General features: G+C 65.1%; 120 protein-coding genes, 2 tRNA genes, 1 other RNA gene and 1 pseudogene (2 of these 124 only partly in view). 76 read left to right on the forward strand and 48 right to left on the reverse strand.

Annotation, left to right across the window (positions count from 1 at the left end; all coding sequences use genetic code 11):
• Positions 1-828: the 5' portion of a cytochrome ubiquinol oxidase subunit I gene (locus tag DFLDMN_RS05140; RefSeq protein WP_423198326.1), read on the reverse strand. Its footprint begins 654 nt before the window's first position; the window shows 828 of its 1,482 coding nt (coding positions 1-828); it begins with the start codon at positions 826-828; its stop codon lies off the left edge, out of view.
• A 260-nt stretch (positions 829-1,088) separates the two neighbouring features.
• Entirely contained in the window at positions 1,089-2,489 is a 1,401-nt protein-coding gene (locus DFLDMN_RS05145; protein WP_423197403.1) for a PLP-dependent aminotransferase family protein, read from the reverse strand.
• Positions 2,490-2,576: 87 nt separating this feature from the next.
• Between DFLDMN_RS05145 and cyoA the strand changes: the two genes are divergently transcribed.
• The 6 genes from cyoA (at position 2,577) to DFLDMN_RS05175 (ending at position 9,200) form a co-directional block, all read left to right on the forward strand.
• Entirely contained in the window at positions 2,577-3,545 is a 969-nt protein-coding gene (gene cyoA, locus DFLDMN_RS05150) for a ubiquinol oxidase subunit II (protein WP_423197404.1), read from the forward strand.
• 17 nt (positions 3,546-3,562) lie between these two features.
• Positions 3,563-5,539, forward strand: a complete 1,977-nt coding sequence (gene cyoB / locus DFLDMN_RS05155; RefSeq protein ID WP_423197405.1) for a cytochrome o ubiquinol oxidase subunit I — start codon at positions 3,563-3,565, stop codon at positions 5,537-5,539.
• A 3-nt stretch (positions 5,540-5,542) separates the two neighbouring features.
• The gene (cyoC, locus tag DFLDMN_RS05160) at positions 5,543-6,160 is read left to right on the forward strand and encodes a cytochrome o ubiquinol oxidase subunit III (RefSeq protein WP_423197406.1); all 618 of its coding nucleotides are present in this window, start codon (positions 5,543-5,545) and stop codon (positions 6,158-6,160) included.
• Complete coding sequence (gene cyoD, locus DFLDMN_RS05165) at positions 6,157-6,534, forward strand: cytochrome o ubiquinol oxidase subunit IV (RefSeq protein WP_423197407.1); 378 nt, start codon at positions 6,157-6,159, stop codon at positions 6,532-6,534. Before cyoC ends, cyoD begins: the two co-directional genes overlap by 4 nt.
• A 313-nt stretch (positions 6,535-6,847) precedes the next feature.
• On the forward strand, positions 6,848-7,264 hold the full coding sequence (locus DFLDMN_RS05170; RefSeq protein ID WP_423197408.1) for a DUF302 domain-containing protein: 417 nt from the start codon (positions 6,848-6,850) through the stop codon (positions 7,262-7,264).
• 277 nt (positions 7,265-7,541) lie between these two features.
• Positions 7,542-9,200, forward strand: coding sequence for a methyl-accepting chemotaxis protein (locus tag DFLDMN_RS05175; protein WP_423197409.1), 1,659 nt, complete (start codon positions 7,542-7,544; stop codon positions 9,198-9,200).
• 107 nt (positions 9,201-9,307) lie between these two features.
• Here DFLDMN_RS05175 and DFLDMN_RS05180 read toward each other — a convergent pair whose 3' ends face one another.
• Positions 9,308-9,445 (reverse strand): hypothetical protein, encoded by a 138-nt coding sequence (locus DFLDMN_RS05180; protein WP_423197410.1) that lies wholly within the window; start codon positions 9,443-9,445, stop codon positions 9,308-9,310.
• Between the two features lie 209 nt (positions 9,446-9,654).
• Here DFLDMN_RS05180 and DFLDMN_RS05185 point away from each other — a divergent pair, with 209 nt between their 5' ends.
• Both DFLDMN_RS05185 and DFLDMN_RS05190 read left to right on the forward strand, forming a co-directional pair.
• Complete coding sequence (locus DFLDMN_RS05185; protein WP_423197411.1) at positions 9,655-10,302, forward strand: flagellar biosynthesis protein; 648 nt, start codon at positions 9,655-9,657, stop codon at positions 10,300-10,302.
• 101 nt (positions 10,303-10,403) lie between these two features.
• Positions 10,404-10,859, forward strand: coding sequence for a hypothetical protein (locus DFLDMN_RS05190; RefSeq protein ID WP_423197412.1), 456 nt, complete (start codon positions 10,404-10,406; stop codon positions 10,857-10,859).
• A gap of 48 nt (positions 10,860-10,907) precedes the next feature.
• On the opposite strand, the gene DFLDMN_RS05195 is transcribed toward DFLDMN_RS05190, so the two are convergent.
• Entirely contained in the window at positions 10,908-12,167 is a 1,260-nt protein-coding gene (locus tag DFLDMN_RS05195) for an acyltransferase family protein (protein ID WP_423197413.1), read from the reverse strand.
• On the opposite strand from DFLDMN_RS05195, the gene istA reads away from it, so the two are divergent.
• Positions 12,135-13,145 (forward strand): IS21-like element ISOcsp1 family transposase, encoded by a 1,011-nt coding sequence (istA, locus tag DFLDMN_RS05200; protein WP_423197414.1) that lies wholly within the window; start codon positions 12,135-12,137, stop codon positions 13,143-13,145. The genes DFLDMN_RS05195 and istA overlap by 33 nt on opposite strands.
• 162 nt (positions 13,146-13,307) lie before the next feature.
• Here istA and DFLDMN_RS05205 read toward each other — a convergent pair whose 3' ends face one another.
• Both DFLDMN_RS05205 and DFLDMN_RS05210 read right to left on the reverse strand, forming a co-directional pair.
• Entirely contained in the window at positions 13,308-13,913 is a 606-nt protein-coding gene (locus DFLDMN_RS05205; RefSeq protein WP_423197415.1) for a hypothetical protein, read from the reverse strand.
• 216 nt (positions 13,914-14,129) lie between these two features.
• Positions 14,130-14,549 carry a helix-turn-helix domain-containing protein gene (locus DFLDMN_RS05210; RefSeq protein ID WP_423197416.1) on the reverse strand — a complete coding sequence of 140 codons (420 nt, stop codon included), beginning with the start codon at positions 14,547-14,549 and terminating at the stop codon, positions 14,130-14,132.
• Positions 14,550-14,735: 186 nt separating this feature from the next.
• On the opposite strand from DFLDMN_RS05210, the gene DFLDMN_RS05215 reads away from it, so the two are divergent.
• From DFLDMN_RS05215 to istB, 53 genes and pseudogenes are all read left to right on the forward strand, one after another.
• A complete protein-coding gene (locus DFLDMN_RS05215; RefSeq protein ID WP_423198327.1) occupies positions 14,736-15,089 on the forward strand; it encodes a helix-turn-helix domain-containing protein in 354 nt (117 codons plus the stop codon).
• A 27-nt stretch (positions 15,090-15,116) separates the two neighbouring features.
• The gene (locus tag DFLDMN_RS05220; protein WP_423197417.1) at positions 15,117-15,629 is read left to right on the forward strand and encodes a hypothetical protein; all 513 of its coding nucleotides are present in this window, start codon (positions 15,117-15,119) and stop codon (positions 15,627-15,629) included.
• A gap of 185 nt (positions 15,630-15,814) precedes the next feature.
• Complete coding sequence (locus tag DFLDMN_RS05225; protein WP_423197418.1) at positions 15,815-17,872, forward strand: DDE-type integrase/transposase/recombinase; 2,058 nt, start codon at positions 15,815-15,817, stop codon at positions 17,870-17,872.
• A gap of 15 nt (positions 17,873-17,887) precedes the next feature.
• On the forward strand, positions 17,888-18,673 hold the full coding sequence (locus tag DFLDMN_RS05230; protein ID WP_423197419.1) for an AAA family ATPase: 786 nt from the start codon (positions 17,888-17,890) through the stop codon (positions 18,671-18,673).
• Positions 18,673-18,954 carry a hypothetical protein gene (locus DFLDMN_RS05235; protein ID WP_423197420.1) on the forward strand — a complete coding sequence of 94 codons (282 nt, stop codon included), beginning with the start codon at positions 18,673-18,675 and terminating at the stop codon, positions 18,952-18,954. The genes DFLDMN_RS05230 and DFLDMN_RS05235 overlap by 1 nt, the downstream gene beginning before the upstream one ends.
• Positions 18,929-19,576 carry a helix-turn-helix domain-containing protein gene (locus DFLDMN_RS05240; protein WP_423197421.1) on the forward strand — a complete coding sequence of 216 codons (648 nt, stop codon included), beginning with the start codon at positions 18,929-18,931 and terminating at the stop codon, positions 19,574-19,576. Before DFLDMN_RS05235 ends, DFLDMN_RS05240 begins: the two co-directional genes overlap by 26 nt.
• Complete coding sequence (locus DFLDMN_RS05245; protein WP_423197422.1) at positions 19,566-20,057, forward strand: MarR family transcriptional regulator; 492 nt, start codon at positions 19,566-19,568, stop codon at positions 20,055-20,057. The genes DFLDMN_RS05240 and DFLDMN_RS05245 overlap by 11 nt, the downstream gene beginning before the upstream one ends.
• Positions 20,054-20,389 (forward strand): hypothetical protein, encoded by a 336-nt coding sequence (locus DFLDMN_RS05250; RefSeq protein ID WP_423197423.1) that lies wholly within the window; start codon positions 20,054-20,056, stop codon positions 20,387-20,389. The genes DFLDMN_RS05245 and DFLDMN_RS05250 overlap by 4 nt, the downstream gene beginning before the upstream one ends.
• Positions 20,386-20,985 carry a hypothetical protein gene (locus tag DFLDMN_RS05255; RefSeq protein WP_423197424.1) on the forward strand — a complete coding sequence of 200 codons (600 nt, stop codon included), beginning with the start codon at positions 20,386-20,388 and terminating at the stop codon, positions 20,983-20,985. Before DFLDMN_RS05250 ends, DFLDMN_RS05255 begins: the two co-directional genes overlap by 4 nt.
• Positions 20,985-21,581: a hypothetical protein gene (locus tag DFLDMN_RS05260; RefSeq protein ID WP_423197425.1), complete on the forward strand. Its 597-nt coding sequence runs from the start codon at positions 20,985-20,987 to the stop codon at positions 21,579-21,581. The genes DFLDMN_RS05255 and DFLDMN_RS05260 overlap by 1 nt, the downstream gene beginning before the upstream one ends.
• On the forward strand, positions 21,578-22,195 hold the full coding sequence (locus DFLDMN_RS05265) for a DUF3164 family protein (protein WP_423197426.1): 618 nt from the start codon (positions 21,578-21,580) through the stop codon (positions 22,193-22,195). Before DFLDMN_RS05260 ends, DFLDMN_RS05265 begins: the two co-directional genes overlap by 4 nt.
• 7 nt (positions 22,196-22,202) lie before the next feature.
• On the forward strand, positions 22,203-22,676 hold the full coding sequence (locus tag DFLDMN_RS05270) for a hypothetical protein (RefSeq protein WP_423197427.1): 474 nt from the start codon (positions 22,203-22,205) through the stop codon (positions 22,674-22,676).
• A gap of 26 nt (positions 22,677-22,702) precedes the next feature.
• A pseudogene (locus DFLDMN_RS05275) lies at positions 22,703-22,984 on the forward strand (HU family DNA-binding protein); the annotation flags it as partial.
• An RNA gene (locus DFLDMN_RS05280) (hammerhead ribozyme type II) lies at positions 22,984-23,050 on the forward strand. The pseudogene DFLDMN_RS05275 and the gene DFLDMN_RS05280, both read left to right, overlap by 1 nt.
• A 10-nt stretch (positions 23,051-23,060) precedes the next feature.
• Entirely contained in the window at positions 23,061-23,324 is a 264-nt protein-coding gene (locus tag DFLDMN_RS05285) for a hypothetical protein (RefSeq protein WP_423197428.1), read from the forward strand.
• Between the two features lie 43 nt (positions 23,325-23,367).
• Positions 23,368-23,766, forward strand: a complete 399-nt coding sequence (locus tag DFLDMN_RS05290; RefSeq protein ID WP_423197429.1) for a gp16 family protein — start codon at positions 23,368-23,370, stop codon at positions 23,764-23,766.
• 1 nt (position 23,767) lies between these two features.
• The gene (locus tag DFLDMN_RS05295; protein ID WP_423197430.1) at positions 23,768-24,214 is read left to right on the forward strand and encodes a Mor transcription activator family protein; all 447 of its coding nucleotides are present in this window, start codon (positions 23,768-23,770) and stop codon (positions 24,212-24,214) included.
• Positions 24,215-24,342: 128 nt separating this feature from the next.
• The gene (locus DFLDMN_RS05300; protein WP_423197431.1) at positions 24,343-24,780 is read left to right on the forward strand and encodes a structural protein P5; all 438 of its coding nucleotides are present in this window, start codon (positions 24,343-24,345) and stop codon (positions 24,778-24,780) included.
• Positions 24,777-25,001 (forward strand): hypothetical protein, encoded by a 225-nt coding sequence (locus DFLDMN_RS05305; RefSeq protein ID WP_423197432.1) that lies wholly within the window; start codon positions 24,777-24,779, stop codon positions 24,999-25,001. The genes DFLDMN_RS05300 and DFLDMN_RS05305 overlap by 4 nt, the downstream gene beginning before the upstream one ends.
• Positions 24,998-25,612, forward strand: coding sequence for a hypothetical protein (locus DFLDMN_RS05310; RefSeq protein WP_423197433.1), 615 nt, complete (start codon positions 24,998-25,000; stop codon positions 25,610-25,612). The genes DFLDMN_RS05305 and DFLDMN_RS05310 overlap by 4 nt, the downstream gene beginning before the upstream one ends.
• The gene (locus tag DFLDMN_RS05315) at positions 25,602-25,820 is read left to right on the forward strand and encodes a TraR/DksA C4-type zinc finger protein (RefSeq protein ID WP_423197434.1); all 219 of its coding nucleotides are present in this window, start codon (positions 25,602-25,604) and stop codon (positions 25,818-25,820) included. Before DFLDMN_RS05310 ends, DFLDMN_RS05315 begins: the two co-directional genes overlap by 11 nt.
• A complete protein-coding gene (locus DFLDMN_RS05320; protein ID WP_423197435.1) occupies positions 25,817-26,122 on the forward strand; it encodes a hypothetical protein in 306 nt (101 codons plus the stop codon). Before DFLDMN_RS05315 ends, DFLDMN_RS05320 begins: the two co-directional genes overlap by 4 nt.
• Entirely contained in the window at positions 26,122-26,343 is a 222-nt protein-coding gene (locus tag DFLDMN_RS05325; protein WP_423197436.1) for a hypothetical protein, read from the forward strand. Before DFLDMN_RS05320 ends, DFLDMN_RS05325 begins: the two co-directional genes overlap by 1 nt.
• Positions 26,344-26,356: 13 nt before the next feature.
• Complete coding sequence (locus tag DFLDMN_RS05330) at positions 26,357-26,524, forward strand: hypothetical protein (RefSeq protein ID WP_423197437.1); 168 nt, start codon at positions 26,357-26,359, stop codon at positions 26,522-26,524.
• Between the two features lie 2 nt (positions 26,525-26,526).
• Positions 26,527-27,027, forward strand: a complete 501-nt coding sequence (locus DFLDMN_RS05335) for a DUF1804 family protein (protein WP_423197438.1) — start codon at positions 26,527-26,529, stop codon at positions 27,025-27,027.
• A complete protein-coding gene (locus tag DFLDMN_RS05340) occupies positions 27,020-28,789 on the forward strand; it encodes a hypothetical protein (RefSeq protein ID WP_423197439.1) in 1,770 nt (589 codons plus the stop codon). Before DFLDMN_RS05335 ends, DFLDMN_RS05340 begins: the two co-directional genes overlap by 8 nt.
• Before the next feature lie 9 nt (positions 28,790-28,798).
• Entirely contained in the window at positions 28,799-30,406 is a 1,608-nt protein-coding gene (locus DFLDMN_RS05345; RefSeq protein ID WP_423197440.1) for a DUF935 domain-containing protein, read from the forward strand.
• Positions 30,393-31,697, forward strand: coding sequence for a phage minor head protein (locus DFLDMN_RS05350; protein ID WP_423197441.1), 1,305 nt, complete (start codon positions 30,393-30,395; stop codon positions 31,695-31,697). The genes DFLDMN_RS05345 and DFLDMN_RS05350 overlap by 14 nt, the downstream gene beginning before the upstream one ends.
• 103 nt (positions 31,698-31,800) lie before the next feature.
• Entirely contained in the window at positions 31,801-32,376 is a 576-nt protein-coding gene (locus tag DFLDMN_RS05355; protein WP_423197442.1) for a phage virion morphogenesis protein, read from the forward strand.
• Positions 32,377-32,583: 207 nt separating this feature from the next.
• Positions 32,584-33,711: a phage protease gene (locus tag DFLDMN_RS05360; protein ID WP_423197443.1), complete on the forward strand. Its 1,128-nt coding sequence runs from the start codon at positions 32,584-32,586 to the stop codon at positions 33,709-33,711.
• A 36-nt stretch (positions 33,712-33,747) separates the two neighbouring features.
• Complete coding sequence (locus tag DFLDMN_RS05365; protein ID WP_423197444.1) at positions 33,748-34,158, forward strand: hypothetical protein; 411 nt, start codon at positions 33,748-33,750, stop codon at positions 34,156-34,158.
• A gap of 32 nt (positions 34,159-34,190) precedes the next feature.
• The gene (locus DFLDMN_RS05370) at positions 34,191-35,267 is read left to right on the forward strand and encodes a Mu-like prophage major head subunit gpT family protein (RefSeq protein ID WP_423197445.1); all 1,077 of its coding nucleotides are present in this window, start codon (positions 34,191-34,193) and stop codon (positions 35,265-35,267) included.
• Between the two features lie 122 nt (positions 35,268-35,389).
• Entirely contained in the window at positions 35,390-35,842 is a 453-nt protein-coding gene (locus tag DFLDMN_RS05375) for a hypothetical protein (protein WP_423197446.1), read from the forward strand.
• 6 nt (positions 35,843-35,848) lie between these two features.
• Positions 35,849-36,277, forward strand: coding sequence for a gp436 family protein (locus DFLDMN_RS05380; protein ID WP_423197447.1), 429 nt, complete (start codon positions 35,849-35,851; stop codon positions 36,275-36,277).
• A 2-nt stretch (positions 36,278-36,279) separates the two neighbouring features.
• Positions 36,280-36,930 carry a DUF1834 family protein gene (locus DFLDMN_RS05385; RefSeq protein ID WP_423197448.1) on the forward strand — a complete coding sequence of 217 codons (651 nt, stop codon included), beginning with the start codon at positions 36,280-36,282 and terminating at the stop codon, positions 36,928-36,930.
• Between the two features lie 3 nt (positions 36,931-36,933).
• Positions 36,934-37,119: a hypothetical protein gene (locus tag DFLDMN_RS05390; RefSeq protein ID WP_423197449.1), complete on the forward strand. Its 186-nt coding sequence runs from the start codon at positions 36,934-36,936 to the stop codon at positions 37,117-37,119.
• Positions 37,119-38,540 (forward strand): phage tail sheath C-terminal domain-containing protein, encoded by a 1,422-nt coding sequence (locus tag DFLDMN_RS05395; protein ID WP_423197450.1) that lies wholly within the window; start codon positions 37,119-37,121, stop codon positions 38,538-38,540. The genes DFLDMN_RS05390 and DFLDMN_RS05395 overlap by 1 nt, the downstream gene beginning before the upstream one ends.
• A 35-nt stretch (positions 38,541-38,575) precedes the next feature.
• Positions 38,576-38,950, forward strand: a complete 375-nt coding sequence (locus DFLDMN_RS05400; RefSeq protein ID WP_423197451.1) for a phage tail protein — start codon at positions 38,576-38,578, stop codon at positions 38,948-38,950.
• Positions 38,947-39,324 carry a hypothetical protein gene (locus tag DFLDMN_RS05405; protein ID WP_423197452.1) on the forward strand — a complete coding sequence of 126 codons (378 nt, stop codon included), beginning with the start codon at positions 38,947-38,949 and terminating at the stop codon, positions 39,322-39,324. The genes DFLDMN_RS05400 and DFLDMN_RS05405 overlap by 4 nt, the downstream gene beginning before the upstream one ends.
• A gap of 125 nt (positions 39,325-39,449) precedes the next feature.
• Complete coding sequence (locus DFLDMN_RS05410; protein ID WP_423197453.1) at positions 39,450-41,585, forward strand: phage tail tape measure protein; 2,136 nt, start codon at positions 39,450-39,452, stop codon at positions 41,583-41,585.
• Positions 41,585-42,892, forward strand: coding sequence for a DNA circularization protein (locus DFLDMN_RS05415; RefSeq protein ID WP_423197454.1), 1,308 nt, complete (start codon positions 41,585-41,587; stop codon positions 42,890-42,892). Before DFLDMN_RS05410 ends, DFLDMN_RS05415 begins: the two co-directional genes overlap by 1 nt.
• Positions 42,882-43,997 (forward strand): phage baseplate assembly protein, encoded by a 1,116-nt coding sequence (locus DFLDMN_RS05420; RefSeq protein ID WP_423197455.1) that lies wholly within the window; start codon positions 42,882-42,884, stop codon positions 43,995-43,997. The genes DFLDMN_RS05415 and DFLDMN_RS05420 overlap by 11 nt, the downstream gene beginning before the upstream one ends.
• On the forward strand, positions 43,987-44,631 hold the full coding sequence (locus DFLDMN_RS05425; RefSeq protein ID WP_423197456.1) for a phage baseplate assembly protein V: 645 nt from the start codon (positions 43,987-43,989) through the stop codon (positions 44,629-44,631). Before DFLDMN_RS05420 ends, DFLDMN_RS05425 begins: the two co-directional genes overlap by 11 nt.
• Before the next feature lie 71 nt (positions 44,632-44,702).
• Positions 44,703-45,218 (forward strand): hypothetical protein, encoded by a 516-nt coding sequence (locus DFLDMN_RS05430; protein ID WP_423197457.1) that lies wholly within the window; start codon positions 44,703-44,705, stop codon positions 45,216-45,218.
• Positions 45,219-45,266: 48 nt separating this feature from the next.
• Positions 45,267-45,617 carry a phage GP46 family protein gene (locus tag DFLDMN_RS05435; RefSeq protein WP_423197458.1) on the forward strand — a complete coding sequence of 117 codons (351 nt, stop codon included), beginning with the start codon at positions 45,267-45,269 and terminating at the stop codon, positions 45,615-45,617.
• The gene (locus tag DFLDMN_RS05440; protein ID WP_423197459.1) at positions 45,617-46,681 is read left to right on the forward strand and encodes a baseplate J/gp47 family protein; all 1,065 of its coding nucleotides are present in this window, start codon (positions 45,617-45,619) and stop codon (positions 46,679-46,681) included. The genes DFLDMN_RS05435 and DFLDMN_RS05440 overlap by 1 nt, the downstream gene beginning before the upstream one ends.
• Positions 46,678-47,247, forward strand: coding sequence for a YmfQ family protein (locus DFLDMN_RS05445; RefSeq protein WP_423197460.1), 570 nt, complete (start codon positions 46,678-46,680; stop codon positions 47,245-47,247). The genes DFLDMN_RS05440 and DFLDMN_RS05445 overlap by 4 nt, the downstream gene beginning before the upstream one ends.
• A gap of 2 nt (positions 47,248-47,249) precedes the next feature.
• The gene (locus DFLDMN_RS05450; RefSeq protein WP_423197461.1) at positions 47,250-48,245 is read left to right on the forward strand and encodes a gp53-like domain-containing protein; all 996 of its coding nucleotides are present in this window, start codon (positions 47,250-47,252) and stop codon (positions 48,243-48,245) included.
• 21 nt (positions 48,246-48,266) lie between these two features.
• Complete coding sequence (locus DFLDMN_RS05455) at positions 48,267-48,692, forward strand: phage tail assembly chaperone (protein WP_423197462.1); 426 nt, start codon at positions 48,267-48,269, stop codon at positions 48,690-48,692.
• Positions 48,689-49,288, forward strand: coding sequence for a DUF7338 family protein (locus DFLDMN_RS05460; protein ID WP_423197463.1), 600 nt, complete (start codon positions 48,689-48,691; stop codon positions 49,286-49,288). The genes DFLDMN_RS05455 and DFLDMN_RS05460 overlap by 4 nt, the downstream gene beginning before the upstream one ends.
• A 149-nt stretch (positions 49,289-49,437) precedes the next feature.
• Entirely contained in the window at positions 49,438-50,229 is a 792-nt protein-coding gene (locus DFLDMN_RS05465; protein WP_423197464.1) for a DNA adenine methylase, read from the forward strand.
• A gap of 82 nt (positions 50,230-50,311) precedes the next feature.
• Complete coding sequence (locus tag DFLDMN_RS05470; RefSeq protein WP_423197465.1) at positions 50,312-50,827, forward strand: hypothetical protein; 516 nt, start codon at positions 50,312-50,314, stop codon at positions 50,825-50,827.
• 146 nt (positions 50,828-50,973) lie between these two features.
• Entirely contained in the window at positions 50,974-51,747 is a 774-nt protein-coding gene (gene istB / locus DFLDMN_RS05475) for an IS21-like element ISOcsp1 family helper ATPase IstB (RefSeq protein ID WP_144817098.1), read from the forward strand.
• 589 nt (positions 51,748-52,336) lie between these two features.
• On the opposite strand, the gene DFLDMN_RS05480 is transcribed toward istB, so the two are convergent.
• From DFLDMN_RS05480 to DFLDMN_RS05540, 13 genes are all read right to left on the reverse strand, one after another.
• Positions 52,337-52,413, reverse strand: a tRNA-Pro gene (locus DFLDMN_RS05480).
• A gap of 56 nt (positions 52,414-52,469) precedes the next feature.
• On the reverse strand, positions 52,470-52,904 hold the full coding sequence (locus DFLDMN_RS05485; RefSeq protein ID WP_423197466.1) for a MerR family transcriptional regulator: 435 nt from the start codon (positions 52,902-52,904) through the stop codon (positions 52,470-52,472).
• A 165-nt stretch (positions 52,905-53,069) separates the two neighbouring features.
• Positions 53,070-53,486 (reverse strand): integration host factor subunit alpha, encoded by a 417-nt coding sequence (locus tag DFLDMN_RS05490; protein WP_423197467.1) that lies wholly within the window; start codon positions 53,484-53,486, stop codon positions 53,070-53,072.
• Positions 53,487-53,566: 80 nt separating this feature from the next.
• The gene (pheT, locus tag DFLDMN_RS05495; RefSeq protein ID WP_423197468.1) at positions 53,567-56,014 is read right to left on the reverse strand and encodes a phenylalanine--tRNA ligase subunit beta; all 2,448 of its coding nucleotides are present in this window, start codon (positions 56,012-56,014) and stop codon (positions 53,567-53,569) included.
• A gap of 65 nt (positions 56,015-56,079) precedes the next feature.
• On the reverse strand, positions 56,080-57,105 hold the full coding sequence (gene pheS / locus DFLDMN_RS05500; protein ID WP_423198328.1) for a phenylalanine--tRNA ligase subunit alpha: 1,026 nt from the start codon (positions 57,103-57,105) through the stop codon (positions 56,080-56,082).
• A 199-nt stretch (positions 57,106-57,304) separates the two neighbouring features.
• The gene (gene rplT, locus DFLDMN_RS05505) at positions 57,305-57,661 is read right to left on the reverse strand and encodes a 50S ribosomal protein L20 (protein ID WP_008650487.1); all 357 of its coding nucleotides are present in this window, start codon (positions 57,659-57,661) and stop codon (positions 57,305-57,307) included.
• A gap of 27 nt (positions 57,662-57,688) precedes the next feature.
• The gene (rpmI, locus tag DFLDMN_RS05510) at positions 57,689-57,886 is read right to left on the reverse strand and encodes a 50S ribosomal protein L35 (protein ID WP_423197469.1); all 198 of its coding nucleotides are present in this window, start codon (positions 57,884-57,886) and stop codon (positions 57,689-57,691) included.
• Between the two features lie 174 nt (positions 57,887-58,060).
• Positions 58,061-58,582, reverse strand: coding sequence for a translation initiation factor IF-3 (gene infC / locus DFLDMN_RS05515; protein WP_423198329.1), 522 nt, complete (start codon positions 58,580-58,582; stop codon positions 58,061-58,063).
• 46 nt (positions 58,583-58,628) lie between these two features.
• Entirely contained in the window at positions 58,629-60,536 is a 1,908-nt protein-coding gene (gene thrS, locus DFLDMN_RS05520; protein ID WP_423197470.1) for a threonine--tRNA ligase, read from the reverse strand.
• A gap of 358 nt (positions 60,537-60,894) precedes the next feature.
• Positions 60,895-60,971, reverse strand: a tRNA-Val gene (locus tag DFLDMN_RS05525).
• Between the two features lie 21 nt (positions 60,972-60,992).
• Positions 60,993-63,263: a RelA/SpoT family protein gene (locus tag DFLDMN_RS05530; RefSeq protein WP_423197471.1), complete on the reverse strand. Its 2,271-nt coding sequence runs from the start codon at positions 63,261-63,263 to the stop codon at positions 60,993-60,995.
• A gap of 16 nt (positions 63,264-63,279) precedes the next feature.
• Positions 63,280-63,642 carry a RidA family protein gene (locus tag DFLDMN_RS05535; RefSeq protein WP_423197472.1) on the reverse strand — a complete coding sequence of 121 codons (363 nt, stop codon included), beginning with the start codon at positions 63,640-63,642 and terminating at the stop codon, positions 63,280-63,282.
• Positions 63,643-63,696: 54 nt separating this feature from the next.
• On the reverse strand, positions 63,697-64,578 hold the full coding sequence (locus tag DFLDMN_RS05540; protein WP_423197473.1) for an alpha/beta fold hydrolase: 882 nt from the start codon (positions 64,576-64,578) through the stop codon (positions 63,697-63,699).
• Between the two features lie 161 nt (positions 64,579-64,739).
• On the opposite strand from DFLDMN_RS05540, the gene DFLDMN_RS05545 reads away from it, so the two are divergent.
• Entirely contained in the window at positions 64,740-65,516 is a 777-nt protein-coding gene (locus tag DFLDMN_RS05545) for a 3-hydroxybutyrate dehydrogenase (protein WP_423197474.1), read from the forward strand.
• A 110-nt stretch (positions 65,517-65,626) separates the two neighbouring features.
• Here DFLDMN_RS05545 and DFLDMN_RS05550 read toward each other — a convergent pair whose 3' ends face one another.
• On the reverse strand, positions 65,627-66,265 hold the full coding sequence (locus DFLDMN_RS05550; protein ID WP_423197475.1) for a CoA transferase subunit B: 639 nt from the start codon (positions 66,263-66,265) through the stop codon (positions 65,627-65,629).
• Between the two features lie 23 nt (positions 66,266-66,288).
• A complete protein-coding gene (locus DFLDMN_RS05555) occupies positions 66,289-66,987 on the reverse strand; it encodes a CoA transferase subunit A (protein ID WP_423197476.1) in 699 nt (232 codons plus the stop codon).
• Positions 66,988-67,255: 268 nt separating this feature from the next.
• On the opposite strand from DFLDMN_RS05555, the gene DFLDMN_RS05560 reads away from it, so the two are divergent.
• Positions 67,256-67,801 carry a LuxR C-terminal-related transcriptional regulator gene (locus DFLDMN_RS05560; RefSeq protein WP_423197477.1) on the forward strand — a complete coding sequence of 182 codons (546 nt, stop codon included), beginning with the start codon at positions 67,256-67,258 and terminating at the stop codon, positions 67,799-67,801.
• 22 nt (positions 67,802-67,823) lie between these two features.
• Here DFLDMN_RS05560 and DFLDMN_RS05565 read toward each other — a convergent pair whose 3' ends face one another.
• The 4 genes from DFLDMN_RS05565 to DFLDMN_RS05580 all read right to left on the reverse strand — a co-directional run bounded on the left by DFLDMN_RS05565 (position 67,824) and on the right by DFLDMN_RS05580 (position 71,952).
• A complete protein-coding gene (locus tag DFLDMN_RS05565; protein ID WP_423197478.1) occupies positions 67,824-68,852 on the reverse strand; it encodes a DctP family TRAP transporter solute-binding subunit in 1,029 nt (342 codons plus the stop codon).
• Positions 68,853-68,928: 76 nt separating this feature from the next.
• Positions 68,929-70,233 (reverse strand): TRAP transporter large permease, encoded by a 1,305-nt coding sequence (locus tag DFLDMN_RS05570; RefSeq protein ID WP_423197479.1) that lies wholly within the window; start codon positions 70,231-70,233, stop codon positions 68,929-68,931.
• Positions 70,230-70,877 carry a TRAP transporter small permease gene (locus DFLDMN_RS05575; RefSeq protein ID WP_423197480.1) on the reverse strand — a complete coding sequence of 216 codons (648 nt, stop codon included), beginning with the start codon at positions 70,875-70,877 and terminating at the stop codon, positions 70,230-70,232. Before DFLDMN_RS05575 ends, DFLDMN_RS05570 begins: the two co-directional genes overlap by 4 nt.
• A 289-nt stretch (positions 70,878-71,166) precedes the next feature.
• On the reverse strand, positions 71,167-71,952 hold the full coding sequence (locus DFLDMN_RS05580; RefSeq protein ID WP_423197481.1) for an SDR family oxidoreductase: 786 nt from the start codon (positions 71,950-71,952) through the stop codon (positions 71,167-71,169).
• Positions 71,953-72,398: 446 nt separating this feature from the next.
• Here DFLDMN_RS05580 and DFLDMN_RS05585 point away from each other — a divergent pair, with 446 nt between their 5' ends.
• Positions 72,399-74,078 carry an electron transfer flavoprotein-ubiquinone oxidoreductase gene (locus DFLDMN_RS05585; protein ID WP_423197482.1) on the forward strand — a complete coding sequence of 560 codons (1,680 nt, stop codon included), beginning with the start codon at positions 72,399-72,401 and terminating at the stop codon, positions 74,076-74,078.
• A gap of 17 nt (positions 74,079-74,095) precedes the next feature.
• On the opposite strand, the gene DFLDMN_RS05590 is transcribed toward DFLDMN_RS05585, so the two are convergent.
• The 3 genes from DFLDMN_RS05590 to DFLDMN_RS05600 form a co-directional block, all read right to left on the reverse strand.
• A complete protein-coding gene (locus DFLDMN_RS05590) occupies positions 74,096-75,136 on the reverse strand; it encodes a lipase secretion chaperone (RefSeq protein ID WP_423197483.1) in 1,041 nt (346 codons plus the stop codon).
• On the reverse strand, positions 75,123-76,136 hold the full coding sequence (locus DFLDMN_RS05595; RefSeq protein ID WP_423197484.1) for an esterase/lipase family protein: 1,014 nt from the start codon (positions 76,134-76,136) through the stop codon (positions 75,123-75,125). The genes DFLDMN_RS05590 and DFLDMN_RS05595 overlap by 14 nt, the downstream gene beginning before the upstream one ends.
• Before the next feature lie 259 nt (positions 76,137-76,395).
• Positions 76,396-77,388, reverse strand: coding sequence for a flagellar brake protein (locus DFLDMN_RS05600; RefSeq protein WP_423197485.1), 993 nt, complete (start codon positions 77,386-77,388; stop codon positions 76,396-76,398).
• Between the two features lie 293 nt (positions 77,389-77,681).
• Here DFLDMN_RS05600 and DFLDMN_RS05605 point away from each other — a divergent pair, with 293 nt between their 5' ends.
• Positions 77,682-78,416, forward strand: coding sequence for a FadR/GntR family transcriptional regulator (locus DFLDMN_RS05605; RefSeq protein WP_423197486.1), 735 nt, complete (start codon positions 77,682-77,684; stop codon positions 78,414-78,416).
• 16 nt (positions 78,417-78,432) lie between these two features.
• A complete protein-coding gene (locus tag DFLDMN_RS05610) occupies positions 78,433-79,530 on the forward strand; it encodes an NAD(P)/FAD-dependent oxidoreductase (protein WP_423197487.1) in 1,098 nt (365 codons plus the stop codon).
• Positions 79,531-79,549: 19 nt separating this feature from the next.
• Here DFLDMN_RS05610 and DFLDMN_RS05615 read toward each other — a convergent pair whose 3' ends face one another.
• From DFLDMN_RS05615 to DFLDMN_RS05635, 5 genes are all read right to left on the reverse strand, one after another.
• Positions 79,550-80,755, reverse strand: a complete 1,206-nt coding sequence (locus DFLDMN_RS05615; protein WP_423197488.1) for an MFS transporter — start codon at positions 80,753-80,755, stop codon at positions 79,550-79,552.
• A 14-nt stretch (positions 80,756-80,769) separates the two neighbouring features.
• Complete coding sequence (aroC, locus tag DFLDMN_RS05620; RefSeq protein ID WP_423197489.1) at positions 80,770-81,867, reverse strand: chorismate synthase; 1,098 nt, start codon at positions 81,865-81,867, stop codon at positions 80,770-80,772.
• A gap of 121 nt (positions 81,868-81,988) precedes the next feature.
• Positions 81,989-82,783 (reverse strand): glutathione S-transferase family protein, encoded by a 795-nt coding sequence (locus tag DFLDMN_RS05625; protein ID WP_423197490.1) that lies wholly within the window; start codon positions 82,781-82,783, stop codon positions 81,989-81,991.
• A 51-nt stretch (positions 82,784-82,834) separates the two neighbouring features.
• Complete coding sequence (locus DFLDMN_RS05630) at positions 82,835-84,736, reverse strand: MFS transporter (RefSeq protein WP_423197491.1); 1,902 nt, start codon at positions 84,734-84,736, stop codon at positions 82,835-82,837.
• A 218-nt stretch (positions 84,737-84,954) separates the two neighbouring features.
• Complete coding sequence (locus DFLDMN_RS05635) at positions 84,955-85,404, reverse strand: CBS domain-containing protein (RefSeq protein ID WP_423197492.1); 450 nt, start codon at positions 85,402-85,404, stop codon at positions 84,955-84,957.
• 197 nt (positions 85,405-85,601) lie between these two features.
• Between DFLDMN_RS05635 and DFLDMN_RS05640 the strand changes: the two genes are divergently transcribed.
• From DFLDMN_RS05640 to DFLDMN_RS05650, 3 genes are read left to right on the forward strand one after another with little or no spacing between them, the layout of a single operon-like run.
• The gene (locus DFLDMN_RS05640) at positions 85,602-86,915 is read left to right on the forward strand and encodes an O-acetylhomoserine aminocarboxypropyltransferase (protein WP_423197493.1); all 1,314 of its coding nucleotides are present in this window, start codon (positions 85,602-85,604) and stop codon (positions 86,913-86,915) included.
• The gene (locus DFLDMN_RS05645; protein ID WP_423197494.1) at positions 86,915-87,748 is read left to right on the forward strand and encodes an alpha/beta fold hydrolase; all 834 of its coding nucleotides are present in this window, start codon (positions 86,915-86,917) and stop codon (positions 87,746-87,748) included. The genes DFLDMN_RS05640 and DFLDMN_RS05645 overlap by 1 nt, the downstream gene beginning before the upstream one ends.
• Positions 87,749-87,794: 46 nt before the next feature.
• Positions 87,795-88,112 carry an Mpo1-like protein gene (locus tag DFLDMN_RS05650; RefSeq protein WP_423197495.1) on the forward strand — a complete coding sequence of 106 codons (318 nt, stop codon included), beginning with the start codon at positions 87,795-87,797 and terminating at the stop codon, positions 88,110-88,112.
• A 9-nt stretch (positions 88,113-88,121) separates the two neighbouring features.
• Here DFLDMN_RS05650 and DFLDMN_RS05655 read toward each other — a convergent pair whose 3' ends face one another.
• Complete coding sequence (locus tag DFLDMN_RS05655; RefSeq protein WP_423197496.1) at positions 88,122-89,540, reverse strand: YihY family inner membrane protein; 1,419 nt, start codon at positions 89,538-89,540, stop codon at positions 88,122-88,124.
• 257 nt (positions 89,541-89,797) lie between these two features.
• Between DFLDMN_RS05655 and wrbA the strand changes: the two genes are divergently transcribed.
• From wrbA to DFLDMN_RS05670, 3 genes are read left to right on the forward strand one after another with little or no spacing between them, the layout of a single operon-like run.
• Positions 89,798-90,400 (forward strand): NAD(P)H:quinone oxidoreductase, encoded by a 603-nt coding sequence (gene wrbA / locus DFLDMN_RS05660; RefSeq protein WP_423197497.1) that lies wholly within the window; start codon positions 89,798-89,800, stop codon positions 90,398-90,400.
• Positions 90,397-90,834 carry a DUF2069 domain-containing protein gene (locus tag DFLDMN_RS05665; protein WP_423197498.1) on the forward strand — a complete coding sequence of 146 codons (438 nt, stop codon included), beginning with the start codon at positions 90,397-90,399 and terminating at the stop codon, positions 90,832-90,834. The genes wrbA and DFLDMN_RS05665 overlap by 4 nt, the downstream gene beginning before the upstream one ends.
• A gap of 20 nt (positions 90,835-90,854) precedes the next feature.
• A complete protein-coding gene (locus DFLDMN_RS05670) occupies positions 90,855-92,291 on the forward strand; it encodes an FAD-binding oxidoreductase (RefSeq protein ID WP_423197499.1) in 1,437 nt (478 codons plus the stop codon).
• A gap of 89 nt (positions 92,292-92,380) precedes the next feature.
• Here DFLDMN_RS05670 and DFLDMN_RS05675 read toward each other — a convergent pair whose 3' ends face one another.
• The 8 genes from DFLDMN_RS05675 to DFLDMN_RS05710 all read right to left on the reverse strand — a co-directional run bounded on the left by DFLDMN_RS05675 (position 92,381) and on the right by DFLDMN_RS05710 (position 102,316).
• Positions 92,381-92,698 (reverse strand): transcriptional regulator, encoded by a 318-nt coding sequence (locus DFLDMN_RS05675; RefSeq protein WP_423197500.1) that lies wholly within the window; start codon positions 92,696-92,698, stop codon positions 92,381-92,383.
• Positions 92,699-92,719: 21 nt separating this feature from the next.
• A complete protein-coding gene (locus DFLDMN_RS05680; RefSeq protein WP_423197501.1) occupies positions 92,720-94,168 on the reverse strand; it encodes a PLP-dependent aminotransferase family protein in 1,449 nt (482 codons plus the stop codon).
• 122 nt (positions 94,169-94,290) lie between these two features.
• Positions 94,291-95,247, reverse strand: a complete 957-nt coding sequence (locus tag DFLDMN_RS05685) for a hypothetical protein (RefSeq protein WP_423197502.1) — start codon at positions 95,245-95,247, stop codon at positions 94,291-94,293.
• A gap of 7 nt (positions 95,248-95,254) precedes the next feature.
• Positions 95,255-95,758 carry a molybdenum cofactor biosynthesis protein B gene (moaB, locus tag DFLDMN_RS05690; RefSeq protein ID WP_423197503.1) on the reverse strand — a complete coding sequence of 168 codons (504 nt, stop codon included), beginning with the start codon at positions 95,756-95,758 and terminating at the stop codon, positions 95,255-95,257.
• 34 nt (positions 95,759-95,792) lie between these two features.
• On the reverse strand, positions 95,793-96,647 hold the full coding sequence (gene fdhD, locus DFLDMN_RS05695; protein WP_423197504.1) for a formate dehydrogenase accessory sulfurtransferase FdhD: 855 nt from the start codon (positions 96,645-96,647) through the stop codon (positions 95,793-95,795).
• A gap of 223 nt (positions 96,648-96,870) precedes the next feature.
• Entirely contained in the window at positions 96,871-99,186 is a 2,316-nt protein-coding gene (locus tag DFLDMN_RS05700; protein ID WP_423197505.1) for an FdhF/YdeP family oxidoreductase, read from the reverse strand.
• 225 nt (positions 99,187-99,411) lie between these two features.
• Positions 99,412-100,626: a cytochrome P450 gene (locus DFLDMN_RS05705; protein WP_423197506.1), complete on the reverse strand. Its 1,215-nt coding sequence runs from the start codon at positions 100,624-100,626 to the stop codon at positions 99,412-99,414.
• A 187-nt stretch (positions 100,627-100,813) separates the two neighbouring features.
• Positions 100,814-102,316, reverse strand: a complete 1,503-nt coding sequence (locus tag DFLDMN_RS05710; protein ID WP_423197507.1) for a hypothetical protein — start codon at positions 102,314-102,316, stop codon at positions 100,814-100,816.
• 276 nt (positions 102,317-102,592) lie between these two features.
• On the opposite strand from DFLDMN_RS05710, the gene DFLDMN_RS05715 reads away from it, so the two are divergent.
• The 3 genes from DFLDMN_RS05715 to DFLDMN_RS05725 all read left to right on the forward strand — a co-directional run bounded on the left by DFLDMN_RS05715 (position 102,593) and on the right by DFLDMN_RS05725 (position 105,421).
• Entirely contained in the window at positions 102,593-103,597 is a 1,005-nt protein-coding gene (locus DFLDMN_RS05715) for a Bug family tripartite tricarboxylate transporter substrate binding protein (protein WP_423197508.1), read from the forward strand.
• A gap of 80 nt (positions 103,598-103,677) precedes the next feature.
• Entirely contained in the window at positions 103,678-105,033 is a 1,356-nt protein-coding gene (locus DFLDMN_RS05720; RefSeq protein WP_423197509.1) for an acyclic terpene utilization AtuA family protein, read from the forward strand.
• 13 nt (positions 105,034-105,046) lie between these two features.
• Positions 105,047-105,421 (forward strand): AtuA-related protein, encoded by a 375-nt coding sequence (locus DFLDMN_RS05725; RefSeq protein WP_423197510.1) that lies wholly within the window; start codon positions 105,047-105,049, stop codon positions 105,419-105,421.
• Here the strand turns inward: DFLDMN_RS05725 and DFLDMN_RS05730 are convergent.
• The 6 genes from DFLDMN_RS05730 to DFLDMN_RS05755 form a co-directional block, all read right to left on the reverse strand.
• A complete protein-coding gene (locus DFLDMN_RS05730) occupies positions 105,331-106,188 on the reverse strand; it encodes an IclR family transcriptional regulator (RefSeq protein ID WP_423197511.1) in 858 nt (285 codons plus the stop codon). The two genes, DFLDMN_RS05725 and DFLDMN_RS05730, sit on opposite strands and share 91 nt — an antisense overlap.
• 8 nt (positions 106,189-106,196) lie before the next feature.
• Positions 106,197-106,841: a 3-oxoacid CoA-transferase subunit B gene (locus DFLDMN_RS05735; protein WP_423197512.1), complete on the reverse strand. Its 645-nt coding sequence runs from the start codon at positions 106,839-106,841 to the stop codon at positions 106,197-106,199.
• A gap of 14 nt (positions 106,842-106,855) precedes the next feature.
• Positions 106,856-107,554: a CoA transferase subunit A gene (locus tag DFLDMN_RS05740; protein ID WP_423197513.1), complete on the reverse strand. Its 699-nt coding sequence runs from the start codon at positions 107,552-107,554 to the stop codon at positions 106,856-106,858.
• A gap of 96 nt (positions 107,555-107,650) precedes the next feature.
• Positions 107,651-108,706 (reverse strand): phosphotransferase, encoded by a 1,056-nt coding sequence (locus DFLDMN_RS05745; RefSeq protein ID WP_423197514.1) that lies wholly within the window; start codon positions 108,704-108,706, stop codon positions 107,651-107,653.
• Positions 108,699-109,892 (reverse strand): acyl-CoA dehydrogenase family protein, encoded by a 1,194-nt coding sequence (locus DFLDMN_RS05750; RefSeq protein ID WP_423197515.1) that lies wholly within the window; start codon positions 109,890-109,892, stop codon positions 108,699-108,701. The genes DFLDMN_RS05745 and DFLDMN_RS05750 overlap by 8 nt, the downstream gene beginning before the upstream one ends.
• Before the next feature lie 35 nt (positions 109,893-109,927).
• Positions 109,928-110,609, reverse strand: the 3' portion of a protein-coding gene (locus tag DFLDMN_RS05755) for an SDR family NAD(P)-dependent oxidoreductase (protein ID WP_423197516.1). Its footprint extends 71 nt past the window's final position; only the last 682 of its 753 coding nucleotides appear in the window; the start codon falls outside the window, past its right edge; the stop codon is at positions 109,928-109,930.

A 110,609-nucleotide genomic window follows, 5' to 3' on the forward strand; every position in this document is an offset into this window, starting at 1 on the left:
GAAGACGATCAGCGGAAAGCCATGGCGATCGCCGGGCGCCGCTGTGTTCCAGTGCCCCTCCACCGCCGCGATCTTGGCCGGCTGGTACTTCAGCGTGTTGAGGCCATGCGCATCGCCGACCACGGCCTGGATCGGCGCCACGATCAGGACCATCCACATCGCCATCGACAGCATCTTGCGCACGGGCGCCTCGGCCCGGCCGCGCAGCAGCAGCCATGCGCCGGCGCCCGCGACGAACAGCGCGGTGGACAGGAACGCCGCGATGCCCATATGGGCCAGCCGGTACGGGAACGACGGATTGAAGATGACGGCGAGCCAGTCGGTCGGTACCACGCGACCGTCGACAATGGCGTAGCCCTGTGGCGTCTGCATCCAGCTGTTGGAGGCCAGGATCCACGTGGCGGAGACCAGCGTGCCGATGGCCACCATGATGGTCGAGAGAAAATGCAGCCCCGGTCCCACGCGGTTCCAGCCGAACAGCATCACGCCCAGGAAGCCGGCCTCCAGGAAGAACGCGGTCAGGACTTCGTAGGTCAGGAGCGGGCCCGTCACCCCGCCGGCAAACTCGGAGAAGAAACTCCAGTTGGTGCCGAATTCATAGGCCATCACCAGGCCGGACACCACGCCCATGCCAAAGTTGAGGGCGAAGATCTTGACCCAGAAATGAAACAGGGTCTTGTAGACGGGGTTCTTCGTGCGCAGCCAGCATCCTTCCAGGATCGCGAGGAAACTGGCCATGCCAATCGTGATCGCGGGAAAGATGATGTGGAATGAAACCGTAAAGCCAAACTGGACACGCGCGAGATCGAGTGCGGTAATACCATGCATCGTAGTGCTCTCTTCGTAGGTCTGCGGCATTCATGCATGCCGTGCTGCGAAGATTACGAGGGCACACCGTGGAGCGACGGATACAGTTGCGCGGGTTAGGACGAAGCTCAGCACCGGCGCGCGAACTGTGCTGCCCGGCTGTGCTGCCCGACTGTGCTTCCAGATGAGGCGCCGCACTGTATCCATCGCGGCGCCGGAGCCGCCGTCCCGCCGTCCCCGCGCGCGCGACTCACGCCCTACACCACGCCCTACACCACGCGCTACACCACGATCTCCCGCTTGCCGTCCGCGCGGCGCGCCAGCAGGTCGGCCAGCCGGCGCAGTCCGCCCGCCAGCACCACCCGGTCCGCCGCGCCGCCCAGCGATATGCGGATCGCATTCGCCGTGCGCGGGCCCACCTGGAAGGCCTCGGCCGGCGTCACGCGCAAGTCCTCCGCGCGCGCCGCCTGGGCGAGCGCCTGCGAGGTCCAGTAGCTCGGCAACGTGTACCACACGTGGATCCCGCCGGGCGGCACCTGCCCGGCGCTCGACAGCCATTGCCGCGCGATGACCTGGCGCGCGGCGGCCTCGCGCCGGATCGCCTCCAGCAACGCGGTGGCCGCGCCGTCGTGGATCCATTGCGTGGTGAGCGCCGTCGTCAGCGGCGCCGACATCAACGCGAACGAGCGCAATGCCGCCAGCACGGCGTCATCGCCCACCGTCGCCGGCAACACCATGAATGCGGTACGCAGGCCGGGACTCAGGCACTTCGACATGGTCGACACATAGCAGACTTGGGCCGGCGCCAGGCGCGCCAGCGGCGGTGGCGCATCCGGCGTGAGCAGCCAGTAAGGGTCGTCCTCGACGATCAGCACGCCGCACCGCGCGGCCACGGCGATCAGCTCGTGCCGGCGCGCCTCGGGCATGGTCTGCGTGGTGGGGTTCTGCGTGGTCGGGTTCAGGTAGACCAGCCGCGCCCCATGCTCGCGGCAGGCCGCCTCGAGCGCGTCCGGCCGCATGCCGGCGGCATCCACCTCGGCCGCCACCACGCGCCGGCCCAGTTGTTCCGCGGCCAGACGCAAGCCCGGATAGGCCAATGGCTCGGTGACGATGGCATCGCCCGGCGCGGTCATGGCCAGGATCAGCGCGGCCAGCGCGGCCTGCGCGCCGGGGCACGCCATCACGCGTGCAGGCTCCACCGGCCCCAGCATCGGTGCCAGCCACATCACCCCGGCCGCGCGATCGCTCGCACTGCCGCCGCCAAGCTGATACGTCATCAGCAAGCCTGCATCCGCGCGTAGCAGTACCTGCGACACGCCGCGCCGCAACAGGTCTTCGAAGTCGATGCCGTCGGGCGGCGGCGGCACGTTCATGCTGAAGTCCACCCGCTGCGCCAGTTCCACGCGCGGTGCCGCGACGAACGTGCCGAGCGCGCCGCGTGCCTCGATCAGATGGCGCTTGCGCGCCTCCGCCAGCGCGCGTGTGACCGTGGTCAGGTCCACCTTGAGCCGTGCGGCAATTCGTCGCTGGGGCGGCAAGCGGTCGCCCGGCGTCAGCCGCCCGTCGGCCACGGCCTGTTCGATCAGGTCCGCTATCTGCAGGTAGCGGGCGCCCGCGCCGGTCCGGAAGCCCGTCAGCCAAAGCCCGGCCTCCTCATCTTGTATGGAGATTTTTTCGCGCATATTCCCGTGATTTCGCCGTTGTATGGGGCTTGTCTTACCTTATTCTCCGGCGCGACGTCCCGTATATCCATACATTAAAACCCTCGTATGCGTACTTGTCCATCACCGTCCGGCCCAGGCTGGCGGCGTGCCGCGAGCCTGGCGCTCGCTGCCGGCACCATGCTGCTGCTGTCCGGCTGCACCCTGGAGTTGCTCTCCCCCAAAGGCGATATCGGGCATCAGGAGAAATCGCTGATCCTCGTCTCGCTGTTCCTGATGCTGCTGGTGGTCATCCCCGTCATCATCCTCACCCTCGTGTTTGCGTGGCGCTACCGCGCCTCCAATACCCGGGCCGAGTACGCACCGAAGTGGGCCCACTCGACGAAGATCGAGATCGTGGTATGGACCATCCCGTGTGTCATCGTCGCCTTCCTCGGCTTCCTGATCTGGGAGTCGACGCACAAGCTCGACCCCTACCGTCCGCTCGACTCGCAGGTGGAACCGGTCGAAGTGGAAGTCATCGCGCTCAACTGGAAGTGGCTGTTCATCTATCCCCAGTACGGGGTGGCTTCGCTGAACCAGCTTGCGATTCCGGTCGATACGCCGATCAACTTCAAGCTCACCGCCGAGTCGATGATGAACTCGTTCTTCATCCCGCAACTCGGCAGCATGGTCTACGCCATGGCCGGCATGCAGACGCAGCTGCATCTGATCGCGGATACCCCGGGCGTCTACCTCGGACAGTCGGCGGCCTATAGCGGCGCCGGCTTCTCCGACATGCACTTCAAGACCCACGCCACCTCGCGCGCCGAGTTCGATGCGTGGATCGCCGCGGCACGCCAGTCCGCGACCCCGCTTACGGAAGCGGTGTACCGCCAGCTGGAGCAACCCAGCAGCAAGGACCCGGTCACGCTGTATGCCACCGTCGCGCCGCAGCTCTTTGCCAGGGTCGTCGACAAGTACATGAAGAGCGCGGACCCGGTCTGCCGGACCGACAGCCCCGCCTCGCTGCAAGCGTTCAACGCCATTACCAGTACCCGTCCCGCTTCGCCCGCGAATGCGGCCGCGGTGCAGTAGTCAGGGAATCGTCAGCCATGCTAGGCAAACTCAATCTCGATGCCATTCCGTTCCACGAGCCGATCATCATGGTCACGCTCGTGGTGGTGCTGCTCGGCGGCGCCTCGCTGCTGGGCGCCATTACGTACTTCGGCAAATGGAAGTATCTCTGGACCGAATGGATTACCTCGGTCGATCACAAGAAGATCGGCGTCATGTACATCGTGCTGGCGCTGGTCATGCTGCTGCGCGGCTTTGCCGACGCCATCATGATGCGCCTGCAGCAGGCCATGGCCTACGGCGATGCCGCCGGCTACCTGCCGCCGCACCACTACGACCAGATCTTCACGGCGCACGGCGTGATCATGATCTTCTTCGTCGCCACGCCGTTCATCCTCGGCCTGATGAACGTGATCGTGCCGCTGCAGATCGGCGCGCGCGACGTGGCCTACCCGTTCGTCAACTCGCTGAGCTTCTGGCTCTCCGCGATGGGCGCGGTGCTGGTCATGCTGTCGATGTTCGTCGGCGACTTTGCCGCCACCGGCTGGGTCGCGTATCCCCCATTGTCCGAACTCGGGTATAGCCCCACGGTCGGGGTCGACTATTACATCTGGTCACTACAGATATCGGGGCTGGGGACCACACTGACCGGCATCAATTTCATCGTGACCATCCTGCGCATGCGCGCGCCGGGGCTCAACCTGATGAAGATGCCTGTGTTCACGTGGACCGCGCTGATCACCAATATCCTGATCGTCGCGGTGTTCCCGGTGCTCACCGCCACGCTCGCGCTGCTGACGGCCGACCGCTACCTCGACATGCATTTCTTCACCAACGAGCTGGGTGGGAATGCCATGATGTACGTGAACCTGATCTGGGTCTGGGGCCACCCCGAGGTCTATATCCTGATCCTGCCCTGCTTCGGCGCGTTCTCGGAAATCATCTCGACGTTCTCGGGCAAGCCGCTGTTCGGCTACAAGTCGATGGTCTACGCCACCTCGTCGATCGGCGTGCTGTCGTTCTTCGTCTGGCTGCACCACTTCTTCACGATGGGCTCTGGCGCCAACGTGAATGCGTTTTTCGGCATCATGACGTCGATCATCTCGATCCCGACCGGCGTCAAGCTGTTCAACTGGCTGTTCACGATGTACCGCGGCCGCATCCGCTATCACTCGGCCACGCTGTGGACCATCGGCTTCATGGTCACCTTTGCGGTGGGCGGCATGACCGGCGTGCTGCTGGCCGTGCCCGGCGCGGACTTCGTGCTGCATAACAGCCTGTTCCTGATCGCCCACTTCCACAACGTGATCATCGGCGGCGTGCTGTTCGGCTGCCTGGCGGGCATGAGCTTCTGGTTCCCCAAGGTGTTCGGCTTCACGCTCAACGAGCGCTGGGGCAAGATTTCGTTCTGGTGCTGGCTGATCGGCTTCTACCTCGCCTTCATGCCGCTCTACGTGCTTGGCTTCAAGGGCATGACGCGAAGGATGAATCATTACGCCAATGTCGACTGGCATCCGTACCTCGTGGTCGCGCTGATCGGTGCGCTCGTGATCGCCGCCGGCATCGTGTCGCTGCTGATTCAGCTGGCCGTCAGCATCCGCGACCGCAAGCAGAATCTCGACCTCACCGGCGACCCGTGGAATGGCCGCAGCCTGGAATGGGCCACCGCCTCGCCCGCACCGTTCTACAACTTTGCCGTGGTGCCGCACATCACCTCGCTCGAACAGCACTGGGACGACAAGGAAAGCGGCCGCGCCTACGTACAACCCGCGCGCTACGAGCCCATTCACATGCCAAGGAACACCGGCGACGGTTTCATCATCTCCGTTCTCGGCCTGGTGTGCTGCTTCGCACTGGTGTGGCACATGTGGATCGTCGCGGCCGCCGGTCTGATCGGCATCATCGGCACGTTCATCGCGCGCAGCTACAACCGCGACGTCGATTACTTCGTGCCGGTGGAGGAAGTGGCGCGCATCGAGAACGCGCGCCATGCGCAACTGAAGGAAGCAGCCTGAGCCATGAGCCAAGTCCTTACCGCACATGTGGGCGACCATGCCCACGATCACCACGATCACCATGACAGCGGCGCCACGCTGACGCTGGGATTCTGGATCTACCTGATGAGCGACTGCCTGATCTTCGCGACACTGTTCGCGACGTTCGGCGTGCTGGTCGGCAACACCGCCGGCGGCCCTACCGGGCAGCAGTTGTTCGAGCTGCCGTTCGTGCTCGGCGAAACCATGCTGCTGCTGTTCAGCAGCTTCACGTTCGGCGTGGCCATGCTGAACCTGTACGCGGGCCGCCCGCAGCGCACCATCGTGTGGCTCGGCATCACGTTCCTGTTCGGCGCGGCGTTTATCGCCATGGAACTGCACGAGTTTGCCGAGCTGCTCCACCGCGGCGCCGGCCCCGAGGTCAGCGCATCGCTGTCGGCCTATTTCGTGCTGGTCGGCACGCACGGCCTGCACGTGAGTTTTGGCTTGCTGTGGATCCTGGTGATGATGCACCAGCTCAAGACCTTCGGCCTCGATGCCATCACGCGCCGGCGCATGGCCTGCCTGAGCCTGTTCTGGCACTTCCTGGATCTGATCTGGATCTGCGTGTTTACCTTCGTCTACCTGCGGGAGTTCGTATGAGCGGCCAATCCTCTCACACGGTGCAATCGCTGCATACGGCCTCGCACGGCAGCCTGCGCAGCTATATCGTCGGCTTCGTGCTCTGCCTGGTGCTGACGTTTGCGTCCTTCGGCGCCGTCATGTATGGCGTGGTGCCGAAGAGCATGGGACTGACCACGATCGTCGTACTGTGCGTGGCGCAGTTGCTGGCGCAGCTCGTGTTCTTTCTCCACCTCGGTACCGCACGCGAGCAGCGCTCCAACACCGGCATCTTCGTGTGCACGGCACTGCTGATCGGCATTATCGTGGCGGGCTCGCTATGGGTCATGCATAACGCCAATGTCAACATGATGCCCACCCATATGACGATCGAACGCGCCAAGGCGAAGGACTGATTCGCCGCCGGTCGCATCCGCTGGTGCCCCCTGCCGCAAGCGAGCGCGGGCGCCGGCCGCGCATGCCTGGGTGAGACCGGGGTAGCCGGTGGCATCGCATGGCCCTCGCGGCGCCAGGCGCGCGGTCAGCCCGGGGGTGCCGCCAGCGAGACGATCCGGCAAATTTCTGCGCCGATTGGATTATCGCGCCGGCTGCCCCAGGCCTACACTGCCTGTTATCGCGCCCCCACACGCATCAGGCATTGCCATGACCCTTCCCGGCAGCATCCGACGCGCCGTTGCCGCCGTCGCGTTCCTCGCAGGAGCCTTTCCCATGACCTCTCCGGCCCAGGCCGCCCCGGCGTCGTACAGCGCGTCGATCGACAGCCGCTACGACTTTGCCACCACCGTCGCGCGCTTCAAGGCCGTGCTGGTCACCCGCCAGATCCGGTTGTTCGCGGAGATCGACCAGCGCGCCGCCGCGCAGGACGCCGGCATGACGCTGCGCCCCACGCGGCTGTTCGTGTTCGGCAACCCAAAGGGCGGCACACCGATCATGGCCGCCTACCCGCATGCCGCGCTGGAGTTGCCGCTGCATGCGGTGGTCTGGGAGGACGACCAGCATGGCGTGCACATTGACTACCAGGACACCGCGGCGCGGCTGGGCGCGCTGTACGGCGTGCCGCCGGAACTGACGGCACCGGTGGCGCAGGTACCGGCCCTGATAAAGGCGGTGGCGGGCCAGGAGTAACGAGGCGTCGCGCCGCCATTGGGCATTCCGCCCGGCCGACGCTCCCGCCGCTGCCATGACGGCGCCCCGGCCGACACCGCGGCCGATGCTCCCGGCGACGCCCCGGCCGAGCCCTTACGCGCCGGTCATTCAAGTTTTCCCTTTCGCATCCGTTGACCGAAATAGGTCCCCCTGAGATTCAGCGGCGCACGACGGGTGCAGACCTCGACAGACGTAGCAGGCAACCAGCAGTGGGCAACAGATCCGCGCGCCGCAACGACAAGAGGAGAGGAAGACAATGTTGAAGCACCTGTCGATCCGGGGCCAGTTGAGCCTGATGGTCGCGTTTTTTGGCCTGGCGCTGGTAATCGGCGCCGCCACGGGCCTGCTGTCCATGCGCGCAGGCAACGAATCGCTCAAGCAGATGTACACCGTCGACACGCCCGCGGTGGCCGATCTCGAAGGCAGCGCGGGCCAGTTGCTGCGGCTGCGACTAGCGCTTGCAACCTATGCCTCGCTGATCGAGCTCAACGACCAGGAAGGCGCCAACGCCGTACTCAAGCGCTTCGACCAGTACCTCAAGACCTCCAACGAGCGGTTGTCGCACTATGTCGCCGGCGCCGGTCAGGATGCCGAACAGCAGAAGCTCATCAAGGACATGCAGGACAAGCGCGACAAGTTCCTGGCCGAAGGCATCCAGCCGGCCCTGGCGGCGCTCAAGTCCGGTGACCGCCAGGCCTTCCTGCAACTGCAGGCACACAAGCTGTCCCCGCTCTACAGCGCCTACGAAAAAGCCATGCTGACCCTCGAGAAGCTGCAGATGGACCATGGCGAGCAGCGCTACAAGGAGGCCCAGGAGCGCTTCCGCATGGTCTGCTGGGCGGTTGCCATCGGCCTCGCCGGCGGCCTGCTGCTGGCCTGGATCGGCCGCGCGGCCATGATGCGCGCGATCGTCGTGCCGGTGAATGCGGCCATTGCCCAGTTCGAGCGCATTGCCAGCGGCGACCTCACCGGTCGCGTGGCGGTCGTCAGCCATAACGAAATGGGCAAGCTCAGCGCGGCGCTCCAGCAGATGCAGGCCGCGCTGATCGAAACCGTCGGCACCGTGCGCGGGGGCACCGATGCGATCCATATCGGCGTGCGCGAGATCTCGGCGGGCAATACCGACCTGTCACAGCGTACCGAGGAACAGGCGGCGTCGCTGGAGCAGACCGCGGCGAGCATGGAAGAGCTGACCTCCACCGTCAAGCAAACCGCGGAGAACGCCAGGCAAGCGAGCGAACTTGCGCACGGCGCGTCCGGCCTGGCGTCGCAAGGCGGGGAGTTGACCGGCCAGGTCGTCGGCACCATGCAGCATATCGTCGACGACTCGCGCAAGATCGGCGAGATTGTCGGCGTGATCGAAAGTATCGCGTTCCAGACCAATATCCTCGCGCTCAACGCGGCGGTGGAAGCGGCGCGCGCCGGCGAACAGGGCCGCGGCTTTGCGGTGGTGGCCTCGGAAGTGCGCTCGCTCGCGCAACGCAGTGCCGGCGCCGCCAAGGAAATCAAGGGCCTGATCGACGCCTCCACTCAACGCGTGGAATCGGGCGCGGAACTGGTGGCACGCTCGGGCACGACGATGACCGAACTCGTGGCGGCCATCGCGCGCGTGAGCGACATCATGAACGAGATCGCCGCGGCGGCGGCCGAGCAAAGCAGCGGCATCGACCAGGTCAATGTCGCGGTGGCGCAGATGGACGAGGTCACACAGCAGAACGCCGCGCTGGTGGAACAGGCGGCAGCGGCGGCGGGATCGCTGGAGGAACAGGCGGGCCGGCTGGCGGATGCGGTGGCGGTGTTTCGGGTCGAGGGTGCACCGCAGGCACCGCGCTACGAGGTTGCCCCGCTATCGGGTGACCTGCGGGGTGACCTGCGGGGCAACCTGCGGGACAACCCGCGCGCCCTGCCGGCGTGATACGGAGGGACTGCGGATTGGATCTGGACCTTCTGGTCCGGACGTTCCGGATCCGGATGTTTGGGCCGGGACGTTCTGGCCGGGGCGAGAGGGATTACCGGGGCATGTCAACCCCGGTCCTGCATCGTGATCCGACGCGGATTGACGGCGTAGTACGCCAGGATGAACGATGCGGCGAGCGCCAGTCCCGCCACCGCGAACGCAATGCAAGTCGTACCGGCAATGCCGTTGCCCTTTTCTGACATGAAAGCTCTCCGTTGGGTCCGAACCTCCATCGTAGCAACCGGACGCCAATGGTTCAAATCGCGTCGCCTTTGGCGCCGCGCCCGGAAGTCCATCCCGCCAAAGCAGGGAGGCGCGCCCCTGCCGTTGCCTGCCCTCGCCCGCATAAAATGCCACCCCGGCAAAGGAAGACTTTGCCGACAAGACAACCAGACTCAGGAGAAATAGAAAAATGCGTTACGCGAGCATCGCGGGGTATCTGTTGCTGATCGGGGCACTCGGGGGTTGCGCACTCGGTCGCGACGTGGTCACGGTCAAGGCGCCCGAGGCCAGCACGGTCACTGCTAGCAACGGCAAGTCGGTACGGATCGAGTCCGTGCTGGATGGTCGCAAGTTCGAAGCGGCACCGTCGCAGGCCGACATCCCCTCGCTCGATCCCGATGCCGATAATGGTCCCGACGCCAAGTCACGCGCCATCGCCCGCAAGCGCGGCGGCTTCGGCAAGGCGCTCGGCGACGTGGCCCTCGCGGAAGGCCAGAGCGTCTCGGGCCTGGTCGAACAAGCCATCTCTACCGGCTTCAAGGAATCGGGATATACGGTCGTCAAGAAAGGCGACGCCAACTATGAATCGGCCACGCCGGTTTCCGCCACCATCAACCAGTTCTGGGCCTGGTTCTCGCCGGGGGCGTGGTCGGTCAAGGTCAGCCAGAAATCGGAAATCGAACTGAACGGCGCGGTCATCCAACCGGCCGGCACTGCGACGATTTCCACGAACGTGTCGGAGTCCAAAGGCGCGGTGATGGTGGACGACTGGAAGGACATCGTAGAGAAGGGGCTGAAGTCGATTACGGAGGAAACGCGGAAGATTCTCTCCCGCTAAAGCGTCGGCGGATGGCGGGCGGGGCGGAAGCCTCAGGCGGGACGCTACTGCGACCGCTCGCATCTTGAAGATATAAAAAAGCGCCTAATCGACACCAAGCAATGGACATCGGCTTCCTTTTCCTCCTCCTCTGGCAGTTCATCAACGTTACCGTCGGACTTTTCGTTGTGGTAGCGATGTCCACCTATCCGGTAGACGACCCAAATCGGAAAAAGAGGATCACCCTCACGTCGGTTATCGGCGCAGTCTGCTTCGTACTTGGCGGATTGTGTCTCGCGTGGCTTGGAATTGCGGGACTGCTGCTAATGGCAATCGGTCTCGCCTCGTTTGCAATGGCGAGCGCGCATTTCGCAAGAGCGAAAGGATATGGGGCCATATCCGGTCTGTTGGCGGCGCTCTTGCCGCTCGGTTCTCTCACGCTGATCTTCGTAAAGGCGAAGAACTCCACTCATCGCGGCTGGGGCTGGAGGCGGATCGGTGCCGTAATAGCAGCGATCGTCGTCTTGCCCTTTGACACGGTGGTGATCGCGATGCTTTTGGGCAGATGGTTTATGTAGGGTGAACCGCCCCGGTTTCCGTGGAGGCCCCTTCGCTTGAGTCAGGCCTTACATCGACACTGGCTTCGGCGCTTCAGTGGCCCTCAACTTACCCATGAGCAGCAACTGAGCGGGCTTCTCGACGAAGCGCCACAGCAGGTAGGACAGCAACAGTACGAAGGCCCAGTAAGCAAGATAGCGCGCCAGATCAGAGTATTCCGCGGCGAAGTCCTTGCGGAGAAGCCAAACGCGCGAGACAAGCTGGTGCACGAGATAGAGCGAGAAACTGATCTCGCCCAACAGCACCATCGGTCGCAATGCCAGCGCTCTGCCCAGAACGCCGCGACCCGAGGACATCGCGAACAGCATGACCGCAACGAAGGGCGATGCCCCACTGATCGTCAGCCATGAGCGGAAGCCGGAGTCGACATATCCGGACGATTCAAGCAATCCGCTGATACGTGGCATCTCGAACAGTCCCCAGATCGCGCCCGCCATGGCAACGATTTCGATGACGTTGATTGCTACTATGTTCATGCTCTCAAGCCTGCCAGTGAACCGAACATAGAGCGACGCCGCGCTCATCCCGAACACGAACTCCAATAGATGCGCAGGCGGAAAAATGTAGGTATATGAAGCGATTGTCGGGCCGGTGTGGCCTGGTTTCCAGTCGTCCAGGGCAACGGACCCGGGCACAGTGACGGACACGAACAGGAGCACAACGGCAAGCATGCATTTCCAGTGCCACGTGTGCGACCATCGCGAAATCAGAAACGGAAACATGGCGTAGAGGAACATTTCCACCGACAGGCTCCAAGCCACGCCATTAAAGCCGAAGTAGTACGTTGAGTATGGCACCCATGCCTGCAGCAGCAGGCCGGTCGTGAAGGTGCGTCCGTAGGTAAGGGGATCCTCGAGGCCAAGCACGTAGAGAAAGATATAGCAGTACGCCAGCATCGTTACGGCGTGCGCTGGCCAGACGCGCGCAAATCGAGCACGCATGAACTGTGTGAACGTCAACCGCGCGCTGTCCTGCATCTCGCGGTGGGCGTAGAACAGCACGAACCCGCTTAGAACGAAGAAGAATGACACTCCCTGGGCCATGATCAAGCGCTTCGTTATCTCGATGCCTATGTGGAAAAAATCCGCTGTGTGCGTTGTAACGATCATGGCTGCAGCAAAAAAGCGCAGTGACGTCAACGCCTGTTGCGCGCAGAGTAAAACTGGGCCACTTCGCGCAAGGTAAATCTGAACCACTTTTCCGTACAGTCTGCCTTTTCCGCGCGAAGGCCGACGATGCTTTTGAAGGAACAGTGGATGCAGATCCATGTGCTCAAGGCCCAAGGGCTGTCGCTGCGCGAGATCGCGCGACGGCTGGGCGTCTCTCGTAATACCGTAACTCGCTACTTGGCTGCGGACGATGTCCCCCGTTACAAGCAGCGTGAGGCTCGCCCGACCAAGCTCGACCCGTTTCACGATTACATCCGCGAGCGCATGCAAGCTGCCTTTCCGGATTGGATCGCGGCGCCCGCGCTATTGCGCGAGCTAAGAGCGCGAGGCTATCAGGGACAGCTGCGCAGTCTCCAAGCCTTCATGCACGCGCATAAGCCTTTGCAAGCGGCTGATCCGATCGTGCGGTTCGAGACCGCGCCGGGTCATCAGATGCAATGCGACTTCGTCGTCTTTCGCCGTGGCGCTGACCCGCTTTACGCTTTTACCGCGACTCTGGGGTTCAGTCGCTGGCGCTGGGCCAGATTCACCACGAACGAGCGGGCGGAAACGCTGATGACCTGCCATCACGCACTGTTCGAGACGTTGGGCGGGGTTCCGCGGGAGATCCTGTACGACAACGCCAAGACTATCGTCGCGTCGCGCGATGCTTACGCAGAGGGCCATCACCGCTGGCATCCCGGCCTCCTGGACCTTGCCAAGCGTTATGGATTCATTCCCCGCCTCTGTCGTCCGTATCGTGCCCAAACCAAAGGCAAAGTCGAACGCTTCCATCGGTACCTGCGTGGCAACTTCTACGTGCCGTTGACCAGTTGGTTGAAGCAGTCGGGCCTGGTGCTGGACGTCGATACAGCTAACGCCGAAGTCGGCAAGTGGCTGCGCGACGTGGCGAACCAGCGTGTGCATCCGGTAACCGGATACGCGCCAGCGGAGTTGTTCACTCAGCGAGAGCGCGCGTTCTTGCGTGAGCTGCCAGCATTCTCCCAGCCCTCCCAGCTCACGAAGGTCACACAAGCTGCTCCGTCGCTGGACGCCACGCTGCAACACCCCCTGTCGGTCTTGTGGGGTTGCGCTTAGTTTGGCATAACAGAGAAACCGCAAAAAAAGGCCGGAAAGCCAGGAATCTCAAGGCTTCGCGCGGATTTCCCCGTTCTGCGCCATTTGGCACAAAACAGTCAAAAAACGAGCACTTCGTGAACAGGTTTTGCGCAAGGTTTGGCACAGAACGGGCTCTAGTGACTACTTCTTGTCCATGACCGCTCGGTAGAGCTTGTCGATCTGCTCGTTCGACAGATCAATCATCGACACCTTCCCGAATACCTTGCGCATGTAGTTAAGCCTCCAGCGGTCGCAGCCCAGCTCTTTGCACCGAGCATGGATGGCCTGGACTCGCCTATCGCGCCAGCCAGGGGACTTCGTCGCGCCCGGCATACCTTCCAATCGCGACCGCCAGCGAACGAGATAGCTCTCCGCCCGTTCAAAGAGGTCGGCCGCAATCTCGGCATAAGAATTGACGTGCATATGCGAATTTAACCGTCGCATGACGGTGGCGGGCATGACCTGATGCCCCTCTAGAACCCTTGATACGCCTACGATTTGGTCTCGCAGATCCAGTAGCCGGCGCTTCTGAGAAGCGTCGAGTGTTCCGCCGCAATTCTGGACTACCGTGATCTTAGGCTGCAGCCTGAACACGTTGTTGATCTGATTCCCATTGCCGAAAAAAACGGTCCCCCCGTTGAAGTTCAGGACCGTCCCTCCGCCACTCCCTTGCATCGATGTCTGGGCTCGTCGCGGCCCCAACACCTTGTCCAGTTCCGCTTGCAGGCGCTTTTGCGCTTCTTCCACTGTACCGCTCCTTCAAATGTGCCCGTAGGCTCGACCCAACAAAAAACGGGGCTGTTGCCCCGTCGTGCGTCGCACTTTCAGACCTTCGCGGTAAGCGTAAAAGTGCGAACCTAAGTTCGCACTTTCATTAGACCGTTCGCACTTCGGGAAACCCCTTTTACTTCAACAAGTTAACGACAAAAAATCCTAGAGCAATACCCCCCGAAAGTGCGAACCTCATGCGACCAAGCGCAGGTATCGCTCAACCCTCTCTGGTTCTAGCTTCCCGGTGTCCTTAACGTACTCAAACAGCAGCATCGCGAGCTCCACTCGCTTCTCGTTTGACACGTCGAGCCCACGGTCCGCAATCATCTCTTCCAGGCGCTGAACGATCAGAACGAGAGTTTGCACGTCTTTGAGCGCCAACGCAGGCGCCGTGCTTTCGCCTTGCTTGGTGCCCTCCTTACCCCAGATGAGCCAGTCCGCGCTGACGTCGGCCACCCCACAGATTTCTGCTATTCGCGTGGCCTTGGGCTCAGCTTTTCCTGTCAGATAGGTCTCCAAGGTACTCCTTGGGATGCCCGTTTTTCGGGCTAAGGCGTCCCCGCCTCCCACCTTCTCCGCGCATATCCGAATGCGATCAGCAAGGTCCGTCATTGCTTGCACCTTTCCTTAGTCGAAGCTGCAACGTCCTTGCAGCTTCCGGTCGAGCCTTGCAGCTTCGAGGAAACACCAAGCAAATCAATCAGATAGCAGCAACCTGTTAGGTTCATAGCAGTTATCGAAGATGCAAGCCGCAGGAACCTGTTGCGTGTATAGCAGGTTTCTGTTATGTTTGCGCTCATGGACAAGTTAAACACCTCAAAAAAACCAGCCCTCGCTGCGAACGAGGACTGGCATCGAGTCGATATCAAAGCGGCTCTAGAGAGGGCTGGCTATTCCCTCCGACAGCTCAGTCTCCAGCACGGGTACGCCCCTGGTTCGCTTAAGGCGGCCCTGGACACGCCGTGGCCTGGCGCGGAACAGATTATCGCCCGCGCCATTGGCGTCGCTCCCACGGTTATCTGGCCCAGCCGATACGACGCCGCTGGCCATCCAAAGAGTGGTCGCAATCAGCGCGGCATTGGCCGCTGGTCTACCCGTAAGTCTAGCAGCGCACTTAACCATCGCAATGTTGAAAACGCGGTGGCTGCTTAACCATCAACCGTCCCAAGGATTTGACATATGAAGCGGCGAGCAAATCAGGCGAAGGCGGCAAACCAGTTGGAACTGTCCTTTTTCGAAGTGCCTCCACAACCCAAGAACGAAGACGGCTGCCTCGATGTTGCGATGAACATCCGCGAGGCGCTGGCCGACACGCTCTCCGCTGCGTCGGCGGGCGGCAAAGACCGACACGACATCGCGGCTCAAGTCTCGCGCCTCTCCAATCATGGCCTAACCAAGAACATGCTGGACCGATTCTGCGCACCGAGCGCCGAGGGTTGGCGCTTCCCGGCCGAGATCATCCCCGCATTCATCGTGGCCACGGGCGATTTCCGCGTGCTGGAGATTCTCGCGGCAGCGTGCGGGTGCAAGGTGTATCGGGGCGAGGAGGCCATGCTGGCCGAAATCGGCGCGTTGACGCTGCAGGAGCGGACGGTTAAGGACCGCCTAGCGGAACTGCGCCGAACCATCCCCAAGTCTCTGCTCGACCGCCTTGCCGAAGACGATGTTAAGTCGTTGGGAGGGCGTCTGTGATGTACTCCATCCGGGACATTGCAGCCGCGCTCCGTGTCGCCCGGCAAGCGGCCGACGATCGAGCTCGGCGCGAGAACTGGCCGCACTCGGTGGAGACTACTCGCGGAGGCCGCCGGAAGGTCTTCGCTCGCGACGCGCTCCCGAGCGACGTACGTCGGGCAGTCGAGCGCCACGCTGCACTGTCCGTGCGGGAAATCGAGGCTGCGCAAGTCGATGCCGCAATCGCGAAAGTTCGGACAGCGGCAGCGCAACATGCGGCGGCACGCGCACGGTGCGGCGAAGCAAACCTCAAGCGCCTGCTAGAGGACATGCCAGAAGGCGTAAAAGCCCGGCTCGACGGCCGTTTCGCCATCGTTCGCAGCTGGGAGCAATGGTTTGCCTCCGCCCAGCCGATGACGCGCTCCGTGAGTTGGGAAGCCTACGCCCAAGCGTACAACGCGAACGAGCTCCAGATTGCGCACGACGTGAAGGCGATCTTCGACAAGGTGTCGGCGCGCACGGTCCAGCGTTGGGTGTTGGAGTTTGAGCGCGATGGCATGGCGGGGCTGATCGACGAAAACGACGGCCGCCCGCGCAAGGACGTCAACGCATTTACGTCGCAGCCCATGCTGGAAAAGGTCACGCTGGCCATGCTGATCGCGCGGCCGCACCTTGGCGTTCAGCACCTGCTCGATCTGATCGAAGGGGCATCACGCGACGCGAAGACGGGCGCATTGCTGTTCCAAGTCCCGACCTATCACCAGGCGTATCGATTTCTCAAGGCGTGGAAGTCGCGCAACGCCGAGCTGCTCATGGCGTCCACTAACCCCGACCAGTGGAAGAACAGCAAGATGGTCGCATTCGGCGATGCGTCGGCCGACGTGCTGCGCCTTAACCAGCGTTGGGAAATGGACGCGACGCCCGCGGATTGGATGTTGACCGACGACGAAGGCAAGCAACGCCGTTACACCGCGTCCGTCGTGATCGACGTCTACAGCCGCCGTATGGTGGTCGTGCTTGCGCCGACGCCCAAAACGGAAACCCACAAGTTCGCGTTGCGCGCAGCCCTGCTGGCGTGGGGCGTGCCCGAGGAAATCGTCACCGATAACGGCAAGGACTACCAGAGCCGCGAATTCATCGAAACGCTGCGGCAGCTCGACATCAAGCACCACACCACGGCGCCATTTTCGCCCTGGGAGAAGCCACATGTGGAGCGGGGCATCCAAAGCATCCTGCATTCGAATCTCGAAGCCCTGTCGTCGTTCGTCGGACACAACGTGGCCGAGCGCTCAGAGATCGAGGCACGCAAGAGCTTTGCCGAGCGTCTGTTCAAGAAGGACCACGTCGTCGAGCTGGCGATTGCCGCTGGCCAGCTGCAGGCGCTGATCAACGACTGGCTCTCGGGTACGTACGAGCAGCGCGAGCACGGCGGACTGTCCGAGACGCCGTTTGCGCGTGCTGCGGCCTATCGTGGTCAGCTGCGCCACATTGAAGACGTGCGCGCGCTCGACATCCTGCTCGCCCCGCCGGCCGGCAAGGGCACCTACGTGGTCACCAAGAAGGGACTGACGGTCGAGGGCGCCAACTTCATTGCGGTAGAGCTTTCCCTATACGTCGGCCGCGAGGTGGCCGTTCGCCAGGGCGAAGACCTCGGCCACCTGGTCGTGTACCACGAGGGAGAGTTTGTCTGCGTCGCGGTCTGCCCGGAGCGTACCGGCGTATCGCGCAAAGACATCGCAGCTCATGCCCGAGAGCTGCAGCGGATCAACGTGCAGACACAACGCAAGGCCGTGCGAGCCACCAAGGTCAACCCGGACGAAACGATCCAGTCTCTGTTGCGCAAGCGCGCCGAGGCGTCAGGAAAGCTCGTCAGCCTTCCGGCACCGACCGTGGCGCACGGTACCACCGGCCTCGCGGCCGCAGCTGCCGCGAAACGCGCCCTGTCCGGCGCGCCGCGCGCGGCCGAAGTCCCCGCCGATCTGCAACGCCTGATGGACGCCCGTAAGCGCGCCCAGAGCGAAGCGGCTGCACAGCCGGCACCGAACAACGTCATTACCCGTCCTGAAACCCCGCAGATTCGCTTCCGGCGGTGGATGGACCTTAACGAACGCGTCATCAACGGAGGATCAATCGACGACCCACAACTGAAACGCTGGCACGAGAAGTACCAACAAAGCTCCGAGTTCTCGGCAATGAAAAAACGCCACCAGGAGGGACAACTCCTGATGGCGTCCGGCGATCGTCGAACGGTTGCAGCCGTTTAACACGCCAACTACGGGATGAACCGCAAAACCATTATGGCTAAAAATCCGAACAACATCAAACCGACAACAGGCGCACACCCGGCAGGAGTCGCCCATATCGCCACGCTCGACCTCGTTGCAGCGACGCTGGAGCGCCTCGATGGCCGCCGCAGCGGGCTGCCTGGTATCGCTGTGCTCCACGGCCCTGCCGGTTGGGGCAAGACCTTCGCCACCAACGTCCTGGCCAACGAGTTGCGCGCGTACTACGTCCAGTGGCGCAGCGCCTGGCGATCGAAGACTCTGCTGGAGAAGATTCTGTTCGAGATGGGTGTTAAACAGCATGGCCGCGAGACCGTGCCGAAGCTGCTCGACATGGTGTGCGAGCAGCTGAGCACGTCGCGCCGCACGCTCATCCTCGATGAGTTCGATTACGCCACGAAGAACGACACGCTGATCGAGCTGACCCGCGACATCTACGAAGGCTCGCAAGGCTCGCTGCTGCTCGTTGGCGAGGAGTTGCTACCTAAGAAGCTGGAGAAGTGGGAACGCTTCCATTCCCGCGTCCTGACGTGGGCACCGGCTCAGCCCGTCACGGTGGACGACGCCGCGAAGCTGGCAAACATCTACGCCCCCGGCCTGCAGATCGATGATGCGGTCTTCGAGCGCCTCGTGGACCTGGCCAAAGGCTCGGTGCGCCGCGTATCGGTGAACCTCACGCAGATGCACGAACACAGCCTCACTCACGGCGTGGACGAGTTCTCCATGGCTGAGTTCGAGCAGGTGTCGATCTACACCGGCCGCTCGCCGGAACGGAGGCTGTGATGAACGCCGATACGTTGACGCTCTCCAGCTTCGAACACTGCCACTACCAGATCGGCCGCACCGACGCGCCCGAGATCAAGGCTCGCGGCATCGTCCAGACGACGCTTTCGGCCGACCAGCGTGGCGCCACGATGGACATCACCTTGAGCGGCGCCCGTCGCCACCAGCGCGTGATGGCGTCTATCCCTCTCTCGGTTGCTGATCTGGACGGCCTGATCCACCAGTTTCAGGCAATGCGCGAAATGATCCGCTCCCATGGAGAAACCAACCATGGCGCGTAAGCCCGCGACCCTAGAAATGAAAGGCGGGAAGTCACCGCGCCAGCGCGTGTGGGAAGCCATCCGCAAGCTGCGCAAGGGTTTCACGCAACCCGACGTCGCCGAGGTAGTCGGCGGCTTCGAGAGCGTGACCAAGGACTACATCACGAGCCTGCTCAGAGCGGAAATCATCGAGGTTATCTCGGAGGAGAGGGTGGGAATCTGCGTGCGTCGCACCTACCGTCTCGTCCGCGATAACGGCGTTGAGGCGCCTCGCATCAAACGCGATGGCACACCGGTTGTCCAGGGGGCAGGAAACGAGTCCATGTGGGGAACCATGCACCGCATGTTTGAGCGCAAGGACTTTAACTTCCGTGAGCTTGCGGCTTTTGCCAGCACGGCTGCGCATCCGATCAGCGAGGAGACCGCGAAGGCGTACGTCCAGGCGCTGGCGGCGGCAGGCTATCTGAACTGCACGAAGCCTGCCGTACGTGGCCGCAACGCAGCTCCCGCTCGTTGGACGCTGATCCCGCGCATGTTCACGGGACCGCGTGCGCCGATGATCCAGCGGACCAACGCTGTGTTCGATCCCAACCAAGGTCGCGTGGTTTGGACCGATACGAAGGGATTCGAGAGTGAGCAATAAGCCCAAGACTCGGCCGTCCTACATGGACACGGTGTGGTTCGCCGACCTGCGCGACCAGGTGCGCGCGAGTACGCAGGCGAAGGTCGCCGAGCGCCTCGGCGTGTCCCGCTCGACGCTCACGGTCTTCCTCAATGGCTCGGGTGAATACGGTAACGGCGGTGCCAAGGGGGATCGCTTCGAACGCCGTTATCGGGAGGCCTTCGAGCAGATCCCGTGCCCGCACACCGGGGAGACGGTTGGCGTGACGCACTGCCAGGCGAAAGCCCTGCGGAGCGCACCTACCCATAACCCAATGCAACTTAACCATTGGAAAGCTTGCCAGGTCTGCGCCTACAAGCCCGACGTGGTCCTGTTCCGGGACAAGCGTCGGGCGAAGGCAGAAAAGCAGGAGTTACCGATGGCCGCGCTCGATACGAAGACCCTGCCGCTGCCGGAAGTCGGCGCCCCGCAGATTGACCTCACCTCTCTGGAGAAAGCATGAAAAGCAACCAACGCCACACGCTGCTCAAGCGCCAGACGGGCGCTGTTGTTTTGCCCCGCGCCCCGCGCTTCGACGGCCCAATCGCTACGGAACTGCGCGATGCCATCCGTCGCATGCGGGCCGAACTGCGACGCAGCCTCGAACGCGTTCGCATCTACCGGCAGCTCACTGCCATTGAGCGCGAGGCCGATCGTGCTGAGCGCGAACTCGCTTGGACGCGCGACGAGCTGGAGAAGCAGGAGATCAACTGGACGCAGCTCCAGTACGTCCACAAGCGCGACCGGGACGCCCTCGTCGCTCGCCTTCAGCAACTCTCGGAGGGTGGCAAGTGAAGACGCCTTTCTCCTTCCGCAAGTTCCTTCACACCCGCCTGGGCGCCGCGATCTGGACGCTCTTGGTGGCCCTCCTGGCCTATCAGTTTGGTCAGGCATCCAACGCGCAACGGCTCTACCGCTACGAAAGCCCGAAGCGCTTTACCTCTGCAGGAGTTGAAGCCGTGACCCTTTCCAACCGACAAATCATCATCGCCAAGATCAAGGCCAACCCCGGCATCCGCACGCCCGAGCTGGCCGACGACACGGGTATCGATAGCCCGGCATCGTTCATTGCCGGTGAAATCGAGCGTAACGAGATTCTGGTGACGAAGGTCGATAACCCGCACGGTGGCCGACCGGCAAACTCCTACCGCATCAATCCGGACAACCCGCCTGACGAGACGCTCGCACCGCGTCAGCGAGTCGTTAAGGCAAGCGGGCACAAAGTGCCGGCCAGCACCGAATTCAGCGCGGCGCTGTCGTCGCGCGGCAGCCTCACGATCAGCGATGGTCGCAAGACGGTGGAGCTGACGCCCTCGGACACCCTTGGCTTGGTCGCCTACCTCGATCGCATTAACGTCGATCAGGTGCTCAAGGAAGCCGGAGTCGTTTGATGCCGATGCCGTCTTTCCGCTGCCCTTGCTGCCGGAATGAGCTGACGCTGGAGGTCGTATTCGCGCACGAAGGTGTGCGCGAGTCGGTCCAGCATCTGGTGAATGCTCACCCGGCGGCAAGCAAGCTGCTCCGCCCCATGCTGGCCTACGTCGGCCTGTTCGCCCCGGAGAAGACCGACATGCGCTACGAGCGTGTGGCGTCGATCCTCGGCGAGCTGGTGCCGATGGTTAAGGCCGGCACGGTGCGCGACGGTCACGGCACCGAGTGGTCAGCGCCGATGGAGTACTGGTGCCAGGCATTCGAGGAGATGATTGCCCGCCGCGATGGCGGCGGGCTCAAGCTTCCCCTCAAATCCCATGGCTACCTGTGCGCCATCGTCGCCGGCTATTCGAACAAGGCCGATGCCCGCGCTGAGCGCGTCACCGAAGCGCAGCGCGCGGGACATGCGGGCTTTGGCACCGCGCCCGCTCGCATGCAAACCACCACCATCCACGAACCGGCACCGCGCTCTGCGACCTCTGCAGAGGCTCGCCAGGGGGCGCTGCGTGCCGCGAACAGCCGCAAGGCGATCAACACCCAACAGGAAACGCAATGAGCGAAGCAAACATCCCGGCCGGCTACGTGCAGGACGCCCGTGGCCGGCTGATCCAAGAAAGCATGGTTAAGCCTATCGACCGCGCCCGCGACCAGATCGTCACCGAGCTGGTCGAGCTGGCGAAGAAGCAGAATGCCGCGCTGGCCGAATTCAAGAAGCGCGTGTTCGGTGATACCGAGGCGTTCATCTCGATGTCGGCCGAAGAGTATGGCGCCAAAGTCGGCGGCGCCAAAGGCAATGTCACGCTGCACAGCTTCAACGGCCGCTTCAAGATCCAGATCCAGCGCGCGGACAACATCACCTTCGACGAGCGCCTGCAGGCTGCCAAAGCCATGATAGACGAGTTGCTCGCGGAATGGACCGAAGGATCGCGCCCGGAGATCCAGGCGCTGATCCAGAGCGCGTTCGACACGGACAAGGAAGGCAACCTGAATACCGGCCGCATCTTGTCGCTTCGTCGCCTGGACATTCAGGACAAGCGCTGGAAGCAGGCCATGTTCGCCATCGCGGACAGCGTCCAGGTCATTGGCACGAAGTCCTACGTCCGAGTGTACGAGCGGATCGGCGACACCGAGAAGTACCGCCCGATCTCCCTCGACATCGCCACCATTTGAGGTCGCCATGGGAACGCTTTCGAAAGAGCAGATCACCGCGATCGACTACGAGTTGGCCTCTCCGTTTGGGCGGGTCGTCCTCGCCTGTGATGGCTACACGATCACCGTATCCGTCGAGGCGAAGGGGCCGCGCAAGTACGTGCTGATGGTGTACGTGAATGGATGGTTCAAAGGCGAATGGATGAAGGGTGCATGCGAGGAAGCAACCCGCTTCCTGCGCCCCGTCCCTTACGAGCTGTACAAGCCCGCGCAGAAGGCCGAAATCCTCCGGGACTTGGGGAAGCGCGAAGGGACGAAGTTCCTCGCCAAGTACAACCGGACGGGCGTGATCTATGAGCCGAACTGGCAATCGGTGCGCTCGATGCTCAAGCACTTCTGCAAGCACAACGAGCTGGTATCCGTGACGTCCATCGGCTTCCAGTCCGCCAGCGAAAAGACTAAGGCCGACACATCGGCAGCCGCACTGGCGCCCGTTCTTTAACCACGATTTAACCCCGACCGACAGAGGATGTAACGATGAACAAGCAAGAGCTGGTAGCCCACATCGCCGATGAAATTGGCCTGAGCAAGTCCGAGGCAGAGCGCACGCTTAACGCCGTGATCAGCGGCATCACGAAGACGCTGGCCAACGGTGGCACCGTGGCGTTGACGGGCTTCGGTGCGTTCTCCGTGGTGCGTCGCGCAGGGCGCGTCGCGCGCAACCCGAAGACCGGCGAGGAATTGACCATCCCCGCCACGCGTGCGCCGAAGTTCAAGCCCGGCAGCAATCTCAAGGCGGCGGTGGCCTAACGCGAAACACCCGCGCGAGCGGGTGTCTGTCGGGCGTGGTGGCCTGGCACTGATGAGCAGCCAATCAAGGATAAAAATGACAGAGCAAAGCATTGAGCGGACCGCGATTGCGATCTGCCGGGTCATGTACCCCGAAGCGTGGGGTGCGGGGCAAGCGTGGGAGCAATTTCCCGAATCGACGCGTAAGGCAATGCGTGACGCGGCCCACGCTGCGTGGTGCGAGCTTGGTGCCGAAGTGTGCGCCGTGGTCGGCGACGATGGCTACGCCGGCACCTTTCGGTCGATGGACCACTATCGGACGGCGCTGCGATTGGCATTCTCGACTGGCGCCGCGTGCTGATCGTGGACACCGCGGATTCTCGTCGCTAACCAGCCAACACCAAATGCCCGCTACTTCCACCCTCGCAAAGATTCACATCGCCAAGAAGCAGCTCGCGATGGATGACGACACCTACCGTCAGATGCTCGAGAGCGTGGCCGGCGTTCGGTCGGCCAAAGACCTGACGCCCATCGGCGCGGCCAAGGTGCTCCGCCATCTGGAGAAGTCCGGCTTCAAGAATGCTCGCCAGCATGGCCGGCGCCCCGCTGCGGCTGGCGCAGACCGTCAGAAATTACTCGGCAAGATCGAGGCACTACTGGCCGAAGCGAAGCGCCCATGGTCGTACGCGGATGCCATGGCCGCCCGCATGTTCCAGATTGACAAGCTCGATTGGTGCGACGCCGATCAGCTGTGGCGTATCACAGCCGCGTTGCAGAAAGACGCCAACCGTCATGGGAGGTAATGTGGATCTGTCTGAAGTCACCAACCTGCTGCCCGCCGTCGCTCAGGCGCTCGTCCGGACCATCGGCATCACGCAGACAATTCGCCTGGTCGAGCGGCTCGGCGGTTCCACCTTTCCCGTACCGCTGCGCAAGAATGCGGCGGGCGAAGTCCGGTACCAGGTGCTCGCCGAGGCGGTCGGAGAAGACGCGGCAACGCAACTTGTGTCCGCCCTCGGTGGCATCGAGGTGTACATACCGCTGTGCTCGGCCGCGCTGCGCGAAATCCGCGATCGCGAAATGCGTACCGAGTTCGATAGCATGACGGGCAAGGAGCGGCAGTACAGCGCGCTCAATGCCGTGGCCGAGCTGGCCGTGCGATATCGCATCTCCGATCGGCAAGTCTGGCGAATATTGAACCAGACAGACCGGGATGGACCCCAGTCCAAAACTCAGGCTACACTGTTCTGACCCCACACCGAAGCCCCGCACCGCGCGGGGCTTTTGCTTTCCCCTTCCCCTGACACGCGCCACCCTTCGCCTTACGCGCGTGCAGCACGAGACTGGTGCCTGTCTACATTGCATCAGCAGAGGGAAACGTGCAGCCACGCGGCATCCGCAACAACAATCCGGGCAACATCCGCTGGGGCGATGGCTGGCAGGGTCTGATCGCGCCGCACATGCGCACCGACAAGGACTTCTGCCAGTTCTCCGATCCCGTGTTCGGCATTCGCGCGATCTGCATGTGCATCCTTAACTATCGAAGCAAGTCCGGAATCCCCGGTGTCGGTGCGCCCAACATCGATACGGTGCGCGAGGTGATCAGCCGCTGGGCGCCGCCGAGCGAGAACGACACCGAATCCTATATCGCGGCCGTGGCCAAGAGCGTGGGCGTCCTGCCGAACCAGCACATCGACCTGACGAACCCGGCGGTCATGCGCGGTCTGGTGCCTGCCATCATCCAGCACGAAAACGGCCAGCAGCCCTACAGCGCGGCCGTGATCGATCAAGCCATGCGGGCGGCCGGCATCGTATGAGCCGTGTTACCGAACTCATCACTGACGAGCGCACGGGCCGGCTCTCCCACACGAAGCTATGGCCGAACGTCGCCAATGCTGTCGCGACGGTGATGTTTGTGCGCACGGGCTGGCTCGGCCAGCTCACCCCTGAAATCTGGTGGGCCTACCTCGGCGGCGTCGGCGGCTACACCGCCGTGATGCGCATCGCTCTGGCTCTGCGCGAAAGGAAAGCCCAATGAACGGACTTAACCGCCTCGAGGCGATCGTGCTGGGTGTCCTTGCGCTGCTCGCAGGCGCCGCGATCGCAACGCCGGCTGCGCTCTGGTATGGCGGAAGGCACGCAACGGCTATCGCTGACGCGAAGCTGGCAAGCGAGCGGGAGCAGCTGGCCACCAGCAACGCTCAGGCCCTGCGTCATGCCGGCGAGGTGATGGCTGAAGAGACCGCGCGTGGCAATCGGCTCAGCGCTCAACTCGGCGTGGCCCAGGACGAAATCAGCGCACTCGCGCGTCAACTCCAAGAGAAGGTGAACGATGTCTCGACCGTCTACCGGCCGGCGCCAGGCGCTGTGCCTCAGCCTCTTCCTGTCTGTATCTTCACTCGCGGCTGGCTGCGCCAGTACAACGCCGCCATCACCGGCTCTGATCTGCCCGCTGCCACCGAAGGCGCCAGCGCACCTGCTCAAGCGTCCGACGCCCGTGGAGCCGCTACGGGAGACGACCTCGCCCCCGTCGGCATCGACCAGCGGTCGATTCTGAGCCATCACATCGACTACGGCGCGCGCGCTCGCATGCTGGAGGAACAGCTCAATCGCCTGATCGATTACGAGGAGGGCAAGGATGCTCAGTAATCGCGCGCTCGACCACGCTTCGGAGATCGAGCAGGCTGATCGCGACGAAGCCCTGCGCCGCGTGCGAGAACGGCTCTCCACTGGCGCCTCTGCCGAGGTGTGCCAGGACGAAGCGTGCGGCGAGCCGATTCCGGAGGCGCGGCGCATCGCGATTCCTGGTTGCCGCTTCTGCGTCACGTGCCAGACGCGCCGGGAGAGAGCTCGATGACGATCGCATTTCCGGAAATCTTGGAAGCGTTCAAGGCGCTGTTGTCCGTGGCGGCAGCGATCGGCGGCCCCTTCCTGACATGGTGGCTTGCGCGAGAGCGCGCCGAACGGCAGGAGGTCACGGCCACGGCCAAGGCGCTCGGCAGCGATCTGGCCGAACTGCGGCTGGACATCGCCAGGAACTACGCACGGCGGGAAGAAATCAAGGACAGCCGGCAGGAGGTGCTGGACGCGGTTGATCGCCTGTCAACGAAGGTAGATCGCATCTACGACAAGCTGGACAACAAAGCAGACAAAACCTGATGACCCAAAAAGACGAAAGCGAAGAACTGCGCCTGCTGCGCCAAATCGGTACGCAGGTTAGCGGCATGGATACCAAACTCGATGCCATGGACGCGAAGATCGATCGCATCGAAGGCCGTGCCATCCGCCTCGGTGCGACCGCTGGTGCTGCCGCCGGCGGCATCACCGGTGGCATCGTGGCCGTGGGCGTCCTTCTGGCCAAGTTCAAGCTGGGAGCCTGACAGCATGCCAGGCGTGGAGATCAAGTTCAAGGACGGAACATCCCAGCGCTTTCCGTATCCCGCGTATGTCGTCGGATACGAGGGCGCGTTCGTGATTATCCGAACCGAGTCCGAGAAAAAACACTCCTTCCCGGCGCAAGACGTCAGGGAGGTCATCGAAACACCACGCCCCCGCTTTTGACCATGGCCCACCCCAAAGAGACGCGTGACGTCGTCCGCCGCGCCTACGTCTTCGATCGGTTGACGCTGGAGGTCGCAGCGATGAAGGCTGGCGTAGCCTATGCCACGGCGCGCCGTTGGAAGACCGACGCTTTCGAGGCAGGCGACGATTGGGACCGTGCTCAGAGCGCGCATCTCATCGCTGGCGGCACGCTGGAGGAGATCGCTCGCGGTGTGCTGGCCGGTCTCGTCACGCAATACCAGGCCACGATGGAGGAGCTGGCGGCGTCGGAGAATGTTAAACCGCAGGAAAAGACCAAGCTGCTGGCCAGCCTTGCGGACAGCTTCCAGAAGACCGTCTCGGCCAGCAAGAAGATTCTGCCGGAGACCAACGAGCTGGCCGTGGCCATGGACGTCATTCAGCGCCTGGCGAGCTGGGTCAAGGAAAACAAGCCCGAACACATTGCAGCGTTCGCGCAAATCCTCGAACCGTTCGGCAACGAGCTGAGCCGCGCGTATGGCTGAGAAGTTTTCCGTTAAGGACTTCCGCGACGAGCTGGAGGAGCTGGCCGCGCAACTCAGGCGTGATATCGAGTCGTTTCAGTCCGGCCTGGACAGCAGCGCGGCCGCGATCGCCGAGCGCCGCCGCCGCGTGCTGCTGGGCGACTTCCAATTCTTCGCCTACACCTACTTCCCCCACCATATCCGGGGCACGCCATCGAGCTTTCAGGGGCATTTCTGCCAACGCTATCCGCGCGTGCTGGAACAGACCGGCGGTGCGCGCGAGTGGTGGGTGGCGCCTCGCGGCGAAGCCAAGTCCTCGCTGGCCACGAAGATCGGGCCGGCGTACTGCGTCATCCAGGGCCTACTCCAGCAGCCGAAGGTGCAAAAGGAGCTGCAGCTCGAAGGCAAACTCCCGCCGTTCAATGACTACGTCGTGTTGCTCGGCGCGGAGACGAAGCTGCCGGCCAAGCTGATCGAAGTGGTTAAGACCGAGCTGACGGCCAATGCGATGCTTGAGCTGGACTTTCCGGAGGCATGCGGAAAGACCGGCCTCTGGCGAATTGGCGAGGCTGTGTTCCAGACCAACGTCAAGCTGGAATCGTTTGGCGCCGATCAGGCCGTGCGCGGTACCTTCCACGGGGCGAGCCGGCCGAAGATTCTCATGGGCGATGACTTGATCACCGATGCCGAGGCCAAGAGCCCGACCGAGCGCGAGAACCGATGGAACTGGCTGCAGCGGGCAATCGACTACCTCGGGCCACCCGATGGCAGCGTTAAATACCTCGGCGTTGGCACTGTGCTGGACAAGGATGACCCGATCTCGCGTGCCAAGAAGACCATCGGCCATGTCGTGCATCACTTCCGGGCCATCGAGCAAATGCCCGCCCACATGGATCTGTGGGAGAAGTGCGAGGAGATGATGCTCAACACCGACCGCGCTGCGATCGAGGAGGCGGCCGGCCGTGGAGAAACGCTGCCAGATCAAGCTCTGCCGTCGTTCGAGTTCTACCTCCAGCACAAGCCGCAGATGGATGAAGGTGCCAAAATCTCGTGGCCATCCGTGCGCTCACTGTTCTGGCTGATGCGTCAGCGCGCCAAGGCACCGAGGGCATTTAACACCGAACTGCAGGGCGACCCGCGCACCGAAGATGACAAGGTGTTCGGGCATATCACTTTCTGGGTTCAGAAGCTCCAGCACTGGCTCATGTTTGGTGCCTGTGATCCGTCGATGGGCCTCGGCAAGAAGTCTGACCCGTCGGCTCTGCTGGCTGGCGGCTTCGATACATGGAACGGCAAGCTCCACGTCATCCACGCAGAGATCAAGCGGCGAGTGCCGTCAAAGCTCGAATCCGATCTGATTGAGATGCAGCGCGAGTTCCGCTGTCGCGCTATCGGCTTCGAGAACAACAACGCCTATGAGCACTCCCGCCAGACATACATCCAGGCGGGTATGCGTAAGGGCGTTCCGCTGCCACTGATCGGCGTGACGGCTACTGTCGCGCCAGAAGTCCGCATCGAAGGTCTGGAGCCTTTTGTTACTGACCGGATGGCCCCGAGCATCCTGCTGCACAAGGCGTTACGCGCGCTGCTCGACGAACTGGACACGTGGCCGGAGCCACAGACGCATCACCACTATGACGGCCTCACGGCGCTGCACATCCTTTGGGTGATCGCCAGTAGCCGCGCCGCCGGCATGTACGACTACACCCCTGTTCCAAAGCGCGCGCCGGACATTGCGCGCGATGACGACGACTTGTACGCGGGCGCAGCTGGCGCCTGGTAGGAAACCATCATGGCAAAGATCGTTGATCAACATGGGCGGCCCTTTGACGGGGCCGCTCTGTCCGAGCCGCAATCGGCTCGCCTGCAGGCGCTGCATCACGACTACGCAGGGCACCCGTCTCGCGGCCTTACGCCGGCCAAGCTGGCCCGCATACTGGAGCAGGCCGAGCTGGGCGACCTATTGGCGCAGTCCGATCTCTTCCAGGACATGGAGGAGAAGGACGGCCATATCTTTGCGGAGATGAGCAAGCGCAAGCGCGTACTGCTCACCGCGGATTGGGCTGTCAACCCGCCGCAGGACGCCAGCGCGGAGGAAAAGCGCCAGGCCGCTCTGATTGGCGAGTGGTTCCGAGACTTGCCGGACTTCGAGGGCATGATGCTGGACATGCTCGACGGCATCGGGCACGGTTTTTCGCCGCTGGAGATTGGCTGGTCGCGGGTGGACAAGATGTGGCTGCCTGACAGTTTCACCCATCGGCCGCAGCGCTGGTTCATGACGCCTTTTGCATCGCCGGACGAGCTGCGGCTGCGCGGCAGCGCCGTGAGCGGCGAGGAGCTGTGGCCCTTCGGCTGGGTCGTCCATCGCCACAAGGCCAAGACCGGGTTTATCGGTCGTGGCGGCCTGCACCGCGTGCTGGCATGGCCATACCTGTTCAAGAACTTCGCCGCGCGCGATCTGGCCGAGTTCCTCGAAATCTACGGCCTGCCGCTGCGCGTGGGCACGTATGGCCCAGGTGCCGGCAAGGACGAGAAGATGGCGCTTCTGCGCGCCGTGACCGAGATCGGGCACAACGCCGCCGGCATCATTCCCGAGGGCATGAAGATCGATTTTCAGACGGCAGCGGTCGGCACCAACGATCCTTACGAAGCGATGATCAGCTGGTGCGAGCGCACTCAATCCAAGGTCATCCTGGGCGGGACGCTGACGAGCCAGGCAGATGGCAAGTCGTCGACCAATGCGCTGGGGAACGTGCACAACGAAGTGCGCCACGACCTCAAGGTGTCCGACGCCAAGCAACTGGCCACGACCATCCGCCGCGACGTCATCTACGCGATCTGCGCGCTTAACTTTGGCGTGACTGACCGGCGGCGCCTGCCGTCAATCGCGTTCGATACGCGCGAGCCCGAGGATATGAAGCTGTACGCCGACGCGCTGCCGAAGCTGGTGGCGATCGGTGTCCAGGTGCCGCTTGGATGGGCGCATGAGAAGCTGGCAATCCCCGTGCCCAAAGACAATGAACCGCTGCTGACGGTGCCGCGCCCGGAGATGGCGGTTCCGCCCGAGCTGCGGCCCGAGGCGCCGCCGGCTGGCACCAAGCCCAAGGCGGCACTGACGTATCGCGCAGTGCTGTCCAACGACCAGGGCGAGCGCCTCTACCCCGATCAGAACGCGGTCGATCAGGCCATCCTCGATTTGCCTGCCGAGGCGCTGGCCGATGGCATGGCCCAGCTGCTCGCACCCGCCATTCAGGCGATCCAGGCTGGCGAAGAGCCAGACGAAGCGATTGCCGCGCTGGTGGCCAGCTACCCGCTCCTGGACGATAACGCGGTCTCGCAGCTGCTGGCGCGTGCCATCTTCGTCGCGGATGTCTGGGGACGCGTCAATGGCGACAGTTGATCTGGCCTACGCCTTCGGGCTCGCACCCGAGGAAGCGATCCGATATTTCGAGAGCAAGGGCTACGCGGTCGGATTCAAATGGCAGGACGTTTGGCAGGAGGCGCACGCCAAGGCATTCACCGTGGCCGGTGTTATGAAGCTGGACGTCCTGCAGGACATCCGTGGCGCACTGGATAAGGCTCTACGAGACGGCGGAACGCTCGCGGAGTTCCGCAAGGGCCTGTTGCCCACACTTGAGGCGAAGGGCTGGATCGGCAAGGGCTTCGTCATTGATCAGGAAACGGGTGAAGTCCTGGGCAAGCGCCTGACGCCGCGTCGCCTGAAGACGATCTTCGAGACCAACATGCAGGCGGCTTACAACGCCGGCCGCTACACATCTCAGCTCGAGAACGCAGATAGCCGGCCGTATCTGGAGTACGTCGCGATCCTGGACAGCCGGACCCGGCCCACTCACCGTGCCCAGCACGGCAAGGTCTTCCGCGTTGGTGATCCGTTCTGGCGGTACTTCTACCCCCCGAATGGGTGGCGGTGCCGGTGCCGGGTGCGTGCCCGCAGCAAGGCAGACGTGGATCGGCTTAACCTCGCTGTGTCGGATAGCGCTGGCCACCTCGAAGAAGTCGAACAGGTCATCGACCGCGACGGCAACACACGCCGCGTGATGGGCTACCGAGACCCGATCTCGGGCAAGACCTTTCTGGCCGACCCCGGCTTTGCATACAACCCCGGACGCGCCGCCTTCCAACCGGAACTGGACCGCTACGCCCCGGATGTCGCCCGCCAGTACGTCAAGGGCACTCTGACAGGGCCGGCATTCAAAGCCTGGTACGCAAACGCGGACACCGTCGTGAAGGCGGCACGCGCCAGCATGCCTGACGCGGCCGGCTCAGCGGTGCGCGCGAAGGTAGACCCCGAACTGATCAATGGGCAGCGGTATCCGGTGGGCATTCTCGGTGCGGCTGATCGGACCGCCCTCGGCGTCGAGTCGCAGACGGTCTGGCTATCCGATGAAACTCTGGTGAAGCAGCTGGTGAACCGCGAGGGGCAAAACATCGGCCTGAATGATTACTGGCGCGTCCAGGGCGTCATCGAAGAGGCCCAGCTCGTCGTGAAAGATGGCGACACCAGCCTGGTGTTTGTCCGTCGCGAGGAAAAGCTCTATCACGCGGTGATCAAAGCCACCAAGAGCGGGAAAGCGCTGTTCCTGACATCGTTCCGGGAAACCAACATGGCCGCAGCTCAGCGGGCGATGCGCAAAGGGCAAGTCGTGCGCAATGAGCTGGAAGGGAAGTAAGCCTCGGGAGGGACTCCCTAGTCCCCTCACGCGGTCCGCCCCTGGGGCGTCCTACGGCCGGGAGATTCACCGTGTTTCCGAGGCTTAACGGAGAGTATAAGGCATGATCGAGATCAAGGTGGATGGTAGCAGGATCGCCAAGGCGCTGGGACGGCTACGGGAGTTCCAGCGCAGCAAACGGCCGCTGATGCGTCAACTGGTAGCCATCATGCACGACGCCGTGGAGGAGAACTTCGCCCAGGAGGGCCGTCCCAAGTGGCTCGGCCTGGCCAAGTCCACGCTCAAGCGCCGGCCGGACGGCAAAATCCTCCAGGCGAGCGGCCGGCTGGCGGCTTCCATCCAGTCTCATGCGGACGGCGATTCGGCGGCGGTCGGCACCAACACGAAGTACGCGGCCATTCACCATTTCGGCGGCGAGATCACGCGGGCCGCGCATTCCGGCTGGGTCCGACTGCGCGCGGACGCCAAGGGGCGGCTGCTGCGCCAGGGTAGCGAGGGCCGCGCTGCTCGCCTGGCGGTGTTCGCCAGAGATGACCACAAGCGTGCCCGCAAGGTCCGCTACACCGTGGGCGAAGGCAAGGTAAAAATCCCGGCGCGCCCGTTCCTTGCGCTCACGCCTGCTGACGAAGACAATATCGAGAAGACGGCCACCGACTACCTGGCTGGGCTCTTCGAATAGCGCCCTTCGGAAATCCGGGCCGCAGAGCGATTTTCGGGCCGTGCAGCTACCATGGGTGCACCCACCCCCGGAAAGGTATGTTAAGGGCAGGTTAAATTCGTTCCTAACCGCCTTTCCACCCTCATCATCCCCCCGCACCCGCGATTCACCCGCCGGGTGACACGGTTCCACCTCTGCCGCTGAGCATGTGGCCGCCAAGATGGCGGCATGACGATCCGTGCCCTCATCGCCCACCTGTCTGTCGAGATCCCGACCGGCGCCAGCGTTATCCAACTGCTGCCGGCCGGCTCGTTTCGCGCCAATGACGGCCGCCCGACCGAGTGCGATGCCTGGCACATCGATGACACGATCGCTGCCACGGTTGTCGCGGCAGTCAACTCGCGGGGGAAGCCCTATGTAATCGACTATGAGCACCAGACGCTGGCCAAGGCAACGAACGGCCAGCCGGCGCCGGCATCCGGCTGGTTCACAACGGTCGAGTGGCGCCCCGGCGACGGGCTGTACGCGGTCGATGTCGAATGGACCGAGCGCGCCGCCGCCTACATCGCCGCCAGGGAATATCGCTTTCTCTCCCCCGTCTTCACCTACGACAAGACCGGCGCCGTGGGCCAGCTGTTGCACGTTGCGCTCACCAACACGCCCGCACTCGACGAGCTCGACGAAGTCTCGCTCGCTGCGGCGTCGCGCCTGATCGCCGATTTATCCGCCCAGACGGGGGCACCTCCCGTCGATTCCACTCAGGAGCCTCAAATGGATGAACTGCTGGAGCAGCTGCGTTGGCTGCTCAACCTGCCCGTGGGCGCCACTGCCGACGACGTCAAGGCCCAGCTGCAGAAGCTGATCGGCCAGCTGTCCGAAGGCAAGGGCACGGCCGCCGCCTCGATCAACGTCGGCGAGCTGCTCGCTGAGCGCGACGAGCGGATTGTGGCCCTGTCCGCGAACCAGATCGACCCGGCGCGCTTCGTGCCGATCGACGTGGTCGATGGCCTGCGCGGTGAAATCGCCGCACTGACGGCGACGGTCAATGCCGCAAGCACTCAGGCAAGCAATACCACGGTCGATGGGCTGATCACCGCCGCGCTCTCGGATGGCCGCCTGCATCCGACCATGGAAACGTGGGCACGCGGCCTCGGCCAGTCCAATCTGCCCGCCCTGCAGGAATACGTGAACAAGGCCCAACCGATCGCTGCTCTCACATCACGGCAGACCGGTGGCGTCACGCCGCCCACGGTCGCGCTGTCGGTCAGCGCCCCGGACGCGACGCAGCTGGCCATCTGCTCGGCGATGGGCATCACGCCCGAAGCGTTCGCCGCCGCCAACAAGCCGGCTGCCTGAGTTAAGGCAGCCATCCCGTAACGCCTGGAGACCAGCATGACTGCGCTCACTGCGGACCGCAACACCACTAACCGAGCCGGAACCGACTTCGAATTTCCGGTGGCGGCCAACACCAAGATTTATGCAGGCGCCATCGTCTGCATCGACAACACCAAGGCCCTGGCCACCAAGGGTGCCACGGCGACCACGCTCAAGAGCGTCGGCATTGCCCAGGCGGGCGCCGACAACACCGGCGGCGCCGATGGCGCGATGCGCGTGCGCGTGCGGCGCGGTCTCTGGAGCCTCGCCAACTCGGGCGCGGCTGACCAGCTCACGCTCTCGGACGTCGGCGCTGACTGCTACGTGGTCGACGACCAGACGGTCGCCAAGACCAGCGGCAGCAACACCCGATCGGTGGCGGGCAAGGTGCGCGACGTGGACGCCAGCGGCGTCTGGGTCGAGTTCTAAGCAAACCGACTTTCTAACTCTCGGAGATCCAGATGAAACTGACCCGTACTCGTGGGTTCCACCTCGGCCTCGGACTGACCCTCGCGGTGGCGGTGGCTGTTGCCATCATCGCCAGCGTCGTCGGCGAGCCGGCCAGCCACGCGCATGCACTGGCGCTGTCCGGCCTGCAGCCCGGCGACTTCGACGAGCGGCTGCTCGGCATCGTGGGCGCCGGCATCGTCATCAACCGTGGCAACCTCAACTCGCTATTCCAGGGGTTTCAGGTACTGTTCCAGAACGCGTTCGACGGCGTGCCGGCGGACTGGGAAAAAGTGGCCATGAAGGTGCCGTCCAAGTCCGGACGCGAAGTCTATCCGTGGCTCGGCCAGACTACTCGATTCCGCGAATGGATCGGCGATCGGGTGCTGCAGAACCTGATGCTGCATGACTTCACCATCCGCAACAAGCCGTGGGAAAACACCATCACGATCGACCGCGACGAGATCGAGGATGACACCTACGGCGTCTACGCACCGATGGCTTCGCAGCTCGGCCAGGACGCGAAACAACACCCGGACGAGCTGAACTTCGGCCTGCTGGCCAGTGGCTTCAACTCCGCGTGTTACGACGGCCAGTACTTCTTCGACACCGATCACCCGGTGCTGCAGGCCAACGGCTCGACGGGCTCCGTGTCGAACTTCCAGGGGGGCAGTGGCACCGCCTGGTATCTGCTCGACACCACCAAGATGGTCAAGCCGCTCATCTACCAGGTGCGCAAGGACTACAAGTTCGTGGCCATGGATCAGGAGACCGACGAACAGGTCTTCACCAGCAAGAAGTTCCGCTACGGCGTCGATGCGCGCTCGAATGTCGGCTTCGGCCTGTGGCAGCTCGCGTTTGCGTCGCGGGAGGAGCTGACGCCGGAATCGTACGCGGATGCCCGCGCCCAGCTGATGGAAATGAAGGGGGACAACGGCAAGCCGCTCGGCGTTCGCCCGTCGCTTCTGGTCGTGCCGCCGTCGCTCGAAGGCAAGGGTCTGGAAATCCTCCAGGCCGAGAAGAACGCGAACGGCGCAACCAACATCTACCGCAACACCGCCCAGCTGCTCAACACGCCCTGGCTGGCCTGACGGGATAACACCCCGCCGATGACTGCCGCGTGACGCCGTAAGCGCGGAGGAAGACTGAGCCGGAACCCACGGCGCCGTTGATGGGTTCCGGTGCGTCTCACACCAACTGCAGGAGAGCCAACATGGCCACGAAGGTTAAGGTATTGCGCGTTGTCAGCCGGACGGACCGCTTTCGTCGCGCTGGACACGAGTTCGGCGCCGAGCCGAAAATTATCCCGGTGGAATCGCTTTCGGAAGACCAGCTCACCGCGCTCAAGGGCGAGTCGAATCTGGTCGTCGTCGAGGTCGAGGTTCTGATGGACGACGCCGGCAACATGCAGGAGGTCGGTCCCGCAGGAATCGACGATGCGCACAAGCTGCTGCAGGAGTGGGCCGAGGAGCTTAACGCTCGGCACAACGAACTGCAGGTGCGCGAGGACGCCGTGAAAAAAGCCGAAGCCAGCGTCAAGAAGGCCGATGACGCCCTGACCGACCGCGAAGACGCGGTGGCCAAGCGCGAGCAGGCGATCGCGGACGCGGCCAAGGATACCGCTCGCGGCAGTTCGGGCGGCGGCACGAAGAACGGCGGCAAGTAAGCGGCCATGGCCTACGCAACGCGTGACGACATGGCGGCCCGCTTTGGCGAGGACGAGCTTATCCAGCTGAGCGACCGCGACGACCAGGGCGAGATCAACGTCGGCGTTCTGGCCGATGCACTGGAGGATGCAAGCGCTGAGATGGACAGCTATCTCGCCGGCCGCTATGCCGTCCCGCTTGCGCAGGCTCCCCGCTTCCTCGCGGGCCTGTGCATGGATATCGCCCGATACCGCCTCTGCGGTTCGGGCGGACGCCGCAGCACCGAGGACATCGACGACCGGTACAAGAACGCCGTGAAGTTTCTCGAGAAGGTAGCCAACGGCACGGTGTCAATCGGACCCGTATCGCAGACAGCCACTGTTCCGCCGGCAGACAACCCCGTGGTGTTTCAGAGTAGCGGCAAGGCATTTGGCCGCGACAGGGGCGCACTGTGACCATGCCGATCATTACTGCCGTCGAGCTGGCCATCGTGCAGCGTCTGCGCGTTGGCTTGGGCAAGATGGTTAAGTCGGTCGAGACGTACGGTGGCGAACTGGACGACGACACCGAAGATGTCGTGCGCGCCTTCCCGGCCGCGTGGGTCACGTTCGGCGGCGTACGTGACTCCAAGCCGTATTCGACCGCCCGCGAGAAGTGGCGCAAGGAAGCGCTGTTTGCCGTGATGGTTGGCGCCCGCAGCGTGCGCAATGAGCAGTCCGCTCGTCACGGCGGCGCTGGCCGGCGCGAGGTCGGTACCAACCAGCTGATCTATGCCGTCCAGCGCCTGCTTACCCAACAGGACATGGGGCTGCCCATTCGAGAGCTCGAGCCAGCCAAGGTCAGAACCCTTCGTCACGTCATCGTGCGCAGCGAGTCGTTCTCGTGCTTTGCCATTGAGTTCCACACTGCCTGGATCGACGAAGCGCTGCCCCGCGATCGCTTCCCGGCACCGGATGGCCCGGACCACCCTGACGCCATCTTTGCCGAGCACGGCGGCCAGCTCAGCGTTCCAGATCCGGACTGGCTGCGCACCGGCCTGAATTACCACCTGGCGCCCGACGATGGAAAGCCGGACGCCACCGACCTCATCGGCCCCGATAAGGAGTAAGCCATGAAAGTAAAAGCTGCGCCCGGTTTGCGGGTGCCCAAGGAAGACGACCCGCACCGCTACATCACGGAAGACGAAGCGGTCGAGGTTCCGAGCAGCGCGTATTACCTGCGCATCGTCGCGGAGGGTGACCTGATCGTGTCCAACGACGCGGCGGACGCCCCCAAGAAGGCAAAAGGGAGCAACTGATGGCAAGCCCGAATATCAGCTTCGATCAAATCCCGAGCAGCATCCGCAAGCCAGGGAAGTATTTCGAGTTTAATACCAAGCTGGCGGTGCGCACGCTGCCTGGAAACCTGCAGCGCGTTGTCGCCATCGGGCAGCGCCTGGCATCGGGCACGCAACCCGCGCTGGTATCGGTCGATGTATTCAGCGACGAGCAGGCGGCTCTGCTGTTCGGCCGTGGCTCGTACGCGCACCTGATGGCGCAAGCCGCGATCAAGGCGAATCCGTATCTGCAACTCACGGTGATTGCGGTCGATGACGCGGAAGCGGGCATTGCGGCCACCGCGGATGTCACGATTACCGGCCCCGCCACCTCTGCCGGCGTCGTCAGCCTCGTGGTGGGTGACGTGCGCACGGACGTTGCAGTCTCGGTGGCCGATACCCCGGCAATCATTGCAACCGCGCTCGCCGCCGCCCTGGCAAAGCAACCCAACCTGCCTGTCACGGCAGCGGCCAACCAGGGCAAGGTCACCGCAACGGCCCGCCACAAGGGCGCTGCTGGCAACGCCATCAAGCTGAGTACGCTGTGCACGGTCGAAGGTGTCACCGTGGCCGCGGCCGCCATGGCAGGCGGTCAGATCGATCCGGACATTGCGCCGGCCCTCGCGGTCGTGGTCAATGGCGGTCACAACATCGTGATCGACCCCTTCGCGACCCAGGCAAGTCTCGCCGCGATCCGGACGCACCTCGACTTCGTGTCCGGGCCGCGCGAGCAGCGCGGCGCCATCTGCGCGTGGGGCTGGCCTAATTCGCTGTCCACGGGCATCGCGCTGGCGTCCGCAAACAACAATGGCCGCACGAGCTGCGGCTGGCATCGTGGCTCGATCAAGCTGCCATGCCAAATTGCGGCTGCGTACGCGGCAGTCATCGCGAGCGAGGAAGACCCGGCGCGCCCTCTTAACACGTTGCCGCTTGCCGGCCTCGATGTGACGCCGATTGATCAGCGGACCAGCATCACCGAACAGGAGAACGCGCTCTACAACGGGCTGTCGCCCTTCGAGATCGGCCCCGGAGATGTCGTGCAGATCGTGCGATCGATCACGACGTACACGAAAGACCCGCAGGGCATCGACGATGTCTCGCTGCTCGACCTGACGACGATCCGCACGCTGGACTATGCACGCAAGGCGTATCGCGAGCGCATCGCATTGCGCTTTCCGCGCGAGAAGCTGTCGGAGCGTACGCCTGAGAAGGTCCGTTCGGAGCTGCTCGACGTCTCGTACAAGCTGGAGGAGCTGGAAATCCTCGAAGCCGTGGACGCAAACAAGGACGGCCATGTGGTGGAGCGCGACAGCCAGGACGTGAATCGGCTGAACGCTAAGATTCCCGTGGACGTGGTGAACGGCCTGCACGTGTTCGCCGGCCGCATCGATCTGCTGCTGTAACCGCGAGCAAGTCTCGCACCGATAGGAGAACCGATATGGCTCTGCAGGAATACGCCGGATCGATCGTGATGGAGGTCGATGGCAAGGAAGTCGAAGTCATCGATCTCAGCGATACGGTCCGCACCGGGCGCAAGCTCGTGAAGACCATGAACCGCACGGGGCGTGCTAAGGGCTTCGCCAAGGGTATTGCCGAGTACGAGCTGAGCGTGACGGTCGCGATCCCGCTCAGCGGCGATATGGACTGGCTGGCGATCGAGGGCGCCAAGATCACCATCTACCCGAACAGCCCAGGCGGTCAGCGTGAGAGCTACCTCGACTGCTTCACCACCGAAGCGGGCAACAAGTACTCGGTGGACAACGAAGCCCGCCGGGATCTGAAAATGCAGGCTCTGCGCAAGGTGACGGAATGATCGAGACTGGCGAACTTATTTACGGCATCGAGTTCCCGCCGGAATCGGGCGTGTTCCATCACGCCTTCTCCATGCGCCTGCCCACGATCGACGACAACGTGGCGGCGATCGAGGAAGTCGGCTCCACGTCGAGCATCCGCATCAACGTCGCGATGTTTGCGCGCTGTCTGGAAAGCCTGGGCACGATCCCCAAGGATTCGATTACCACGCAGCTCGTGGGTACGCTGATCGACGACGACTACGACGAGCTGGCGGCAGCGCGGGATCGGCTCAAAAAAAAGCGGAAGACTTCGAGCAGTACCTCTCGGACTACCGACTCGGAGTCGTCCTCCTCGGCCGCCACGGAATTGCCGAGTCAACCGTCCGGCGCCTGACGGCACCCGAGCTTGAGGGGTACTTCCGCGCGATCGCGCGGTTGTACACCGGCAAGGCTGATCAGGACAGCGACACCAAGTCGCGACGAATCACCAGCAAACGCAGGAAGAGGCCGACTTAACCCATGTCCACCAACCTTGAAGTCGCCCTGCAGCTCAAGGCGCGCGACGATGCTTCCCGCACCGTCGCGCGTGGCATGGCGGACATTGACAAGCAAACGCAAGCCGCTGAGAGGTCGGTCGCGGGGCTGAACCGCGAGAACCGACGCATGGCTGACGCACGCCAGATCCTCGGCATTCGATCGGAGCGTGCGATTCAGCGCGAGATTCAGCAGACCGAAGCAGCGTACAAGCGCCTGCTGGCTTCCGGCACGATGTCCGCCAGGGAGCAGGCACGGGCATTCGAAGCAACGCGTCAGCGCGTGCGTGAACTGCGCCAGGAGATGCAGGGCGTCGTTACTGCCCAACGGTCGATATCCGGGGCCGCGCGTACGCTCGTGGGTGCAGGTGCGGGTGCCATGGCGGCAGGCTATGTGGCAGCCGCTCCGGTACGTCGAGTCGCAAACTACGATATGCGCCTGGCGCAGATGGCCAACACGGCGTTTGCGGACACGACAGACAAAGATGGCCGCGCCCTGTCCATGGACGAGCAGCTCGCACGCCGTCGCACCGGAAAGGCCCAGCTGGAAAGCCTCATCACTGCCGCCACGGCCGAAGGCGGCACGCGCTCGGATACGGCCAACGCCCTGGACAAGCTGATTGCCCGAGGAATCTTCTCGCCCGAGCAGGCCGGCAACCTGCTGCCGACCATTAACAAGGCGGCCACCGCCGCCGGTTCGTCGGCCGAGGATATTACGGACGTCGTCATGGCGGCCGTGCAGAACGCCAAGATCCCGGTCGAGGAGATCCCGAAGGCGCTGGGCATGGCGCTGCGAGCCGGCCAGATGGGCGGCTTCGAGCTGAAAGACATGGCGCGGTGGCTACCCAAGATGCTGGCAATGGGCGGCCTATCCGGCCTGCGCGGCCAGGACGGGCTCGCTTCCATCCTCGCGGCCAGCCAACTCGCCGTGACCGCCGCAGGAGGAAGCGACGACGCCGGCAACAACGTCGTCAACCTGCTGCAGAAGATCACCTCGGCCGACACGGCAGCGGACTTCAAGAAGCTCTCCGCAAAGACCCTCGGCGATAAGCGCAAGGGCGAGGCCGGCATCGACCTGTACGGCACGATCGCCCAGGCGCGCAAGGAAGGTGTAGATCCCGTCGAGGCATTCTCTCGTCTGGTGCGGCGCGTCGCCGAGGCCGACAAGGGCTTTGCGGAGATGCAGAAGCGGGTTAAGGAGAGCGGCAATGATAAGGACAAGACTGCTATGTATGGCAGCATGGCCGACATCCTCATGTCGCGCGGCGTAGGCAAGACCATTCAAGACCGCCAGGCGATGCTCGGCCTGCTGCCGATCCTGTTCAACCCCGCTGCTTATCAGAACATGAAGAGCGGCATCCTGCAGGGCGACGAGACAGCGCTCACAGTCAACCAGGCATTCATCAAGGAACAGGCAGCGTTCAAGTTTCAACAGGGCCAGAACACCATCGAGAAAGGCGAGTACGACTCGATCGGCAAGCTCAACGGCGTCGTCGGTGACGTGACCGGCAAGCTGGCCGAATATGGCGCCCAATACCCGGCGCTGACCGCCTCTCTTGTCGGGGCCACGGTGGCTGTGAAGGCGCTGGCCGCCGCCGCGCTGGCCAGCAGCGCGACAAGCATCCTCTCTCGCGGTGCCGGCGGAGCTGGAGCAGCGGCCGGTGCTGCCGGTGCGGCCGGCGCAGCGGGCGCTAGCCGCGTGGCTGGCATGGTTGCCGGCGCCGGCAGGTTTGCGCGTGTCGCGGCGCCTGTAGCGCTGCTCGCATCAGGTTTTGATGCGTACAACGTCAGCCAGAACAGCATGCTCACGGACGCGCAGCGCAAGAGCGAGTACACCCGCGTGGGTGGGGGTGCCACTGGCGCCCTCGCAGGCGCAGCAGCAGGCGCTGCGATCGGCTCTGTGGTGCCAGGTGTGGGCACGGCGATCGGCGGCATTGCTGGCGGCATCCTCGGGAGCCTGGGCGGCGATAGTCTTGGCAAGATGCTCGGCGACGCGTTGTTCCGTGCCGAGACAGCCAAGCAGCCACAGCCGATCACCGTGCCAGTGTCCGTCAACGTTGACGGCCGCGTTGTCGCGGAGTCTGTCAATCAACTATTCGCGGTCAACGCGCGGAGGCAATAGTGGCTTGGGAAGACACTCTTCTCGATGCCTCCTTTCGGGGCATTCAGTTTGACTGCGTTCGTACCCGCGACTCTGCGTCACGCGATGTGGCTCGTCACGCCTACCCGTATATGGACGGGGAGGACACAGAGGACCAAGGGCGCCGAGGCCGCCGTAGCAACATCTCGGCGATCTTCTTCGGCCCCGACTACGAGACGCGGCTGCAGACCTTCATCAAGGCGCTAGACCAGCTCGGTTCGGGCGAGCTGATCCATCCGGTTTTTGGCAGCATCAAGGCCCAGGTGATGGACTACGACATCGAGCACGAAGCCGACTCCGTCGATGCGTGCACGGTGTCCATTGACTTCCTCGAAGCAACACCCGGGAATCCATTTTTCGTCCAACAGTTGCCGGCGCAGAAGGCGCGGCAGGCCAGCCAGCTCGCGGCGCTGGCGAGAAGCGGCGGGATCGGGCTCTTCGCCGGAGCACTCTCCCAGCTCAAGTCCTTGCAAGGCAGTCTTGGCTCTCTGACGGCGCTCAAAGGCGTCATGACGGGAGTGCTCGGCGCGATCCGCGCGCAGGTTAAGGGGATCATCGGCACGACGCTCGATCTGATCGACTTCCCACGCGCATTCGCGGGCGACCTGGTCGCGATGGTATCCGGCATGGTGGATCTGCGGTCGTTCGATATCGGCGTCATCAAGAGCGACTGGAAGAGCTTGGTCTCTCAGCTCGACTATGTCGTTCGGTTGCCTGCAGCGGTCACGGGCGGCACCGTTACGGCCTACGGCGATACAGGAGGATCTGGCGGTACGGGTGGTGGTGGCGGAGGTGGAGGCGGCACCACGCCCCCCGTAGCCTCGACGCCGATTCCTGCAGATCCGGTACAGGTCAAGATCGTCACGGCCGTTGTTCAGATCGCAGTGGCCACGGCGCTCGCGGATGCCGCAACTGTCGTGCTTGTGGACGAAGCCGAAGATCCGACGCTACCGCCGCAAGACATCGAGATTATCAACAACGATGTGCGGGACCACGTCCAGACGGCCATCGAGACGACCCGCGATCTGTATCCGGTGGAACAGGCGCGGCCGGTCATCCAGGCACTGCGGGATGTCGCTGCTGCCGTGCAGGAGGCCGCAGTCGCTGTCATTGATGCGCGCCCCCCGCTGAGCACGCGCACTGTTACCTCTCCGGGCAATCTGCACCTGGTGGCGTTTCGCTGGTATGGCGACTACGCGCGCGCGGCCGAGCTGCTGCGCCTGAATCCGCAGCTTCGCAATCCGAACGACATCAAGGCCGGAGACGTCCTTTACGCATATGCCCAATGAGCAAGACACCACGGATGTCGTGAGCCTCCTGATCGGGGGAAAAGTCCACGGCACCTGGACAAAGTACGAGGTGGACTCCGACCTGATGATCCCTGCCGATGCGTGGCAGGTGGAGCTGGGCATGCCGGCGGGACAGTTCCCTCCGATCGTCGAGGAAGGTGCGTTGACCGAGGTGCGCATCGGCAACGATACGGTCATGACCGGCCGCATCGATGAGATCAATCACACGGTATCGAAAGGCACCAATGACCTGTCCATCAGCGGCCGCGACGGCGCGGGCGTGCTGGTCGATTGCTCATCTCCGATTTTCACGGCCAAGCTGGCCACGCTTGCCGAGATCACTGCAAACGTCATCAAGCCGCTCGGATTGACAAAGATCCGCATCGACGCGGACAAAACCGCTGTCACGGAAAAGATCAACGTCGAGCCAGGCGACACCGCCTGGGACACGCTCGTCCATGCAGCCGAGGCAAACGGACTGTGGCCGTGGTTTGAACCAGACGGTACGTTGGTGGTTGGCGGCCCCGACTACAGCAAGCCGCCGGTGGCCAGCCTCATCATGAACCGCAACGGCCGGGGCAACAATCTCATCAGCCTGGCACATACACGATCGATGTGCGATCGCTACTCCGAGGTGACGGTTCTTGGTCAGTCGCACGGCACCGCAGTAGAGACCGGGCAGAACGCGATACGGGCCACTGTGCAGGACCAGAGCGTGAAGCTGTACCGGCCGAAGGTCGTCACGGACCACGACGCCATCAATCGAGAGACCGCACGATCGAGGGCGCGCAAGATCATCTCGGATTCGCGCCTCAAGGGCCGTACGCTCTCGGCAAAAGTGAGAGGTCACCGGACCAGCGACGGCGTTCTATGGACGCCTGGTCAGCGCATTCACGTCAAAAGCGAACCGCACCGGATCGACGGGATCTTCTTCCTCATGTCGCGCCGGTTTGTGGGAGGCCGCGGCGAGGGGTCGGTCACGATACTCACGCTCAAAGAGGACGGCGTATGGGTGCTCGACGCGCACCCTCACACGCGTGCAAAGAAGCGCGCCAAGGGCCGTACGGCAAAAGGCGAGATCTTGGAGATCATCGATGTGGGGTGAGGTAGACAAGCGCATCAAGCGCGCCATGTCAGGCGTGCGCAATGCGTTTCGCGGCGTGTTGGCGCGAACGGACAGCGAGAGCGCGGTGCAACTGATCCAGGGCGACGGTGTCGCCACTGAAAAGCTGCAAGACAACGAGCTCTTTCAGCAGTACGGCTATACGTCGAACCCTCCAGCTGGGACTATGCTCGTTGTGGTGCCGGTGGGTGGCATGACTAGCCATGGCATCGTGGTCGCGACCGAGCACGCCACGTATCGCCTCAAGTCTTTGCAGCCCGGCGAGGTCGCTCTCTACACAGACGAAGGCGCTAAGGTCGTACTCAAGAGAGGCCGCATCATCGAAACGGATTGCGACGTCTATCGCGTCAACTGCAAAAGCTTCGAGGTCAACGCGACCGATAAGTCAGACTTCAACACCCCAATGCTGACGGCAAGCCAGCAACTGACCGCCCAGGCACAGATTCACGGCAACGGTGGCATGGCGATTAAAGGGGGCGACGGTGCATCGTTCGAAGGCAATGTGCGCCAGACCGGCGGCAACGTTACGACAGACGGCGATGTGGTTGCGTCTGGAACGAGCCTCCATGGTCACCGCCATAATGAAACAGGAGGCATCACCAGCCCGCCGGCCTAGCGTTGAGTCGGCTCTGATACGATGGTGGCTCGCAGCTCCAGTAGCTGAATACACACCAAGAAGAAGACAACATGAGCGAGAAGAACAATCCGCTACAGACGCTGGCCGCTTGGATCGACGAGCAGCATGTCGATATCAGGAACGACATTTGCTGGCTGGTTGGATACTCGGCTTCCAGGATCATGGCCGGATATCCGGAGGGCTATGCCGAGGACCGCCCGCAGGCGTTTCTAGATTGGCTGACTAGGCAGGACCAATTGGCCTATCACGCTGTCGCGGCGAAGGCTATCGCCGTACGCGCGCAGATTGCCTATCTTGTCGGCCAGCGCGGCACTGAGGAGTCTTGGAAAGAATCTCGGGCCAATATGCAATGGGCGATTGAGCGTGCAAAGGAAGAAGGCAATCAGGAGATGGTTGACTTCGGAGTCCAACAGCTCAGCAAGGCACCCGAGCGTGAAGCACGATGGCTTGATACAGCGGCGAAATGGCACGATCTCCTAGATGGTGCAATTTCGGATTCAGCCATCAAGGCTTGGGTGACCGAGCAGATGTACCTGACCAACCTGAGCCTCAAACAAGGGTACTGAAGTCCTTCCACCTGCATCATATGCCCTCCATGCACAGAGAATCTGTGCATGGATGCGCTTCTCGATCCGCTGACCGGCAGCTACGACGGTTCGCGGACCACCACTCTCTCAAACGCAGTCTACCTGCGGCTGCAAACGCCGCTTGGTAGCTGGTGGGCCGACCCGTCGCTCGGGTCTCGCCTGCACGAGCTCAAGCGGGAGAAGGATACTCCGCGCGTCGCGGTACTCGCCAAGCAGTATGCCGAACAGGCGCTACAGCCTCTCATTGCAGATGGCCGAGCACAGTCCATAGCGATCGATACGCTGCGCCTGCGTGCCGGCTGGCTCCTCCTGCTTATAGAGGTTCGCCAGGCCGGTGGCCAGGTCGCCCGCCTCCAGCACCCCGTGCGAGTCGTCTGATGCCATTTATCGTTCCCACGCTCACTGCAATCCGTGACGATTTGCTTCGCGACCTGCGGGCAGCGCTTCCAGACGCAGACGTCGGCGTTGACAGCGACTACTTCGTGCGAGCGACGTCCATCGCCAGCGCCGTTGAAGGGCTATACGAGCACCAGGCATGGCTGGTTAAGCAAATCTTCCCTGACACGGCCGATAGCGAGTACCTCGCGCTTCATGCGCGGGTGCGTGGGCTTAACTACAAATCGGCCGTGTCTGCGGGCGGAAAGATTGCGCTGACCGGCACGCCCAACGCAGCCTTTGATGCAGGACTGGTTGCCAAGTTTGGCGACGCGAGCTACACGACCACCGAGAGCGGAACGCTGGACGCCACGGGCAACGCCGTCGTGTCTGCCGCCGCGCAAGCCGCAGGCATCGTCGGGAACCTCGCCGCCGGCACGACTGGCTCGCTGATGGCGCCGCCTAACGGAATCGTGAGTAAGGTCACGATCGTCTCGATGGTGGGCGGCGTGGAGGTAGAGACTGACGCAGAACTGCTCGCCCGCTTGCTCGACTTGATCCGCCGTCCGCCCGCCGGCGGCAACCGCTATGACTATCGCCGCTGGGCCATGGAAGTGCCCGGCGTGTCGGCTGCTTACGTCTATCCGTTACGACGCGGGCTGGGAACGGTGGACGTGGTGATTACGTCGGCGGGCGAGCTGCCGTCTGAGGCCACCATCCAAGCCGTTCAGACGCATATCGACGACCTGCGTCCGGTTACGGCAAAAAACTGTCTGGTGCTGGCGCCGACTCCACGCATCGTGGATCTGAGCGCGTTCGTGCAGCTGAGCGGACTCGCGCTCGAAGCCGCCAGGGCGCAGATCGCCACGGCCGAGGCCGCTTACTTCAACCAGATCGAGCCAGGCACTACGGCCTATCGCAGTCGTATCGAAGCCATCATTTCCGGTATCTCCGGGGTGGTGGATCGCCAGGTCGTAGCGCCGGCCGGGAATGTCGTGCCGATCGTGAACGAGGCCGTAGTCGAGTGGCTGCGCCTGGGCAACGTGCAGGTGCAGCTGCTGCCATGAAGCACGCGGAGCTGCTCGCCCTACTGTTACCACCGGAGAGCTACGCGCCGAGGGAATTTCCGCTTGCGCAAGAGCTTGCGGCGGAAGGCAATACGCTCGATGCCGCGATGGCATCGGTCACGCGCGCAGCGGGTGGCATTACGCCCTTTTTCGCTGGTCAGTTGCTCCCCGATTGGGAGCGAGTCTGCGGCATCGCGCCGAGTGCGAACGCGTCATACCAGGAACGCTTGCAGATCGTGCTCGCGAAGCTCGCGGAGACCGGGGGGCTCTCCATTCCTTACTTCAAGCGACTTGCAGCGGGAATGGGGTACGAGATCCAGATCGAGGAACCACAGCCATTTCGTGCGGGCATCAATCGGGCCGGGGACCAACTTTGGACGCCAGCCATCATCTGGGTGTGGCAGGTCATCGTGCGCAGCGGCGTTGTCCGGGAGTACCGGTTCCGCGCCGGCCAGTCCGCTGCAGGCGAGCCGTTGACGTCGTTCGGCGATCCGGTCATTGAGTCGGTGTTCCAGGACTTAAAGCCCGCCCACACCTTTGTCTATTTCGCCTACCAGGAGGCTTAGCAATGCAAGACCTGATGTCCCCCGTCGATACGCAGGACAGTCTGTTTCACGACGGTAACCCCGCTAATGGAACCATCGGCACTCTGGTAACGGCGCTGTGGCTTAACGCTGTGCAGAGCGCAGTGCGCGACGTTCAGTCGGAGCTTAAGAATCTGTTGACCGGCTTCGGTGGCACTCTCGACGTGCAGAAGAAGGACCAGTTGAAAACGGTCCTGCTTAACGCGTTGGCCAACTATGCGCCGCTGGACGCGCTCGGCGCATTTGCGCCTCTGAACTCCGCGACGCTCACGGGCACTCCGAAGAGCACCACGCCCGACCAGTTCGATAACACCAAGCGCATTGCCACAATGGACGCGGTCCAGCGTGCCGTGGGCAACATGGCGGGTGTGGCCACGTTCGTCCAGACAGGTAGTGTGTCGGCGTCCGTGGCGGGGAAGTGGATCAATTGCGCAATGACTGCCACGGGCCAGGTTCTAACGTTGCCAGCACTGAGTGCGGTGCCTGATGGTGCGACGTTCATTTTCCAATCGCTCGGCAATCAGCCATTCACGATCGTGCGTGCGGGAACTGACCAGATGAGCGCAAACGGCGGGATCATCACGGGCGTCCTGGTGAAGCCCGGGGATGTTGCCATCTTCACACGCGCCGGTGGGGCGCTTTGGGCGTTTAGTGGCTCCGCTGCACTGCGCGTGAACAATTCGGATCTGTTCGGCCTGTGGTGGGGTAGCAGCATCGGCTACCAGCGATTGCCCAGTGGCTTGATTCTGCAATGGACGTCCGGAACCGTACCGCACAACGCGCTTCAATCGAGCTTAGCGTGGCCTATCGCGTTCCCCAGCGCATGCCTCGCCGCATGGGGCACCATTGGATCAGGCATCGCGGTGAACGCCGTAGATCGCAGCATCGGTGTAGATGGAAATGCTGGTGTAGCGCTGGTCACGGTGCAGAGTAGTAACAGCGGCTCAAGCGGCGTCCGCTGCTTCGGCGTCGGCATCTGATCCATATCGAAGAAGCGCATCATGCAAAAATTTGCACATATCGACTCGAGCCGCAGGGTGCTTGCCTTCTATGCGGAAGGCATCCATGAAGACATCCCGACGCCGTCGGTTGCGATCAGTGACGAAACACACGAGGCACTACTGGATGGCCAAGCCACCGGGAAAGTGATGATGATCTCCGAAGAGGGACATGCCCTCCTAGCGGACCCGTCCCCTCCGTCTGATGACTACTTGGCGGGCGAAGCAAGGCTCAATCGAGATCGTTTGCTGGCAGCGACAGACGGCATGGTCCTGCGCCATAGCGACGAGCTGCAGGAAGGCATAGCCACGACGCTCACGGCGGAACAATATCAGGCGCTCATGCGATACCGCCGGGAACTCCGAAACGTCCCCGAGCAGTCGGGCTTCCCCGCGTCTATCGTATGGCCGGAGACTCCGCTGCCATGATGGCGCGCTTCGCACTCCAGGTCGCCCTGGACATACTCGCCAATCTTGTGGGCTACGCTCTCGATTGGCTGTTCCCCGCGTTCGCAAATGCTGAGGGAAATCTGCCTGTCTGGCTGCGATGGTTTCAGACCCACGATGCCACTCTGGATGGGGTTGGCCGGGATGGAGTCATCGAGCCGCGATTCGTGGCCAGCACGTCTTGGCTGCGGACTGACGATGGCGCTCCCAGGAACACGCTTTGTCGATACCTCTGCCGCGTGGCGTGGCTCTATCGAAACAACGCGTACGACTTCTCGATCGACGTCCTCGGGGCACAGGGACCATTCCAGCTCGATCGTGCGTCAGGAGCGCTCTACGCGCCCGTAGCGCACGCTTCGCCCACCAATCGATATCCAGCCCAGGGCGGATGGCGTTGCGAGCTGTATCGCGGCGCAAATGGCCACCTCTACTTTCATTTCTGGTGGGTGCTAGATCGGGGCAACGGAAAATGCCACGAGGCAAACGTCGGCTGGAAGATCGCCGCCGGCAGCGAACGCGCGCAGCTCGTGTGCAGGTACTCGCCATGGCGCGCGTACGAATCAAATCCAGTCGCCTAGAAGTCTAGAAGACTAGAAAAGACGCGGCGACGTGAACGGTGTTGGAGCACCGTCCACGACCCGCCCCTGCAGCCAGGGACTGCAAGATTGGCCAGGGCCGCGCCACCTCGCGAGGCGGGCGGAATCCTACCATATTCCTTCAAAGTCACATGACGAGCCCGATTATTCCCTGGCTGGGCGGCAAGCGCCGCTTGGCCGACAAGCTGTTTCCGCTGTTTCCCGCGCACGAGTGTTACGTGGAGGTTTTCTGCGGTGGCGCTGCTCTCTATTTCCTCCGGCAAGTGCCCGCGCCGGTCGAGGTAATCAACGACATCAACGGCGATCTGGTGAATCTGTATCGGGTCGTCCAGCATCATCTGGAGGAGTTTGTCCGCCAATTCAAATGGGCGATCTCCAGCCGCCAGGTCTTCAAATGGCAGCAGATGAGCAACCCGGAGACACTGACCGACATCCAGCGTGCTGCGCGCTTCTATTACCTGCAACACCACGCTTTCGGCGGCAAGGTGGACGGTCAGAACTATGGGACGGCCACGACCGCTCCAATGGTCAACTTGTTGCGGATCGAGGAGAGCCTGTCGGCCGCCCATCTACGGCTGGCCAGCACCAACGTGGAAAACCTGCCCTGGCAAGAATGCCTGCAGCGCTACGATCGACCACACACACTGTTCTACCTTGACCCGCCGTACTGGCAAACAGAGGGCTACGGCGTGCCTTTTGGCTTTGAAAACTACGTCGAGATGGCCTCCCTGATGCGGTCCTGCAAGGGTAAGGTGATGGTTTCCATTAATGACCATCCCGAGATTCGACAGGCGTTTGACGGCCATCACATGATAGGCCTGGACATCAAGTACAGCGTGGCCAATGCCCAAGTTAAGCCGGATACAAGCCGTGAACTGGTGATCACCAATTGGGCACCAGCGGAACTCGGCCAGCTGTTCTAGGGCTGTTGCGCAGGTTAAGAAATCGTCGATCCGACCGATGTACCGGAGTCTGACGCTTTTTCTTAACCATTCTGGATCATATATGGCCGCCTACCCTGCACCGAATTTCCTATTAACTACATGGATATCCGAGCTTCCGGAGGAGGTGTCTGGCACGTTGCTGGCTTCCGTTGCAGCACTCCGGCACTACGCAGGGCTATCCTGCGCCGAGGGTATACCGACGCCGGGCGAATTGGGGGTCTGGTTGTCTGAAAATACCGGGCTGGACCCCGCTATCACCAAGTCGAAAATCCTGACCCTGCTGGCCCATCTCGGCCCAGAACTGGAGAAACGGTCTGACGCCGCTTGGTGGAAACGCCACGCCGAGCACGTCCGGAAGGCTACCAAGGAGACGGTCCACTTACTCATCGAGGAAGGTAGATCTCACTTTCTGGCTCAGGCGGAACGGCTCCTGGCAGACCTGCCGGGCGAGCAAGCGCAATGGGAGAAGGCCGTAGGCGAGTGGCGCGAAATGCTTGGTGGCCAGCTATCCCCCGGGTCGATCGAGCAGTGGAATTCCGATGCAACTGACCTCTGGCTTGCCAGAGGACTCCACTAGCCGGCGTGGCGGCTGGGCAATAGCCTGAGGAGGCCTGAATCGGCCGTTTTTAACTCTGCGACCGGAATGCCAAACCGCGCGCAAAATCGTGCCAAACCGCGCGCGACGTTACAGGTCTATCAGCAACTTTTGACTGAGGTACGAGCGTGAACCTGCAACAGGAGCGAATTGATGCCCATTGCCAGACGCTCAAGCTCGAGGGCTTGATGCAGGCATACCGCGCAATGGCCAGTGACGCGGTGAACAAGGACTGGAGCTTCATGGACTATCTGGAGCACGTGCTGGAACATGAGCGTGATACCCGCCAAGTCCGCTCACGCCAGACGCTGGTTCGCATGGCCGGGTTCCCAGCGGTCAAGACGCTGGACGAGTACGACTACGGCTTTGCTGTGGGAGCGCCTCGGAAGTTGATCGACGAACTGGCGACGCTGCGGTTCATCGAACGCAGTCAGAACGCCGTGTTGCTTGGTCCCTCCGGCGTCGGCAAGACTCATCTGGCGATTGCCATCGGATACGCCGCCACACAAGCCGGGATCAAGACCAAGTTCATCACCGCCGCCGACCTCATGCTGCAACTCGAGGCCGCCAGGCGTCAGGAGCGATACGACGCCGTCCTGCGACACAACATCCTCGGCCCACGCCTGCTAATCGTTGACGAGATCGGCTACTTACCCCTGTCCGGCGACCAAGCCAGCCACTTCTTCCAGATCGTCGCCAAGCGATATGAACGCGGCTCCATGATCCTCACCAGCAATCTTCCCTTCACCCAATGGGATCAGACCTTCGGCGGCAATACCACGCTGACTGCGGCAATGTTGGACCGGATACTGCATCACGCGCACATCGTCCAAATCAAAGGAGATAGTTATCGGCTGAAACAGCAACGCAAGGCCGGCCACGTGCCCGCCACGAAGAACTAATCAACTGGTTCACATTTACTTTGCGCGCGGGCGCGCGAAGTGGCTCAGATTTGGGCTGCGCTTGACAACGCCGGAAGGATCTTTGCCATTGAGTGCCCTATGGAGTCCGACGGCACTCTAACAACGAAATATCAAAATCGACATACCTCATTCGGGTCACACTTTTTTATATTTGAGACCTCCTGCCGCACTACTTCTTCGTCGGCACCGAACCTGAGGCGCAGGCCAGCATCCGCGTGAGATGCATCACACCGTGCCGGGTGGATGCAGCGAGACCCGGATGCTTAAGCGCCCGGCAGAGGAAGCTGGTCCTGATCCGCCGAACACTCCAAGGCGCGCCTCGTCGCGAATGACCTGCGCTGACTTGCAGCAGGTCCATGGCATCAGACGTTGGTTGCGGGAAGTTTTGCCGGTGGGTTCACTTCGTGCCGAGCATGTCTGTCGGCAGCAGCGACCAAGCCGTGAACCGGCGATCAGGCGGAAAGTTTGAGAGCGTGCTATGTCGCGCCAAGCAAGCTGAATGCTCAGTCGCTTCTCTCATGCCCAAACAAAAAACCCGCTTGGCATACACCAAGCGGGTTTTTATTTCTGGTCGGGGCGAGAGGATTTGAACCTCCGACCACCTGCACCCCATGCAGGTACGCTACCAGGCTGCGCTACGCCCCGAAAGACGACGATTATAGCAGAGACATTTCGACGATGGCTAGTCACACGCGCATGATTTATCCGTGCCGTGCGATCTCCTTCAGTTGGGCGAGCAGGTGTTGTACTTCAACCAGTTCGCCGCGCAATGTGTTGATGTCGACGGTGAGCGCGGGACGTTCGATGCTGTTCGCTGCGGCGGCCGCTTCCGCTTCCTGTGCGGCTGCGGCGGCAGCGTGATGGCGACCATCGTCGAGCCGGTTGCGTGCGCCGTTGATGGTGAAGCCCTGCTCGTACAGCAGCTCGCGGATGCGGCGGATCAGCAGGACTTCGTGGTGCTGGTAGTAGCGCCGGTTGCCGCGGCGCTTGACTGGCTTCAGCTGCGTGAACTCCTGCTCCCAATAGCGCAGCACGTGCGGCTTGACGGCGCAGAGCTCGCTCACTTCACCAATGGTGAAGTAGCGTTTCGCGGGAATCGGCGGCAGCGTGACGCGCTCGCTGGATTTTTCCGTCATGCGATGGGGAGAGAGGTTCGGAGGCGTTTGTTTGAAGCGTCTTCAACCACCACGCGCGAGAGGCGATGACGCACGCGCGGCAAGGAAGCATACAGACAGCGATGTCGCCGGGCAATCTGCCGAAAGGATCAGGCAATCCTGAACGGTACGTCAGCTGCCGCCGTTTCAGCCGGACACTGCCACCCCTGCCCGCTCCTCCACCAGGCCCTTGAGCTTCTGGCTGGCGTGGAACGTCACCACGCGACGCGCGGTGATGGGAATGACTTCGCCGGTCTTGGGATTACGGCCCGGACGCTGCGGCTTGTCGCGCAGCTGGAAGTTGCCGAAGCCGGACAGCTTGACGCTGTCGCCCTGCTCCAGCGCTTCACGAATGACGTCGAAGAAGGCTTCGACCATGTCCTTGGATTCGCGCTTGTTCAGACCCACCTGGTCGAACAGCATTTCGGCGAGCTCGGCCTTGGTGAGCGTAGGCACCTCGGTCGCGCGGGCTTCCGGCGATGCGTCGTCGAGGGTGGGAGCGTGCCGGTCGCCCATCTCGCCCAGTCCTGCTGCATTCATGGAAATCGCGTCTCGGTCGTTCATCTTGATCGCTCGTTGGAGTGGTGTATCTGGCGATCCGCCCGGGAGCCGTGCCCGGGCGCTCCAGTTCTTCAACGGGCAGTTCAGCCGCGCAGGCGGGCGTCGAACGCCGCTGCCAGCGCCTCGACCATGCAGCGCACTGCCTGATCGACGGTTTCGTCCTGAAGCGTCGCCCCAGTATCTTGCAAGGTCAGTCGGAACGCAAGGCTTTTCTCGTCGGCCCCGATCGAAGCGGAAGCCGCCTTCGGACGGAACTCGTCGAACACGACCAGGTTCTGGCAAAAGCGACCAAGGTCGGCCTTGTCCAGCGCCTCGCGCATGGCGTCGAGCATGTCCTGCACGCGCACCGACTGCTTGACCACTACAGCCAGGTCACGCACGGCGGCCGGGAAGCGCGAGATCTCGGTGTACGCGGGCAGGCCCACTTCGCGCAGCGCCAGCAAGTCGAGCTCGAACACCACCGGCGCCTGCGTCAGTTCATATTCCTGCAGCCAGCGCGGATGCAACTCGCCCACCACGCCCACCGCCCTGCCGCCCAGCAGCACGCGCGCGGCACGCCCCGGATGCAGCGCGGGATGAGACACCGGCTCAAAGCGCGGTGCGTGCGGATGGAACAGCGCCTCCACGTCACCCTTGACGTCGAAGAAGTCGACGGCGCGCGTGGGTACGCCCCACTGCTCGTCGAACGCCGGACCATAGGCGATGCCGGCCGCCATCATCGGCTGGTCGTATCCGGCTACGGTCAGGCCGCCGTCGACCACCTCGGCATCGCGATGGAACACGCGGCCGACCTCGAACAGGCGTACGCGCGCGGCCTTGCGATTCAGGTTGTAACGCACCTTGTCGACCAGACCGCCAATCAGCGTGGAACGCATCACAGCCAGCTGGCTCGCGATCGGGTTCAGCAGGCGGATCGGGTTATCGTTGGCGGCAAAGTCGCGCTCCCACTTCTCTTCCACGAAGGCAAAATTGATCACCTCCTGGTAATCGCGCGCGGCAAGGGCGTGGCGTACCACATGCGTGGAGCGACGTGCCTCGTTGGTGGGCCGCATCTCGCTCTGCGCCACCGGCGGGCGCGCCGGAATCCGCTCGAAACCGTAGATGCGCGCGACTTCCTCGATCAGGTCCTCCTCAATCTCGATATCGAAGCGGTAGCTCGGCGGCGTAACCTCGAACACCTCGCCTTCGGCACCCTGCGTGCGCGCGAACGGCAGTTGCAGGCGCTGGAACACATCCGCGATTTCAGCCGCTGTCAGTTCGATACCCAACACACGCTCCGCGCGCGCCACGCGCAGCGCCACCGGCTTGCGCTCGGGCAGGTTGACCACGAGGTCGTCGACGGGGCCGGCCTGGCCGCCGCAGATCTGCAGGATCAGCGCGGTAATGCGCTCGATATGCTCGACCGTGGTGGCATAGTCCACACCGCGCTCGAAGCGGTGACCGGCATCGGTCGAGAAGTTGTAGCGGCGCGCCCGGCCCTGGATTGCCTCCGGCCACCAGAACGCGGCCTCGAGATAGATATTGGTCGTATCGAGCGACACGGCGGTACTGTCGCCGCCCATGATGCCAGCCAGGCTCTCGATCTCCCTGTCGTCGGCGATCACGCCCACCTGCTCGTCGACCTCGACCGTATTGCCATTGAGCAGCTTCAGTTGCTCGCCCTTGCGGCCCCAGCGCACGTCCAGGCCACCGTGGATCTTGTCCAGATCGAACACGTGGCTCGGGCGACCGAGTTCCAGCATCACGTAGTTGGAAATATCCACCAGCGCCGAGATGCTGCGCTGGCCCGAACGCTCGAGCCGTTGCACCATCCACGCCGGCGTGGCGGCGCGTGCGTTTACGCCGCGGATGACGCGGCCCGAGAAGCGGCCGCACAGGTCGGGCGCCGACACCTTCACCGGCAGCTTGTCCTGGATCGTCACCGCCACCGGCGACATGTCGGGCAGCGACAGCGTTGCACCGGTCAACGCCGCTACCTCGCGCGCCACGCCATGGATCGACAGGCAGTCGGCCTTGTTGGGCGTGAGCTTGATGGTGAAGACCTGATCGTCGAGGTCGAGATACTGGCGAATATCCTGGCCCACGGGGGCGTCGTCCGGCAGCACCAGCAGGCCGCCATGATCTTCCGACAGCTTCAGTTCGCGCGCCGAGCACAGCATGCCGTAGCTCTCCACGCCGCGCAGCTTGCCCACCTTGATCTCGAACGGCGCGCCACCGACCTCGGCGGGCGGCAGCACCGCGCCAACCAGCGCGCACGGCACCGAGATGCCGGGCTTGACGTTGGGCGCGCCGCAGACGATCTGCAGCGTCTCGCCGGTGCCGGCATCGACCTGGCATACGTTGAGACGGTCCGCATTGGGATGCCGCTCGGTGGCCAGCACGCGGGCCACCACGATCTTGCTGAAGGGCGGCGCGACCGGCCCCACCTCTTCCACTTCGAGGCCAGCCATGGTCAGGCTGTGCGCAAGGGCGTCGGTGGAGACCTTTTCAGGATTGGCAAAGGTGCGGAGCCAGGATTCCGAGAATTGCATGGCGCTTCTGATCGGTAAGTTCTGTGATGTCGGGTGCGAGGCGGTGCGTAGGCAACCGGTGCGCGTCAGGCAAACTGGCGCAGGAAGCGCACGTCGCCCTCGAAGAACAGGCGCAGGTCGTTGATGCCATAGCGCAGCATCGTCAGTCGCTCGATGCCGGAGCCGAACGCAAAGCCAATATAGCGCTCGGGATCGAGGCCCATGTTGCGCATCACGTTGGGATGGACCTGGCCCGAGCCCGAGATCTCGAGCCACTTGCCGTTGCCGAACGCCATGTCGATTTCCGCCGACGGCTCGGTGAACGGAAAATACGACGGACGGAAGCGCACCTGGATATCGTCGCGCTCGAAGAACTTGCGCAGGAAGTCCGTGTAGACGCCCTTGAGGTCGGCAAAGCTGATGTCCTCGCCGATCCACAGGCCTTCCACCTGGTTGAACATCGGCGAGTGCGTGGCATCGCTGTCCACCCGATAGGTGCGGCCCGGGCAGATCACCTTGATCGGCGGCATGGCGCGGCCGGCGTACTTCTGCACGTGCATGCGCGCGTAGCGCACCTGCATCGGGCTGGTATGGGTACGCAGCAGCAGGAGCTTGTCGTCGCTGTCGCGGCCATCGACATAGAACGTGTCCTGCATCGAACGCGCCGGGTGGTTGTCCGGGTTGTTCAGCGCGGTGAAGTTCATCCAGTCGGTTTCGATCTCGGGACCATCGGCCACGTCAAAGCCAATCGAGCCGAAGATCTGTTCGATCCGTTCCCACGTGCGCATGACGGGATGCAGGCTGCCGCGCGCCACGGCACGGCCAGGCAGTGTCACATCGATCGCCTCGGCGGCGAGGCGCGCATTCATCAACGCGTCGGAGAGCGCCTGGCGGCGCGCCTGCAGCGCGGCCTCCACCTGCTGCTTGGTCTGGTTGATGCGCGCGCCTTCGGTCTTGCGTGCCTCGGGGTCGAGCTTGCCGAGCCCCTTGAGCAGTTCGGTCAGCGCACCGGTCTTGCCGAGGAAACGCGCCTTCTCGTTTTCCAGCGTGGCGTTATCGTTGGCCGCGGCAAAAGCGGCCTGTGCGTCAGCGACGATTTGATCCAGATCCAGGGACATGACGGCAATCTTGGAAAAGTTGGCACGGCTCGCGTGCGATGTTGCATCTCGAATATCGCCTCCGTATGACCCTACGGTGACGGCATTCGACATGCTTGTCGAAATAAAAACGGGGCTCAGGAGCCCCGTTTTTATGTGACCTTACGGTCGGTGCTTGCCCAGGAACGCCGCGGGGGCGCCCCTGGAGCCGGCATCAGGCAACGGTGGCTTTCACCTGGTTGACGATGGCGGCAAAGGCAGGCTTGTCGTGAATGGCCATGTCCGACAGCACCTTGCGGTCCAGTTCAATCGAAGCCTTCTTCAGGCCGTTCATGAACACGCTGTAGGTCATGCCATGCTCGCGCGTGGCAGCGTTGATACGTGCAATCCAGAGTGCGCGGAACACGCGCTTCTTGTTGCGACGATCGCGGTATGCGTACTGGCCAGCACGCATGACCGCCTGCTTGGCGATGCGATAGACATTATTGCGACGGCCGCGGTAACCCTTGGCAGCGTCGATAACTTTCTTGTGACGGGCCCGTGCGGTGACCCCACGTTTGACTCGAGGCATGAAACTCTCCTTTCGTGTTCGTTAGGGTTACGCGTACGGCATCATCGAGCGGACCGACTTCAGGTTCGTCTCATGGACGTCCTGGGTGCCGCGCAGGTGACGCTTGTTCTTGGTGGTCTTCTTGGTCAGGATGTGACGCTTGAAGGCCTGGCCGCGCTTGAACGAGCCGTTCGGACGCGCCGTAAAGCGCTTGGACGCGCTTTTCTTGGTCTTCATCTTAGGCATGAAAAACTCCAGCTCTAATGACATGCATGCAGGTGGACGGCTGGCGCCGACACTTGTAAGACCCGCATCCACTTGTTGTTGTGCCCGCCCCATGGGCATGCCATGACGCGCGACACGTTCCGTACAAAACGACACCGGGATGCCGTGCATCCCGGTCGCCGCTTCGCACAGGAATTACTTTTTCTTCTTGGGGGCCAGCACCATCACCATCTGGCGGCCTTCCATCTTCGGCATCTGCTCGACCTGGCCAAGTTCCTCCAGATCCGACTTCAGACGCTCCAGCATGCGCGCGCCGATTTCCTGGTGGGCCATCTCACGGCCGCGGAAACGCAGCGTGATCTTGGTCTTGTCGCCCTCTTCCAGAAACCGTTTCAGGTTGCGCAGCTTGACGTTGTAGTCGCCATCATCCGTGCCAGGGCGGAATTTCACCTCCTTGACCTGGATGATCTTCTGCTTCAGCTTCGCTTCGTGCGCGCGCTTGGCTTCCTCGTACTTGAATTTGCCGTAGTCCATGATGCGGGCTACGGGCGGAGCCGCGTTGGGGGCGATCTCCACCAGATCCAAGTCCTTGTCCTCGGCCATGCGAAGCGCATCCATGAACTTGACGATGCCGAGCTGCTCGTTATCAACCCCTACCAGGCGCAACTCGGGCGCGCTGATCTCACGGTTGATGCGGTGACCTTTGTCTGTAGCGATGTTGCGTTACCTCAAGAAGACAAAAAAACAAGCCGTGCTCGACACCTCAGGCTTTGCTGGCGACATCCTGCTGCAGACGCTCAACAAACGCGGATACGGACATCACGCCGAGATCCACATTGCCACGGGCACGCACGGCCACTTGATTGGCATCCCGCTCCTTATCCCCGACCACCAGCAGGTAAGGGATCTTCTGGAGGGAGTGCTCGCGGATTTTATACGTAATTTTCTCGTTACGCAAATCCGCCTTGGCCCTAAACCCTTGTTTTTGCAAGAGTTGCACTACGTTTTCAGCATATTCCGATTGTGAATCGGCAATATTCATGACCACAACTTGATCCGGAGCCAGCCAGGCCGGCAGTGCGCCGGCGTGATTTTCCAGCAGGATGCCCAGAAAACGCTCGAACGAACCGAGGATCGCGCGGTGGAGCATGACCGGCCGCTTGCGCGAGTTGTCCTCGGCGACGTACTCGGCACCCAGGCGTTCCGGCAGCACCAGGTCCAGCTGCAGCGTACCGCACTGCCACGAGCGCCCGATCGCGTCCTTGATGTGGTATTCGACCTTGGGACCATAGAAGGCACCCTCGCCTGGCAGCTCCTCCCACTCCACGCCGCATGCGCGCAGCGCAAGGCGCAGGCCTTCCTCGGCGTGATCCCACGTCTCGTCGGATCCGGCGCGCTGCTCGGGCCGCAGCGACAACTTGACCTTCACATCCTTGAAGCCGAAGTCGTCGTAGATCGCGAACGCGAGCTCGTTGAAGGCCTTGGCCTCCTCGACGATCTGCGCCTCCGTGCAGAAAATATGCGCATCGTCCTGCACGAAGCCACGCACGCGCATCAGGCCATGCAGCGCGCCCGAAGGCTCGTTGCGATGGCAGGCGCCGAACTCGGCCAGCCGCAGTGGCAGGTCACGGTACGAACGCAGGCCATGGTTGAAGATCTGCACATGGCCCGGGCAGTTCATCGGCTTGATCGCGTAGTCGCGCTTCTCCGACTCCGTGACGAACATGTTCTCCTTGTAGTTCTGCCAGTGGCCCGACTTCTCCCACAGCGAACGGTCCATCACCTGCGGCGTGCGCACTTCCTCGTAGCCGGCGGCAGCCAGGCGCGTGCGCATGTACTGCTCGACGTTCTGCCAGACCTGCCAGCCCTTCGGGTGCCAGAACACCATGCCGGGCGCCTCCTCCTGCAGATGGAACAGGTCGAGCAGCTTGCCCAGCTTGCGGTGGTCGCGCTTCTCGGCTTCCTCGAGCATGTGCAGGTAGGCGTCCTGGTCCTCCTTCTTTGCCCAGGCCGTGCCGTAGATGCGCTGGAGCATCTCGTTGTTGGCATCGCCGCGCCAGTAGGCGCCGGCCACCTTCATCAGCTTGAAGACCTTGAGTTTGCCCGTGGACGGCACGTGCGGGCCGCGGCACAGGTCGACGAAGTTGCCTTCGCGATAGAGACCGATTTCGTCACCGGCCGGAATCGACGCGATGATTTCCGCCTTGTACTTCTCGCCCATCGATTCGAACAGGGCGACGGCTTCGTCGCGCTTCCACACCTCGCGCGTGACCTTCTCGTCCTTGCGCGCGAGCTCCGTCATCTTCTTCTCGATGGCCGCGAGATCCTCGGGCGTGAAAGGACGCTTGTAGGCGAAGTCGTAATAGAAGCCGTTGTCGATGACCGGCCCGATCGTCACCTGCGCCTCGGGATAGAGTTCCTTGACCGCATAGGCCAGCAAGTGGGCCGTCGAGTGACGAATGACATCGACGCCATCGGCATCCTTGTCCGTGACGATCGCAAGCGCGGCATCCTGATCGATGGTGAAGCTCGTGTCGACCAGCCGGCCGTCCACCTTGCCGGCAAGCGCGGCCTTGGCCAGGCCCGAACCAATGCTCTGCGCCACTTCGGCCACCGTGACGGGGCCGGGAAACTCGCGACGGGAACCGTCCGGCAGCGTGATTGCGATCATCTTGCACCTCTCGAGAAATCCGGCGGCGGGGCCTCGCGCCGACACGGCCGGATCAAACAGCATGTTTGTGGCGCCGGACCGCGCAGATATCGATTCCCGCGTGCCGGCTACGGACTATTCATGGCCGCTCCGCAACGGAGCGAAGACGGCAGCTTATCAGGCAGCTGATGAACGACAGGCGAAAAAAAACGCGGCCAAGGCCGCGTTTTTCTATCACATCCCGGATCGCTCCGGGTCGAAGGGCGTACCTCGACTACTGTCGCTGACCAGCGGTAGTAGTTCGCGGTGTCATCACCATTTGGTAGTGCCTTTCGATGTTGTGTTACTGCGTTGTACTGCTTGGGTACGACTTGTTCGTTGGTAGGCTCGATTGGACTCGAACCAACGACCCCCACCATGTCAAGGTGGTGCTCTAACCAGCTGAGCTACGAGCCTAGCGAAGCCGCAAGTATAACATCACTTTCTTTTGGCCTGCAACACCCCTTGCACGTCCGTGATCAAGGAAAGCGCGCGCTGCAGTTGCGTGGCCTCCGCGACCTCCGCCGTGAACTGCATGCGGGCCACGCCTTTGCTGGTGAGCGTCTTCACGCCGGTCACGTTGATCTTCTCGCGCGACAGTACTTCGGAGATATCGCGCAGCAGCCCCTGCCGGTCCACCGCCTCTACCTGGATATCGACCGGATAGACCGCATCGCTGCGCTTGCCCCATTCGGTCTGGATCACACGCTCGGGCGCGCGTGCCGACAACTGCAGGAACGTATGGCAATTGCGCCGATGGATCGACACACCGCGCCCGCGCGTGACAAAGCCGACGATCTCGTCGGGCGGTGCCGGCTTGCAGCAACGCGACATCTGCGTCATGAGCGAATCCACACCCACCACCAGCACGCCGCTCTTGGCGCCGCGCGCCACGCTGGTGGCACGGCTCTTCTTGGTGACCGCCTCTTCCTCGTTGAACTGCGGCTCGGCTTCGCCTTCGGGATGGCGCAGCGCGTGTTCCACATGACGCAGGCTGAACTCCTCCCGCGCCACCGCCGCAAACAGCTCGTCGGTGGTCCTGAACTGCAGGCGCGTGGCCAGGTCGTCGAGATTGACCGCAGTCTTGCCTTCGCGCTGGAGCGTCTTTTCGATCAGCGTGCGGCCCTGCGCGATGGTCTCCTGCGAGTCGAGCGCGTTGAACCACGAGCGCACCTTCTGCCGCGCCCGGGTACTGGCCAGGTAGCCGAGCTCGGCGTTGAGCCAGTCGCGCGAGGGGCCGCCCTGCTTGACCGCCACGATCTCGACGGTCTGTCCGTTCTTGAGCGGCGTGTTGAGCGGCACCATCGCGCCGTCCACGCGCGCGCCACGGCAACGATGGCCGAGATCGCTGTGCAGGTAATAGGCGAAGTCGAGCGGCGTGGCGCCCTGCGGCAGCGCCACCACGCGTGCCTGCGGCGTCAGCACGTAGATATGGTCGTCGATGGCGGCATGCTTGAGCTGCTCCCACGGCGAGTCCTCGTGCGCGACCGTATGGTCGGCATCGTCCTTCCACGCGAGCAGCTGCCGCAGCCACGCGATCTTTTCGTCGTAGCGTTCGTTGGCGGCGAAGTTGCCACCATAGCCCTTGGCACCGGCCTCCTTGTAGCGCCAGTGCGCGGCCACGCCGTACTCGGCGAAGTGGTGCATCTCCTGGGTGCGGATCTGCACCTCGAACGCGCGTCCGTCGTCGCCGATCACCACGGTATGCAGCGAGCGGTAGCCGTTGGACTTGGGTCGCGAGATATAGTCGTCGAACTCGCGCGGAATCGGCTGCCAGATATGGTGCACGATGCCAAGCACGGTATAGCAGTCCTTGATGTCGTCGACGATCACGCGGAACGCGCGCACATCGTACAGGTCGGCGAAGTCGAGCTCCTTGCCGCGCATCTTCTTCCAGATACTGTAGATATGCTTGGGCCGCCCGCTCACCTCGGCGCGAATGCCCGCGGTGGCGAGTTCCGTCTGCAGGCGCGCGATGGCCTCGGTGATATAGCTTTCGCGCTCGATGCGCTTTTCGTCGAGCAGGCGCGCGATGCGCTTGTAGGTCTCGGGCTGCTCGAAGCGGAAGGCGAGATCCTCGAGCTCCCACTTCATCTGCCAGATCCCGAGCCGGTTGGCCAGCGGCGCATAGATATCGAGCGTCTCGCGTGCCACGCCCGGCAGCGGCGCGGCCTTGGTCTGTGCCAGCCAGCGCAGCGTTTGCAGGCGGGAGGCCAGACGCACCAGCACCACACGAATATCCTGCGCAAAGGCGAGCAGCATCTTGCGCAGCGCTTCCACCTGCTCCTGGCGCGCGGCGGCCTCGGCCTTGGACGACTGGGAGGATTGCAGCGCCTGCGCGGACTGGCCGGCGTCGGTCTGCGTGACCGCGATGGCGCCGATGCGCAGCAGTTGCCGCACGCCCTTGACCAGACGCTCGACTTCCTCACCGAAGCGCGGGCCGATCTCGGCCTCGGCGCCGTCGACGAATGCCGCCACCGGGAACAGGCAGGCGGCCGCGCGCGCGGCGTCGTCGACGCGCAGGCCGTCGAGAATGCGCAGCATGCCCTCGGCATGCGACAGCACGCTCTCGCCGGTGGGCAGCCGCGCGGGCTCGCCCTGTCGCTCGGGCCCCTCGCCCTTCTCGCGCACATACGCGAGCGCGCATTCGACGAGGTGCGCGTCCGGGACGCCGGCTGTGCGCCCCGTTACGTCGGTCGACGTCACCATGTCACGGCGCTCCGCTTCAGTTCAAGGCAGCGGTCACCACCACTTCGATCAGGTAGTCGGGATTGGCCAGCCTGGCTTCCACCGTGGCACGCGGCGGCGTGTTGCCCGGTGCGACCCACTCGTCCCAGACCTCGTTCATCTCGCCGATGCGCGTAATGTCGGTCAGGAAGATCTGGCACGACAGGATGCGCGTCTTGTCGCTGCCGGCCTCCGCCAGCAGGCGGTCGATATGGCCCAGCACCTCGCGGGTCTGGCCGCGCAGGTCAGCCTTGGGATCGACCTCCGGCACCTGGCCGGCCAGGTAGACCACGCCGTTGTAGACCGCGTATTCGGAAAGGCGCTTGCCCACGTGGGCGCGCTTGAGTGCGTTGGTGCTCATGATGTATCGATGCGTAATCGGTGCCGGACCACCGGCACCGGGTAGGCGGCAACCTCAGGTGCCAAGGAAAAATTCGCGTGCCACCGCGACCTGCGCCGGATCGACAAAGGTCGGGGCGTGCCCCACGTCGGGAATCTCCACCGACGTGACCTGCTTGCCGCGTGCCGTCATCTCGGCAACGGTCTCGCGCAGCAGCAGGTCCGACTGCGCCCCCCGCACGATCAGGATCGGGCAGGTGGCGGATTCGAACTGATGCCACAGCGCGGCCTCGGCGGCCGCGGCGAGTTCGGGCGTAACCTCCTTGAACGGCACCGCCAGCGCGGGATCGTAATGGAGGCCCCACTCCATGCCCTCGGCCGATGGCAGCGGCTTGAGAATGGCGGCGTTGAGCTCGCGCCATTGTTCGGGCGTATGGCGGCCGAACGACGCGCTGATGGTCTGCAGGTAGGCCAGGCCTTCCTCGAACGTCTTGAAGCGCACCGGCAGGCCGAGATACGCGCCAATGCGCTCGAGCGCGGGTGCCGCGATCTTGGGGCCCACGTCGTTGAGCAGCAGCTTGCGCACCGGCGAGTTGGGCAGGCCCGCCAGGCTCATGCCGATCAGGCCGCCCATCGAGGTCCCGAACCAGTCCACCTGCTCGACATTGAGCCGCGCGATCAGCGTAACCATGTCCGCCATGTATTGCGGAATCACGTAGCGGCGCGGATCGGCGAGCCAGTCGGAGCGGCCACGGCCCGCCACATCGGGACAGATCACGCGGTACTCGCCCGCCAGCGCGCGCGCCACGGTATCGAAATCGCGGCCGGTGCGGGTCAGCCCGTGCGCGCACAGGAGCACGCGCGGATTGGCCGGGTCGCCCCACTCGTGATAGGCCATGCGATGCAGGCCGGCGGTGCTGATGCACTGGACAAAGCCGAGACGCGGACTGGAGGACATCTGGATTCCCTCGAAAGGCGGCTCCGCGCGGCAAAGGAATCGGGCGGAGCGGCAAATGGGCAAAGCAGGATTGTACGCCGCGACGAGTACAATGCCACAGCACATCCTACCGGCCGGGCCCGGCGTGCCCGGCTACCTCATTCCCTTCGATGGAGGCATTCATGCTCAAAGGCAAGACCGCACTGGTTACCGGCTCCACCAGTGGCATTGGACTCGGCATCGCGCAGGCCCTGGCCGCCCAAGGCGCCAATATCATCGCCAATGGCTTTGGTGACGCCGACGGCGCAAAGCAGGCGATCGCCAATGCCGGTAGCGGCATCAAGGTCGGTTACCACGGTGCCGACATGAGCAAGGCCAGCGAGATCGAGGACATGATGCGGTATGCCGACAGCGAGTTCGGCGGTGCCGACATCCTCGTCAACAACGCCGGCATCCAGTACGTCGCCAACATCGAGGACTTCCCGGTCGAGCGCTGGGACGCGATCATCGCCATCAACCTGACTTCGGCCTTCCACACCACGCGCCTGGCGCTGCCCGGCATGAAGCAGAAGAACTGGGGCCGCATCATCAACGTGGCTTCGACGCACGGACTGGTGGCCTCGGCGCAGAAGTCGGCCTACGTGGCCGCCAAGCACGGCATCGTGGGTTTCACCAAGGTCACGGCGCTGGAAACGGCGCAGACCGGCGTGACCTGCAACGCGATCTGCCCGGGCTGGGTGCTGACGCCGCTGGTGCAGAAACAAGTGGAAGCGCGCGCGGAGAAGGAGCACATCGACATCGAGCAGGCCAAGCGCGAGCTCGTGATCGAGAAACAGCCGTCGGGTCAGTTCGTCACGCCGGACGAACTCGGTGCGCTCGCGGTATTCCTGTCGAGCGACGCGGCACGCCAGGTGCGCGGCGCGATCTGGAATATGGATGGGGGTTGGGTGGCACAGTAAGTGCCGCGCCGCACGTGGCACGATACGCCACGTGCGGCTGACGACTTACCGGTTACTTCAGGGCGGTTACCTCAGGCCCGTTACTTCCAGGCCCGTTACTTCCAGGCCCGTTACTTCAGCGGCGCACCGGTCTTCGACTGGATTTCGTCGCGGGTCACCCCCGGCGCCATTTCCACCAGCTTCAGGCCCGACTCGGTCACGTCGATCACCCCCAGATCGGTGATGATGCGGTTGACCACGCCCACGCCCGTCAACGGCAGGTTGCAGTCCTTGAGGATCTTGATGTCCTCGCTGCCGTCCTTCTTCTTGGCCGTGTGTTCCATCAGCACGACCACGCGGCCGACGCCGGCCACGAGGTCCATCGCGCCGCCCATGCCCTTGACCATCTTGCCCGGAATCATCCAGTTGGCAAGATCGCCGTGCTCGCTGACCTGCATCGCGCCGAGGATGGCCAGATTGATATGGCCGCCGCGAATCATCGCGAACGAGTCGGCCGACGAGAAGATCGACGAGCCGTCCAGCGTCGTCACGGTCTGCTTGCCGGCATTGATCATGTCGGCGTCCACTTCGTCCTCGGTCGGAAACGGGCCGATGCCCAGCAGGCCGTTCTCGGACTGCAGCCATACCTCCATGCCCTGCGGCACATGGTTGGCCACCAGCGTCGGCAGGCCGATGCCGAGGTTCACATAGAAACCGTCCTCGAGTTCGCGGGCCGCGCGCGCGGCCATTTCGTCACGTGTCCATGCCATGATGTTTCTCCTTGATTGCAGGGTTACTTGGCACGCACGGTGCGCTGCTCGATGCGTTTCTCGGGATGGGCGTTCAGCACCAGGCGCTGCACGAAGATGCCCGGCAGGTGCACGTCATCGGGATCGATCTCGCCGGTCTCGACGATCTGCTCGACCTCGGCCACGGTGATCTTGCCCGCCATGGCACACATCGGGTTGAAGTTGCGCGCGGTGCGGCGGAACACGAGGTTGCCGGCCTTGTCGGCCTTGTCGGCCTTGACCAGCGCCACGTCGGCCGTCAATGACTGTTCCATGACGTATTGCTGGCCATTGAACTCGCGCACTTCCTTGCCTTCGGCCACGATGGTGCCGACACCGGTCTTGGTGAAGAACGCCGGAATGCCGGCGCCGCCGGCGCGCAGCTTCTCGGCCAGCGTGCCCTGTGGCGTGAACTCGAGCTCGAGTTCGCCGGCCAGGTACTGGCGCTCGAACTCCTTGTTTTCGCCGACGTACGACGAAATCATCTTCTTGATCTGCCGCGTGGCCAGCAGCAGGCCGAGGCCGAAACCGTCGACGCCCGCGTTGTTGGAGATGCAGGTCAGCTGCTTGGCACCGCTGTCGCGCAGCGCGGCGATCAGGGCTTCCGGGATGCCGCACAGGCCGAAACCGCCCACGGCGATCGTCTGGCCGTCACGGACGACGCCCGCGAGCGCCTCCGCGGCGCTGGCGTAGACCTTGTTCATGCTTTGCTCCTTGTTCCTCGGTGTTCGGGGTGATTCGATTCCCTCGGGTTGCGTGCCCTGCTCGGGTTGCCTGCCCTTCCGCGTCGGCGCCACGGGAATGAGTGGCGACGACGCCGGGAAATTGTAACGGTACAATCCGCGCTGTGGTGACCGTCGTTTCGCAATCCACGCGGCCATCGTTTCGTAACCGGTGCGACAGGATACGACAGGGCGTACCCGCTACGCCATTACGTAAAAGTACATAAGGGACAAGACTACCCAGGGGACCATGCCAGCCATCGATTACCAGACTGCCTTCCAGCTGGCGCCGGTCGGTCTCGTGCTGTCGCGCGAGCGCATGATCGAGGACTGCAACGACGAGGTCTGCCGCATCTTCGGCACCACGCGGGCCGCCCTCATCGGCGAGTCGTTCCAGGTGCTATACCCCAGCGCGGACGAATTCGAGCGCACGGGCGCGCGTATCGTGCCGATCATGAACACCCGGGGGATGTATTCGGACGAGCGCATCATGAAACGCGCGGGTGGCGAGCTGTTCTGGTGCCACGTCACGGGGCGCGCACTGGACCGGCGGCAGCCGCTCGGCGCGGGCATCTGGACCTTCGAGGACCTGTCGCAGAAACGTCCGGTAACGGCGGAGCTGACGGCACGCGAACGCGATATCGCGGCGCAGCTGGTGGAAGGCAGGACCAGCAAGGAGATCGGCAAGCTGCTGGCAATCAGCCCGCGCACGGTCGATATCTACCGTGCGCGGCTGATGAAGAAGTATGGCGCGCACACTTCGGTGGACCTGGTGCAGCGGCTGGTAAGCCGCTGACAGGTTGCGGCCGGCGGCCGGATCAGCGCTTGGCGATCGAGGTTTCGGCCTGGGTCACGAGGTCGGCGCCGATCTGCTTCTTCCACTTGTCGTAGACCTTGGCCGTGGCCTTGCGGAAGGCGTCGCGCTCGGCCGGCGTGAGCTGCGTCACCTTGACGCCGTGCTGCTCCATGTCCTTCCAGGCCGGTGCGCCGGCGTCGATCAGGCCCTTGCGCGCGAGTTCGACTTCCTGCTTGCCGGCGTCGATGGCGGCCTGCTTCACGATGTCGCGGTCGGCCGGCGTCCAGCTTTCCCAGATCTGCTTGTTGACCACGAAGATCAGCGGGTCGGCCACATAGCCCCACGTGGTGACGTACTTCTGGCCCACGGTGTAGAGCTTGGCGGCGGCGAAGATCGACTGCGGATTTTCCTGGCCGTCGACCGCGCCCGAGGCCATGGCGGGCTGTGCGTCGGCCCAGCTCATCTGCGTCGGGTTGGCGCCGAGCGCGTTGAAGGTCTCGATGTACAGCGGCGAGCCGACCACACGCAACTTGAGGCCCTTCATGTCTTCCGGCTTGCGGATCTCATGCTTGGAATTGGAGACCTCGCGGAAGCCGTTCTCGCCCCAGGCCAGCGGTACCACGCCGGCCTTCTCCAGCGTCGTGAAGATATGCTTGCCGACCGGGCCCTGCGTGAGCGCGTCGATGGCCTTGTAATCGGGCATCAGGAACGGCAGCGAGAACAGGTTCAGTTCCCTGACCTGCGGCGACCAGTTGATGGTCGAGCCGACCGCCATGTCGATCACGCCCTGGCGGATCGCGGAGAACTCGCGGGTCTGGTCGCCGCCCACGAGCGAGGTGCCCGGATACAGCTTGATGTTGATGCGGCCGTTGGTGCGCTGGCGCACGAGGTCCGCCCAGATCTCGCCGCCCTTGCCCCACGGGAAGGCCGTGCCCACCACGAGGGACATCTTGTATTCGGACTTGTAGGTCTGGGCCATGGCGCCAGCGGGGGCGAGCGCCGCGGCGGCGATCGTGGCGGCAACGGACAGCATCAGGGCACGGCGTTTCATACAACTCTCCTGGTTGGGAATCGATGGGTCTGGTTATGCGAAGCGTGAAGCGAATCGTGAAGCGAACCGGCGGGCGTCAGTAACCGAGACGGTCGGGCAGCCACGTGGCGAGCGGCGGATAGGCCAAGACCATCAGCATGGCGATAAACATCGCCAGCAGCATCCAGATCACCCACGGCACGGTTTCCTCCATGCGTACGCGGGCAATCCGGCACGACACCATGAGATTCACCGCCAGCGGCGGCGTGAACTGGCCGAGCGCGACCTTGAGCGTGAGTACCACGCCGAACCAGACCGGGTTCCAGTGGAACGCGTTGGCGATCGGCAGCAGCAGCGGCACGAAGATCAGGAAGATCGAGATGCCGTCGAGGAACATGCCTACCGTCATCAGCAGCAGCACGATCAGCGCCAGCACGCCATACTCGCCGAGGCCGGAGCTGGCGATCGCGTTGGCGAGCGGGTCGATCACGCCGAGCGTCGACAGCGCATAGGCGAAGATGCCCGCCAGCGCCACCACGAGCAGGATCACGGCCGACGTTTCCGCGGCTTCCTGGAAGATCACGAACAGGTCGCGCAGGCCGATCGAGCGATAGATCACCATGCCGACGAACAGGCCGTAGACCACCGCCACCACGGCGGCCTCGGTCGGCGTGAACCAGCCCGCGCGCATGCCGCCCAGAATCAGGAACGGCGCCACCAGGCCCCACGCGGCTTCGCGCAGGCTCTTCCAGAACGGCGGACGCGGCAGCGCGGCTTCCACCGCGCCCATGTTGTGCTTGCGCGCGAGCCAGACCGCCGGCACGATCAGCGCCACGCCAGCCAGGATGCCCGGCACCATGCCCGCCGCAAACAGCGCCGGCACCGACGCGCCCGGCACCAGCACGCTGTAGATGATGAACGCCACCGACGGCGGGATCAGGATGTCGGTGGCGGCGGCGGCGCCGACCACCGAGGCGCTGTACGCGGCGGGATAGCCCGCGCGCGACATCGCCGCGATCATCACGCCGCCGACCGCGGCCGCGTTGGCCGGGCCCGAGCCGGAGATGCCGCCCAGGAACATGGCGACCAGAATGGCGACCAGCGGCAGCATGCCGGGGCCGCGCCCCACGATCGCGATGGCAAACGTGACCAGCCGCTGCGCCACGCCGGAACGATCGAAGATCGACCCCACCAGCACGAACATCGGAATCGCCAGCAGCGGATACTTGGCCAGGCCCGCGTAGAAGTTCTGCGGCACCGCCAGCAGGCCGAACATCTGGGTATCGAGGTTGGACAGCGCGATCGCCACCACGCCACCGAGGCCGAGCGACACGCCGATCGGCGCGCCCAGCAGCATCAGCAGGATAAAGACCGCGAACAGGATAATGGCGACCAGCGTCATCGTGCCTGCCCTCCCCGCCCGTCCGCGGCATTTCCGTCGCCGCCGCCGGCCTCGTGCCGCCGGCTTGATTCGCGGAGTGCGCGCAGATTGCGCAGCGCGAGCCCGAGCGCGCGCAGCACGATGGCGATCGACAGCACCGGCAGCCAGACCGAGTACCACCAGCTCGGCACGCCAATACCCGGCGAGGTTTCGCCAAACGTATATTCGTCCCAGGTCACGCGCGCGCCGAGTACGGCCAGCGCGAGGAACATGACCGCCACCGCGACCGCCGACAGGATCGCGAGCCGGCGCCGGCGCGCCGCGCTGCCGCGCTCGAAGAAGAACTCGATGCGGATATTGCGATCGCGCGCCACCGCGGCACTGCCGGCCACGAGCGCGAGCACGATCATCAGGAAGACCGAAAATTCCTCGGTCCAGGCGAACGATTCGTCGGTGAAGTAGCGGACGATCACATTGGCGAAGGTAATGCCGACCAGCAATACCATCACGATCACGCCAATCCAGTCCTCGATACGCGGGGACACGCGGAATTCGCTGTCCTTCGCTTCGTCGACCGCCTCGGCAATGACCGCGGAATCGACGACGTGCTGCGGGGCAGCTTGTGGCGGCATGGCGTCGCGCCGTGCCTGCTCCTCTTGATCCATCTACCCGGCCTCCGGTCCGGGCCGCCCTGGCCTGTCTGGCCGCGCGGCATTTTTTCGTGTTATGTCATGGCTGTGTGCAGCAGCCGATTATGCCAACAATGGCGCGTACTGTCGTCTCGCGGGGCGACCGTATTGTTCACGATGCACGGCACACGATGCGAATGCCCTGTGCCCCAGGGGACCGGATAAGCCCGGGGGGCGGACCTCGGCGGCGCCGCGCGCGCGCTTGTGGCGCGCCGCGCGGCAGGACCCTGGCCGTGCGTTCAGTGCATGCTGCCGGGACGTCCCGTCAGACCATGCCGTCGTCGGCGGTCATCACCGCGCCGTTGATAAAGCGCGAGGCATCCGAGGCCAGCAGCAACAGCAGGCCGTCGAGATCCTCGGGATGGCCAAGCCGCTTGCGCGGCAGCATCTGGATCAGCTTCTGCCCGGCATCGGTTTCCCAGTGATGACGGTTGATCGCGGTCTCGATGTAGCCCGGGCAGATGGCGTTGGTATTGATGCCGTGGCGGGCCCATTCGAGCGCCATCGCCTTGGTCATATGCACCACCGCGGCCTTGCTCATGCAGTAGATGCCGATCTGCGACAGCACCTTGAGCCCCGCCACCGACGCGATATTGACGATGCGCGCCTGCGGCAGCGGATTGCCGAGCTTTTCGGCGCCCTTGGCCCGCGCGATCATGCGCTTGGCCACTTCCTGCGCCACGAAAAAAGCGCCGCGCGTATTGGTGTCGAAGACGAAATCGAAGTCGTCGGCGGTCACGTCGACCAGCCGCTGCGTGGTGGAGACGCCGGAATTATTGACCAGGATATCGATCGAGCCGGCCTCGGTTTCCGCATGCGCCACGGCGGCGCGAATGCTGTCGGGGTCGGTGACGTCGAGCCGCACCACATGGGCGCTGCCGCCGTCGGCCTCGATCGAGGCACGCAGTTCCTTGAGACGGTCCACGCGGCGCGAAGCCAGCACGACCTTGGCGCCGGCCGCGGCCAGCACGTTGGCAAAGCGCGTACCGAGTCCGCTCGACGCGCCGGTCACGAGCGCGACCTTGCCTTCCAGATTGATCGACAAACCCATAATTACCTCGGTGAGGGGCACGTCCAGACCTGCCGGACGCCCGCCGCCCGCCCGCGCTCTGCAGCGGAAGGCGGCATACCAAAAAAAAGAACGGTCGTTCCAAAAAATGTCTTGCCTGAGGGTGTCGAGTCCCGGACAATGCCGAGGATTCTAAGAACTTGGTCCCCAAAGGGAAAGAGGAAAAACGCGTAGAGGGGCTTGGCGCCAGCCCGCCTGGGCATGGTGCAAGGCATCCCGGGGCTCCCGCGGCGCCGGCGCCCCCCCCGGCTCCGATGGCCCGGCGACAGCGGGTGCCCCCCTGTCGCTACTGCCGCCGCCACCGCGCGCGACCTCGCATCCCGGTTCATGCCGGTTCGCTACAGCTTCTCCCATAACCGCAGGTCCGCATTCACGCGCTGCAACGCGCGGCAGGCATGCCGCCAGAACAATGTAGAGGGTTAGAGACAATGGATCAGCAACAGCTCCTGGAGCAGTACGGCCCCCGTGAAGCCATGGAGTATGACGTCGTCATCGTTGGCGCCGGCCCCGGCGGCCTGGCCACGGCGATCCGGCTCAAGCAGCTGGCCCGGGAGAAAGGCGGCGACGTCAATGTGTGCGTGCTCGAGAAGGGCTCCGAGCCCGGCGCGCATATCCTGTCCGGCGCGATCATGGATCCGCGCGCGCTCGACGAGCTGCTGCCCGACTGGAAGGCGCTGGGCGCGCCGCTGAACCAGCCGGTGACCGAAGACCGCTTCCTGTTCCTCGACGAGCGCGGCGCCAAGGGTGCCCCGCTGCTGCCGGAATGCTTCCATAACCACGGCAACTACATCGTCAGCCTGTCGAACGTCGTGCGCTGGCTCGGCCAGCAGGCCGAGGCGATGGGTGTGGAGATCTTCCCCGGCTTTCCGGCCGCCGAAGTGCTCTACAACGAGGACGGCTCGGTCAAGGGCGTGGCCACGGGCAACATGGGTATCAACAAGGAAGGCGAGCCCACCGAGAACTTCCAGCTCGGCATGGAGCTGCACGCCAGGTACACGATCTTTGCCGAAGGCGCGCGGGGCCACCTCGGCAAGCAGCTGATCGCGCGCTACCAGCTCGACGCCGGCAAGGATCCGCAGTCGTACGGCATCGGCATCAAGGAGCTGTGGGAGGTGGATCCCGCCAAACACAAGCCCGGCCTGGTGATCCATACCGCGGGCTGGCCGCTCGACCCGGCCACCTATGGCGGCTCGTTCCTCTACCACATGGAGGACAACAAGGTGGCGGTGGGCTTTGTGGTGGGCCTCGACTACAGCAACCCGTGGCTGTCGCCGTTCGAGGAATTCCAGCGCTTCAAGACGCATCCGGAGATCCGCCCGTTCTTCGAAGGCGGCAAGCGCATTGGCTATGGCGCGCGCGCGATCACGGCCGGCGGGCTGTTCTCGCTGCCCAAGACGGTGTTCCCGGGCGGCGCGCTGGTGGGCTGCGACGCGGGCTACCTCAATGCCTCGCGCATCAAGGGCAGCCACGCCGCCATCAAGACCGGCATGCTCGCGGCCGAGGCCGCCTACGAGGCGTTGCAGGCGGGGCGCCAGCACGACGAACTGAGCGCCTACCCGGCTGCTTTCGAGGCCAGCTGGCTCCACAAGGAACTGCTGCAGGCCAAGAACTTCAAGCAGTGGTTCAAGAAGGGCAGCACGGTGGCCACGCTGATGACGGGCATCGAGCAATGGCTGCTGCCGAAGCTCGGCATCCGCAATCCGCCGTGGAGCCTGCATCGCGACAAGCCGGACCATGTCTACCTGAAGCCGGCCGCCGAGTGCGCGCGCATCGAGTATCCCAAGCCGGACGGCAAGTTGACCTTCGACCGCCTGAGTTCGGTCTTTATCAGCAACACGAACCACGAGGAAAATCAGCCGGCGCACCTGACGCTCAAGGATGCGAGCGTGCCGGTCAATATCAACTGGGAGAAGTATGCGGGCCCCGAGTCGCGCTATTGCCCGGCGGGTGTGTACGAGTTCGTGAAGAACGACGAGGGTCGCGAGCGCCTGCAGATCAATGCGCAGAACTGCGTCCACTGCAAGACCTGCGATATCAAGGATCCGACCCAGAATATCGTGTGGGTGACGCCGGAAGGCGGCGGCGGTCCGAACTACGTCAATATGTAAGGCTCAGGTTGTAAGGCTCACGGCGGGGCAGCGCGTGAAGCGGCATCGTGTACGTGCGCGCGCAATGCCTCCGCCGGCGACGCAAACGACTGCGTGAGCAACTGTTCGAGTGCCTGCTGCCGGTCCGCCTCCGAGAGGCCTTCAAACTGCTCGAACTGCATCCGCTGTCGGGCGTATTCCGCATATTTGGTCTGCCACGCCTGGTCCTGCTGGGCCTGCATGGCATAACGCTGCGCGACGTCAGCGCCATACTCCGTCGCCAGCGTGGCGGCAATCGCCTGCGCGTCATGGCCGGCCGACAGCATGCTATCGATCCGCTCGCCAATCTGTTGCGGCCGCAGGTTTTCGGCGCGCGCCGCGCGCACCGTGTCCGGCAGGCGCGCATCGGCAGCCTCCAGCCGACGCGCGCGAGCTTCGGCGTCGAGCGTCGGATCCGACACGATGTCAAGGCGGTCGAGCATGACGTCATCGTACCGATCGTCTTCGTCGAACCATACGGCCTGCACATCGGACAGGTATTGCTGGCGCAGTGAACGCCGCCGGTGCCATTGCGCACGCAGTGTCCCCAACGCGACCGGTTCGGCAAGCGCGTCCTCGCTGGCCGACGCTCCGGACTCCGCCGCCAGCCGGCCGAGCGCGTCGACATAGTCGCGATAGCGTTGCCACAGCTGCCACGCCTGCGTCGCCGCCGGTTCCGGCACGCGGGCGCGGATATCGTCGTACACCATGCGCTCCAGCGCTTCGCTGCCGTGGCCCTGGTAGACCGCCAGGAAGTAGTCGTAGTAAGTGCGCAGCGCGCGTGTCAGCCGCAAGTTGCCGCGCTCGTCGAGTTCCGGGCCCGGAGGCACGTCGACATCGGCGGCCCATGCCGGCATCACGGCATGGGCCATGGCCGCCGGCGCTGTGACCTCGACCGTCGCCGGCATGGCGACCGCAGGTGCCGGTGCCGGTGGCGCCGGCAGCGGGCGCAACGCCCACCACGCAAGACCGGCCAGCGCGCAGGGGGGCAATATCCACACCGCGTACCAGTGCGCGCCCCGGCGCTCAGAGGTTGTCACGGCGCAACCTGTTGGCGTGATTGAGCAGTACCGTGCGCGGATCGACATCCTGATGCATGCCGAGGATCTGGTTCACTTCGTCGAAGTGATTCCAGTAGTAGCTGGTCGACAGTACCTTGCCCCACTTGCTGCTGCACACCGACACCAAGCCGTCGTTGGGGCCGACACCTTGCTGCTCCAGCCGCCGCGCGGAGATGGCAAACTTGTACGTGGAGGGGTCGAGCAGATTGGAGCGCAGCAGGCTGAAGCGGCCGCCGCGGCCGGTCCAGGAATACGCGGCATGTACATAGGTGGTCTTGTTGCCGTTGGCATCGACACCTTCGCGCATCTCGGTGGTGGCCCCTTCGGTCCGGCAATCGGGACCCAGCGCCGAAGGCGTGCCGGGCTTGAGCGCCGCATCGAGCCGCGCATTCTGCGCGGCCGCGCCACTGGTCGACAGGCTCCTGACATTGGCCTGCCAGTCCTGCGGCAGCACCCGGCCATTGCTCACGCCCTGGATGGTGCCCAGCGCTTCGTAGAACACCGTGACCACGCCGATCAGCAGCGGGCCGAGCACTGGCACGTGGGCAAGGCGGCTGCCGGCTTGCCGCAGGCTTTCCTGGCCTTCGATCCCCCGGTGCGGACTGCCGATCGTGGTGATCGACGCCACGTCCTGCGGCGCCATGGCGGCAAAAACACGGGAAGTGGTGCCTCCCTGGCTATGACCGATCAGGTTGACCTTGTCGGCGCCGGTGGCAAGCTTGATGCCGCGCACGAAGGAAGCCAGCTGCAGCGCGCGCTGCTCATCGCTCTCGTAGGCCGAGAGCGTGGCCACGTAGACGCGTGCGCCGTGGGCGCGCAGCAACTGGGGCATGCCATACCAGTAATCGACCACGCCTCCCATTTTCCCGGCGCCGCTGCGGCCGTGAACCAGCACGATCGGATATCGGGTGCTGGCGTACTGGGAGGCCGGCGCCGCGGCAAGGGATGCGCCGCCGGGCATGGCAATCGCGGCCGCCACGCCTGCGCCGATGGCGCCCCTGAATGTGGTCCTGAATGTGGTCCTGAATGTGGTCCTGAATGTAGTTCTGAATGGGCCACCGACATTGATCGTGGCCCTGGCTGCAGCCCGGCACGCGTCCCTGCACACGTCCCTGCACGCGTCCATGAGGTTCGACATCACAACTTCCCGAAGTAAGAAAAATCCGTCGAATGCTAGGCCCCGCCCACGACGGGGTCTATCGCGATTCTGCGAATTTTCCGATGTGATGTCGTCAGGATCAGAGCGGCATGCGCGTGGCGTTCAGCAGTTGCTCGTAAATGAAACACTGCAACAAGGTGAGCTCGCGCTCGCCCAGCGCGTCGAAAGCGACGCCGAATGCCGGAAATTCCTCGTCCTGCTGCGTATTGGCCGCCGCGCGCACCAGCGCGTCGACGGTGACATCGCTATCGAGCGAGGCGGTGCGCAGACGGAAGCGCAGGCGGATGCGGCTGCCGATGGCCAGGCCTGGCGCAGAGGTCTGCACCAGTGCGCCGCCGGTGCTGAGATCGGACAGCAGGCCAAGGCGGGCGAGCCCGCTGGCCACCTGCCCGGCGATGGCGTCGTCTTCCGCATCCTGGCGCTCACCGCCTTGCGCATCGGCGGGCTGCCCTGCCATGGCCCGGCTATCGGACAACTGACTATCGGAGAACTGACCATCGGCGCCCTGACCATCGGTCGCCTGCACCAGATAGGCGGCCAGCCGCGTGGGGACGCGCGCCGCGCGGCGGACCGGCATCTGCTCGGTCTGCTCCGGGGCCGACAGCACGAGGTAGCGGAACGGCGTGCGGCACACGGCGGTCACGGTGGTGGTGAAGCTGTGAATGGCCTGCCCCGAAAATCCGCGCAGCAGCAAGGTCTCGCCCGCCTGCACATTGAGGTCGCGGCCGCCGAGATTGGGCCACGTCACAAACAGGCCCTGCTCGATAAAGCCGATCAGGCGGCTGGCCGCGGCGCGCGACGCTTCCCCCGGTGTCTTGACGTGCAGCAGCGTGCCGATCTGCAGGCCCAGCGGCCCCGCGTTGAGGCGGGACAGCGGATGCCCGACCGGATCGTTCTCGGCCTCGGACGCTTCGTCCGGCCGGCACACGATGCCGTGATGAAAAACGAGCGCGAGGTCGCGCGCGTCGGGAATCACGCTGCCGCTGCCGAGCACGAGGTTACCCTCGCCGTCGAGCAGCGACCATGGCAGCGGTTGGCCCACGGGCAGGTCGTGAGGGGAAAGCTGGATCATGGCTGGCGTCTCCATGAGTCGCGCGTGCATGAGATCGATCTCATTGCGCGGCGCTTGTGGCAGGAATATGGCAACTCGAATTGCCCTTTGATGGGTCAGCTATCGACCGGATTGACCAAAGCTTGACCCTTATCTGGTGGGGATGCGGGGACAGGCGATCCGTGCGTGCACGGGGCCGCACCTCCCGCAGCCGCCTGCCCCGCTTCGCCGACAGCGCCGGATGTCTTGACGGGCCTCGCGCGATTGGCCAGAATCAGGCACCTTCGAAATCTGTCTGACAGCCTGACATATCGATGCTATCCCCACCGCATGCCATACCGGAACCCCTGTCCCGGCCCGCCTCGCTCCCCAACCGCATTGCCCAGCACCTGCGCGACGAGATTGGCGCTGGCCGCTTTGCCGCCGGCGCACGCCTGCCCGCCGAAGCCGCGCTGGCCGACGCGTTTGGCGTCAGCCGTCCGATCGTGCGCGAGGCCATTGCCCTGTTGAAGGCGGACGGCGTCCTGATTACGCGCAAGGGCTCGGGGGCCTATGTGTCGGAGACGCCAGGGGGGCAGGTCTGGCGTGTGGCCAGCGTGCCCGACGGGGGCCCGACGCTGGCGCAATTGTTCGAGCTACGGCATGTGGTGGAAACCGCGTGCGCGGAGATGGCCGCGCAGCGTCGCACCGCGGCCGATATCGCGGCGATCCGCGCCGCGCTCACCGCCATGCAGGCGCATGCGCAGGATTTCGCGAACGCGGCGGCGGCCGATATCGCCTTTCATCACGCCATTGCGCAGGCGGCGCACAACCCCTGCTTTACCGGGCTGACCGACTTCGTCGGCCAGCAGTTGCTGGCGGCGCGCCAGCGGGCGTGGGAGAACAGCGCCCGGCTATCGGCGACGCGTGGCGTACCACGTGCGGCCGATGCCGAGCACGCGGCGCTGGTCGAGGCCATTGCGGCTGGCGACGCCGCCGGCGCGCGCGCGGCCGCCCTCGCCCACCTGGCCGCCGCGGCGGCGCGCATGGGCCTCACGGCCCCCAGATAAATCGCAAGGAGAACAGATGGAACAGGTGGATTGCGTCGTCATCGGCGCCGGCGTGGTGGGGCTTGCGGTGGCGCGGGCGCTCGCCCTGCAGAGGCGGGAGGTGATCGTGCTCGAGGCCGAGAACGCCTTCGGCACCATCACCAGCGCGCGCAACAGCGAGGTGATTCACGCCGGCATCTACTATCCGGCCGGCTCGCTCAAGGCCGAACTGTGCGTGCGCGGCAAGTCCATGCTCTACGACTACTGCGCGTCGCATCACGTTGAGCATCGCCGCTGCGGCAAGCTGATCGTGGCCACCAGCGCGGCGCAGGTAGCCACGCTCGAAGGCATTCGCGCCAAGGCCGCGGCCAATGGCGTGCACGATCTGCGCATGCTGTCGCGCGCGGAAGCCCAGGCGCTCGAGCCGCAGCTCGCCTGCCATGCCGCGCTGCTGTCGCCGTCCACCGGCATTATCGACAGCCACGGCCTGATGACCGCGTTGCTGGGCGATGCCGAGCAGGCCGGCGCGATGCTTGCGGTGCAGTCGCCGGTGCTGGCGGGTGCCGTGACTGCGCAGGGCATCCGCCTCGAGGTGGGCGGCGAGACCACCACCACGCTGCTGGCGAAGACCGTGATCAACTCGGCGGGACTGACCGCCCCGGCGCTGGCGCGCCGTATCGAAGGCATGCCCGCGGCCCAGGTACCGCCGCAGTATTACGCCAAGGGGTGCTATTTCACGCTGGCGGGCCGTGCGCCGTTCTCGCGCCTGATCTATCCGGTGCCCGAAGCGGCCGGACTTGGCGTGCACCTGACGTTGGACCTCGGCGGCCAGGCCCGCTTTGGCCCCAATGTGCGATGGATCGACGACATCGAATACAGCGTGCCGCCGCACGATGCGGATGGTTTCTATGCCGAGGTACGGCGCTACTGGCCGGCGCTGGCCGACGGCGCGCTGCAACCGGGCTATGCGGGTATCCGGCCCAAGATCAGCGGACCGGCCGAGGTCGCCGCGGACTTTCGCATCGATGGGCCCGCGGTCCATGGTGTGCCGGGGTGGGTCAACCTGTTCGGCATCGAGTCGCCCGGATTGACGTCGTCGCTGGCCATCGCGGAGCGCGTGGCGGCGCTGGTGTAGCGCTCCGGCGCGCTGCGCCTCACCCCTTGCGGAACGTCATGTACACGCAGCCGGCGCCCAGCAGCGCCGCGGCGGCCGCCAGCCCGAAGGTATGGGCGGGCGCGAGCGTCTTCCACGTCCACCCCATCGCCAGGCCGCCGAGCGTGCCGCCCACGCCGTACGAAATGCCCGTATAGAGCGCCTGGCCGCGCCCCTGCAGCGGTCCGGCGAACCAGTGCTGCAGGCGCTTGAGGCTGGCGCTGTGATGGGCGGCGAAGGTGGCCGCGTGAAGGACCTGGACCAGCGCCATCAGCCAGGCGAACTGCGCCAGATAGCCGGTCATGCCAAAGCGCACCGCGGCCAGCACGAAGGTGCCAGCGAGGATCGTGCGCAGCGGCAGCCGCGCGAACAGCCGGCCCTGGTAGAAGAAGAACACGATCTCCGCGACCACGCCGATGGTCCACATCGCGCCGATGGCGAGCTTGCTGTAGCCCAGCTGCTCCAGATAGAGCGAATAGAAGACGTAGAGCGCCGCGTGCGCAAACATCATGAGAAAGGCCGACGCCAGAAACCAGGCCACGTCCGGACGGCGCAGCAGTGGCAGCGCCGGCGGCGGGCGCACGCGCGGACCGTCGTCCACCGCATCGCGCATGCCCTGGACCACGATGGCGAACAGCGCCAGCATCGCGCATGCCAGCCACGGAAACGCGAGGATGCCAAAGCGCTCGAACAGCGCGCCGCCGGCCAGCACGGCGGCGATAAAGCCGACCGAGCCGAACATGCGCACCCGGCCATAGCGATGATCGAACGCGCCATGGCGGCGCAGCGTGGAGATGGTCAGCGCATCGCCAAGCGGTGACATCGCGCTGGTGATCAGGTTGAGGCCGACCATCATGGCCATCATGCCGCCGTAGCTGTCGACTCCCGGCACGACCATGAAGCACAGCAGCGCCGACACCGCGGTCAGGCGCAGAATGCGCACGCGCGTATGCATGACGTCGGACAGCCAGCCCCACAGATAGGGACCGACGATGCGGCTGACCTGGAAGCAGGCCATCAGCACGCCGATCTGCACCGGCGCAAAGCCGCGTCCGGAGAAATACAGGCTGATATAGGGCGAGATAACGCCGACGTAGCCGTAGTAGCCCAGGTAGAACAGGCCAAAACGGAGGTAGGTGGCGGTATCGATGCCGGCCCCGGCCACTGGCGCCTGCGCCTGCGGCCGGGATCCCGAATTCAGGCCCAAACGGCGATCCGGGCTCAGGACTGGGCGGGGATGCGCGGCGTGTCGACGCGCACGTCGCCGCACTGCGCGCGATGGCGCAGCGCGTGATCCATCAACACGAGCGCGAGCATGGCCTCGGCGATCGGCGTGGCACGAATGCCGACGCACGGATCGTGACGGCCGAAGGTCTCGACCGTGGCGGGCTGGCCGCCCTTGTCGATCGACGCGCGCGGCGAGCGAATGCTAGACGTCGGCTTGATCGCGAGCGATACCGTGAGGTCCTGCCCGGTGGAAATGCCGCCGAGCACGCCGCCGGCGTGATTGGTGCGGAAGCCCTGCGGCGTGAGTTCGTCGCCATGCACGGTGCCGCGCTGCGCCACGCTGTCGAAGCCGGCGCCGATCTCGACACCCTTGACCGCGTTGATGCCCATCATCGCGTGCGCGATATCGGCGTCGAGCCGGTCGAACAGCGGCTCGCCCAGGCCCACGGGCATGCCGCTCGCCACCACGTTGATGCGCGCGCCGACCGAGTCGCCATCGTGGCGCAGCGCATCCATATAGGTCTCGAGCTCGGGCACGATATCGGCGTTGGCCGCGAAGAACGGATTCTCGGGCACGTGCTTCCAGTCGGTAAACGGCACGGCAATCTCGCCTAGCTGCGCCATATAACCGCGGATCTCGGTCCCGAACTGTTCTCGCAGCCACTTCTTCGCGATGGCGGCCGCCGCCACCACCGGCGCCGTCAGGCGCGCCGACGAACGGCCGCCGCCGCGATAGTCGCGGATGCCGTACTTCTGCCAGTAGGTGTAGTCGGCATGGCCCGGACGGAAGGTCTCGACGATATTGCCGTAGTCCTTGCTGCGCTGGTCGGTATTGCGGATCAGCAGGCAGATCGGGGTGCCGGTGGTCTTGCCCTCGAATACACCCGAGAGGATTTCCACCTGGTCGGGCTCCTTGCGCTGCGTGACATGGCGCGAGGTACCCGGCTTGCGGCGGTCGAGGTCGCCCTGGATGTCGGCCTCGCCGAGGGCCATGCCCGGCGGACAGCCGTCGACCACGGCGCCGATGGCGGGGCCGTGCGATTCGCCGAACGTGGTGACTGTGAACAGCAGGCCGAGGGTATTGCCGGACATGATGGAAACCGCGCAGGAAGTCTGAAACGGCCTACATTGTACGGCCATTGGCGGCCGCTGCGGCCGCGCATGCACCATGGCGGGCCGCGCCGGCGCCCGTTGCGGGTGCCGCCGGAGCGCCTCAGCGCATGCGGGGCGCGTGGCCGGGAGCCCCGCCAGCGGCGGGGCCGGGGGCGCCGGGGGTGGCCCCGCCAGCGGCGTCGAGCGGGAAAAACGCGAAGTCGGGGAAATAGGCCTGCCGCATGCGCGCCAGATAGGCCACGAGGTTGGGACGCGCTTCCGCCGCCGCGCGGATCGGCGTCTCGAACACCGGCGACATCAGCGCGCTGGCAAAGGCGAACAGCGTGGCGTCGGCGCCGCACGGGCGCGCGCCCATCAGGTACGGCTTGTCGGCGAGGATATCGGCGATCGCGCCCACGCCGTGGCTGGCCAGCGCGGTGAGCTCATCGTCGCTGTAGCGGCCCGCGCCCTGGTTCCACAGCATCTGCCGAACCTTGCGCCGCGCCAGATGTTCGACCAGACCCCGCATCGGCGCCGGCACGCGGCGGAAGAACTGGGCCGGCCCGCGGTCGAAATTGCCGCGGTCGAGCCAGCGCACGCGCGCCACCGCCCAGTACAGGTTGTCCTCCATGAGCTTTTCGGCGGCCCAGGCGATACCGCGCTGGGCGGGGTCGAGCCCGTCATCGAAGTCGATGTGATAGGTCTTTTCCAGGTAAAGGCGGATCAGCGTGGAATCGGCGACGATGCGGCCCGTATCGTCCAGATACGGCAGCTTGCGCTTGGGCGCGCGCAGCAGGCTGCCGCGCCGCGTCTGGTACGGCAGGCCGGCGAACTTGAGCAGCATCTCGGTCTTGGTGACGAACGGGCTGGCATCCGGCAGGCCGAAGGCGGGGCCGAACGTGTAGAGCGTGAGCATGGTCCCTCCTCCGGTGTGCGATCAAGGTGGTGCGAAACAGGGTGGCGGCGGTCAGCGCCACTCCCCGCGCAAGGCCAGTACGGTCTGCTGCAGGCCTTCGGGGGTCACGTGTTCCGGCGGCACCGGCGCGCCGACCACCAGTTCGAGCCGGCTCTGGATGCCACGCCGGAACGGCCGCGACATGGCGGGGCCGTCCTTGCGCGAGAAGAAGCTGCCCCACAGGCCGCGCAGCGCCATCGGCACCACCGGCACCGGCGTGCGCTGGATGATCTGCTGCACGCCGCCGCGGAAGACGTTCAGCTCGCCCGTCGCCGTGATCTTGCCCTCGGGAAAAATGCACACGAGATCGCCGTCTTCCAGCGCGGCCGCCACCGCATCGTAAGCGCGCGCGAGCATGGCGGGGTCCTCATGGGCCGGCGCGATCGGAATCGCCTTGGCCTGGCGGAAGAACCACGACAGGAACGGGATGCGGAAGATGCGATGGTCCATCACAAAGCGCACCGGGCGCGGGCTGGCCGCCATCAGCACCACCGCGTCGGCAAAGCTCACATGGTTGCAGACCAGCACCGCGGCGCCCTCCTCGGGGATATTCTCAGCGTTGATGCGGCGCAGCCGGTAGATCGTATGCACCAGGATCCAGGCGATAAAGCGCAGCAGGAATTCCGGCACCAGCGTGTAGATGTAGATCGCCACCACCGCGTTGAGCAGCCCCACCACCAGGAACAGCTGGGGAATGGTGTAGCCGGCCGTGGTGAGTGCCACGCCGAGCAGCGACGCCGCGATCATGAAGAAGCTGTTGAGGATATTGTTGGCGGCGATGATGCGCGCGCGATGGGTGGGCGCGCAGCGACTCTGGATCAGCGCATAGAGCGGCACGCTGTAGAAGCCGCCGAACATCGCCACGCCGAACAGGTCCATCAGCACGCGCCAATGCCCGGGGCCGGCCAGGAACCCGGCCACGCCGGTCAGCACCGTGCCCGGGGCCTGGCCCTGGCTGGCCGCATACAGGTCGACCGCGAACACGGTCATGCCGATCGAGCCGAACGGCACCAGGCCGATCTCCACATGCCGGCTCGACAGCCGCTCGCACAGCAGCGAGCCGAGGCCGATCCCGAGCGAAAACACGGCCAGCAGCAGCGTGACCACGTTCTGGTCGCCGCCGAGCACGTCCTTGGCAAAGCTGAAGAACGAGGTCAGGAAGGTCGCGCCGAGGAACCACAGCCACGAAATGCCGAGCAGGCTCAGGAACACCACGCGGCGTTCGCGCGCGAGCATCAGGTTGCGCCAGGTTTCGGTGAACGGATTCCAGTTGATCCTGAGGTCCGGTTGCGGCGCGGGCGACAGCGGAACGCGCTGCGAGACCAGGCGCCCGGCCACGGCCAGGGCCACGCACACCAGTCCCACATAGTGCGGGCCGACCACGGTGCCGTCGCGCGTGAGCCCAGCCAGCTCGCCGCCGACGATGGTGCCGAGCAGGATCGCGACGAAGGTGCCCATCTCCACCAGCCCATTACCGCCCACCAGTTCGGTCTGGTCGAGATGCTGCGGCAGGTAGGCGAACTTGACCGGGCCGAACAGCGTGGAATGCAGGCCCATCAGGAAGGTGCCCAGGTAGAGCAGCGGCGCGCTGTGCCAGACAAAGCCGGCCAGGCCCAGCAGCATGATGGCGATTTCGAGCGACTTGACCAGCCGGATCAACCGGGATTTCTCGATCTTGTCGGCAATCTGGCCGCTGGTGGCGGAAAACAGCACGAACGGCGCAATGAAGATGGCCGAGATCAGGAACGCGGCGGAATGGGCATCGACGCCTTCGAACAGCGCCGTGTGGTAGGTCACCAGCGAGGTGAAGGCGACCTTGAAGACGTTGTCGTTCATCGCCCCCAGAAACTGCGTCCAGAAAAACGGGGCGAAGCGCCGCAGACCGAGCAGGCGGAACTGGCTGTGTTGGCTCATGGATGGGTGGGTTGGCTCGCCGCGTACCACGCCCCCGGGCGGCGGCGGCTGGAAGAAAGCCGGCGGCAAGCGCGCGCGATGGCTTCAGATGGAAGGGGGACGGGCGGCGCGGGATCGGCTGAGCGGGATCGGCTGAGCGGGATCGGCTGAGCGGGATCGGCTGAGCGGGACCGGCTGAGCGGGACCGGCGCAGGGGCAGGCTGCGACGGCGCCCCCGGCTACGGCTGGGCGCGCTCTTCCGGCCAGTCGCGGATATAGGCCTTGAGCATCTTGTTCTCGAAGCTCTGCTCCTCGACCACCGCCTTGGCGACGTCGTAGAACGAAATGACCCCCATCAGCGTACGGTTATCGAGGACCGGCAGGTAGCGGGTGTGGCGCTCGAGCATCATGCGGCGCACCTCGTTGACGTCGGTTTCCGGCGTGCACGTCAGCGGCGCGTCGTCCATGATCTTGCGCAGGCTGTGGGGACCGACGCTGCCGCCGTTCCTGGCCAGCGTCTCGATGATCTCCCGGAACGTCAGCATGCCGACCAGTTCGCCGTATTCCATGACCACCACCGAGCCGATATCGTGCTCCGCCATGGTGTTCACCGCCTCCAGCAGGGGCGTATCCGGCTTGACGCAATACAGCACGTTGCCCTTGATCTGAAGGATGTCGCTGACTTTCATGATGGTCTCCCGCCGCGCGGACGGTCGCGTCTCGCTTTCTATAGAGGATGCGGCGATCCTAGCCCAAACCGGCGGGGCAAGTAAAGCGAGCGAAACTTCGAGATTGCGGCCGCGCCGGCTCACCGAGGTTACACCCAATGGCACGCCGGCCGTCCGGTGCTACGATGGCCGCCGGAGACAACCACGAGTGAACCGCCATGTCCGGAACCCGTTTCGACACGCTGACGCTGCACGCCGGCGCCGCACCGGACCCCGCCACCGGGGCCCGCGCCACGCCGATCCACCTGACCACCTCGTTCGTGTTCCGCGACAGCGAACACGCGGCCTCGCTGTTCAACATGGAGCGCGCGGGCCATGTGTACTCGCGCATTTCCAACCCCACCGTGGCCGTGTTCGAGGAACGCGTGGCCGCGCTGGAGGGGGGCGCCGGGGCCATCGGCACGGCCTCGGGCCAGGCCGCGCTGCATCTGGCGGTGGCCACGCTGATGGGCGCGGGCTCGCATATCGTGGCCTCGTCGGCGCTGTACGGCGGCTCGCACAACCTGCTGCATTACACGCTGCGACGCTTCGGCATCGAGACCACCTTTGTCAATCCGCGCGATATCGACGGCTGGCGCGCCGCCATCCGGCCCGAGACGCGGTTGCTGTTCGGCGAGACGCTGGGCAATCCGGGGCTCGACGTGCTCGATATCGCCACGGTGGCGCAGCTCGGCCAGGAGCATCGCATTCCGCTGCTGGTGGACTCGACCTTCACCACGCCGTACCTGCTGCGGCCGTTCGACCACGGCGCCGGCCTGCTCTACCACTCGGCCACCAAGTTCCTGGGCGGACATGGCACCACCATCGGCGGCGTGCTGGTGGAGGGCGGCACCTTCGACTTCGATGCGTCGGGGCGCTTTCCCGAACTGTCGGAGCCCTATGCCGGGTTCCACAACATGGTGTTTACCGAGGAAAGCACGGTCGCGCCGTTCCTGCTGCGCGCGCGGCGCGAAGGCCTGCGCGACTTTGGCGCGGCGCTCAACCCGATGGCGGCGTGGCAGCTGCTGCAGGGCATCGAGACGCTGCCGTTGCGCATGGCGCGCCATGTCGACAACACGCGGCGCGTGGTGGACTTCCTGGCAGCGCATCCGATGGTCGAGTCGGTGGCGTACCCGGAGCTGACCACGCACCCTGACCATGCGCTGGCCAGGCGGCTGCTGCCGCGCGGCTGCGGCGCCGTGTTCAGCTTCAACCTGCGCGCGGACCGTGTGGCGGGCCAGCGCTTTATCGAGAGCCTGACGCTGTTCTCGCATCTGGCCAACGTCGGCGATGCGCGCTCACTGGTGATCCATCCCGCCTCGACCACGCACTTCCGCATGGATGCGGCGGCGCTGCGCGCGGCGGGGATCGGCGAAGGCACGATCCGGCTATCGATCGGCCTCGAGGACGCCGACGACCTGATCGACGATCTCAAGCGCGGCCTCAAGGCGGCCGAGCGGGCGATGAACCCCAAGCACGCGGGAGGCCGCTGATGGAACTGCACCTTCCCGGCCACCCGCAGGACCAGGCGGCCTATGCATATACGGGCGGCAAGCCGTTCGATGCCACCCTGCCCTGCGTCGTGTTCGTGCACGGCGCGCAGAACGACCACAGCGTCTGGAGCCTGCAGTCGCGCTGGTTTGCCAATCACGGATTTGCCGTGCTCGCGGTGGACCTGCCCGGCCACAACCGCAGCGGCGGCGCGCCGCTTGCCACGGTGGAGGCGATGGCGGACTGGATCATGGCGCTGGTGGCGGCCGCCGGGGTGCGCGCGCCGGTGCTGGTGTTCGGCCACAGCATGGGTTCGCTGATCGCGCTCGAATGCGCGGCGCGCCATCCGCACGCCGTGCGCGCCATCGCGCTGCTGGCGACGGCGTACCCGATGAAGGTGTCCGAGGCCCTGCTGGAAGCGTCGCTGCACCGTGAGGCGGAGGCCATTGCGATGGTCAACCAGTGGTCGCTGTCGAGCCTGGCCAACAAACCGGCCGCACCGGGCCCGGGCGCGTGGATGCATGGCGGCAGCCAGCGGCTGATGGAACGGGTGGCGCAGCGCAATCCACAGGCCCATGTGTTCCATACCGATTTCTCTGCCTGCAACGCCTATGCGCATGGCGACGAAGCCGCCGCCGCGGTGACCTGCCCCGCGCTGTTCGTGACCGGCACCAGGGACCAGATGACCTCGCCCAGGGCGGCGCAGGCGCTGGCCGCGCGCATGACGGCCGCGAGCGTGGTCACGGTGCCGTGCGGTCATGCGCTGATGGGCGAGAAGCCGGACGAGGTGCTCGACGCGCTGGCCGCGTTTGCGCGGCGCGTGGTCGGGCAGTAGCCGTCGTGCCCGGCCGGTTTGCGGTTGTCCCATCCTGGAGGCCACCATGCCCGATACGCATGCCCGCGAGTTCGAGAATTTTGCCGCGTTCTACCCGTTCTATCTGAACGAGCATCGCCATCCGGTCTGCCGGCGCCTGCATTTTGCCGGCTCGACGATGGCGCTGTTGTGTCTGCTGGCGCTGGTGCTGACCGCCAACGCGTGGTGGCTGCTCGCTGCAGTGGTGGCCGGCTACGCGTTGGCGTGGATCGGGCACTTCGCGTTCGAGAAGAACCGGCCCGCCACGTTCCGGCATCCGCTCTACAGCCTGATGGGCGACTGGGTGATGTACGCCGATATCTGGCGCGGGCGGATACCGTTCTAGCCGGCGCGCTCAGCCCTGCGGGCCCGCTCCGCCCTGTCCCTGCCATCCGGGCGGCACCACCTCCAGCACGCGCCGGGCGCCGTCGGGCTTGCCGCCCTGGCGTGTGCCACCTTCCGCCATGCCACCTGCGGGCGTGCCTCCTTCGGACGCGCCTCCTTGCGGCCGGCGTTCTTCCTGCTGGCGAAACACCACCTCGAGCGGCTGGTCCAGCTGCGGGTTGTCGAGCATGCCGCGCAGCCGCTCCACCCCCTGCATCTGATGCGCGAGCGCGGTGCGCGGCAGGCGCGGCAGGTTGAGCACGAGCCGGTCGTACAGCGTGCGCAGCGTGACCTGGGCCGGGTCGCACAGCAGCGCCCAGTGCGCCTGCCCGCGTTCCTGCTGGAGCTTGCCGATCAGGTGCATGGCCTTGAGGCGGGCCAGCAGCACGGCGAGGTAGTCGGCCTCCACACGCAGGCGGCGGCCCATATCGAGCTCGCCCACGCTGCGCGGCACGTCGTCGCGCGCGCGATACAGCAGATACAGCACGCCGAGCGCGTCAAAAAACTCGCTGCCGGCAAAGGTGCGGCGGCGCCAGTGGCCCTGGCGCACCACCGGCAGGTTGGCGGCAATGGTGGCGCCCAGCAGCGTGACCAGCCAGCTCACATACATCCACAGCAGGAACAGCGGGAATACCGCAAAGGTGCCGTACACCGCGGTATAGGTGGGGATATGCGTAATGAAATAACCGAACGCGCGCTTGGCCACCTCGAAGGCGATGGCCGCCACCACGCCGGCCACGAACGCGTCGCGCCACTCCACATAGGCATATGGCACCGCCATATACAGGAAGGCGAAGGCGAGCGCGGACAGCAACACCGGCGTCAGTCCGACCAGCAGGCTCACGCCGAACGGAATGGTGCCGACATAGCCGGCGGAGATCGAGATCAGGTACGAACTGATCGACAGGCTGCCGCCGATCAGCACGGGGCCCAGCGTGAGCACGGCCCAGAACACCAGGATGCGCTGCGCCAGCGGCCGGCGCCGCTTGACCCGCCAGATCGCATTGAGCGCGTCCTCGACGGTCAGCATGGTCAGCACCGAGGTAATCATCAGGCCTGCCAGCCCCAGCGCGGTAAGGCCGCGCGCGCTCTTGGCGAACTGCCCGAGGTAGCGCGACACCGAATCGCTGATATTGCCGCCCGGAATCAGGTTCTGGAACAGGAAGGTCTCGATCTGGCCGCGGAAATCGCGAAACACCGGAAACGCGGCGAGCAGCGCGAATGCGACCGTGAGCACGGGCACCATGGCCAGCACGGTGGTAAACGTCAGGCTGGCGGACACTTGCGGCAGCCGGTCCTCGCCGGCGCGGCGCATGGCGTAACGGGCGAGCGCGCGCACCTTCTGCAGGTTCCATTCCCTGCGCAGGCGGGCGATGCGAGCAGCGGTCATGCGGCAAAGACTCCTTGCTGAAACGATAGGGTAGCTCGATGGTGCATCGGCACTGTCATGGTCACGACACTGGTACGGCACTGGCACGGCATTGGTACGGCATAGGCACGGCGTAGCGACCTGCGGCACGGCCATGGAAGGGCACCAGGGCCCGCAACTATAATACGCGCATTGTTCACGGCGCCGATGTCCGCGCCTGGGCCCACACCGCGCGCGGTCGCCGACCGCGGCGTCCATGACTGCCGGATCCTCGCTTCATGCTCGACATCCTCGTCCTGTTCTACAGCCGTCACGGCAGCACACGCAAGCTCGCCGAACTGATCGCCGCCGGCATCGACAGCGTGCCCGGTGCCCAGGCCCGCCTGCGCACGGTGCCGCCGGTTTCCACCGTGTGCGAGGCCACCGCTCCCGATATCCCGCCCGAGGGCGCCCCCTACGCCGAGGCGCGCGACCTGGAAGAATGCGCGGGCCTGGCGCTCGGCAGCCCCACGCGCTACGGCAATATGGCGGCGCCGATGAAGTACTTTATCGACGGCACGCTGTCGCAATGGCTGTCCGGCACGCTGGCCGGCAAACCCGCCTGCGTGTTTACCTCCACCGGCAGCCTGCATGGCGGACAGGAAACCACGCTGCTGTCGATGATGCTGCCGCTGTTCCATCACGGCATGCTGGTGATGGGCCTGCCCTACTCCGAAGCGGGCCTGATGACGACCACCGCGGGCGGCACGCCCTATGGCCCGAGCCATCATGCGCACGTCGACAACCGCGGTCCGGTGACCGAACAGGAAAGCGCGCTGGCCATGGCGATGGGACGCCGCCTGGCACAGACCGCGCTGCGCCTGGCCGGAGCCCCGGCATGACGGCCGCCGGCGGCACCGACGCCGAGCTCCACAGCGCGCGGCTGCATCGCGCGAGCCTGCTGAGCCTGCTCGCGCTGATGGCGCTCTGCATCGCGTGGGAATGGTTCCTGGCGCCGCTGCGGCCGGGCGGCTCGTGGCTGATCCTCAAGGTGGTGTTCCTGCTGCCGGTGCTGCGCGGCGTGCTGACGCGCAACCGCTATACGCTGCAGTGGTCGTCGATGCTGATCCTGCTTTATTTTACCGAGGGCGTGGTGCGCGCCACCAGCGATCGCCAGCCCTCCGCCCTGCTGGCCTGCATCGAGGTGGCGCTGACACTGGTGTTCTTCTTCAGTACGATTTTCTACCTGCGCCCGTACAAGCGGCGCGCCCGCGCCGGCCAGGCCGGCCGGGTCGACAAGACCGGCAAGGCCGACAAGGCGGGCTCGCCCCGCTAATCCAGGAGACAGGTATTGACATGAGCCACGCATCGCACCTTGCATCGTTCCTCGATCTCTGCCGCGCCGCCATCGGTGCGCAGCACGTACTGACCGAACCGGAGGACAAGGCCCCGTACCTGACCGACTGGCGCCGCCGCTATACCGGCGATGCACTGGCCGTGCTGCGTCCGGGCAACACGCAGGAAGTGGCCGAGGTGGTGCGCGCCTGCCATGCGCATCACCTGGCGATCGTGCCGCAGGGCGGCAATACCGGGCTGTGCGGCGGCGCCACGCCGGCCCCCGGCGACGCCGCCGCGCAGGGCGTGGTGGTGCTGTCGCTGCTGCGCATGAACCGGATCCGCCAGATCGATCCGCTCAACAACACCATTACGGCCGATGCCGGCGTGGTACTGCACCAGTTGCAGGACACCGCGCGCGAGCACGGCCGGCTGTTCCCGCTCAGCCTGGCGGCGGAAGGCAGCTGCACCATCGGCGGCAACCTGGCGACCAATGCGGGCGGCACCGGCGTGCTGCGCTATGGCAATACGCGCGACCTGTGCCTGGGCCTGGAGGTGGTCACGCCCAGCGGCGAGATCTGGGACGGGCTGCGTGGCCTGCGCAAGGACAACACCGGCTACGATCTGCGCGACCTGTTTATCGGCGCCGAAGGCACGCTCGGCATCATCACGGCGGCGGTCATGAAGCTCTACCCTGCCCCGCGCGCCAAGGTCACCGCGCTGGCGGCGGTGGAGAGTCCGCGCGCGGCGCTCGCGCTGCTGGCCATCGCGCAATCGCACGCGGGCTCGTTGCTGACCGGCTTCGAGCTGATGTCGGCACTCTGCCTGACGCTGGTCACGCGGCACTATCCGCAGCTGCGCTATCCGTTTGCCCAGATGCACCCGCAACTGGTGCTGCTGGAGCTGTCGGACAGCGAAAGCGAAGACCATGCGCGCGCGATCTTCGAAACCATGATGGAGGCCGCGTTCGATGCCGGCGTGGTGACGGACGCGGTGGTGGCCGAATCGATGCAGCAGTCGCGCGACTTCTGGAACCTGCGCGAGCATATCCCGCTCGCGCAGGTGGACGAAGGCAAGAACATCAAGCACGACATCGCGGTGCCGATCTCGCGCGTGGCGGACTTTATCGAGAGTACCGACAGCCTGCTGCAGGACGTCTTTCCGGGCGCGCGCATGGTCACCTTCGGCCATCTCGGCGACGGCAACCTGCACTACAACGTCTCGCCGCCGGAGGGGGCCGACCACGACGCCTTCCTGAGCCATCAGGATATGGTCAACCGCATCGTGCATGACAGCGTGCATGCGCACGGCGGTTCGATCTCGGCCGAGCACGGGCTGGGCCAGCTCAAGGTCGGCGAGAACCAGCGCTACAAGAGCGAGGTGGAGCTGGCGATGATGCGCGCGATCAAGCAGGCGCTCGACCCGAAGGGCGTGATGAACCCGGGCAAGGTCGTCTGACCTGCCCGTGATGCGGCGACGCGGCACCGGCGCGCCTGCCCGGTGCCGCTCAGTGCCGCTCAGTGCCGCTCAGTGCCGCTCGGTGCCGCTCAGTGCCGCGTGACCTGCGGCGCCTGGCCGTCGAACAGCTCCGCGCAGAGCGCTTCGCCCTCTTCCGTCAGGCTGGCGGTACCGCGGCCTTCCTCGTCGATGGCAGCTTCGGCCAGTTCAAGCTGCTCCAGCTGGGTCAGCACCCGCCGCAGCACGCTCATCTGCACGCCGGCGCGCTTGCTGATGCGCGCGAGCGACCAGCGCCGGCCGTCGGTTTCCTGGCTGGCGCTCCACAGCACCTGCAGGATGCCGGCCACGGCCGGGTCCATGTCGTCGCTGGAATTCTGCTGGTCTTCCTGGTCGTTCTGCTCTTCCATCGGGGGTCTCCAATCTCGTTGTTATCCTGACAGGGCCTGCGCGGGTCCCGTCGTGCGTGCCTGCAGCGAGGTCACGAGCTTGCCGAGCGTGACCACCGCGGCCTCGATCTCGTGCGTCCATGCGGCACTGTAGTTGAGCCGGATGCAGTTGGTATAGGTCGGCGCCGGCGCAAAGATATGGCCCGGCGCCACCGTGATCCTGCGTTCGAGCGCGGCGTGGTAGAGCGCCATCGCATCGACGCCCTCGGGCAGTTGCACCCACAGCACGTAGCCGCCGGCCGGGCGCGAGGTACTGGTGCCGGGCGGAAAAAAGCGCCGGACGGTGGCGGCCATGATGTCGGCCTGCTGCGCATAGGCCTTGCGCACACGGCGCAGGTGAAAGTCGTAGCCGTCGTTCTTGAGGAACTCGGCGATCGCCAGCTGCGGAATGGCCGGCGTGGTCAGCGTATTGAGAAACTTGAGCCGTTCCACCTGCTCGCGGTAGCGCCCCGGCAAGGCCCAGCCGATGCGCCAGGCATTGGTCAGCGTCTTGGAGAACGAGGCGCAATGCAGCACGATGCCGGCGGTGTCGTACGCCTTGAGCGAGGTCGGATGCGCATCGCCGTAATAGAGCTCGCCATAGACATCGTTCTCGATCACCGGGATGTCTTTCTCCGTGAGCAGCGTCACCAGTTGCCGCTTGCGTTCGTCGGACATCTGGAAGCCGAGCGGATTCTGGAAGTTCGGCATGACCATGCACGCCGCGATATCGCGCTCCTCGATCAATCGCATCAGCGACGGCAGGTCGATGCCCTCGACCGGATCGGTCGGCACTTCCACCGCGCGCATGCCGAGCCGCTCGATCGCATGCAGCATGGCGTAGTACGTGGGCGACTCGACCGCAATCGCGTCGCCGGGCCTGGCCACCGCCTGCAGGCACAGATTGATGGCCTCGGTGGCGCCGATGGTGATGATCAGCTCGTTGGGATCGATCGTATAGCCGTTCTCCAGATAGCGCCGCGTGATCTGGCGGATCAGTTGCGGCTGGCCGGGCGGCAGGTCGTCGAGCACGTTCCAGGTGGCGTAGCGGCGCCCGATATTGTTGGCGTACTGATTGATGCGCTGCCACGGGAACAGCGTGGGATCGGGATACGGCGAGCCGAGCGCGATGGCATCGTCGGCGCGGATCGAACGCAGCGTGGACAGCACCAGCGAGCTGACATCCACCGCCGAGGGCTTGGGGTCGGGCCGCGTGGGCCGCAATTCGACCACGGGTTCGTCACGGCGCGCGCGCACGAAGTACCCCGATTGCGGCCGGCTCTCGATAATGCCGCGGCTTTCCAGCAGCACATAGGCGCGGATTACCGTGGTGATGCTGAGCCGGTGATGCTGGCTGGCCTGGCGCACCGACGGAATCTTCTCCCCCGGCAGCAGTACCCCCTGTTGCACCAATGCCTCGATATCCGCCGCAAGCTTCTCGTATAGATTCACCGCCAGTCAGCCTTTCGTCCGCTTTTTCGCCCGCCTTTTTCCCGCTTTTTTCCCGCTTTATCGCCGGTTACGCCAGTTCTGTTCGTCAGGAAAGCCGCTCGCCGCCGCCCCCCCGGGCGCCTTCAGCAAAGCCAACGGCTGAGATCGTAATACGGAACGTGGGGTTGTGTCCGCCCCGACATGGGTGGCGCTAGGCGGACCAGCCCGGCGGCATCGCCGAGCGTGGCCACCGAACCCCATGGCTGCGCAGCGGCGTGCACCCGCCCGGTGCCGTCGCCGCCCGGGGCGCGCGCGACGCCCCAGAACGCGTCCGCCGCGCCGTCGCCTGCCCATTGCCGCGGCACGGCAAAGGTCGGTGCCAGCCGGTCCACCGGCGGGAAGATGCTGGCGCGGCCCTGCAGCCGGCGGATCATCGGCGTGGCCAGCAGAACGAACGTGATATAGGCCGCGACCGGGTCGGCCGGCAGGCAGACTACGGGACAATCGCGCAGGCGACCCAGCAGCACGGTGCGACCGGGCTGCATGTCCACCTGGCGGCAGATCAGCTCACCGCCGGCGGATACCAGGGCCGCGCCAAGCCGATGGCTGGCACCGCTGACGAACACGACGTCGCATTCCCACTCGCCCCACGCTCCCCCCACGGCCGCCCTGCCCGCGCCGCCGCCGCCCGGGTCCGCCAGGTCGACCAGCGCGTCATGCAACCGTCGCTCGTCGTCGGCGACGTGCTTGCGCCGGCGTACCAGCGCGCCGAGCGATTGCACGAGCGCCTCCAGCATGGGGCCGTTGGCGTCGGGGCGGTCGGTCGCTGGCAAGTCGTTCGCGGTGCGATCGTCCGCGATCAGCAGCGCGACTTCGACCAGCCGGAACACGGGCACCTCGGTATGGCCCTGCGCGGCCAGCGCGGCGATATGGCCCGGCTGCAGCAACGTGCCCGCTGCGGGCAGCGCTTCGTCCCCACGCGCCGCGAGCTGGCGCGCGAGCACGCGCCCGGCGGCGAGTTCGAGCCAGACGGTCTCCGCTTCGCGCACCGGCGCCACGCTTTCGGCAAAGCGCGACTGGGCCTGATCGAAGCTCAGCATCGCGCGCCTAGCGGTACGCCGTGGCGAAGTTGCACGGGCGCGTGCGACTGTCGAGCTGTGCGCGCAGCAGGCCGTTCCATGCGGTCAGGCACGAATCCTCGGAGCCGGGCATGCAGAAGATGACGCGGCCATTGGCGGTGCCGGCCAGCGCGCGCGACTGCATCGCCGAGGCACCGACGCTCTGGAACGAGAGCGCGCGGAACAGCTCGCCGAAGCCGTCGATCTCGCGATCGAGCAGCGGCAGCACCGCCTCGGGCAGCGAATTGCGCGCGTGCAAGCCGGTACCGCCATTGGTGAGAATGACCTGCACATCGGGCGCGACGATCCAGTCGCTGAGCACGCGGCGGATCTGGTAGCGGTCGTCGGCCACGATCTCGCGCCGCACGCAGCGGTGACCGTCCGCGCTCAGCAGCCGCGCCAGCAGGTCTCCCGAGGTATCGTTGTCGGCCGTGCGCCTGTCGCTCACGGTGAGGACGGCGCAGGACAGTGCAAGTTGATGATCGAGTGCCACGGTGTCTCCTTCCTGGTCGGCGCGGTGGATGGTCTCAGCACGAGGCCCGGTCTGCGCGGGCGGTGGGCTGTGCCGGGGATGCGCCGGTGTATTCGACATAGCCGTCCTTGCGGCAGAAGCTCAGCAGGCGCACGCCGGCGGCCTCGGCAATGCGGATGGCGAGCGAGGTTGGCGCCGAGATCGTCGCCACCATCTGGATATTGACGCGCGCGGCCTTGCGCACCAGTTCGTAGCTCGCGCGGCTCGACAGGAAGACGAAGCCCTCGTCCAGCGGCACGCATTCGCGCACCAGATGGCCGATCAGCTTGTCGAGGCCGTTGTGCCGTCCCACGTCCTCGAACACGTGCCGCACGTCGCCTTCGGGGCCGCACCATGCGGCCGCATGCACGCCGCCGGTGGCCTGCATCAGGCGTTGCCACGCCGGCAATTCGGCGGCGGCGCGCTCGATCATCCGGCGGGTCGGTACCAGCGCCTGGCGCGGGGCGGCGATCGGTGCCGGCGCGAGGTCGAGCAGCGCGAGGCTCTCGATCCCGCACACGCCGCAGCCGGTGCGGCCGGCCAGCGCGCGGCGCTGCGCCTTCATCGCCATGAACGCGCGCTGGCTGATGCGCATCTGGACCTCGAAAGCGTCGCAGCCCGGCACCACCTCGATCTCGTAGATCTCGGACGCGCTGTCGACGATGCCCTCGGTCAGCGAGAAGCCGATGGCGAACGCTTCGAGGTCGAGCGGCGTGGCCATCATGACCGCGTGCGAAATGTCGTTGTAGACCAGCGCGACCGGCACTTCCTCGGCCACGGTATCGACGTCGGCGGCAGCCGTGCCGGCCTTGTGGCGCACGATGTCGCGCACGAGGTAGCCCGGCGACGGGGTGGGTTCAGCTGGGATCATGGCGGACTCGCGTGGCAGGCATGGCGCCATGGTAGCCGACATGATGCGGGGCGAGGCATACAGTTGCGGGGATGGGCGACAAGGACAGCGGGCATGGCAGTCCGCGCCGCGCCGCCGTCCCACCACGGCCACGCCACCGCCACGCCCCGCCGCGTGCCGCACTGCACCAGCCGCGCGGGCGCTCGTGCACGGCAGGCGGCGGGGGCGCAGCGCCGGCCGATGCTCAGCCCTGCGCGCCCGCGCGCCGCAGGATGACCGGAATGGACTTCGAGGTCGGCGTGCCCGAGCGGTCGCCGATGCTCTCCAGTGGCACCAGTGGGTTGGTCTCCGGATAGTAGGCACCGAGGCAGCCCTGCGGAATGTCGTAGTCGACCAGCAGGAAGTCCTTCGCCTGCCGCTCGATGCCGTCGTCCCACACGCTCGTGATATCGACGCGCTCGTCGGCATGGAAGCCCAGGCGCTCACGGTCGGCGGGATGGATGAACACCACGCGGCGCAGGCCGAAGATGCCGCGATAGCGGTCGTCGAGCCCGTAGATGGTGGTGTTGTACTGATCGTGCGAGCGCGTGGTCATCATCACCATCAGGTCCTTGCCGTACTTCTCGCGCGCGCGGCCGATCGGGGTGTCCTTGTCGATCGCGTGCACAAGGAAGGTGGCCTTGCCCGACGGGGTATTCCACACGCGGCGGTGCGAGGCCGGCGTCAGGTGGAAGCCGCCGGGGCGCGCGACGCGCTCGTTGTAGTTCTCGAAGCCCGGAATCACCTTCTCGATGGCATCGCGGATGCGGCTGTAGTCCTGCGCATACCACTTCCAGTCGACCTTGGCCGAGCCCAGCGTGGCATCGGCGATGCCGGCCACGATCGCGGTTTCCGACATCAGGTCGGGCGAGGCCGGCTTGTTCATGCCGTACGAGATATGCACCATGCAGACCGAGTCCTCGACCGTCACGCCCTGCGCCACGCCGTCCTGCATGTCGATCTCGGTGCGGCCCAGGGTGGGCAGGATCAGCGCGTCGCCCCCCATGATCAGGTGGCTGCGGTTGAGCTTGGTGGCGATATTGACCACGAGGTCGCAGTTGCGCAACGCCTGCCAGGTGCGCGGCGTGTCGGGCGTGGCCATGGCGAAGTTGCCGCCGAGGCCGACAAAGACCTTGGTGCGGCCGTCCAGCATGGCCTGGATCGCGCCCACGACGTCCTGGCCATGGTGGCGCGGCGGCTCGAAGTGGAACACCTGCCCAAGGCGGTCGAGGAATTCCTCGCCCGGCTGCTCCTCGATGCCGACCGTGCGGTCGCCCTGCACGTTGGAATGCCCGCGCACGGGCATCAGGCCCGCGCCCTGGCGCCCGATATTGCCGCGCAGCATCATCACGTTGGACAGCAACTGGATGGTGCGCACCGAATTCTTATGTTGCGTCAGGCCCATGCCCCAGCACGCGATGGTGCGCTTGCTGTTGACATAGAGCTCGGCCAGCGCGTCGATATCGTCGCGCGACACGCCCGACTCGGCCACGATATCGGCCCAGCTCTCGGCGCGCAGGTCGGCCACGAAGGCGTCGAAGCCCGAGGTGTGTGTGGCGATGAAGTCGACGTCGATCACACGCGCGGTGCCGGCCGCGATGGCGGCATCGTCGAGTTCGATCACGCGCTTGCCCAGTCCCTTGAGCAAGGCAAAGTCCCCGGCCAGCCTGGGCCGCACGAACATCGACGCGATCCGCACGCCGTTGCCGGCCAGCATGTCGGACGGATGCTGCGGGCTGGCAAAGCGTTCCAGGCCGCGCTCCTTGAGCGGGTTGACCGAGACGATGGCGGCACCCCGTTTGGCCGCCTCGCGCAGCTCGTTGAGCATGCGCGGGTGGTTGGTGGCCGGGTTCTGGCCGAAGATCAGGATGGCGTCGGCATGCTCGAAGTCGTCGAGCAGCACCGAGGCCTTGCCCACCCCCACCGTCAGCGGCAAGCCGCGGCTGGTGGCCTCGTGGCACATGTTCGAGCAGTCCGGGAAATTGTTGGTGCCGTACATGCGCACGAACAGCTGGAACAGGAACGCGGCCTCGTTGCTGGCGCGGCCCGACGTATAGAACGTGGCCGCGTCCGGGTGCGGCTGCGCGCGCAGATGACGCGCCACCAGCTGGAACGCGTCCTGCCAGCCGATCGGCACGTACTTGTCGGTCTGCCGGTCGTAGACCATCGGATGGGTGAGCCGGCCATGCTGCTCGAGCTCGTAGTCCGATTGCGCAAGCAGCTCGGTGACCGTGTGCCGGGCAAAGAAGCCCGGCGTCACCCGCTTGCTGGTCGCCTCCGCGGCCACCGCCTTGACGCCGTTCTCGCAGAACTCGAAGGTGGAGGCGTGCTGCCGGTCCGGCCACGCGCAGCCCGGGCAGTCAAAGCCGTCGGGCTGGTTCTGCTTGAACAGGGTCTTGTACTTGCCACCGGCAACCTTCTCCTTGACGAGGTTGATGGCAACGTACTTGAGCGCACCCCAGCCGCCGGCCGGGTGCTTGTAAGGGGCGACATGGCCCTTTTCTGGCGTGGTGTTACTCATAGGGGGGCGACTTCCTGAAGCGGCGCGGGACGGATTCGTCCCACAGCATGGAAGCAAGCCTATGGGACCGCAGCGCCGCGCAGAGCACACAGACTGTACTGGTCCGAAGGAGTACAGTTGTGCAGCGCACCCTCATATATGCCTCATAAAGCCCTCAAAACGCCAAACTGTACTCACCTTTTTGGTGCCGGACCGTGTTCCCGGTGGTGCGCGCCCCCCTTTGGTTCAGACCATCGCCGGCGCACGGGTGGCCGGCATGCGTGCCAGGCCGCGCAGATTGCCGCGCTGGCGCCATTGCGGATGCTCCAGCTCGGTCAGCGCGAGATCGGGCAAACGGGTCAGCAGTGTCCGCAGGGCCACCTCGATCTCGAGCTGGGCCAGGCGCACGCCGAGGCAATAGTGGATGCCACCGCCAAAGCCGAGGGGCCGACCCGCGTCCGGACGCCGGATATCGAGCCGGTCCGGCTCGATAAAACGGGCCGGGTCGCGATTGGCCGCGCCGAGCATCATGAATACGAGCGTGCCTTTGGGGATATCGACACCTTCGAGGGTCACGTCCTCGAACGCCACGCGCGTCATGGTCTGGACCGAGGTGTCGTAGCGCAGGCACTCGGTGACCGCCTGCGGCACCAGCGACGGGTCGGACTTGAGCAGTGCGAGCTGGTCGGGGTGGCGGTGCAGCGCCAGCACCGTGTTGCCGATCAGGTTGGCCGTGGTCTCGTGGCCGGCACCGAACAGCAGCAGGCAGTTGGAGATGACTTCGTCGTCGCTGAGCCGGTCGCCATCGACCTCGGCCTGCACGAAAGCCGAGATCAGGTCGTCGCGCGGGTGGGCGCGCCGCTCCTGCACGACGCCGCGGAAGTACGCCTCCAGCATCTGCGCATCGGCATTGCTGCTGGCGAGCGTGTCCGCGTCGACCGGCGCGACGTCGAGCACCGCGGCAATGCCGGCGGTGGCCGAGCCGATACGCAGGCCATCCTCGACCGGAATGCCAAGCAGGCGGCAGATCACCGAGACCGGCAACGGGTAGGCCAGGTCGTTCATGAGGTCGAACGCGCCCGCTTGCGGCAAGGCATCGATCAGGTGATCGACGGCCGCCTGCGAGACCTCGCGCATCGAGGCGATATTGGGCGCGCTGAAGGCGCGCGTGGCCAGGCTGCGCAAGCGCGTATGCGTGGGCGGATTCATGAACAGGAACATGCGGCTCAGGGCCTGGAACACGGGCTGCCCGGCACCGGCCTCGCCATAGCGCGCGCGCACGCCCTGCAGCAGCGCCTTGCCCAGCCGACGGTCCGTCATCATGGCTTCGATCAGGGCGAAGTTGCCGGTCAGCGCCAGGTTCGGCCCCACGAACACGAGCGGGCCGTCCGCACGCAGACGGGCATAGAGGGGATAGGGGTCCCTGAAGAACTCCGGCGTGGAGAGATCGCTCAGCTTCATGTCATCGCTGGCCGTCCGCTCGATCGGGCGGCCATACTCCTTTCGGAGGGGATTCTAGGGAGCGATGACGCACGGGGTTTTCAAATACGACGCCTTTGCGCCGCAAAGGCGCGCCGCGCTGGGGCGATACCCGGCAACTGCCCGGGCCGGGCAGGCCGGCCCGGGGGTGGCGTCGGCACGCGCCGGCTCAGCCGTTGCGCTGGAACAGCGCGCGTTCCGCCAGATGGCGGTGATTGTCGGGCAGCGAGCGGACCAGCCGGTAGAAGTAGATGGACGCGTCGCAAACCTTCTCCGGCTGGCCGGCATACGCCTGCACGTCGTGCAGCACGCGCGCGTGTTCGATCGGCAGCAGGCGCATGGTGGTCGCGATCACGGCCGCGGCCTCGTTGCGGTTGAGCCTGCCGGGCGGACGCGGCTTGGCGGTGAGCATGGCCATCAGCATCGCCTGGTCCTGCTCGACCAGATACGCCGGCAGCGTGCCTGCCACGTCGAGCGTGCCGTCGAGCAGCCGCTGGCACGCTTCGCCGCTGACCGCGCGTGCCGACGACATCTCGGTGACGTAGAGGTCGACGAAGCGGTCGAGCAGTTCGTCGCTGGCCGTGCTCAGCAACGTCGGCATCGCGGCCGAGATCACGCCGCGCATGGCCGCTCCGACCTCGCCGTCGCTGCCGCCCGCCTCGCGCACCTGCCAGCCCCGCTCGACCAGCAGTGCCAGCGAGCCTGGAAAACGCGCTTCGTAGGCCTGGAACAGCGGCTGGGCCGCGACCATGCGCTGCAGGTCCTCGCGCGAGGCGATCGTCATGGTCTTCGCGGCCGTCTCGCCACCGAGCGATACCCGCGTCAGGACATGCGCGGCGAGCAGTTCGTCGCGGGTGGGATACCACGCGCTATGGGACGGCGTCTCGGCGATGCGCGCCACGAACGCCTCGGGCAGGCCGGCCGCCCGATAGCTCGCCAGCATGCGCCGCGTGGCCTCGCCCTGCGCCACGGGATTGATGCCGGCCAGGCTCGGCCGATGGAAGCCGATCTTCGCATTAGGGGTGGCCGCACGATCCTTGCCGGCGAGAAACACATAGGTGCAGGCGCTCGCGCATTGCGCCTCGACGTAGGTATTCATCTGCCGCGCACCCACCAGACGCGCGAGCGCCTCGGCCTCGTGCAGCCGGCCGCCCGGCGAATCGAGCACAAGCGTCGTGGCTTCGGGCGCGGCGTCGAGCACCGCCTTGACCCGGCCCGTGGCGCCCTCGCCCAGCATGCCCCGCAGCACCACCGTGCGGCCGTCCGGCGAGGCCCTGACGTCGACCTTGCCGAGTGGATCCTGACCCAGCGCGATCAGCACGTACTCCTTGAGCAAGGGCCCGGTCGACGTCACCAGCGCGTAGAGCAGCGCGAGCGCCCCGATGGCGATCATGATGCGCGCCAGCACCGACCACAACCGGGCGCCGCCGCGGCTGGCATGGCGGCCGGCCGAGCGCCAGATGCCGACCGACGACCATAGCGAGAACAGCAGCGTGAAGGCCAGCGCGGCGAGGCCCGTCGTCGCCACCGCGCGCAGCGACTGTCCCGCCGCGAGACGGTCCGCCCAGGGCACGAGCGCGCCTACCGGAACCGAGAGAAGACCGCCGTTGATCCAGTACGACACGGGCAGCGACAGCTCGCCGCGCCAGTGCCGGGCGAAGTAGCCCGTCATGATGGTTGACCCTTTCTGTTCTTGTCGCGCTGCTTATGGTGCGGCTTGTGGTGCGGCTTGTGGTGCGGCTTGTGGTGCGGCTTGCTGCGCGTGCAGCATAGCGCCCCGAACCGGCACCGTCAAAACCGTGCGCGCCCGACTGTGGTCTTTTCATCCATTGAAAATTTCGGGCATTTGTTTGACGCGCTTTCGACGCGCTTTCTACCATGTGCGACACAGAGTTTCCTTCAACGAAACCCACGCGGGCGTCCCATGCGACCCGCAGGAGACAGCCCGATGACCTGCCCGACCCCTGCCCTCCGTACCGGCCTGCGCCGGCGCCTGCTGGCCGCCCTGCCACTCGCCTGCGCCTTGCTGGCGGCGCCCGCCGGCGCCGCGGAAGCCTTTCCGTCCAGGCCGATCCGCCTGGTGGTGCCGTTCACGCCCGGCGGCACCACCGACATCCTGGCGCGCCTGATCGCGCAGAAAACCGGCGAGGTGCTGGGCCAGTCGGTCGTGGTCGACAACCGCCCGGGCGCGGGTGGCAATATCGGCGCGGAAGCGGTGGCGCGCAGCGCGCCGGACGGCTATACGCTGCTGATGGGCACGCTCGGCACGCAGGTCACCAACCAGTTCATCTACGCACGCATGCCGTATGACAGCGCGAAGGACTTCACCCCGGTGACACTGGTCGCCAACTCGCCCAACGTGCTGCTGATCAACAGCACGCTGAACGCGAACTCGGTGGGTGAACTGATCGCGCTCGCCAAACGCGAGCCCGGCAAGATCAACTACGCGTCGACCAGCACGGGCGGCTCGCCCCACCTGTCCGGCGAACTGCTCAACATGATGGCCGGCGTGAGCATGCAGCACGTGCCATACAAGGGCGCGGCCCCGGCCATGACCGATCTGCTGGCCGGCCAGGTCAACCTGATGTTCGACAACCTGCCGTCGGCGCTGGCGCAGATCCAGGCCGGCAAGGTGCGCGCGCTGGCGGTCACCAGCGTCAAGCGTGCCTCGGTGCTGCCCTCGGTGCCGACCGTGCGCGAGTCGGGACTGCCGGGCTACGAGGTCAACTCGTGGTTCGGCCTGCTGGCGCCGGCCGGCACGCCGCCCGAGCGAGTGCGCCAGTTGCAGCAGGCGGTGGACAAGGTGCTGGCGATGCCGGATGTGCGCAAGCGCATCGAGCAGCTTGGCGCGGAGCCCGGCGGCGAGGGTTCGGCCGCGTTTGCCGCCGAGATCCGTGGCGATACCGACAAATGGTCGCGCGTGATTCGCACGGCCGGCATCAAGGCGCAATAGGCCGATAGCCCCGGCGCCGCCAGACGCCGCGCCTCCCTTAATCTCTCCCGCACAGGGCCCGGCCGCGGGCCGCAACGATCATGACCCAGAACAGGACACTCCGCATCGGCTCGGGCTCGGGCTGGTGGGGCGACCGCGTGGAGCCGGCGGAACGCTCGGCCCGGCTCGGCCAGCTCGACTATCTCTGCTTCGAGACCATGGCCGAGGCCACGGTCTCCGCCGCGCAGGTGCGCAAACGGCGCGATCCGGCCTTTGCCGGCTACGATACCTACCTCGACGAGCGCATGCGCGCCGTGCTGCCGCCGTGCATTGCCAACGGTACCCGCATCATCAGCAACCAGGGCTGGATCCACCCGCTCGGGGCGGCACGCCGCGTGGCCGAACTGTGCGCGGAACTCGGGCTGCATGGCGTGAAGATCGCCGCGGTGACCACGACCGACCTGACCGGCAGCATCTGCGACCTCGACCTGACCCTGCTCGAAAGCGGCGCACCGGTGTCGTCGCTGCGCGAGACGCTGATCAGTGCCGAGCCGTATGAAGGCGCCGGGCCGATCGTCGCCGCGCTGCGCGCCGGCGCCCAGATCGTCATCACCGGCCGCGTGGCCGACCCGTCGCTGTTCCTGGCGCCGATGATCCATCATTTCGGCTGGAGCACCGACGACGCCACGCTGCTGGCGCGCGGCAGCGCGATCGGGCATCTGCTCGAATGCGGCGCGCAGGTGACCGGCGGCTACTTTGGCGATCCCGGCTACAAGGACGTGCCCGAGCCGTGGAACCTGGCGTTTCCGATTGCCGAGGTCGAGGCCGACGGCAGTGCCGTGATCGGCAAGGTGACCGGCAGCGGCGGCCGCATCGACCTGGAAACCGTCAAGGAGCAGATGTTTTACGAGGTGCACGATCCGCGCCGCTATATCACGCCCGATGCCATCGTCGATTTTTCCACCGCGGTGCTGGAGCAGGTGGGACCGGACCGCGTGCGCATGCAGGGTGTGAGCGGCCTGCCGCGCACCGATACGCTCAAGGTCTCGCTCGGCTGCACCGAGGGCTTTATCGGCGAGGACATGTTCTTCTATGCCGGCCCCGGCTGCCTCGGCAAGGCACAACTGGCGCAGCGCATCCTGGAAGAGCGTTTCCGCATGGCCGGGTTGCGCGCCGACGAACTGCGCATCGATTTCCTTGGCGTCAACGCGATTCATGGTGCGGCCTCGCCGGCGCCCGCGTGCGAGCCCAACGAGATCGCCGTGCGCGTGGCCGCCCGTGCGCGTACGCGCGAAGAAGCCGCCAAGGTCGGCCGCGAGATCGACAGCATGGCCGTGTGCGGGCTGGCCTCCACCGGCAAGCGCGTGCCGCACCAGGATCGCACGCGCGAGATTATCGGCGTATGGTCGGCTCTGGTGCCGCGCACGCTGATCACCTCGCAGGTCCACTTTCTCTGATCCGGAGCTTGTCATGCGCGTACCGCTTCGCCGCCTTGCCCACACCCGCTCGGGCGACAAGGGCAATACCTCGAACACCGCCGTGATCGCCTATGCGCCGGCGTTCTATCCCCACCTCAAGGCGCAGCTCACCGCCGACGCCTTCAAGGCGCACTACAACGGACCGGATGACAGGGGCCAGGGCCCGCTGATCACGGGCCCGGTGACACGCCATGACGTGGACGGGCTGCACGTGCTCAACTTCGTCGCCGAGGGCGCGCTCGGCGGCGGCGTGTCGCGCAGCCTGGCGCTCGACAACTATGGCAAGGCGCTGGCCAGCGCGGTGCTGCGCTTCGAGGTGGAGATTCCCGACGACCTTGCGCCGTTGCTGCGCGGACCGAAGCACTGAGCCCCTGGTGCCGGCATCGCGGTGCGCGTCCACGCGCTGGTGATGCGGCGCGCCTCCAGCCGCAGCTGGCGCGCCAGGCTGGCCTCGCGCCCGCGCAGACGCGCGCTTTGCGCGGCCACGCTGAGGGCGCCGATGGCGCGACCTTCGTAGTCGAGGATCGGTACCGCGATGCCGCCCATGTCCTGCACCACCCAGTCGAGGAACAGCACATAGCCGCGCGCGCGGGCCGCGTCGATTTCCGCGGCGATGGCGGCGGCATCGAGGCGCGGATAGTTGCCGAGCTTGCACGCGGTCTGCTGGAGCCGGCGCGTGCGCTCCGCCGCCGGCAGCCAGGCCAGCACCGCGAGGCTGCCGGCGCCGACGCCGAGCGGTCGGCGCGTGCCCACCGTCACGTAGTTGGCGTGAACCGGACACGTGCCCTCTTCTACCGCCGAGCACACCGCTTCGCCTCGGCTGGCCTCGGTCAGCACGGCGGTGTCGCCGAACTGGTCGACGAGCCGTTGCAGTGCCGGCCGCGCCAGCTGACGCAGGTCCACGCGGCGCTGCGCCACATCGGCCAGCTGGAAGATTTCCGGACCGATGCCGTAGCGGCGCGCCTCGTCGCGCGTGGCAAACCCTTCCTGCACGAGCAGGTCGAGCATGCGCGAGGCGGTGGCGGGATCGAGCCCGGTCGCACGCGCCACATCGCACATGCGGCGCACTTCGGGATCGGACAGCGCGCGCAGCACCGCAAGCGCGCGCTGCACCGGCGACGGGCGCGATGGCATGGCGCGCCTCAGTCGAAGATCAGCGGTACGCCGGTGCGCGCCTGCACCTGGTCCGGCGTGACGTCGGGTGCCAGCGCCACCACGCGCAGGCCGGCCGGCACCACGTCGATCACGGCCAGGTCGGTGATGATGCGGCTCACCACCTTCACGCCGGTGAGCGGCAGCGTGCAGCGCGGCAGGATCTTGAGGTCGAAGCCGCCGTCCTTGCGCCGCGCCACATGTTCCATCAGCACCACCACGCGGGCCACGCCGGCCACCAGGTCCATGGCGCCGCCCATGCCCTTGACCATCTTGCCGGGGATCATCCAGTTGGCGAGGTCGCCTGCCGCGCTGACCTGCATCGCGCCGAGGATGCTGAGGTGGATCTTGCCGCCGCGCACCATGGCAAAGGCCTGGTCGCTGCTGACGATGGAGGTGCCGGGCACGGTGGTGACGGTCTGCTTGCCGGCGTTGATGAGGTCCGCGTCGACCGCGTCCTCGGTCGGGAACGGTCCGATGCCGAGCATGCCGTTCTCCGCCTGCAGCCAGACGTCGATGCCGGCCGGCACATGATTGCCGACCAGCGTCGGCAGGCCGATACCGAGATTGACGTAGAAGCCGTCCTGCAATTCCATGGCCGCGCGCGCGGCCATCTGTTCATGGGTCCATGGCATGGGAGTCTCCTCGCTCAGGCGGGGCGCGTGGTGCGCTTCTCGATGCGTTTCTCGGGATGGGCGTTGACGACGATGCGATGCACGTAAATGCCGGGCAGGTGGATATCGTCGGGCGCCAGCGTGCCGGTCGGCACCAGCTTCTCGACCTCGACGATGCACAGCTTGCCCGCCATCGCCACCGCGGGGTTGAAGTTGCGCGCGGTATAGCGAAAGCGCAGGTTGCCGGCGTGGTCCGCCACGTCGGCCTTGACCAGCGACACGTCGGGCACCAGCGAGCGCTCCATCACGTACTGGCTGCCGTCGAATTCGCGCAGCTCCTTGCCTTCGGCCACCAGCGTGCCGACCCCGGTGCGCGTGAAGAACGCGGGTATGCCGGCGCCGCCGGCGCGCAGCTTTTCCGCGAGCGTGCCCTGCGGCGTGAATTCGAGCTCGAGTTCGCCGGCCAGGTACTGGCGCTCGAATTCCTTGTTCTCGCCCACGTAGCTCGCGATCATCTTGCGGATCTGACGCGTCTCGAGCAGCTTGCCGAGGCCGAAGCCGTCGACGCCGGCATTGTTGGAGATCGCGGTCAGCTGCCTGGCGCCCGTGTCGCGCAGCGCGTCGATCAGCGCTTCCGGAATGCCGCACAGGCCAAAGCCGCCCACGGCGAGCGTCATCCCGTCGCGCACCACGCCGTCCAGCGCGGCGGCCGCGGAGCCGTAGATCTTGTTCATGTTGGGTTGTCTCCTCCGGATCCGTTCCGGTTCTTGGATGGGACTGCTACGGGTACTGCGTGGGGTACCGCGTCGGCGCCACGCAAGCTCCCGATGTCATGCGTGCACACGCGCCGCCTGTGCCCACGCGAGATCCGCCACGCGCGCAAAGCGCGCGCCCATGGCTTGCGCATCGGCGCTGGCTGCGGTGCCACGCGCCGCGCGGCCCTTGATGCCGTGCAGGATGGCCGCAAAGCGGAACATGTTGAAGGCGATGTAGAAATCGAGATCGGCAATGCCCGCGCGCCCCGTGCGCGCGCAGTAGGCCCGCACGTAGGCCGCCTCGTCCGGCAGGCCGGCCGCGGCGAGATCGAGTCCGGCAATGCCGCCGAGGATGTCGCGCGGCATGCGGTACATCATCGCGTGATAGGCAAAGTCGGCGAGCGGATCGCCAAGCGTGGACAGTTCCCAGTCGAGCACCGCGATCACGCGCGGCTCGGTGGGGTGGAAAATCATGTTGTCGACGCGGAAGTCGCCATGCGTGATGGTGGTCTCGTCGGTGGCCGGCAGATGGGCCGGCAGCCACTCCACCAGGCGATCCATGGCAGGATGCCGTCCGGCCAGTTCGTCGGCGAGGTATTGCTGCGACCAGCGCTGGATCTGCCGCGCCACAAAGCCACCGGGGCGGCCGTAGTCGCCGAGCCCGATGGCGCCGTAGTCGACGCGATGGAGCGCGGCCAGGGTCGCGTTCATCGCATCCATACAGGCGGCGCGCTGGTCCCGGGGCACTTCCGGAAAACTCGCATCCCAGAAAATGCGGCCGTCCACCATGTCCATCACGAAGAACCAGCTGCCCAGTACCGACTCGTCGGTGCACAGGCCGTACACGCCCGGCACCGGGTAATCGAGCTGGCCCAGCGCCGCCATCACGCGCGCCTCGCGCTCCACCGCATGCGCGCCCTTGACCAGTTCGCCGGGCGGCTTGCGGCGCAATACGTAATGACGCGCGGGCGTGCGCAGGCGGTAGGTCGGATTAGACTGGCCGCCACTGAACTGGTCGATCTGCAACGGTCCGGCGAAGCCCGCCACATTCTGCTCCATCCAGCGCAGCAAGGCGGCTTCGTCAAGGCGGTGGCGTGCGCCCACCGGCACGGTCGTGGCGCGCTCAGCCATGGCGCGGCGCTCCGAGCGTGTCGCGCTTGATCTTCCTGGCCAGCGACCACTTGTGGACCTCGGTGGGGCCATCGTAGATGCGGAACGCGCGCAGTTCGCGGAAGGCCTGCTCGACGATGGTATCGCGCGATACGCCATTGCCGCCGAGGATCTGCACGCAGCGGTCGGCCACGCGGAACAGCGCCTCCGACACCGCGACCTTTGCCATCGAGCTCTCGGCGGTGCCGAGCGAGCCGGCGTCGAGCACGCCCGCGCACCAGTCGATCATCAGCGCGGCCTGCTGCAGGTCGATCAGGTTCTCGGCCAGCATGAAGCCCACGCCTTCATGATCGATCAGCAGCTTGCCGAAGGCCTTGCGCGTGGTGGCATAGGCGCGCGCGATCTCGTCGGCGCGCGCCACCGTGCCGAACCAGCGCATGCAGTGGGATAGCCGTGCCGGCGACAGGCGCACCTGCGCATAGCGGAAGCCTTCGTCCACCTCGCCGAGTACCTGATCGGCCGGCACGCGCAGGTTGTCGATCACGACCTGGGCATGGCCGCCCGGCATCGAGCTGTCGATGGTGTCGAGCACGCGCTCGGTGCGGATGACCGGATGCGGCAGATCGACCAGGAACATGGTGGCCCTGGCGTGCTCGCCACTGCCCGTGCGCGCCATCACGATGCCCACGCGCGCGCCTTCCGCGCCCGTGATGAACTTCTTGCGGCCGTTCACCACCCAGTCGTCGCCATCGCGCACGGCGGTGGTCTGCAGCATGGAAGGATCGGAGCCGGCGCCGCCCTCTTCCGCGGGTTCGGTCATGAAGAACGCCGAGCGCGCCTCGCCGCGCACCAGCGGCGCCAGGAAGCGCTGCTTCTGCGCGGCGGTGGCCACCTTGCCCAGCAGGTACATGTTGCCCTCGTCGGGCGCCATGGTATTGACGGCGACCGGCCCCAGCGGCGACAGGCCCGAGCGCTTGAGCACCGCCGCGGTTTCGCGCTGGTCGAGGTGGGAACCGTCGGGCAGGATATGCGGCGTCATCACGCCGGCGGCGCGCGCCTGGGCACGCAGCTCCTCGACCAGCTCCGCCGTGGGGCCGTGGCCGCCGCAACGCGGATCGCGCTCGTACGGCACCACGACCTCGCGCACGAAGCGCTCGACGCGGTCCGCAATCTCACGGCTTCTTTCGGTGGGACATTCGGTAAACATGGGGTTTCCTTGCGGCGCGCGTGCGCCAGTAACGCTTACAGCGTATTGACCACGTGGCCACCGTCGACCGTCACGACCGTGCCCGTCATATAGCGCGAGGCATCGGAAGCCAGCAGCAGCAGCGGACCGTCGAGGTCGGCGAGCTGCCCGAGGCGGCGCTGCGGGATGCGCATGATCAGCGCCTTGCCGGCGTCGGTCTGCCAGAAGTCGCGGTTGAGTTCGGTGTCGATATAGCCGGGCGCGATGGCATTGACGCGAATGCCATAGCGCGCCCATTCGAGCGCGAGCGTCTTGGTCAGCTGGATCACGCCGGCCTTGGAGACCGCATAGGAGAGCACCCCGCCCGCCTGGCGCAAACCCAGGATCGAGGCGATGTTGACGATGCTGCCGCCGCCGCGCTCGCGCATGCCCGGGGCGAGCGCCTGAGCCAGGAAGAACATGCCCTTGAGATTGGTGTCCATCACCGCATCCCAGTCCGCCTCGCCATGCCGCAGCGCCGCGCCCTCGCGCACCAGGCCGGCGTTGTTGACGAGGATGTCGACCGGGCCGGTCGCGGCCACCAGGGCCGCGCGCGAGTCGGCATCGGTGACGTCGAGCGCGACGCTTTGCGCGGGACCGGAGGCGGACACCTGCGTGGCCACGGCGTGCAGGGCCTCGACGCGACGCGCCGCGAGTATCACTTCGGCGCCGTGCGCGGCCAGCACCTGCGCAAAGTGG

It is taken from the genome of Cupriavidus sp. H19C3, assembly GCF_049393815.1.
Taxonomy (GTDB): Bacteria; Pseudomonadota; Gammaproteobacteria; order Burkholderiales; family Burkholderiaceae; genus Cupriavidus.

Coding starts and splice junctions, on each gene's coding strand:
- pheT (WP_423197468.1), bottom strand. CDS start 56,014: ATGCAATTCTCGGAATCCTGGCTCCGCACCTTTGCCAATCCTGAAAAG.
- DFLDMN_RS05490 (WP_423197467.1), bottom strand. CDS start 53,486: ATGAACGACCGAGACGCGATTTCCATGAATGCAGCAGGACTGGGCGAG.
- DFLDMN_RS05435 (WP_423197458.1), top strand. CDS start 45,267: ATGGATGCGCTTCTCGATCCGCTGACCGGCAGCTACGACGGTTCGCGG.
- DFLDMN_RS05425 (WP_423197456.1), top strand. CDS start 43,987: ATGTGGGGTGAGGTAGACAAGCGCATCAAGCGCGCCATGTCAGGCGTG.
- DFLDMN_RS05530 (WP_423197471.1), bottom strand. CDS start 63,263: ATGGTGACGTCGACCGACGTAACGGGGCGCACAGCCGGCGTCCCGGAC.
- aroC (WP_423197489.1), bottom strand. CDS start 81,867: ATGTCCGGCAATACCCTCGGCCTGCTGTTCACAGTCACCACGTTCGGC.
- DFLDMN_RS05395 (WP_423197450.1), top strand. CDS start 37,119: ATGGCAAGCCCGAATATCAGCTTCGATCAAATCCCGAGCAGCATCCGC.
- DFLDMN_RS05440 (WP_423197459.1), top strand. CDS start 45,617: ATGCCATTTATCGTTCCCACGCTCACTGCAATCCGTGACGATTTGCTT.
- DFLDMN_RS05235 (WP_423197420.1), top strand. CDS start 18,673: ATGAACGCCGATACGTTGACGCTCTCCAGCTTCGAACACTGCCACTAC.
- DFLDMN_RS05655 (WP_423197496.1), bottom strand. CDS start 89,540: ATGACCGCTGCTCGCATCGCCCGCCTGCGCAGGGAATGGAACCTGCAG.
- DFLDMN_RS05445 (WP_423197460.1), top strand. CDS start 46,678: ATGAAGCACGCGGAGCTGCTCGCCCTACTGTTACCACCGGAGAGCTAC.
- DFLDMN_RS05260 (WP_423197425.1), top strand. CDS start 20,985: ATGCCGATGCCGTCTTTCCGCTGCCCTTGCTGCCGGAATGAGCTGACG.
- DFLDMN_RS05380 (WP_423197447.1), top strand. CDS start 35,849: ATGGCCTACGCAACGCGTGACGACATGGCGGCCCGCTTTGGCGAGGAC.
- DFLDMN_RS05735 (WP_423197512.1), bottom strand. CDS start 106,841: ATGCCATGGACCCATGAACAGATGGCCGCGCGCGCGGCCATGGAATTG.
- DFLDMN_RS05485 (WP_423197466.1), bottom strand. CDS start 52,904: ATGACGGAAAAATCCAGCGAGCGCGTCACGCTGCCGCCGATTCCCGCG.
- rplT (WP_008650487.1), bottom strand. CDS start 57,661: ATGCCTCGAGTCAAACGTGGGGTCACCGCACGGGCCCGTCACAAGAAA.
- DFLDMN_RS05270 (WP_423197427.1), top strand. CDS start 22,203: ATGGGAACGCTTTCGAAAGAGCAGATCACCGCGATCGACTACGAGTTG.
- DFLDMN_RS05610 (WP_423197487.1), top strand. CDS start 78,433: ATGGAACAGGTGGATTGCGTCGTCATCGGCGCCGGCGTGGTGGGGCTT.
- DFLDMN_RS05410 (WP_423197453.1), top strand. CDS start 39,450: ATGTCCACCAACCTTGAAGTCGCCCTGCAGCTCAAGGCGCGCGACGAT.
- DFLDMN_RS05605 (WP_423197486.1), top strand. CDS start 77,682: ATGCTATCCCCACCGCATGCCATACCGGAACCCCTGTCCCGGCCCGCC.
- DFLDMN_RS05705 (WP_423197506.1), bottom strand. CDS start 100,626: ATGAAGCTGAGCGATCTCTCCACGCCGGAGTTCTTCAGGGACCCCTAT.
- DFLDMN_RS05470 (WP_423197465.1), top strand. CDS start 50,312: ATGGCCGCCTACCCTGCACCGAATTTCCTATTAACTACATGGATATCC.
- DFLDMN_RS05365 (WP_423197444.1), top strand. CDS start 33,748: ATGACTGCGCTCACTGCGGACCGCAACACCACTAACCGAGCCGGAACC.
- DFLDMN_RS05340 (WP_423197439.1), top strand. CDS start 27,020: ATGGCTGAGAAGTTTTCCGTTAAGGACTTCCGCGACGAGCTGGAGGAG.
- DFLDMN_RS05195 (WP_423197413.1), bottom strand. CDS start 12,167: ATGGATCTGCATCCACTGTTCCTTCAAAAGCATCGTCGGCCTTCGCGC.
- DFLDMN_RS05385 (WP_423197448.1), top strand. CDS start 36,280: ATGCCGATCATTACTGCCGTCGAGCTGGCCATCGTGCAGCGTCTGCGC.
- DFLDMN_RS05570 (WP_423197479.1), bottom strand. CDS start 70,233: ATGACGCTGGTCGCCATTATCCTGTTCGCGGTCTTTATCCTGCTGATG.
- DFLDMN_RS05325 (WP_423197436.1), top strand. CDS start 26,122: ATGACCCAAAAAGACGAAAGCGAAGAACTGCGCCTGCTGCGCCAAATC.
- DFLDMN_RS05210 (WP_423197416.1), bottom strand. CDS start 14,549: ATGACGGACCTTGCTGATCGCATTCGGATATGCGCGGAGAAGGTGGGA.
- DFLDMN_RS05675 (WP_423197500.1), bottom strand. CDS start 92,698: ATGGAAGAGCAGAACGACCAGGAAGACCAGCAGAATTCCAGCGACGAC.
- DFLDMN_RS05450 (WP_423197461.1), top strand. CDS start 47,250: ATGCAAGACCTGATGTCCCCCGTCGATACGCAGGACAGTCTGTTTCAC.
- DFLDMN_RS05625 (WP_423197490.1), bottom strand. CDS start 82,783: ATGCTCACGCTCTACACGTTCGGCCCCGCCTTCGGCCTGCCGGATGCC.
- DFLDMN_RS05290 (WP_423197429.1), top strand. CDS start 23,368: ATGCCCGCTACTTCCACCCTCGCAAAGATTCACATCGCCAAGAAGCAG.
- DFLDMN_RS05560 (WP_423197477.1), top strand. CDS start 67,256: ATGCCAGCCATCGATTACCAGACTGCCTTCCAGCTGGCGCCGGTCGGT.
- DFLDMN_RS05715 (WP_423197508.1), top strand. CDS start 102,593: ATGACCTGCCCGACCCCTGCCCTCCGTACCGGCCTGCGCCGGCGCCTG.
- DFLDMN_RS05230 (WP_423197419.1), top strand. CDS start 17,888: ATGAACCGCAAAACCATTATGGCTAAAAATCCGAACAACATCAAACCG.
- DFLDMN_RS05310 (WP_423197433.1), top strand. CDS start 24,998: ATGAACGGACTTAACCGCCTCGAGGCGATCGTGCTGGGTGTCCTTGCG.
- DFLDMN_RS05400 (WP_423197451.1), top strand. CDS start 38,576: ATGGCTCTGCAGGAATACGCCGGATCGATCGTGATGGAGGTCGATGGC.
- DFLDMN_RS05600 (WP_423197485.1), bottom strand. CDS start 77,388: ATGATCCAGCTTTCCCCTCACGACCTGCCCGTGGGCCAACCGCTGCCA.
- DFLDMN_RS05630 (WP_423197491.1), bottom strand. CDS start 84,736: ATGAGCCAACACAGCCAGTTCCGCCTGCTCGGTCTGCGGCGCTTCGCC.
- DFLDMN_RS05550 (WP_423197475.1), bottom strand. CDS start 66,265: ATGGCATGGACACGTGACGAAATGGCCGCGCGCGCGGCCCGCGAACTC.
- DFLDMN_RS05405 (WP_423197452.1), top strand. CDS start 38,947: ATGATCGAGACTGGCGAACTTATTTACGGCATCGAGTTCCCGCCGGAA.
- DFLDMN_RS05555 (WP_423197476.1), bottom strand. CDS start 66,987: ATGAACAAGGTCTACGCCAGCGCCGCGGAGGCGCTCGCGGGCGTCGTC.
- DFLDMN_RS05350 (WP_423197441.1), top strand. CDS start 30,393: ATGGCGACAGTTGATCTGGCCTACGCCTTCGGGCTCGCACCCGAGGAA.
- DFLDMN_RS05215 (WP_423198327.1), top strand. CDS start 14,736: ATGGACAAGTTAAACACCTCAAAAAAACCAGCCCTCGCTGCGAACGAG.
- DFLDMN_RS05190 (WP_423197412.1), top strand. CDS start 10,404: ATGGACATCGGCTTCCTTTTCCTCCTCCTCTGGCAGTTCATCAACGTT.
- DFLDMN_RS05635 (WP_423197492.1), bottom strand. CDS start 85,404: ATGAAAGTCAGCGACATCCTTCAGATCAAGGGCAACGTGCTGTATTGC.
- DFLDMN_RS05665 (WP_423197498.1), top strand. CDS start 90,397: ATGACGGCCGCCGGCGGCACCGACGCCGAGCTCCACAGCGCGCGGCTG.
- cyoA (WP_423197404.1), top strand. CDS start 2,577: ATGCGTACTTGTCCATCACCGTCCGGCCCAGGCTGGCGGCGTGCCGCG.
- DFLDMN_RS05220 (WP_423197417.1), top strand. CDS start 15,117: ATGAAGCGGCGAGCAAATCAGGCGAAGGCGGCAAACCAGTTGGAACTG.
- DFLDMN_RS05670 (WP_423197499.1), top strand. CDS start 90,855: ATGAGCCACGCATCGCACCTTGCATCGTTCCTCGATCTCTGCCGCGCC.
- DFLDMN_RS05740 (WP_423197513.1), bottom strand. CDS start 107,554: ATGAACAAGATCTACGGCTCCGCGGCCGCCGCGCTGGACGGCGTGGTG.
- DFLDMN_RS05710 (WP_423197507.1), bottom strand. CDS start 102,316: ATGACGGGCTACTTCGCCCGGCACTGGCGCGGCGAGCTGTCGCTGCCC.
- thrS (WP_423197470.1), bottom strand. CDS start 60,536: ATGATCGCAATCACGCTGCCGGACGGTTCCCGTCGCGAGTTTCCCGGC.
- DFLDMN_RS05575 (WP_423197480.1), bottom strand. CDS start 70,877: ATGGATCAAGAGGAGCAGGCACGGCGCGACGCCATGCCGCCACAAGCT.
- DFLDMN_RS05265 (WP_423197426.1), top strand. CDS start 21,578: ATGAGCGAAGCAAACATCCCGGCCGGCTACGTGCAGGACGCCCGTGGC.
- DFLDMN_RS05640 (WP_423197493.1), top strand. CDS start 85,602: ATGTCCGGAACCCGTTTCGACACGCTGACGCTGCACGCCGGCGCCGCA.
- DFLDMN_RS05645 (WP_423197494.1), top strand. CDS start 86,915: ATGGAACTGCACCTTCCCGGCCACCCGCAGGACCAGGCGGCCTATGCA.
- DFLDMN_RS05430 (WP_423197457.1), top strand. CDS start 44,703: ATGAGCGAGAAGAACAATCCGCTACAGACGCTGGCCGCTTGGATCGAC.
- rpmI (WP_423197469.1), bottom strand. CDS start 57,886: ATGCCTAAGATGAAGACCAAGAAAAGCGCGTCCAAGCGCTTTACGGCG.
- cyoD (WP_423197407.1), top strand. CDS start 6,157: ATGAGCGGCCAATCCTCTCACACGGTGCAATCGCTGCATACGGCCTCG.
- DFLDMN_RS05455 (WP_423197462.1), top strand. CDS start 48,267: ATGCAAAAATTTGCACATATCGACTCGAGCCGCAGGGTGCTTGCCTTC.
- fdhD (WP_423197504.1), bottom strand. CDS start 96,647: ATGATCCCAGCTGAACCCACCCCGTCGCCGGGCTACCTCGTGCGCGAC.
- DFLDMN_RS05315 (WP_423197434.1), top strand. CDS start 25,602: ATGCTCAGTAATCGCGCGCTCGACCACGCTTCGGAGATCGAGCAGGCT.
- cyoB (WP_423197405.1), top strand. CDS start 3,563: ATGCTAGGCAAACTCAATCTCGATGCCATTCCGTTCCACGAGCCGATC.
- DFLDMN_RS05175 (WP_423197409.1), top strand. CDS start 7,542: ATGTTGAAGCACCTGTCGATCCGGGGCCAGTTGAGCCTGATGGTCGCG.
- DFLDMN_RS05145 (WP_423197403.1), bottom strand. CDS start 2,489: ATGCGCGAAAAAATCTCCATACAAGATGAGGAGGCCGGGCTTTGGCTG.
- cyoC (WP_423197406.1), top strand. CDS start 5,543: ATGAGCCAAGTCCTTACCGCACATGTGGGCGACCATGCCCACGATCAC.
- DFLDMN_RS05305 (WP_423197432.1), top strand. CDS start 24,777: ATGAGCCGTGTTACCGAACTCATCACTGACGAGCGCACGGGCCGGCTC.
- DFLDMN_RS05335 (WP_423197438.1), top strand. CDS start 26,527: ATGGCCCACCCCAAAGAGACGCGTGACGTCGTCCGCCGCGCCTACGTC.
- DFLDMN_RS05320 (WP_423197435.1), top strand. CDS start 25,817: ATGACGATCGCATTTCCGGAAATCTTGGAAGCGTTCAAGGCGCTGTTG.
- DFLDMN_RS05545 (WP_423197474.1), top strand. CDS start 64,740: ATGCTCAAAGGCAAGACCGCACTGGTTACCGGCTCCACCAGTGGCATT.
- DFLDMN_RS05370 (WP_423197445.1), top strand. CDS start 34,191: ATGAAACTGACCCGTACTCGTGGGTTCCACCTCGGCCTCGGACTGACC.
- DFLDMN_RS05345 (WP_423197440.1), top strand. CDS start 28,799: ATGGCAAAGATCGTTGATCAACATGGGCGGCCCTTTGACGGGGCCGCT.
- DFLDMN_RS05390 (WP_423197449.1), top strand. CDS start 36,934: ATGAAAGTAAAAGCTGCGCCCGGTTTGCGGGTGCCCAAGGAAGACGAC.
- DFLDMN_RS05725 (WP_423197510.1), top strand. CDS start 105,047: ATGCGCGTACCGCTTCGCCGCCTTGCCCACACCCGCTCGGGCGACAAG.
- DFLDMN_RS05360 (WP_423197443.1), top strand. CDS start 32,584: ATGACGATCCGTGCCCTCATCGCCCACCTGTCTGTCGAGATCCCGACC.
- DFLDMN_RS05170 (WP_423197408.1), top strand. CDS start 6,848: ATGACCTCTCCGGCCCAGGCCGCCCCGGCGTCGTACAGCGCGTCGATC.
- DFLDMN_RS05565 (WP_423197478.1), bottom strand. CDS start 68,852: ATGAAACGCCGTGCCCTGATGCTGTCCGTTGCCGCCACGATCGCCGCC.
- DFLDMN_RS05250 (WP_423197423.1), top strand. CDS start 20,054: ATGAAAAGCAACCAACGCCACACGCTGCTCAAGCGCCAGACGGGCGCT.
- wrbA (WP_423197497.1), top strand. CDS start 89,798: ATGCTCGACATCCTCGTCCTGTTCTACAGCCGTCACGGCAGCACACGC.
- DFLDMN_RS05745 (WP_423197514.1), bottom strand. CDS start 108,706: ATGGCTGAGCGCGCCACGACCGTGCCGGTGGGCGCACGCCACCGCCTT.
- DFLDMN_RS05420 (WP_423197455.1), top strand. CDS start 42,882: ATGCCCAATGAGCAAGACACCACGGATGTCGTGAGCCTCCTGATCGGG.
- DFLDMN_RS05685 (WP_423197502.1), bottom strand. CDS start 95,247: ATGCTGAGCTTCGATCAGGCCCAGTCGCGCTTTGCCGAAAGCGTGGCG.
- DFLDMN_RS05465 (WP_423197464.1), top strand. CDS start 49,438: ATGACGAGCCCGATTATTCCCTGGCTGGGCGGCAAGCGCCGCTTGGCC.
- DFLDMN_RS05720 (WP_423197509.1), top strand. CDS start 103,678: ATGACCCAGAACAGGACACTCCGCATCGGCTCGGGCTCGGGCTGGTGG.
- DFLDMN_RS05535 (WP_423197472.1), bottom strand. CDS start 63,642: ATGAGCACCAACGCACTCAAGCGCGCCCACGTGGGCAAGCGCCTTTCC.
- DFLDMN_RS05375 (WP_423197446.1), top strand. CDS start 35,390: ATGGCCACGAAGGTTAAGGTATTGCGCGTTGTCAGCCGGACGGACCGC.
- DFLDMN_RS05580 (WP_423197481.1), bottom strand. CDS start 71,952: ATGGGTTTGTCGATCAATCTGGAAGGCAAGGTCGCGCTCGTGACCGGC.
- DFLDMN_RS05700 (WP_423197505.1), bottom strand. CDS start 99,186: ATGAGTAACACCACGCCAGAAAAGGGCCATGTCGCCCCTTACAAGCAC.
- DFLDMN_RS05540 (WP_423197473.1), bottom strand. CDS start 64,578: ATGTCCTCCAGTCCGCGTCTCGGCTTTGTCCAGTGCATCAGCACCGCC.
- DFLDMN_RS05285 (WP_423197428.1), top strand. CDS start 23,061: ATGACAGAGCAAAGCATTGAGCGGACCGCGATTGCGATCTGCCGGGTC.
- DFLDMN_RS05730 (WP_423197511.1), bottom strand. CDS start 106,188: ATGCCATCGCGCCCGTCGCCGGTGCAGCGCGCGCTTGCGGTGCTGCGC.
- DFLDMN_RS05650 (WP_423197495.1), top strand. CDS start 87,795: ATGCCCGATACGCATGCCCGCGAGTTCGAGAATTTTGCCGCGTTCTAC.
- istA (WP_423197414.1), top strand. CDS start 12,135: ATGCTTTTGAAGGAACAGTGGATGCAGATCCATGTGCTCAAGGCCCAA.
- DFLDMN_RS05585 (WP_423197482.1), top strand. CDS start 72,399: ATGGATCAGCAACAGCTCCTGGAGCAGTACGGCCCCCGTGAAGCCATG.
- DFLDMN_RS05460 (WP_423197463.1), top strand. CDS start 48,689: ATGATGGCGCGCTTCGCACTCCAGGTCGCCCTGGACATACTCGCCAAT.
- DFLDMN_RS05185 (WP_423197411.1), top strand. CDS start 9,655: ATGCGTTACGCGAGCATCGCGGGGTATCTGTTGCTGATCGGGGCACTC.
- DFLDMN_RS05750 (WP_423197515.1), bottom strand. CDS start 109,892: ATGTTTACCGAATGTCCCACCGAAAGAAGCCGTGAGATTGCGGACCGC.
- DFLDMN_RS05180 (WP_423197410.1), bottom strand. CDS start 9,445: ATGTCAGAAAAGGGCAACGGCATTGCCGGTACGACTTGCATTGCGTTC.
- DFLDMN_RS05240 (WP_423197421.1), top strand. CDS start 18,929: ATGGAGAAACCAACCATGGCGCGTAAGCCCGCGACCCTAGAAATGAAA.
- DFLDMN_RS05355 (WP_423197442.1), top strand. CDS start 31,801: ATGATCGAGATCAAGGTGGATGGTAGCAGGATCGCCAAGGCGCTGGGA.